The sequence below is a fragment of the Devosia sp. MDV22-iso42 genome, from assembly GCF_058629155.1.
In genome coordinates, this window is record NZ_JBZVWR010000006.1 from 282507 (window position 1) to 395213 (window position 112707).

The following is a 112707-nucleotide window of genomic DNA, read 5'->3' on the forward strand; positions in this document are numbered from 1 at the left end:
ATCGCCGCGCCGCTTGCGGCGGTCGACACGGCAACCAGCATCGACAGGCGGCAGCGCATGACGCTGTCGCGGACCGACGGCCCCTATGCCGAGAGCAAGGAGGTCGTCGGCGGCTTTGTGCTGATCGAGGCCGCCGACATGGCACAGGCCGTTTCGCTGTTTGACGATGATCCGATTGCGGCACATTGCCGGCTGGAGATCAGGCCGCTGGTGGAAAGCCATCGCCACAGCGAAACGGGCCAGGCCCGTCCCGACTTCCGGCCCGCCTAGCGCGGACAAAGGCGGCGGCGCCCGGCAATGCTGCCGCCTTATGGGCCGCCAGACGTCGAAAAGGCTTGGCAAGCCTGCTGCAATCATGTCTTGAAGGCGGCAAAGCGACTGAGGATTTTTGCCATGAGCGACCCGACCCTGACCGAAGCCGTCGACGCCATCTATGCGTCGATCAAGAACAACAACGAAGACATCGACCTGCACATTGCCGCGCTCAAGGCGGCGATGGCGCGCGAGGGCGTCAAGGAAGCCGTGTTCGAGCCGGCCAAGCTGGCCCAGTCCAACCGGCAGGGCCGCAAGATCATGCAGTCCTACTTCAAGAAAAAGGGCGTGGCGGTCAGCTTTACGGCCTGATCCGACACGGGCGGCGCCTTTGGGCGGCGTGACGCGAAGCGCAGACCGGAATTACCGCGTCCCGGCAGCAACCCGCAATTAACCCCGCGCCGGAAGAATGGGCGCCGCGGCACTCGGCCTATTGAAGAGCGCCGCAATGCCGCCTATCTGTGCCTCTACCGCGCAGTGATGCGGCTTCGGGTGCAAGCGGCAGCCGGGCTCACTTGAATTGACACGATCGCCAGGGCGGGCCTTACTGTTCCAGGCGGCCATCGTGTCCCAACCAACGACAATGCGAACCGGTGCGCGAACCGGCACAGCAAAGGGGCAGTACATGCGGGATCCGCACGATATCTACATGAATACGCTCGTTCCAATGGTGGTGGAGCAATCCAACCGCGGCGAACGCGCCTTCGACATCTATTCGCGCCTGCTGCGCGAGCGCATCATTTTTGTGACCGGCGTGGTCGAGGACAACATGGCCTCGCTGATCGTGGCACAGCTGCTGTTTCTCGAATCAGAGAACCCCAAAAAGGAAATCGCGCTCTACATCAACTCGCCTGGTGGCGTGGTGACGTCGGGCCTGTCGATCTATGACACCATGCAATTCATCCGTCCGGCCGTCGCCACCATGGTGATGGGGCAGGCGGCCTCGATGGGCTCGCTGCTGCTGGCAGCCGGCGAAAAGGGCATGCGCACCAGCCTGCCCAATTCGCGCGTCATGGTCCACCAGCCTTCCGGCGGCTTCCAGGGTCAAGTCACTGACATCATGATTCATGCCAAGGAAGTCGAGGGTTTGAAGCGCCGGCTTAATCAGATTTATGAGAAGCATACCGGCCGGACCTATGAGGAAATCGAGAACGCTCTCGAGCGCGATCGCTTCCTGTCGCCCGAAGAGGCGATGGCCTTCGGCCTGATCGACAGCGTGCACGACAAGCGTATCGTGCCGGAGTCACACGCCTGACCCCGGCTGCGTTAATCACAATGCTGCTGCGCCGTGGACTGTGATCCATGCGCGATTGCACCAAGCCGGATCGGTCTTTAGGATCGGTTCGGCTTAGACTTTCTTTAGGCTCAGGCTTTACCTTCACGGGAATGCCTGGTTTTGGGGGCGCTCTGCCTCCGGGAGTGACGAGATGTCCAAAGAGACAACGAACGGCGAAACCTCAAAGAACACGCTTTATTGCTCGTTCTGCGGGAAATCCCAGCACGAGGTTCGCAAGCTGATCGCCGGTCCGACCGTGTTCATCTGTGATGAATGCGTCGAACTGTGCATGGACATCATCCGCGAAGAGAACAAGACCTCCATGGTCAAGTCCTCCGAGGGCGTGCCGACCCCGGCAGATATCTGCAAGGTGCTCGACGATTACGTCATCGGCCAGTATCGCGCCAAGCGCGTGCTCTCCGTGGCTGTCCACAACCACTACAAGCGCCTGCACCACTCGTCCAAGAACCAGGATATTGAACTTTCCAAGTCCAACATCCTGCTGATCGGGCCGACCGGTTCGGGCAAGACGCTGCTGGCCCAGACTCTGGCCCGTATCCTGGATGTGCCCTTCACCATGGCCGATGCCACCACGCTGACCGAAGCCGGCTATGTCGGCGAGGACGTGGAAAACATCATCCTCAAGCTGCTGCAGGCCGCTGACTACAATGTCGAAAAGGCCCAGCGCGGCATCGTCTATATCGACGAAGTCGACAAGATCTCCCGCAAGTCGGACAATCCCTCGATCACCCGCGACGTGTCGGGCGAAGGCGTGCAGCAGGCCTTGCTCAAGATCATGGAAGGCACCGTTGCCTCGGTGCCGCCCCAGGGTGGCCGCAAGCATCCGCAGCAGGAATTCCTGCAGGTGGATACGACCAATATCCTGTTCATCTGCGGCGGCGCCTTCTCCGGTCTCGAAAAGATCATCTCGGCCCGCGGCGAAGGCTCGGGCATCGGCTTCTCGGCCGTGGTCAAGGATCCTAATGATCGTCGCGTCGGGGCAATCCTGGCCGATGTGGCGCCGGAAGATCTGGTGCGCTTCGGTCTGATCCCCGAATTCATCGGCCGTCTGCCGGTGCTGGCAACGCTCGAAGACCTCGATATCTCGGCGCTGATCGAAATCCTGACCTCGCCCAAGAACGCGCTGGTGCGTCAGTACCAGCGGCTGTTCCAGATGGAAGACGTGGAACTGACCTTCAAGGACGAGGCCCTCAAGGCCATCGCCGAGAAGGCCATCGAGCGCAAGACCGGTGCGCGCGGCCTGCGCTCGATCATGGAAGGCATCCTGCTCGACACCATGTACGACCTGCCCTCGCTCGAAGGCGTCGAAGAAGTGGTGATCAGCGCCGAAGTGGTGAACGGCAAGGACGTGCGTCCGCTGTACATCTATTCGGAACGCAAGAAGGACGACGCGCCCGCAACGGCGTAAGTCTTCGAGCCGTCCCGTCGGGCAAATCGCTCCAGTGGAGCGATTTGAGGTGAGAAGGCCATGAGGGCTATGCCCGAATGGCGGACAGTGAATCGAAAACGCCGGGCCCTTGGGTCCGGCGTTTTCGTTTGAGTCAGGCGGCTTCCTGCGGCTTGGGTCCGACATAGACCGAGAGCGGCCGAATGAGCCTTCCGGTTTCGGCCTGTTCGCGGGCATGGGCGAGCCAGCCGCCGACCCGGCCCATGGCAAAGACGCCGGTAAAGGCTTGACGCGGGAAGCCCAGGGCTTTGAGCAGCAGGGCGGTATAGAATTCCACATTGGTGTCGAGCGTGCGGTCGGGCTTTTTGGCCTTGAGCTGGGCCAAAGCCGTGCCCTCGAGCGCTTCGGCCAAAGCCAGCCGCGCCGGATCGATTGAACCGGCCTGGGCCAGCAGGCGAACGGCGGCCTTGAGCGCATCGGCCCGCGGATCGCGCACGCGGTAGATGCGGTGGCCAAAGCCCATCAACCGTTCGCCGCGCGCCAGTTCGGCGGCAATCCAGGCGGGCGCCTGCTCGGGCGAGCCGGCGGCGTCGAGCATGTCGAGCACCGGGCCGGGGGCGCCGCCATGCAGCGGACCCTTGAGCGCGCTGAGCGCGGCCAGCACCGAGGAGGTCAGGCCCGCCTTGGTGGAAGCCACGACGCGGGCGGCAAAGGTCGAGGCATTCAGCCCATGGTCGGCGACGGTGACCAGATAGCGGTCCAGCGCTGCCGCCTGCTGGCTTGTCGGCGCGGTGCCGGTCAGCATGGCCAGGATATCGGCGGCGTGGGTCCGTGTCGGGTCCGGCGCCAGGGCGGGCTTGCCGGCCTTGAGCCGCAGCATTGCCGGGATGAACACGGCGGGGGCCGCCACCAGGTTGAGCGCGCTGGCCAGGTCATCGCCGTCCTCCAGCCGGGCCAGCAAAGCGCGCATGGCGTCGACCGGTGGCAGGGCAGTCAGAGCGGCGTCGGCGCTGGCGACATGGGTGAAGACGCGGGCCCGGGCGGCGCCCAGTTGCGCCGGCAGGTCGGCAGGCAGTGGGAAGAAGCCGGCAAACAGCAGCGCCAGTACATCCTCATAGCTGCTGCTGGCTACCAGGTCGTCGAGCGAGACGCCGCGCACGATCAGCCGGCCATTGGCGCCGTCAACATCAGACAATATCGTCTGCGCGGCCACCACATCTTCAAGTCCGGTGTTCATCTTGTTCTCCTATCGTTGTTGCCCGCCAAATTAGGAAAGATTAAATTGACGTCAATCTTGACCGATTGGATCAATGTGAAGCGATGGACTGGCTGAATGCGAATGAAGCGCTGACGCTGCTGGGGACGCGGCCACAGACCCTTTATGCCAATGTCAGCCGGGGCCGCATCAAGGCGATGCGCGACCCCAAGGACAGCCGCAAGAGCCTCTATCGCGGCGAGGACGTGCGCAAGCTGGCCAAAAGGGCAGCCGGGCGGCGGCGGCAGGAAACCGTGGCCGCCGAAGCCATCCGCTATGGCGAGCCGGTCATGCCATCGAGCCTGTCCACCATCGAGAACGGAAGGCTGCTCTATCGCGGCCGCGATGCCGTGGTGCTGTCCGAGAAGGCCACGCTGGAAGACATTGCCGTGCTGCTCTGGGACGCGGCGCCGTTCCAGCTGCCGGCGCGCTCACGGGCCACAACGCCGTCGCTACAGGCGGCCTTCGTGGCTTTGGCCGAACGCGCCGCCCAGGACGCGCCCAGCATTGGCCGTTCGGCGCTGATCCTGCGGCTTGAGGCGATTTCGGTGCTGGGCACGCTGGCCAGCAGCCTGGTCGGCGGGCGATCGGCAACCGATCCGTTACACGTGGCGCTGGCCGTGGCCTGGGACCGGGCCGGGGCCGCCGACATCATCCGGCGGGCGCTGGTCCTGCTGGCCGATCACGAGCTCAATGCGTCAACCTTTGCCACCCGCGTGACGATTTCGACTGGTGCCGCCTTGTCGGCAGGGGTGCTGGCCGGCATGGCGGCGCTGAGCGGGCCACTGCATGGCGGCGCGGCCGTAGCGGCCCAGGCGCTGGCGGGGCAGGCACGCAGCATGGGCGCCGAGGCGGCGGTGCTGGCGCGGCTGGGGCAGGGCATGCCGGTGCCCGCCTTCGGGCATCCGCTCTATCCCGATGGCGACATCAGGGCGGCGGCCCTGTTCGGCCAGTTCACCCCGCCCGAGCATTATGCGGCGCTGCATGCGGCGGCCTATCGGGTGACCGGCGAGCGGGCCAATATCGATTTTGCGCTGGCGGCGCTGACCGAGGCCTATGACCTGCCGCATGAGGCGCCGCTGGTGCTGTTCATGCTGGCGCGCTGCGTCGGCTGGCTGGCGCATGGACTGGAACAGGCCCAGCAGGGCCAGCTGATCCGCCCGCGGGCGCATTATGTCGGGGCCGGGGTCGAACGCTAGAGCCCGGGCAACAGGCCTCAGATGCCCTGCACGCTGGTTTCGAGGCCCATGCGCAGGCTCTGGCGCGGCATGATCTGCCGGCCGAAGAGGCTCGCCGCCAAGTCGACCAGCAGGCGGGCGCTCATGCCGGCCTGGTCGAGATAGGGGTTGAGCTCGACGATATCGAGCGAGCCCATGGCGCCGCTGTCATGGATCATTTCCATCACCAGATGCGCCTCGCGGAAGCTGAGGCCGCCGGCCACCGGCGTGCCGGCGCCGGGGGCGATGGCCGGGTCGACGACGTCGACATCCAGACTGACATGCAGGTGGCCGTGCACCGCCTCGACGCGGGCCAGCACGTCGCGCATCAGGGCAACCACGCCGATCTCGTCGATATCGCGCATGTCGATGACATTGACGCCGCGATCCTCAAGCAGCTGCCGCTCGGGGCGGTCGATGGAGCGGGCGCCGAACACCGTCACCTGGCGCGGCTCGACGGCACCGCGCCACGGACCGTCAAAGGCGGGGCCGAAATCGGGCTCGCCGCAGAGCAAAGCCAGCGGCATGCCGTGGATATTGCCGGTCTCGGAGGTGGCCGGGGTGTTGAAATCGCCATGCGCGTCGACCCAGAGCACGAAGAGCGGCTTGCCGATCGCCGCGCAGTGCTGCGCCACGCCGGCAAGGGTGCCCATGGACAGACTGTGGTCGCCACCGAGAAAAACCGGCAGGCGACCCTCCTGGAGCGTTGCACGGGCCTGCTGGCTGCTGCTGGTCGCCAGGGCCAGCACGGCCGCCTGGCGATGCGCCGGGGATTGCCAGGCAAGGCCGGGTTCGGTGGAGCCGGTCGGCGCAATATCGCCGCGATCAGCCACGTCATGGCCGAGGTCCGCCAGCACCTGGGCGAGGCCGGCAATGCGCAGGGCTTCGGGGCCCATGACGCAGCCGCGCCGCGAGGCGCCGGCGTCGCAGGCAATACCGAACAGGTCGATGGCGATGGCGGTCGGCTCGGGCATGAACAATCCTGTCTGGCCGCAACTGGCCAATCGCGCCACTATGCCGGAGAGGGCGGCGGCAGGGCCAGCGGTTTGGGCCGGTTATCCGCACCCTGGTGCGCCGGAGCGCCCGGTCGTGCCCGCCTTGGCCAAAGGGCCAGTCACCACCATTTAACTGTGCATAGACGCGCGTGCCTCAGGGTGGTCCGCATCCGTCCTGCAGCCAAGGCACACCGCTGTTTCCGGGGCCAGACGCATATCTTGTGTGCACGCTTGCGTTAACCGTCACTTTTGTGGGCATGTTGACTTGCAGCGCGCGCAGATGGCCCTATTTATTAACCGGAATCAGCCCATTCTTCATGTTTGGAGCTGTCTACTAAGGGCGCGCACCTCTCCTTCCTCCCGCGCGCCCCGGAAAGGATACGAGATGACTGATGTCATTCCCACAGGCGGCGATGCCAGCCGGGATCGCGTTTACCCAGTTCTCCCGCTGCGCGATATCGTCGTTTTCCCCGGCATGATCGTGCCGCTCTTTGTGGGGCGCGAGAAGTCGGTCAAGGCGCTCGAAGAAGTCATGCGCGACGACAAGCACATTCTGGTGGTAACCCAGAAGAATGCGCAGGACGACGATCCGGCTCCCGACCAGATTTATGAAACCGGCACCATCGCCACGGTGCTGCAGCTGCTCAAGCTGCCGGACGGCACCGTCAAGGTGCTGGTCGAGGGCCTGCATCGCGCGACCATCGACCGCTATCTGCAGACGCAGGACTATTTCGAGGCGGAAGCCTCGCCGCTTCCCGAGCCGGCAGAAGATCCTGTCGAGATCGAGGCGCTGTCGCGCTCGGCGCTGGCCGAGTTCGAAAACTATGTGAAGTTGAACAAGAAGATCTCAGCCGAGGTGGTCGCTGCCGTCGGGCAGATCGACAACCCCTCCAAGCTGGCCGACACCATTTCGAGCCATCTGGTGATCAAGATCGCCGAAAAGGAAGACCTGCTGGCCAGCGTGTCGGTGATCGACCGCTTCGGCAAGATCCTGGGCCTGATGGAAGGCGAAATCGGCGTCCTGCAGGTGGAAAAGCGCATCCGCAGCCGCGTCAAGCGGCAGATGGAAAAGACGCAGCGCGAGTACTATCTCAACGAGCAGATGAAGGCGATCCAGAAGGAACTGGGCGACGGCGAGGAAGGCTCCAACGAGATCGCCGAGATCGAGGAGCGCATCGCCAAGACCCGTCTCAGCAAGGAAGCCAAGCTCAAGGCCGAAAGCGAGCTCAAGAAGCTCAAGGCGATGAGCCCTATGTCGGCCGAAGCCACCGTGGTGCGCAACTATCTCGACACGCTGCTCGGCCTGCCCTGGGGCAAGAAGAGCAAGGTCAAGCGCGACCTGGTGCTGGCCGAAAAGGTGCTGGACGAGGATCACTATGGCCTCGAAAAGGTCAAGGAACGCATCCTTGAATATCTGGCCGTGCAGGGTCGTACCGGCTCGCTCAAGGGCCCGATCCTCTGCCTTGTCGGCCCTCCGGGCGTCGGCAAGACCTCGCTGGGCAAGTCGATCGCCAAGGCGACCGGCCGCGAATTCGTGCGCATGGCGCTCGGTGGCGTCCGCGATGAAGCCGAAATCCGCGGCCATCGCCGGACCTATATCGGCTCCATGCCCGGCAAGGTGATCCAGTCGCTCAAGAAGGTGGGCAAGTCCAACCCGCTGTTCCTGCTCGACGAGATCGACAAGATGGGCCAGGACTTCCGCGGCGACCCGAGTTCGGCGCTGCTCGAAGTGCTCGATCCGGAACAGAACCACACGTTTGCTGACCACTATCTCGAAGTGGACTATGACCTCAGCGACGTGATGTTCGTGACGACATCGAACACGCTCAACATTCCAGGGCCCCTGATGGACCGCATGGAGATCATTCGGCTGTCGGGTTACACCGAGCAGGAGAAGCACGCGATCGCCAAGCAGCACCTGATCCCGGAAACGCTGAAGGAAAACGGCCTCGCCCATGGCGAGTTCGAGCTGAGCGACGCCATGCTGACCGCCCTGATCCAGCGCTATACCCGCGAAGCGGGCGTGCGTAACCTCAAGCGCGAAATCAGCAAGCTGATGCGAAAGGCCGTGACCGAGATCGTCAAGACCAAGGTCAAGACCGTGGTCATCGACGAGGAAAAGCTCACCAAGTTCCTGGGTGCGGACATCTTCACCCATGGCGAGATCGAAGCCGAGCCCCAGGTGGGTCTGGTGACGGGCCTGGCCTGGACCTCGGTGGGTGGCGAGCTGCTGACCATTGAAGGCGTAATGACGCCGGGCAAGGGTCGCATGACCGTGACCGGTAACATCAAGGAAGTGATGAAGGAATCGCTGACCGCGGCAACGGCCTATGTCCGTTCCAAGTCGATCGATTTCGGCATCAAGCCGCCGATGTTCGACACGCGCGATATCCACGTGCATCTGCCTGAAGGCGCAACGCCCAAGGACGGTCCATCGGCGGGTATTGGCCTGGCCACTGCCATTGTCTCGGTCATGACCGGCATTGCCGTGCGCAATGACGTTGCCATGACCGGCGAGATTACGCTGCGGGGCAGGGTCCTGCCCATTGGCGGGCTCAAGGAGAAGCTGCTCGCAGCCCTGCGCGGCGGCATCAAGACGGTACTGATCCCTGAGGAAAACGTCCGCGATCTCGCCGAGATCCCGGACATCGTCAAGGAAGGCATGGAGATCATCCCGGTCAGCCGGATGGATCAGGTGATCAAGCATGCGCTTGTAAGCCAGCCCGTGCCGATCGAATGGGACTTCGAAGCCGCCGCTGCGGCAGCCGCCGTCGCGGCCGCCAAGCCTGAACCGGTCGAAGACGCCAGCTCTGGCCTACCGCACTAAGCGGTCCAGTCGCATAGACTACCAACGGCGGTCCCTCGGGGCCGCCGTTTTTGTTTGTCCATCAGATCGGGGGCGACATCGCTCAAGCGCCTGTCTATGACATCAGCGCCGCTGCAAGGGTGCAGCCGTCGCTCGCCCGCGGCCCCAGAGACAAGACAGATGATCAACAAGTTTGCCGCTACCCTCGCCGCTCTGGCCGTCCTCGGCTGGGCCCTGCCCACCCTGGCGCAGGACGAGGTCAGCGATGCCGTCGACAAGGCGCTGTGGTGCGGCGCGGCCTATTCGGCACTGACGCAGATCGAAGGCATGACTGACGAAGACATCGCCTCGGCCGACGCCAATGCGACGATCGCCTTCGAGGCCGCCGTGATCGCCATGAATGAAGACGGTATTGCCGAGACCGAATATGACCGGCTGGTCGAATATTACATCGAGATCGCCGTCGAGAACCTCACCAATCCCGAGGCCGAGCTTCGCTATTCCGACGCCGAGTGCGAAGCCCTGGCCCAGTAGCGCGCCGCTATAAACCCAGGCGAGAGGCGGCCCCAGCGGGCCGCCAAGCTGGAACCGGTCGAAGACATCAGTTCGGCCTGCCGCACTAAGCGGTCCAGTCGCATAGACCATCACCGGCGGTCCCTCGGGGCCGCCGTTTTTGTTGGTGTCGCCAGGTGACCTGGCTGGACCACCATGCGTTCAAACGTCGGTACGGCGGGATCGATCATGTCCCACGCGTGGCCGCGAATGGCATAGGTGAGGGCCTGCGGCCGGAACTGCCTTGGATCATCGAGCGCGGTGGCATGCGCGGCGATCAGGTCCGGCATGGCCGTGAAGGTCAAACAGACCGGCGTCCCACGTACGGGGCAGAAGGCATGGGACTTGTCGTTGCCACTATCGGCGGTGATGCGCCATTCCGACGCCTTACCGATTATCCGCAGCTCGCTCCGTTTTGCAAAGGTCAGGTAGGATCCGTGGCCGGTGCCGCTGCGCTTTTGACAGTCGAGGCACTGGCAGTGATTCCGAAGACGGGCCGCTGGCTGGTTTCGAAGGGGATCGCGCCGCAGGCGCAGCCGCCGGCATAGGATGTTGCCATGGATGGGCTCCTTGCCTCACTGGGCCGGCTCGGCCAGCACCGGCAGCTCTGCCTTGCCGGTTTCGATCAACTGCCTGAGGCTGTCCTGGATCAGCGAGTTCCAGGCATCCGTGCAGACGTCGTAGCACTCCACTTCGGGCTTGAGGCCGACATGGGTGAAGGTGACTTCGGTCTGGCTGCCGGTATGGACAATGTCGAAGGCGATCGTGGTGCCGGTCCATTCGGAGCGATCCTTGAGAAAGCTGAGGTCGGACTCCAGGACGTGCCAGGCGACGCGCCGGCCCGACACCAGTTCGGTGACCTCCTGTCGCGAATAGTGGATGTCCTGGTAGCGATAGGTGAACATATCGCCGAGCGCGGCCGTGTTGCCCTCGAAGGCGCCGCTCCACCAGGCGCGGGGATCGATGATGGCCGCGAAGGCGGCCTCGGGGCTCTGGTTCACCCTGAACGTGATTGTGTAGCTTGCGGTCGTGGTCATGGGTTGCTCCCTGGCTGGTCTGTGGCCGGCGCGCACTTGTCCATGCCCTGAATGAGCACTGGCTGCGGCCGGATGGAAAGTTGATTGGACGCTGCTGGCGGCTGTCAGGCGGCCTTGGGCTTGGCGAAGACGTCAAGCGCGCGGCCTGTCTCGAGAAATGACTTGAGGCTGGACAGGACCAGCGGCCAGCCCCTGCTGACGCCCTTGGCCATGCCGCCGTCGGCCAGCAAGTCATCATGGGAAACGGTGAGCCGTACCATGTCCTCGTATTCCTCCACTTCGAAGGTCACACGGCTGTAGCTGTCCGGATCGGCTTCCTGCGACGCATTGGTCCAGGTCATGACAAGACGTTTGGGCGGGTTTATCTCGATAACCTTGCCCACCAGTTCGACGGTGCGATCGTCATCGGCGCGGATATGCTCCCAGCGGGATCCGGGTTGCCAGTCCGACACATTCTCATGGCCCCAGTAGCGACTTGCCAGTTCTGGCCGGGTAATGGCCTCGAACACCTTGTCCAGGGTCGACTGGATATAGGTAACGTAGACGAAGCTGGTGGTCTCTTTGGCGGTCATTCCTGGTTTCCTTCGAGTTCCGTCTTCAGGTCGTGCAGCGACTTGAGCCGCTGAAATTCGAATTTGCGTACCCAGCGCTCGTAGATGTCGTGCAGGGGCACGGGGTTGATGAAATGCAGCTTTTCCCTGCCGCGCTTGGCCGTGCTGACCAGATTGGCGTCCTCCAGCAAGGCGAGGTGCTGGGTTGCCGACTGCCGCGTCATGGCCAGGTTTTCGCAAAGCTGGCTGAGCGTCTGGCCATTTTTCTCGTGCAGAAGGTCGAGCAGCCTCCTGCGGGTCGGATCGGCCAGAGCCTTGAAAACCTTGTCTGCGTCCATCGCTCTCTCAAATCTGCAATAAAATATGCAGTTAAATACCTGCATGTCAAGGGCAGGTATTTGCCTGCGCTTGTCCCTTGCTACGGTGTGCGGATCGCGGGGACAATGGTCCCTGTCGCAATCTTTGAGCATCGGCCTCATGGTGCCGGCTCGACGATCCAGAACAAAACTAGATCAAATCTTGTAACGCGACCGTGATCGGTTACAGCGATGTGCCCGGAACGGCGGAACCGAGGAGGAACGAAGCTTGAACAGGGCCCCGGTCGTGGCTCTGGCGGCTTGTCACCCTGGCCGCCGTGTTCGGTCCGCTGTGCTTCAGCCTGGTGTATTTTGCCGCGCGCGTCAGCTGGCCGGGCCTGATCGGGCTGGTCGGCGCGGCGATCTATCTGCTGGCGCTGCCGCTTATGCTGGGAATTCGGCGATGGGCCGCTGCCGCCTTCTGAGCGGTGGATAACCATGAAAAGCGGCGGAAAAGCCCGGAAATCCTGCCCAAAACCGCATTGCGGACTTGTAGCATTGAAATTTCCGGTCCATTAACGGCATTGCACCGTCCGGCCTCGCCAGAAGCCCGGAAATCCTTGCGTTTCACTCAGAATCGACCAAGGGTTGCCGCGTTTTTATGTTTGCCAGCGAGGCGGGCAATTCACTCTGAGGAAACGCAATGAACAAGAACGATCTGATTGGCGTTGTTGCCGACAAGGCGACGATTACCAAGGCCCAGGCTGCTGAAGCGGTTGATGCCGTGTTCGCCGCAATCACCGATACCCTCAAGGCTGGCGATGAAGTCCGTCTGGTCGGCTTCGGCACTTTCGCTGTCTCGCAGCGCAAGGCATCGACCGGCCGCAACCCAGCTACCGGCGCCGAGATTCAGATCCCGGCTTCCAACCAGGCCAAGTTCAAGCCCGGCAAGGGCCTGAAGGACGCGATCAACTAAGATCGGTCGACAAGACTGATACCGCGATCGGGCCCCGAGCGTTCTGCGCCGGGGCCTTTTCATGTGCGGCCCATTTGGTGGGTTGACGCTGGCGGGCAGGGCCCTTAATCAAAGCCACCTTGCCGCGGTCGCATGATCGGCAGCGGGCGATTAGCTCAGTTGGTAGAGCGCTTCGTTTACACCGAAGATGTCGGCGGTTCGAGCCCGTCATCGCCCACCATTCTCCCCCTGCCGCCCGGTCCGCCCTCAGGTTCCGATAGTGCAAGTCTGGGTGAACCGCGCGGCACAGCAGATGGGGCGCTTTGGTCACAGTTTGGCTAGCACCATGCGATTCTGACCTTTCACATAAAGATTTTGACGCTAGCAGCTGATTCAGCGTGGTTTTTCCACAGTCGAACCAGGTTTCTTGAAAATGTCACAGCAATCTGGATTTGCTCGCTTGACTTGGTCCTAGGGGGTCGGTAAACGACACCCACGTTGCGCGGCAGACTTGTTCCGCCGCCGCTGCGGGAGTAGCTCAGTTGGTTAGAGCGCCGGCCTGTCACGCCGGAGGTCGCGGGTTCGAGCCCCGTCTCTCGCGCCACCCTTTCTCAAGGGTGTGCGCGTTTATTCCGGTTTCCCACGAAATTGCTGTCTGCTTGAGCGCCTGTTGTTGTTGGGCTGAGTTGTGTCAGCACGTGGCCATTCAGGCTCGCTGCGGCGCGGCTATCCACAGCTACTGCCCATTGAGCCAGCCCCGGGCGGCAGGCCGGAGTCCGGCTGCCGATCCGAGCCCATCGGAAAAACGAGGCGATCCAGCGATTTGGGGTACGGGTGACCATAGGTATGGGCAAGAAGCCGCGCCAGACGCGCCTGGGCGGCCTTGCTCACCAGCCCGCTGCTGCGCCCGCCCGGCTAGAGCAGGCGTACCACCAGGGCGTCGCGCGGCGGAATGCTGATCGTATTGCCGCTGCATGCCGCCTCGGCGCTGGCCCAATAGGTCGCGCCAAGGACGGCAGCCCGGTCCTGCACTGACAGGGTGGCCTGCTGGGTCTCGCGCGTCGGGTTGAGCAGCCAGAGCACCTTGCCATTCGGCCCGTCATGCAACCGTCCCAGCAGCGCCGGGTTGGACAGACGCATCTGCGGACGTTTGCCCGTCCAGGCAAAGGCTGCGGCGAAATAGGCCAGGTTGTCGGCGCTGCTGGTCTTGAAATAGGCGACGCCAGGATGGCTGCCGACCAAAAGGGTCTTGCCGGAGCCGAACTGGTTTTCGACCACGGCCAGCCTGCCGTCCGCAAAGCTGCCGCGTCCTTTGCCGGTCGTGGGCCGGTAGGCTTGCAGGAAGCCGCCGCCCTGTACGGGCTTGCCATCGAAGTCGAAGCGGATGCGATCACCGATATCGGGCATGAACTCGACTGCGACCTCCTGGGCGCCGAAGACGTCGTCAAGGCCGTTATGCGGCTGGGTGGTGCCCACCTTGCCGCGATCGCCGAAATAGCCTGGGGTCGCCTCCGAGATCAGCGTGCCACCGGCCGCAACCCAGTCCGCCAGCGCCCTGGCATGCGCGGCCGTGAGCATGATCGGGTAGGGGGCATAGATGGTGTCATAATCGGCAATATGGTCGATGTGCACCCAGTCGGCCTGGATGCCATTGTCGAAGAAGCCACGATAGGCGCCCCACATGGCCTCGCGATAGGTTTCCGGCCTGTGGTTGTAGTTGAGAAGGTAATCCCAGGCCTGGGCCTCGGGAATGACCAGGATGGCAATGTCGCCCTTGACCGGTTTGGCGGCGAACAGCTCTTTCTGCTGGGGGGCATTGGCCCATTTGCCGATCATGCTGGCCATCTCTGAGCGTGGTGTGCGCGATCCGTCCATGCCATAGGAGCCAAAGGCGCCGAACAGCGGGCCATCGAGCAGCGGGCGAAAGCGCAGGTTGAGCACGCCGGTGGCGCCAGCGGCGAACGAGGTCATGGTGAGGGTGCGGATATCCTCGGGCTCCATGACGCGACCGTCTTCCTTGTCGCGGCCCAGCACCTGCGGCTGCAGCCAGAGCGGCCCGCCGGGCCGTTCGGCATGCCACCACGGCTTGCCGCGCGCGGCGGCCCGGGTCAGGTCGGGCCCAAAGAAGTTCTGCCAGGGCGCAAAGCCGCGGCGGCTGGGCACCCAGGTCAGGCCATAGAGCTCGACTTTGGAAGCGGCCAGCCAATCATCGGAGCCATTGGCGGCCATATTGGGAATGGCGCCGCCGACGCCATGGGCGGCGATCAGGCAGTCGCTGTCGATGCCGCGGATGGTATCGATCTTGAACTGCATCTGGTCGTAATAGTTCTGCCGCTTGAATTCGAGCCAGTCCAGGTTCTGCGGATAGGCCGCCACTTCGTGCGGAGGCTCGACATCATCCCAGCTGGCATAGGAATAGCGGTACCAGGCCTGGGCCAGCCCTTCGAGATCGCCATATTTGGCTGCCAGCCACAGGCGGAAATCGGCCTTCATGAAGTCCGAGAAATCGACGTCGGCGGCGTAGTTGACCTCGTTCCACACATCGTAGCCGAGCAGCGCCGGATGGCCCTTGTAGCGGCTCGCCAGGGCCTTGAGGAAGGCACCGACGGCTTCCTTGACCTCGGGGGCGTTCATGGTCAGCGCGCCGGCGCCGCCGCCATTGTTGGAAAATCCGCCGGTCGCCGAACTGACGCCCATATTGGAGGTCATAGGCCGGCCATCGGCGCGCAACTGGCGGGCGTGCGACCACTGCCGATAGGCCCAGTCCGGCACGGTGTGGGTCAGTTCGGCAATGATGGTCTTGATGCCGTTCCGGGCGGCCAGATCCATCTGGCGGTCATAGTCCTCCCAGTCATAATGGCCCGGCTTGCGCTCGATGGCGGCCCACATGAACCAGTGCCGGAAAACGTTCATGCCGTCTTCTGCCGCCACGCCATAGTCGCGCTCCCAATCGGGCTTGGGCGGGTTGGACTTGCGGAAATAGACGGCGCCGAACGGGGATTGCGGGAGCTTGTCGAGAGGCATGGCTGGCTTCCTTGCGGCAATGGTTCATCATGCGACGACGCGGGGGCGTCGTCGGCGGTTGGTCGGGGGCGAAGTAGGGCTGGTGGCTAGTTGTCGTCGCCGGCCAGCGCCTCCAGGGTTCGGATCAGGGCGGAATGGTCCTTGTCGCCATCGCCGCGGGCTATGGCGGCATTCATCAACTGCTGGGTGGCCGCGGCATTGGGCAGAGCAATGTTGAGCGCTTTGGCGGCCTCGGCGGCCAGCGCCAGGTCCTTGCGGTGCAGGCGAATGCGGAAACCCGGATCGAAGGTGCGCTTGATCATGCGCTCGCCATGGACTTCGAGGACACGCGACGCGGCAAAGCCGCCCATCAGCGCCTCGCGCACCCGCGCCGGATCGGCCCCAGCCTTCCTGGCAAACAGCAGGGCCTCGGCAACGGCCTCGATGGTGAGTCCGACAATGATCTGGTTGGCCACCTTGGCGGTCTGGCCATCGCCATTGCCGCCGACCAGGGTGATGTTCTTGCCCATCAGCTGCAGCAAAGGCAGGGTCCGGTCGAACACGTCCTGCCTGCCACCCACCATGATGGTGAGGGCGGCATTGCGCGCGCCGACCTCGCCGCCGGAGACCGGCGCGTCAAGATAGTCGCAACCCAAAGCCGCGATACGCGCGGCGAAATCCTTGGTGGCGACCGGGGAGATCGAGCTCATGTCGATGACCAGCTTGCCCGCAGATAGTCCCGCCGCGACGCCCTCTGTGCCAAAAAGAACGGCCTCTACATCGGGCGTGTCCGGCAGCATCAGGATGATGACGTCGCTGGCCTCGGCGACTGCCTTGGCGCTATCCAGCGCCTTGCCGCCTTTGTCGACCAGTGTCTGGGACGCTTCCTTCACCCGGTATAGCGCGAGGCTGTGGCCGGCGGTCAGCAGGTGTTCCGCCATGGGGCGCCCCATGACGCCAAGACCGATGAAACCGATATTCATGTGATGCTCCTCAGAGATAGGGTTTCATCCAGGCCAGGCCGGCGCTGGTGCCGGCCCTGGGCTTGTATTCGCAGCCAACCCAGCCGTCGTAGCCAAGCCGGTCGAGCTCTGAGAGCACGAAGCCATAGTTGATTTCCCCGGTGCCCGGCTCGTTGCGGCCAGGATTGTCGGCGATCTGCACATGGCCGATGCGGTGCCGGAGGCGTTCATAGGTGGGGACCAGGTCACCCTGCATGACCTGGGTGTGGTAGACGTCATACTGGATGAACAGATTGTCCGACCCCACGGCCTCGAGCAGACGCTCGGCATGCTGGGTGGTCGAGACGTGGAAACCCGGGATATCGCGCAGGTTGATCGGCTCGAGCAGCAGCTTGATGCCGGCCTCGCCGAGCCGCAGCGCGGCATAGGTGAGATTGGCGATGAGCACGGCGTCGCGCTGCTGTGTCGTCGAGCCCGCTGGGGCAATGCCGGCCAGGCAGTTGATCCTGTCGCAACCCAGTGCCTGGGCATAGCGGATGGCGGTCTCGACGCCTTGCTGAAACTCGCTTACCCGATCAGCATGGCAGCCAATGCCGCGCTCCCCGCCATCCCAGTTGCCGGCCGGCAGGTTGAACAGCGCCTGGGTCAGGCCATTGGTCTTGAGCGCCGCTGCGACAACCTCGGCGGGGAAGGCATAGGGGCCGACATATTCGACGGCCCCGAAGCCGTCTTTGGCGGCGGCCGCGAAGCGGTCGAGGAAGGGCAGGTCGGCATAGAGGAAGGACAGGTTGGCGGAAAATCTGGGCACGGGATCAATCCTTCAGGCAGTAAAGCGGGTGCGGTGCATCATCCGCTTGTTGCGCGGATCGGGGTTGGGCACGGCGGAGATCAGGCTTTTGGTATAGGGCTGCTGCGGATCGGTGCAGATCTGCTCGGCGGTGCCCATTTCCACCAGCTTGCCGCGATGCATCACCGCGACGCGGTCGCAGAAATAGCGGACCACCGAAATGTCATGCGAGATGAAGATGAAGCTCAGGTCGAGCCGCTGCTGGATCTCGAGCAGCAGGTCGAGGATCTGGGCGCGGATCGATACGTCCAGCGCCGCCGTGGCCTCGTCGGCAATGATGATCTTGGGATCGAGGGCCAGAGCGCGGGCAATGCCGATGCGCTGGCGCTGGCCGCCGGAAAAGGCGTGCGGATAGCGCTCCATGGCCATGGCGTCGAGGCCGACCAGGTCGAGCAGTTCGGCGACGCGCCGTTCCAGTGCCGCCCCCCGCATCGCGCCCGATACGACCAGCGGATCGCTGATGATCTCCTTGACCGTCATGCGCGGGTTGAGCGAGGCAAACGGGTCCTGGAACACCAGGCGCACATCACGATGAAACCCCTTGAGCTGGCGCTTGTTGAGGCTGGTCACCTCGACGGGTTCGCCCTTGCCGAAGTAGGTAACCTGGCCTGAACTCGGTTCTACCGTGCGCAGGATCAGCCGGCCCAGGGTCGTCTTGCCGGAGCCGCTTTCGCCGACAATGCCGAGATTTTCGCCGGGATAGAGATCGAAGCTGACGTCGTCGACAGCCTTGATGGCGTGACCATGCCCGCCGAACCAGCTGGTCGAAGCGCCGTAAAGCTTGGAGAGATGGCGGACGCTGAGCACCGGCTGGTGTGCGGTCGCCGTGTCGGGCGCGGTTTGGTCATCGGCCCGCTGGTTCTGCTCCAGCTTGACCGTCGATTTTAGCAGCCGCTGCGTATAGGGGTGGCGCGCATCGTGGAAGATGTCGTCGGCACTGCCGGCCTCCACGATCCGGCCATAGCGCATCACCGCCACCGCATCGGCTACTTCGGCGACGACGCCCATATCGTGGGTGATCAGCAGCATGGCCATGCCGCGGCTGACCTGCAGGCGCTTGACCAGGTCAAGGATTTCGGCCTGGGTGGTGACGTCGAGCGCCGTGGTCGGTTCGTCGGCGATGAGGATTTCGGGATCGGCCGCCAGCGCCATGGCGATCATGGCGCGCTGGCGCATGCCGCCGGAAAACTCGAAGGTGTAGCGGTCGATCATCTTGTCGGGATTGGGGATTTCCACCTGCCGCAGCAGTTCGATAGTCTCGGCCCTTGCCTGTTTCTTGTCCATGCGGCGGTGCAGACGCAGGGCCTCGACGATCTGGCTGCCAATGGTATGGACCGGCGAGAGCGAGCTCATCGGTTCCTGAAAGATCAGACCGATGCGACCGCCGCGGATCTTGAGCAGTTCGGGGCTGCGTTCGGTCAGCGTGGCGATGTCGATATCGCCATGCTTGCCGGCCAGCAGGATCCGGCCAGAACTGATGGCGCCGTTCTTGTCGAGGATATGCAGCAAGGCGCGGGCGGTCACCGATTTTCCGGAGCCGCTCTCACCGACAAGGCAAAGCGTCTGGCCCCGGCGCAGCTCGAAGCTGACATTGCGCACGGCATGCAGGATCTGCGTGCGCAGGCGGAAATCGAGGCTGAGATCGTCGACGCGGAGGACGACATCGCCCTCGGCGCCGTCGGACAGTCGTTCAGTGGTGACGGCTTGCATCGGCATGGCGTCAGCTTTCATAGGGGTCGGCGGCATCACGCATGCCATCACCGAGGAAGTTGTAGGCCAGCACGGTCAGCACCACGGCCGCTGAGGGCCAGATCAGCAGCCAGGGCGCATTGGCAATGGTGCGCACATTCTGGGCGTCCTGCAGCAAGACGCCCCAGGAGACGACAGGGGCCTTGAGCCCGATGCCGAGAAAGCTCAGCGCCGTTTCAGCCACGATCATGGTGGGCAGGGCCAGGGTGACCACTGCGAGGATGTGACTGGTAAGCGAGGGGAGGATATGCCGGAAGATCAGCCGGCGCTCGCTCGACCCGTCCAGCCGTGCGGCCGTGACGAAGTCTTCAGTTCGCAGGGCAAAGAACCGCCCGCGCACTTCGCGGGCCAATCCTGTCCAGCCGAACAGCGAGACGATGAGCGTGATGACGAAATAGACGGTGAGTGGCGACCAGCTCAGCGGGATGGCGGCAGCGAGGCCCAGCCAGAGCGGAATGGTGGGCATGGAGGAAATGACCTCGATGACACGCTGGATCACCATATCAACCCAGCCGCCATAAAAGCCCGAAATGGAGCCGAGCACGACGCCCAGGATCAGGCTGATGGTGACGCCGATCAGGCCGATCGACATCGAGGTCCGCGTGCCGTGGATCAGCCGGCTGAGCAGGTCGCGGCCCAGCTTGTCGGTGCCCAGCAGGTACATGGTGTCGGCGGGGTCGAGCGGACCGATCAGATGGGTATCGAGGGAAAATGTGCCCCAGAGCTTGTATGGCGCGCCCTGCACGAAAAAGCCGATGGGCACGACCTGGTTGTCATCGATGACATAGGAGCGTCGCAGCGAGGCCTGATCCACGGTCATGCTGTAGCCGGTTACATGCAGCAGGAACTGCTGGCTGCCGTCGGGCTGGGTGGCGAACAGGCGGATTTCCTGGGGCGGGGCATTGGTGAACTGCGGCCGGGACGTGTCGGGCAGGGCGGGCGCCAGGAATTCGGCAAACAGCCCGATCAGGTAAAGCAGCAGGATGATGATGCCGGCTACCACGGCGACCTTGTTACGCACGAACTTGACCCACATCAGCCGCCAGGGCCCGGCGACGGCCGTTTCGACCGGGCTGCCGGCCTTGAGCGCGGAGACTGCCGGCCCGGTTTCGGGCACGCTGTCATCGATGAAGGTGTGCGCTGTCATCAGTTGAACCTGATCCGTGGGTCTAGAAGGGCGAGGAGGATGTCGGAGACCAGCATGCCCACCAGGGTGAGCACGCCCATCAGCAGGATGAAGCTGCCCGCCAGATACATGTCCTGGCTGATCAGCGCCCGCAGCAGCAGCGGGCCGGCGGTGGGCAGGTTGAGCACGATGGCAGTGATGGTGACGCCCGAGATCAGCTCCGGCAGCACCCAGCCGATGGCCGAAACGAAGGGGTTGAGCGCGATGCGCACCGGATATTTGATCACCGCCCGATATTCCGGCAGGCCCTTGGCCTTGGCGGTCACGACATAGGGCTTGTTGAGCTCGTCGGTCAGGTTCGCCCGCAGGATGCGGATCAGCGCCGCCGTGCCATTGGTGCCGATGACGATGATAGGAATCCACAGATGCGCCATGAGGTCGACGAACTTGCCCCAGCTCCACGGCGCCTCGGCATATTCGGGCGAGAACAGCCCGCCCACGCTCTGGCCGAAGTACTTGTAGCTGAAATACATCAGCACCAGCGCCATGATGAAATTAGGCACAGCGAGGCCGATGAATCCGAGGAAGGTGAAAGCATAGTCGCCTACCGAATGGCGACGCATGGCTGAATAGATGCCGATCGGCAGCGACACGGCCCAGACAAAGAGCAGCGAGGCGATGGAAATACCCAGCGTCGAGCCCATGCGCTCCCAGATCAGGTCGCCCACGGGCCGGTTCCACTCAAAGGAATAGCCGAAGTCGCCGCGCAGCAGGATGCCGCTGATCCACTTCCAGTATTGCTCGTACATCGGCGCATCGAGGCCGTAGATCTCGCGATAGCGCTGGATCTGGCCGGGGTCGATATTGGCACCGCTATCGGCCATCGAGGCCAGCATCGAGGTCAGGTAGTCGCCCGGTGGCAGCTGGATGATGGTGAAGGCGATGATCGACATGCCGATCAGCGTCGGGATCATGTAAATCAGCCGCTTGATCACATAGTTCAGCATGGCAGTTCCATTCAGGCCCAAGTCACGTGGACGACTTCGAGGGTGGCGATCGAGGGCACCACGACCGTGACGCGGCCAGCGGTGACCCTGGCCTCCGCCGCGCCGCCCGCCACCAGCAGCTCGGCCCGGCCGAAGTGCCTGCCGGCGGGAATGGCGATGGACACTTCCTGCCGGCCCACCGGATAGACTTCCCGGATCGGGCCCTTCATCATCATCGGATTGGTGAGGTTGTTGAGGACGACGGCAAGGCCGGAGCCGTCCTGGCGCACCGAGAGATCGAGCACGGACTGGCCGCTGATCTCGACATCTGCCCGCTTGTTGAGGGCCCAGCGCACGGCATTGCCGATCAGTCTGGAATGGTCGCCGGCCATGACTTCCCAGAGGATGCCGCCAATATTCCAGGGAATATAGACGGTACGGCCGCCCGATGCGTGGGTGCGGGTAACCACCGCGGCACCCTTGGGGTCCTCGCGCGGATAGACCTCCTCCATCGGCAGGTCGGGAAAATCGGGCACATAGAGGAAGGGCTGTTCGGCATCGGCGACGGCGTCGACCGCCAGAAGCTTGGTGCCGCCCATGATGCGGTTGGCGCCCTCGAACCCCTCAGAGATCGGATGGGTGCCATTGATGGCGACATAGGTATTCTTGACCGGGCCGCGGGCGGCTTTGGCCAGGCTCACGCCGAGCAGCTTGCCCAGCGCAATGGCCTCGCGCGGCTTGTTGGCCTCGGTGCGGGTCGAGCTCTCATGCGCCGCTACCACCGAGCCACCCCGCGCCACATAGTCTTCCAGCGCCTTGACCTGCGCATCAGAGAGGCAGGTGGAATTGGCCAGGATGATGACCTTGAAGCGGTCCAGCGTGGCCGGGGGCATGGCCTGGTCCGACACCATTTCGAAGGGCAGTCTGGCCTCGATCAGCGCCATGTAGAAGCCCAGATCGTCGGCTTCAGCGATGCGGCGCGTGTCTTGGCCGTGATGGCGCAGCGTGGTCGCGGGATCGAGAATGGCAATCTCGGCGATCGGCGTCATGCCCTTGAGCACCGGCTCAAGATCGGCATGCAGGCCAAAGCTGTCGGCTACCGGCTGTACCCAGCGGGTATCGGGTACCACGCCGTTGAACTTGGTGAACCAGGGCAGCAGGCCCTGGGTGGTGCCGTCATCCATCCAAGCCTGGATTTCGGGGCCGGTGGTGACCGAGTCCTTCCAGCGATATGCCTCTTCCGGCCCGATCGAGGTGATCAGGATGGCCGGGCGGTCGCGGAAGGTGGCGCGCATGCGCTTGCCGTTGCGGCCGCTCATCCAGACCGGCTCGGTGCCGCGCCGACCCTGGTCGTCGACGCAGAGGAAGGGGCAGTATTTCTCGATGATGTCGAGGTCGAATTCGGTGAGCGATACCGAACCCATATTGGGAATGAAGCTGGTATGCGGCTTGATGGCCTTCATCACCGCGTCCCATTCGACGACAAGGCGGCTCAGCACATTGCGGCGCCAGGCAGTCCAGGCCATCCAGGCCGGGTTTTCGAGGCTTTCATCCATGGGCAGTTCGTGGCCGGAGGCGGCGCGGAAATTGGTCTTGCAGCTCTCGCAATAACAGACGCCATGGCCCTGCCAGCGATTGGCGAAGATGGCGTCGATATCGTAATTGGCGGTCAGCTCCCTGAGCACTTCGGGCATGAACTTGAAGTTGTAGTCCGAATAGGCGCAGGTGACCCACACTTCGGGAAAGGCCCAGTGGCGGCGCTTGTTGCCCGCCTTGTCGACCGCGATCCATTCCGGATGGGCATCGGCCGCGTCCTGGTGGATGGCATGGGGATCGACGCGGGCCATGACATGCATGCCCAGTTGGCGGGCGCCGCTGACCAGATCGCCGAAGGGGTCGCTGTCGCCGAGGAATTTGGAGACATAGTGCAACGGTACTTTTGAGGGATAGTAGGCGACATAGCCGCCGGCGCTGAGGCAGACCGCATTGGAGCGCGTCTGCTTGAATATGTCGATCCACAGCGTCGGATCGTATTTGACCGGATCATCCTCGGCCAGGGTCAGCTGGGTCCAGCGCGTCGCCGACTTGTACCAGTCGGGCGTGCGCAGATGGTCGGTTGTTTGGGCTGTGGTATCGAGCATGACGAATCCGCTGGGTATGAGGGGGCCGTCGCCGGCCCGAAAGGGCCGGCGCTGTCCATGATGTGCGTCTTGTCGGCGGTCAGGCCTTGAAGAATTGTTCCGGCCGGGCCGGGCCGGGGGTCGGCCAGCCGAACGAGTTGGGCATTTCCTTGAGCAGGTTGACCACGTCGTTCTTGACCACCCCATAGCCGTCGGCCGGCAGGCTGACGCCGAAAGTGAAGAAGAGATCCGCCGCGTTCTGCAGTACCTGGGCCATCAGCTCGTTCTGCGTCGCCGGATCGGCCGTGGCGACCAGCTGGCGATAGAGGTCCTGCTGGGCCTTGACCGCGGGTGGTGGCTCGACTGCCGCTTCGTTCTCTGGCTGGGTGTAATAGAGCGCCCAGCCGGGGGCGTAGAAGCAGTTGTTGTTGATCGGCACGTAGAAGCGGGCGTCGAGCATGGCGGCAATGCCGGAATTGGCGCCGAACTGGTGGGCGGTGGCGTCATATTCGCGGCCGCGACGCACCCGTTCTTCCCAGAGCGAGCGGTCCATGGTGCGCATCTGAGCATCGATGCCGACGGCCTGGAACATGGGAATGGCCAGCTCGAACATGTCGAGGAAGGTGGTGCGGGTCTGGTCGATCTCGAAGATGATGGTGACACGCCGGCCTTCTTCGTCCTGGCGATAGCCGTCACCGTCCTTGTTGGGGATCAGCGCATCGAGCAGCGCATTGGCCTTGGTCGGGTCGAACTCGGTGAACTGTTTGGCCAACTGCTCATTGTAGAGCGGATCGCCTTCGCGCATGGATGGCTGGGCCGGCGAGCCCTGGCCAACGAACACCGCCTCGATCAGCGCCTGCCGGTCCACGGCATGTGACAGCGCCTGGCGGAACTCGATGGTGTTGAACAGCTTGTTCTTGATCGGATCGAGATGGTTGAGGTTGAGCTGGAAGGCCATCACATTGGCGGCCGTTTCCTTGAGCGTGTAGAAGCCGTAATTGCCGGTCTCCTGGGCATCGAACAGCACCGGCTTGTTGGCCGGGGTGCAGATGTACTGGTCCATGATGTCGATCTCGCCCTGCAGCGTCTTGAGCAGCAGCACTTCGGGATCGGCGACCATCTGGTAGACGACACGGTCGAAATAGGGGAGTTGCGTACCCTCGGTATCGACCTTGAAATAGAAGGGATTGCGGGTGGCGATGGCCCGTTCGGTATTCTCGCCCGGCGCGCCGTCGGCAAAGACCCAGGCATTGAGCGTCGGCCGATTGGCGTTCTGGTAGAAGGTATTGTCGTCCAGCATGCCGATCTCGCGCTGGAACAAGGCGATCCAGCTTTCCAGACCCTGCTCCTTGGCCAGGGCATCGGCGTCCGGATTGTACCGGATGTGGAACTGCTCGAGATAATGCTTGGGCGTGCGGGTCATCTGGTCCTGCTGGGCCCAGGCAAGCTGCTGCACGAAGAAGCCGTTGGGGCCGGGGAAGACGACCTTGAAGTTCTGTTCGTCCAGCACTTCAAGCTTGGCCGGTTCGCCCTTGACATACCACCAGGAATTGCCACCTAGCGAGGCTTCCGCATCGCTGAAATAGGCGTCGTACCAGAACTGGATATCGGCGGTGGTGAAGGGCACGCCATCGGACCATTTGTGGCCCTTGCGCAGGGTGAAGCTATATTCGGTCGCCTCGGGGTTGACCGACCAGGCTTCGGCGACGTTTTCGACGAGGCCTGACCAGTCGGGGTTGAAGCGGACCAGCGGCTCGTAGCCCTGGTAGCGCACCAGCATCGACAACGAACCGCCCCCTACAAGCGCGTGATTCCAGTCCCCGCCCTGCTGGCCGACGCGCTCGAACGGCGCGATCACCAGCGGATTGGTGGGCAGGCGCTCGGCGACCGGTGGCAGCGTGCCGCCATCGACCTGAGCCTGCAGAAAGGCCGATTCCTGCGCCCGCACCCATCCCGGTACGGCCAGCGCTCCGGCAAAAGCGGAACTAGCGACGATAAAAGCCCTGCGGCTGATACTTACCATGTCTGATCTCCTCCTCGGCTAACCGCCTGTGGCGTTGTTAGCTGACGATGAGCTTGTGATGCATAGTATGTTAGGTAAAGCGTTATGTTGATATTGATGTGTTTTTGTGAGTAGCTTTTATTGCCTTTGCCGGGCAGCCCCGGTATCAGGCGGAAAATAGCCACGGAGCTCGCATGGCGCGCGTCACCTTATCGACCATTGCCGAGGCAACCGGCCTGTCCAAATTTGCTGTCTCCCGCTCGCTCTCGGGCAAGGACGGCGTCAGCGACGACACCCGCCGCCGTGTCCTGGAGGTCGCCACCCAGCTTGGCTACATGCGCGCCGTGGTCGAAGTAGCAGCGCCGGTGCTGGGCATCGTGTTCCACGATACCGACTTGGTGAATTCCGAACTGCACCTGCTCATCCAGAGCGGCTTTCAGACCGAGACACAGCGCGCCGGCTATCAGGTGCGCATGTGCTGGGCGCATGAAACCGACGAGATCGTCGCCTTTGCCCGCAGCTGCCGGGCCGTGGCGCTGGTCGGCCCGCATCCGCGCGCCAGCATGGTCGCGGTCACCGCTCTGGGTATCCCCGTCGCCCGCAATGGCTGGGTCGAGCCGCTCGATCCCTTCGATACGGTTTCGGGCACCGATCATGAGGCTGGTTCGGCCGTCGCCCACTATCTGCTCGAACTCGGGCACCGTTCCATTGCCTATGTGCATGGCACGCCGGGCTATCGCGGCCGCATCGAGCGATTCTATGGCGTGCGCGAAGTGCTTGAGACGCATCCGGAAGTCACCTTTCGGGAAATGAAATTCCAGACCGAGATGCGGTTCCCCCAGCACCTGCAGGAAGTGCAGGCCGATGGCTTTGCGCCCACGGCCTTCTTCTGCGCGCATGACGGCATGGCGCTGACCGTGGTCTCCGAACTGCTGCGGCTAGGCTACCGCATACCGGACGATATCTCGGTTGTCGGCTTTGGCGACTACTCGGCGGCCACGCAAATCTCGCCGCAGCTGACCACGGTCAAGGTGCAGGGCTTTCAGATGGGGGCAGGGCTGGTGCGCATCCTCGATGATCGTCTAAAGCAGCGCATTCCCGCAGATGTCCCGGTGCGCATGGGCTTCGTCTCGCATCTTGTCATCCGCGAGTCGGCGGGCATGGTTAGATCATCATCACCAAAAGCGGCGACGGGCTGACCAGTGTCACATGGCAGCCATGGCCAGAGGATCGGCACCAAACAGCATGGCGTGACCACCCAGCAACAGCCAGGCCGTGAGCAGCACGCTGGCCATGGCGGCGGTGACCAGCGCGCCATCGACCCGTAGCCGGGCGCGGCCCGTCAGTGCGGCACCGAAGGGCAGTACGGATGTGGTCCGGGCGATTGTCCGCCACTGGTCCCCCATCCGCCGGCGGGCGCGTCGGTCGGTGGTGACCATGCCCAGCACGGCAAAGACGAACAGCGCGCCAAACAGCAGCAGACTGCGCAGGTCGCCGTTGGGGACCAGATGGCTGCCAGCCCAGAGGGCAAAGCCCCAGAGCACGGGATGGCGCGTGATCGTGGTGATGGCCCCGGCGGGCAACTCGGGCTTGCGCAGGCTGATCGATGCCTGGTTGGGACTGAGCAGGCCGGCCACGAGCAGGAAAAACCCGATTGGCGTCAGCAGGATCGTGACCCAGGCCTGCCACGAGGCCGGCTGCCACAGGGCGATGAAATCCAGGCGCAGCGCCGCATGGAACAGCCAGGCCAGGGCCAGGATTGAGACCAGCGAATAGACGATTAGATAGGTCCGGCGGCCAATTGCCGCGACCAGGCGCGCCCGCAGGCCGGGAATGGCCGGAATGATGTGCAGCGCCAGGAAGGTCAGCAGCGCCGCAATGAACTGGTTCACCGAATCATTCTCCTGTTGCGTCGGGCGGCAGGCCCAAGCAGCCCACACCTAGCAGCACGATCTGTGGCGGGTTTGTCCGGGATCAACTTCAATCCGGTCTGATCGCCTAAGGTGCGCCGATCCCGTGGGAGAAACGCGTTACATGCCTCATACGCTGCTGGCACCGGCCTTGTATATCGAAGAGGCCGCCATTGATGACCTGGTGGAGGCGCTGAGCGAGCGCATTCGCCGCGACCGCCATCTGCGACCCGCCATGGAGCGCCTCATTGGCAACCGCTGGGAGCAGGCAGAGCTTGCGGCCGGGGCGTTTCTGCGCGCCACCTTGTTCCTCGACCGTCGTCCAGCAGTGGATGGCGACTGGCTCGCCCGTGCGCTGCGCCTGCTGGATGCCGAAGATTTCGACCGGCTGGGCGAGATCTTGCTTGATTGCGCTTTCATCGCACTGCCGCTGCACAGCGCCGGGCTGATCAGCGCGATCGGCGACGAACTGGTGGACTTGCTCAAGGGCGTGGTGGCGCAGGACGGAATTGCCCGCCAGCGGCTCCTGCTCATGGCGCGATCACGCCTGGCGGCAGGAGCGCTGATGAGCCGGCTCTAGTCGGGGCGCGGTTCGTCCTCTTCATACAGGATGCGCTGCGCGGCGCCGTCGAGATCATCATATTGCCCATCGCGCAGCGTCCACAGGAAGATGACGAGGCCGGCGGCGCCGAGGACGATGGAGATGGGAATGAGAAAGAAGAAATCGTTCATGCCGGCACCGCTGTACCTGGCCGCAGAGCAGGGGACGGGCGATGGCCCCGATAGCCAGCCCAGCCCAGCCGCATGGCGTTCAGCACGACGATGATCGAGGATAGCGACATGGCGATGGCGGCCATGAAGGGATTGACGAAGCCGGCAATGGCGATCGGCATGGCGATGGCGTTGTAGAGCACGGATAGAGCGAAGTTCTGCCGCACCAGCCGCCCGGCATCGCGCGCCACGGCCAAGGCCAGGGGAATGGCGGCCAGGTCATCATGGAGAAAGACGAAGTCGGCGGCGCTGCGACCGACATCGGCAGCGCTGGAGGGCGCCATGGATACGTGCGCTGCCATCAGTGCTGGCGCATCATTGAGGCCGTCGCCAACCATCAGCGCCTTGTGCCCCGCCTGGCGCAGGGTGGCAATCCGGTCGGCCTTGCCCCCCGGCAGTATCTCCCCTGAATAGTGGGCGATGTGCAGTTCATCGGCAATCGCGGTGACGGCAGCGCTGGTGTCGCCGGAGACGATTTCCACGGCCAGCCCGACCTGGCGCAGGGCATCGACGGCGCCCAGTGCGCCCTTCCTCAGCCCATCGGCAAAGTTGAAGTGCGCCAGGGCCGCGCCATTGCGGCTGAGTACAGTGCCGCCCGTGGCATCGCCCGACGACAGCGCCCAACTGGCGCGGCCGAGGCGGTAGCAATCGCCGCCTAGTATGGCTTGCACGCCGAAGCCGGGCAGTTCGCTGACCGTAGTGAAGGCCGGCATGGCACCACTGCCGGCGCCGGCTTTGGCGATGGCCTGCGAATAGGGATGTCGCGAATAGGCGGCCAGCGCGGCTGCCAGCGCCAGCAAGTTGGGCGCGATGGTGCCCTGGTTCAAGAGGTGCGGGGTCCCCAGCGTCAGCGTGCCGGTCTTGTCGAAGACCACGGTATCGATCTCGGCCAGCCGTTCCAGCGCCGAGCCGTCCTTGACCATGATGCCGGCATCGAAGAGGCGCCTCGCAGCGACGATCTGGACCATGGGCACGGCCAGACCCAGCGCGCAGGGGCAGGTGATGATGAGCACGGCAATGGCCACTGTGATGGCATTGTGCAGGTCGCCGTTGAACACCATCCAGCCGACAAAGGCGGCAAACGCGGCCAGGTGCACGACGGGTGAGTAGAGTTCGGCCGCGCGGTCGGCAACGCGCCGGTAGCGGTTGCGCCCGCTCTCGACCACTTCCATCAACCGGACCATTTGCGCCAGGGTGGAGTCCCGCTCGGCGGCCTCGGCGCGCAAGGTGAGCGGCCCGGTCAGGTTCAGCGTACCCGCTTCAAGGCGTGTACCTGTCCGGGCAGTGGTGGGCACGCTCTCGCCGCTGATCAGGCTGCGATCGAGGTCCGAGGTCCCGGCCAGCACCATGGCGTCGACCGGCACGCGTTCGCCAGCGGCCAGAAGGATGGTCATGCCGGGCACGATTTCGCGCAGTGGCAGGTATTCCGGATGGCCATCCGGCCGCAGTACCAAGGCGCCGCGCGGCGCCAGCCGGGCCAGGCTCTTCACCGCGGTGCGGGCGCGCTCGCGCATGATGTGGTCGAGCGTGCGGCCGATCAGCAGGAAGAAGATCAGCGAGACGGTGGCGTCGAAATAGACCTGCTCGCCGGAATGCACGGTGTCATAGAGACTGAGCGCGAAGGCCAAGGCGATGCCTATCGAAATCGGCACGTCCATATTGGTGCGGCGATGGCGAAGGGCATTGAAGGCCGAGAGGTAGAATACCCGGCCGGAATAGAGCATGGCGGGCAGGGTCAGGCCGGCGCAGATCCAGTGCAGCACGTCGCGCGTTGGGCCGTCGGCGCCCGACCAGACGGACCCGGACAGCATCATGATGTTCATCGAGGCAAAGGCCGCGACCGCGAGGGCGCGGATGAGACCGGGCAGGGCATGGTCCTTGCCGTCGTCCTGGGTCTCGTAGAGGTGGGGTTCATAGCCGAGCTCGACCAGCGTCTGGACCGTGGCCGGCGGGGGAGCGTCATTGCGCCAGATGATGGCGACGCGCTTGGTGGAGAGGTTGACGCGCGCGCTCGCCACGCCCTCCAGCGCCCCCAGCGCTTTCTCGATGGTCTGGATGCAGCCGCCGCAATGCACGGCCGGCACGGACAGATCGGTCTGCTGCATTCCGTTGCCGATATCCCGGCTGGCCAGGCGCACCTCGGCATCGGATGGGCCGCGCCGGATCGGTCCGGCGACGGCCTCAATGAAGGCGGGGGGCGGCAGGCAGCAGCTCATGTCCGTCAGTCCCGTACGGCCGCATAGGCATGCCAGGTGGCGTGCCCGAGCAGCGGGAAGATTACCACGAGGCCAATCAGTGCTGTGCCCAAGCTGATCGCGGTCAGGACGAGTACGATGGCGCCCCAGAGCAGCGCCGCCGGCAGGTTGTTCCAGACCAGCGACATGGACAGGCCCATTGCCGAGAAGGCGTCGAGCCGCCGGTCGAGCATCATGGGGATGGAAAAGGCGCTGATGGCAAAGGCAAAGGCGGCAAACAGCCCGCCCACCGCCGTCCCGGTCGCCAGCATGATCAGGCCCGTGGGGGTGGTGAACAGCATTTGCAGCACACCATCAAAGCCGGGAAAGGGGCGCCAGCCGAAAAACAGCGCGTAGAGCAGCACGGCGGCGCGCATCCAGACCAGCATCAGCATCAGCAGAATGGCCCCGACGAACAGCAGGTGCGCCCCACCATTGCGCCGCGGAAACAGCATGCTCCACAGGGTGACCTTTTCGCCGGCGGCGAGACGCCGGCTCTTTTCATAGAGCCCGGTGGCCAGCAGCGGCCCGACCACCAGAAAGCCAGCCAACGCCGGGAACAGGATCTGCACCCAGCCGAAATTGACCATGGCGGCGACCACCAGCAGCGACAGCAGGGCAATGCCAAGTCCATAGAGCAGGCTCGGCAGTGGTCGGACCCAGAGATCCCGCCAGCCCAGTGCCAGCCAGGAGAAGGCTGCCGTGATGGGCAGATGGCGGTTGTGATCGACAGCCTTCGGTGCCGCCGGGACGGTGGGAGGGATGATGTCAACGATGGGATGGGTCGTCTGGGCCATGGGGCGGATCCGTGGGTTGGTGCTCAGCAGGCCGATTTAGCAGCGCGGTAGGTGCCGGGCTTGCCCTCGTCCTCGAGATGGGTGACGCAGTCGGGCTGGGAGGAGAACGCGACATAGACAAGGTGAGCATTGGCGGCCAGCAGGACGGCCACGAGGACCAGGGCGGCCACCGTGAGCAGCCGGCGCGTCGCGCGCCGGCGGCTATCGTCGTTCTGCAGCACCACCGGCGCGCTCATGGTGTGGCGGCCCGCAGGTCGAGGACATAGAGGGTCAGCAGCTTGATGTCGGTGGGCGACAGGCGGCCTTCCCAGGAGGGCATGGTGCCGGCGCGGCCGTGATAGATCGATTGGCGGATGCTGGCGCGATCACCGCCATAGGTCCAGTGGGCGTCGGTGAGGTTTGGTGCGCCGGTATCGGTCATGCCCTTGGCGTTCTCGCCATGGCAGGCCGCACAATTGCCGGCAAATACCTCGGCGCCGACGGCCAGGGCAGCGGCATCGACCGTCTTAAGCATGTCTGGATGCGACAGGGTCTCCACATAGGTGACCACCGCGTCGATATCGGCGCGGGACAGCATCTGCTCGCGACCAAAGGCCAGCATCTGTGCGTAGCGCGTTTCCGGGCTGGTGCCATTGATGCCCACGCGAATGGTCTCGGCAATGATCTCAGGGTCTTCGCCCCACATGATCGGTGCTGCCACCAGATTGGGAAAGCCTGGCTGTCCCTGCGCCTGGGCGCCATGGCAGGCGGCGCAATTGTCGCCGAACAGGGCGGCGCCGGTCTCGCGCACAATTGTCATCAGCCCCTCGTCCGCCTGGATGGCGGCGAAGTCCTCGCTCTCGATCCGGCTGGTCCAGGGTAGGCGCTGGGCCTGCGCTTCGGCAACCGTTTGGCTGACGGCAGCGTGCTGGTCGGCGCCCAGCAGGCCACGGAAGTAGCCGTTGATTCCAGGCCAGCTGGGCATCAGCACCGTCCACAGGATGGCAAAGCCGCCCATGACGATAAGGAAGAAATAGACCGGCCGGGGAACGGGGGTGTTGAGTTCCTTGATGCCGTTCCACTCATGCCCGGTGGTCATCTGCCCGGTGATTTTATCGCGTTCCCCTAGCGACATGGCCGATCCTCCTCATCCCGAATGGCAAGCTGGGCGGCTTCGTCAAAACCCTGCTTGTTGGATGGCCAATAGGTCCATACCAGCGCGATCACACTGAGCGTAACGAGGTAGAACAAGCCGAACGACTTGGAAAAGCCGACGACGGTCTCATGGTCGAAAGGCATCTATTCGGCCTCCGGCTGGTTGGGCTGATGGGCGGCGTCGGTCAGATGGCCAAGTACCTGCAGATAGGCGACCAGGGCATCCATGTCAGTCAGGCGGTCGGTGACGCCGTCGAAGGTTCGCACATTGGTGGCCTCGCCATAGCGCTCAAACACACCATCGGCCGTTGGCGTGTCCGGGGATGCCTGCCCGAGAGCATCGAGACTGGCATTGGCGATCTGCGCGTCGGTATAGGGCACGCCGACAGTGCGCAGCGCCGCCAGATGGTTGCCCAGGTCGTCGGTCCGCAACGTTTCGCGCAGCAGCCAGCGATAGGCCGGCATCTTGGATTCCGGCACCACATCACGCGGATTGTTCAGGTGTACCGTCTGCCAGGCATCGGAGTATTTGTTGCCTATGCGAGCCAGGTCCGGCCCGGTCCGCTTGGAGCCCCACAGCATGGGATGGTCATAGCTGGATTCCACGGCCAGCGAATAGGGGCCGTAGCGCTCGACCTCGTCGCGCAGGGTGCGGATCATCTGGCTGTGACAGGCATAGCACCCCTCACGGATATAGATGTTGCGTCCGGCGACTTCGAGCGGGGTATAGACCCGCATGTCTGGCGCCTGCTCCACCGTTTCATCAATGGTGAAGAGGGGAGCGATCTCGATCAGGCCGCCAATCGAGGCGACCAAGACGATAAAGACCACCAGACCAATGGCGCTGCGCTCAAGTTTATAGTGTAGGCCGAACATTGGTCTATTCTCCGGCTTGCAAGGCTGGCTGGATGGGAATGTCGATCGACGCGTCGCCGGATGCCGCGACGGGCATGCGGATGGTCATGACGACATTGTAGAGAGCGACCAGGGCGCCAAGCAGGAACAGCAGGCCGCCGAAGGCACGGGCGATATAATAGGGATGCATGGCGTCGAGGCTGTCGATGAACGAATAGCTCAGGCTGCCGCTTTCGGTATAGGTGCGCCACATCAGGCCCTGGATGACACCCGAATTCCACATGGCGAAGACGTAGATGACGGTGCCCGACAGGGCGAGCCAGAAGTGCACTTCCACCAGCTTGTCGGAATACAGGCCGGGGCGCTTCCACATGGCCGGCACGATGGCGTAGAGCGAGCCAAAGGTAATCATGGCCACCCAACCCAGGGCACCGGCATGGACGTGGCCGATGGTCCAGTCGGTATAGTGGCTGAGCGAGTTCACCGCGCGGATGGCCATGAACGAGCCTTCAAAGGTGGTGATGCCGTAAAAGATGGCGGCCAGCGCCATGAAGCGCAGCACGGCGTCGTCGCGCACCTTGTGCCAGGCGCCATTCAGCGTCAGCAGGGCATTGCCGGCCGAAGCCCAGCTTGGCACCAGCAGCACCACCGAAAAGGCCATGCCCAGCGTCTGCACCCAATGGGGCAGGGCCGTATAATGCAGGTGGTGCGAACCGGCCCACATATACATGAAAGTGATGCCCCAAAAGCTGATGATCGACATCCGGTAGGAGAAGATCGGCCGGCCGGCGCGCTTGGGCAGGTAGTAGTACATCATGCCGAGGAAGCCGGCAGTGAGGAAGAAGGCCACGGCGTTATGGCCATACCACCACTGCGTCATGGCATCCTGGACGCCGGAGAACAGCGAATAGGACTTGGCGCTGCCGAACGATACCGGCACGGCCAGATTGTTGACGATATGCAGGATGGCCACGACCAGGATGAAGGCCATGTAGTACCAGTTGGCCACATAGATGTGCGGCTCTTTCCGGCGCGCCAGGGTGCGCATGTAGATCAGGAAGTAGACGACCCAGACCACGACCAGCCAGATGTCGGCATACCACTCCGGCTCGGCGTATTCCTTGGATTGCGTCAGGCCCATCAGATAGCCGCTGGCGGCAATGACGCAGAAGAGATTGTAGCCCAGCAGCACGAACCAGGGGCTGATCTGGTCGGGCAGGCGGGCGCGCGTGGTGCGCTGCAGCACATGGAAGGAGGTGGCGATCAGGGCATTGCCGCCGAAGCCGAAGATGACGCCGCTGGTATGGACGGGCCGCAGGCGGCCGAAGCTTGCCCAAGCAGCGTCGAAGGTCATATCCGGCCAGGCCAGCAGCGAGGCGACCCAGAAGCCGACCCCCATGCCAATGACGCCCCAGACCAGGGTCAGAATAATGCCAAGCCGGGTGGGGGCGTCGTAGTACTCGTTGAGCCGGTCGTCGCTGGGATCGGGCGCGTCCTTGCCGCGCATGACGGCGATGAAGCCGCCCAGGCCTGCCGCGAGCACGATCCATCCGTGCACGCCCAGCAGGTCGTTACGGCCCGCGATGGCCATGGCCAGCCCCACCAGTCCCAGTACGCCCAGGATCAGCATGGCGTTGAAGCGCTCGCCCCGCGTCAGATCTGCAATCATGTTTGGTCGCCTCGTTCAGGCCTGCATGCAGCGGCCGCTTTGGGGGCAAGCGGTAGCGGATCGTTGCGCTGCGTCTTTGCGCCAGATCAAAGACTGCGCGCATTGACGCCCGGCAGCAGCGTTACCCACAGCGCGGTTTGTTTGTCCGGCGACAAAGTCGGTCAGGATCGGAGGCACTAGGGTCGACCCGGCCCGTCAAGCTGCCTTCAGCGGCGGCAAGGGCGTTTCGTCAGTGGGTCGCCATCGAGTTCCGTGACAACTTGGCGGCCACCGGCCACTGTGCCGATGATGTGCGAGGACACTGCCATGACCGATCTCGAACTCGATGTTCGCCCGCTCCTGCACGACGGTGGTGAGCCCTTTGGCGCCATCATGGCGGCGGTGGGACGACTGGCCAAAGGCCAGCGCCTCAGGCTCTATACCACTTTCAGGCCCGAGCCGCTGTTGACCGTTCTGGCGCGCCAGGGCTTTGCCAGCGATGCACGGTCCCTGGCAAATGGTGATTGGGAGGTCCTGTTCACGCCGACCGCCGTCGCGCCGACCGACGCGAGCGAGTCGCACCCCGAGGTGCCCGAGACTTGGCCCGATCCGATTTTCTACCTCGATTGCACCGTTGCCGATTCGACCGGGCCGATGGAACGCATCCTGGCGCGGCTCGACACCATGAGCGAGGGCCAGGTGCTGTTTGCGCTGCTGGACCGCGAATCGAATCCGCTATTTGCCGCGCTCGCGCTGCGCGGTCATGCCTGGGTTGGCGATGTCGATGAAACCGGCGCAGCCTATCGGATGCTGATCCGGGCAGGCCGTCGGTCGTGAGACCGGCTGGTCAGTCGCCCCGTTCGCGCCGCCGCTGCAGCAGTACCGGGCCATATTCAGCGACATAGAGCGCAAAGGCGATGATCCAGCACAGGCCGGTGGCTGAGAGGAGCTCGGTCGCGAGATCTGGCCAGAGGCTGGCCAGCGGCCGCAGCAGCGCGGCCGCGACCAAGGCGGCATAGCTCGTGCTGGTCAGGGCGGATGCGGCCAGGGGCAGCCCCGTATGGCCTCGCGTCGCACGGCTCATGATCGCCAGGGTCATCACCCCGATGGCACCCACGGTGAACAGATGCAGTGCCGCCACAGGGTCGGCCAAGCCCAATTGCGCCAGTGCAACCGCAAGAAAACCGGCTGGAATGAAGGCATAGCCAAGGTGCAGTACCAGCACCAGCTTTTCGTCCCAGCACTGCCAGCCGCGCCAGCGCCACAGACGGGTCAGATGCAGGCCGGCGGCCAGCAGGCAGGCCAGAGCCGACCAGAGTGTCTCGGGCAGGCCGAGCCAGAGGATCAACGCCACCAGTCCGGTTAGGAGGACGGCGGTATCGAAGCGATCATAGGGCGCCGGGAGCTCGGTGGCATGGCGTCTGGCCAGCCAGTTGCGGGTAAAGCTGGGCACGACACGTCCCCCCATGACGGCAATCAGCATGACGAAGGCGGCAATGCCCAACCGGCTGGCCATGCCCGCTTCGGCGCCATTGGCAATCAGCAGATGAAAGCCGACATTGGCTAGGGCCAGGACGAGGATCCCCGCCAGGATCTTGAGGTCCTTCCACTTGCGGCCGGCTATGATCTCGCGGGCGCAGATGGCCAGCAGCAGGGGCAGGAAGGCGGCGTCCACGGTGATGGACAGAGGCAGGCCGAGCATATCGGGCGCCAGCAACGCCACTCGTCCCGCGCACCAGAGTCCAAACAGCACGATCAGAGGCGTACCCGATACCGGCAGGCGCCCGGTCCAGTTCGGCACCGCGGTCAGCAGGAAGCCGGCCAGCGCGGCCGAACTGTAGCCAAACAGCATTTCATGGGCGTGCCAGACGGCCCCGCCCAAGCTGCCGCCGATCTCCCAGCCCATGGCCAGGGCGCCGATCCACAGCACCATTGCTGCCACTGCCCAGATGCCGGCAGCCAGGAAGAAGGGCCGGAAGCCATAGGAGAAGATCACCGGCCCGCTGCGGGCAATGCCGCGGGGCACGGGTTGGCGCCTGGCAATGGGAGGCGGGGTCTGGGTCATGAGGGCTCCGACGAGCGGCGTGCTCGGCGGCGGTCTAGCGCGAGGAAGTGCCCGGGTCTTTGTCCTGGAGCAACGAGCGGGCGTCTAGCCGGCCCGGCCTTCGGCCAGCAACCGCAGGCCGGCCGCATCGCGCACCAGCAGCTTCTGCCGGCCACCTTCGACCAGTCCCTTGCCTTCCCAGGCGCTGAGGACACGCGAGACGGTATGCAGCGTCGTGCCGGTCATTTCGGCAATGTCCTGGCGGGAGATCTGGAAGTCGATGCGGATGCCGGCGCCCTCGGCCTTGCCCGCCTGTTCGACCAGCCGCAGCACGGCATGAGCGACGCGGCGCTCGACATCCTCGGTGGCCATTTCGCGCATGCGGGTATGGGCTTCCTGCAGGCGTTGGCCGATGGTCTGCATGGCGTTGACCGCCAGATGCGGATTCTGCTCGATGAACTGTCCCCACACTTCGGTCGGCCAGCAAAGCACCAGGCTTTCGGCCGAAGCGGTGGGGGTACCGGGATAGTCGTCCCGCTGCAGGGCCTTGGCGATGCCGAAGATATCGCCGGGATGGACCATGCGCACGATGATCTGCTGACCGTCGGCCGTGACCTGGGTCACCTTGAGCCGCCCATGCAGCAGCAGGAAAAACCGGTCGGCCTTCTGCCCCTGCTCGAACACGGCTTCACTCATGGCGACCCGCCGCAGCGTGGCGCGGGCCAGCAGGCGATCGAGGTCGGTGTCGCTCAGCTTTGCAAAGAGCGGCAAAGCGCGGACGAGGCTGCGGTCAATTCCGGCCAAACTGCTGTCCCATCGTGTTGTCGGGCGTGACTTACACGATAAAGCGGTCGGCTGATACGGCCGGCATGCTTAGAGATGGAGCAGGGCCAGCATCTTTTCGTGCCAGGCCGGCTGCCGCACCAGGCGGAAGCCCAGATTGTCCGGTGGAATGCCGACCGAGCAGCCGCCGCTCCTGGCATCGCGGATGAAAAAGCTCATCGGCGTACGATGCTGCCCGTCAAGGATCTTGATGGTGCAGGCCGGGGTCTCGCTCAGAACGGCGCCGGCGGCGTCGACATGGACCCGGCGGTGGCAGGTCTGCGTCCATTCCCAGACATTGCCGCCCATATCGGCGACGCCGTTTGCATTGCTGCCGAAACTGCCCAGAGGCAGCGGCGCGCGGCCGGCATCGCTCGCGCGGGCGGCCTCCTGTTCATACTTGGCAAGCCAGCGGGCGGCAGGATTGGCATTATCCATTGCCAGCTCAAGCGCGTCGTCGGCAAAGCTCGCCCCGGCGGCAAAGGCCCATTGTTCGTCAGTGGGCAGCGCCCAGTTTTGTCCGGTGCGGCCCGACAGCCAAGCGGCATAGTCTACGGCGTCGTCATAGTTGACGCCGGTCACGGGGACGTCACCCTGGCCGATATGGCGAGGTTCAGCCGCCAGACAGGCGCCCGCGGTCACGCAGGTAGCATAATCGGCGGCGCTGACCTGGTATTTCATGATCGCCAGCGGCATATCGAGGCGCGTGTGTACCATGGGCTGATCGACCGGCATGCCGTCGCGCAGGAAATGGCCGGCGGCACGGTAGCTGAAGTCTGCCGGTGCCAGGGTGACCAGTTCGGGCCCCGCCATGCCAGCCGCGCCAAAGCTGAGTCTTGGCAGATCAAGCTGCAACCCAACCAGGGCCAGGCCGACCAGCAGGAGACCCGCCGGCAGGGCCAGGGAATGAAACAGGGTGTTGAGCGGGCGGGCCAGGGCGATCATCGGCGTGATCCTGATGGGGGGAACTCGCGGCACCGGTAGCGCCGCGAGAGGAGCTTGGAGGGCTCAGGTCAGATCGGGCTGGGGGCCAACACGCTGGTCATCAGGTCGTCATTCCAGTCGCCGGTCACCACGAAATGCCCTGCGGCGCCCAGTTCGAAGGCCTCGATCAGATTGTGGTTCACATAGGCGTAAACGCCCGGCTGCAGAAAGGTGTAGAGCGCCGCGCCCGCGGCGCCGCCCGGAATGAACCAGGTTTCGAGGTCGACTTCGGGCGCGTTGTGGAACTTGCCGCTCTGCCAGACATAGTCGCCATGCCCGCCGATCAGGTGCGGCCGCGTATCGCGGTTGGCCTGGGAGTGGATCACCAGCACCCGTTCGCCGACCGCGGCGGTCAGGGCGTTGTCGCCGGTCAGAGCGCCGACCTTGCCGTTGAACACCACATGGCTGGGGACCAGCTTGCGCATCACCTCGAGCGTATCGGCATAGCCATCGCCGATGCTTTCATAGGTGAGGTAATTGCCGTCGGCATCCTTGGGGACATAAAAGTCCTGCTCGCCCACATAGTAGACCCTGTCATAGGCCAGGGCATTGCCCTTGCCGTCGGTCAGGCCCTCGCGCGGCAGCACCATGATGGCGCCGTTCATGCCGGCCGTGACGTGCCAGGGCACCATGCCTTCGGGGGCACAGTGATAGACGAAGGCGCCGGCCTTGGTGGCCTTGAAGCGCAGTATGGCCTTCTCGCCCGGATTGACGATGGTCAGACCCGCCCCGCCCAGCGCGCCCGTTGCGGAGTGGAAGTCGATATTATGCTGCATCAGATTGGTGTCTGGATTGATCAGTGTCAGCTCGACATAGTCGCCTTCATGCACGACCATCAGCGGTCCGGGGACGGAGCCGTTGAAGGTCATGGCCCAGACGGTGGTGCCGTCATTGTCGACTTCATGCACCTTTTCTTCGATGGTCATGGTGAACTCGACGATGCGGGGACCACCCGTGGCCACCTGCTCATGGGCATGCACGAAGGGTGGCGCCACCAGATCCACCTTCACGCGTTCCAGCGTGTTCAGGTCAATTGCGGCACCATTGGCCGCAGCTTCCTGTGCTGCTGCGGGCAGAATTGAAGCAAATTGTACTGCGGCGCCGATTGCAGTGGCGCCGGCAAGCAGGGCGCGGCGGGAAAGTTTTGGGAGGGCGGCCATCTGTCTATCCTGTCTTTGGGCACGGTTTTGTTTTGCCCATGGCCTTGTTAGTACTGGTGTCTTGGGCTTTCCTCTTTGATCGAGCGCAAATAAACCCTTGATAGTTTTCGACAAAATCTGACCGGCGTTTGTCCTGTATCAAAGATGGACGGGCCAGCTACGCCTAGACAGTGGCCAACGGACCCATGGATGGATCCGAATTGAAGGAACTGACAGATGCGCAATACGCTCAAGACTGTGATCGCGGTTATCGCCCTTGCCGGGCTTGCCGTCACACCTGCCATGGCTGCCGACTTTGAGGTTCACATGCTCAATAAGGGGGCTGCGGGAACCATGGTTTTCGAGCCAGCCTTCGTCCAGGTTCAGCCCGGTGACACTGTGACCTTCATCCCCACCGACAAGGGGCACAATGTCGAGACCATCAAGGACATGCTGCCCGAAGGCGTCGAGGCGTTCAAAAGCAAGATCAACGAGACCTACACCGTCACGTTCGACCTGGCCGGTGTCTATGGCATCAAATGTACGCCGCATTTTGCCATGGGCATGGTCGGCTTGATCCTGGTCGGCGATGACTTGACCAATCTCGACGCCGTCAAGGCCGTCAAGGTCCCCAAGAAGGTCGGCGAGCGTTTTGCCGAGGTCTACACCACCCTCGGTATCTGATACCGGGTGCTGTCGCTGCGGCACCATCCCGCAGCGCCATCCCTGCGCACAAATTAGGCAGTCATCAATTCTGCACAAGCTATTGACTCGCGCGTCCGGCCTCGTCATCATCGGCGAAATTATCGGACATTGACGGGCATCTGCGCCCCACTTTGGAACACCACGTGTCGTTCCCAGGTGGGGCTTTTTGTGTTGGACCCAAATGGCGCTGGAAAACGAAACTGTAGCTATAGGCGTGCTGTTCTCGGCCAGCGGCCCCTATGCCGCCATTGGCCGGGAAGGCCTTGCCGGCACCCTGCTGGCGATCAATGAAATCAATGCCACACGGCAGTATGACTTCGTGCTTGAGGCGCATATACGCGACCCGCAGGGCGTCACCGAAAACTATGCCAGACTGGCCGCCGACATCGTTGCCAGTTCGGGCGCAAAGCATATCGTTGGTTGCACGACCTCGTGGAGCCGCAAGGAGATCATCCCGCTGCTCGAAAAACGCAATACCATGCTGTGGTATCCGTGCCCGTATGAGGGCTTCGAGGCGCATGAGCAGGTCATCTATCTGGGCGCCTGTCCCAATCAGCATGTGCTGCCTCTGCTGGAATTCGCCCTGCCGCGCTTTGGTGCCGACGGCTATCTGGTCGGGTCCAACTATATCTGGGGGTGGGAGACCAGCCGCATTGCGCGCGATGTCATGGAGGCGGCCGGCGGCCGGGTCGCCGGCGAGCGCTATGTGCCGCTGGGCGATGTGGACATCGACCGGATTGTCGAGGAGATCCGCATCAAGCGGCCCGCCTTCATCCTCAATACGCTGATCGGGCCATCGTCCTATGCCTTCCTCGCCGCCTACCACGCGCTCGGCCAGGCCGATCCGGCATTCGACGCGTCGGTGCGGCCGGTCCTGAGCTGCAACTTTGCCGAGCCTGAGCTGGCCCAGCTTGGCGACGCGGCTGCCGGCCAATATGCGGTATCGCCCTATTTCCAATCGCTGGAGACCACGGAAAACCGGCGGTTTCTGGATGCCGTGGCCCGCCACGCGCCCGAAACCGGGCCGGTATCGGCCTTCTTCGCCCAGGCCTATGCCGCCGTGCACCTGCTGGCAGCGGGCATGGCGGCTACCGGCACCGATGACAGCGGAGCGGTGCTTGGTTTGCTGGCGGGTCGATCCATTAACGCCCCCTTCGGTCCGGTCGAAATTGACCCCACCAACAATCATGCCGTGCTGACGCCGCGCATCGCTCGCTCTACAGCTTCGGGCTTCGAGATTGTGGCCGACCGTGGGGTCGCCATTCGGCCCGATCCCTATCTGGCTTACACTTCCGCCCGCCCGGCCCAGCCAGCCTCGCATCTACGGGTGGTCAAATGAGCCCCCCCATGCAGATCGGCAGTTTCGACGGCAGGACAGCGTTGATCCTGCATCGCCCCCATCCGGTGGTCGAGGCCATTACCCGGCAACTGGCTCAACTCGGCGTGCGCTGTGCAGCATCGTGGCCCGATCTTCCGGTTGGCGCGGCGCCCAGTGCCGACCTGCTGTTCTATGATGCGGATATGGGCCATGACGGCCAGTTTCCCTGGTCCCCGGGCGAGGCGCCGATGCCGGCCATCGCCTTGATCGGTTCGGAGGCACCCGGGCGGCTGGCCTGGGCGATTCGGCTGGGCGCCGATGCGCATCTGCTCAAGCCGGTGGGCAGCGGCGGGGTGTTTACGGCGCTGGTGATCGCCTCGGAGGCCTTTGCCAGACGGTCGGCCATGCGGACGGAACTGACCAATCTACGCGGCCGGCTGGAGCAGCGCGAAGCGGTTGCTGAGGCCACCGCTTGCCTGATGTTGCAGGGCAACCTGCCGGCAGAGGAAGCCTATGCCCGGCTGCGCCGGGAAGCCATGACGGCACGGCTGACCATCGAAGCGATGGCCGAGCGGATCGTGCACGAATTGCGGGTGGTCCATGTCCATAATCGCTCCTGAACTGGGCATGCCCAGCGGTCCGACGCGGCCGATCCGGGCCCAGTCCGTGCTCGGCCGGCTGCTGCGGCGACCCATGGCGGTGACCGGGATGATCATCATCGCTGTGGTCGTGCTGGCGGCGCTGTTTGCCCCGGTGCTGACGCCGCACGATCCCAATGAGCAGTATTTCGATGGCCTGACGCTGGAAGGTGCGCCTTTGGCGCCCAATGGACAGTTCTGGTTCGGCACCGACCTTCTGGGTCGCGACCTGCTGAGCCGGCTCATCGTCGGGGCGCAGACCTCGCTGGTCATCGGCGTGGTGGCCAATGGCATTGCCGTGATCCTGGGCTCGCTGGTGGGCATTACCGCCGGCTATTTCCGCGGCATTGTCGGCGCGGTGTTGATGCGCTTCACCGACCTCATGATGAGCTTTCCGGCGCTGCTGCTGGCCATCGTGCTGGCTGCCATCTTCCGGCCCAGCCTGTGGATCGTGGCTCTGGTCATCGCCATGGTCAACTGGGTGCAGATTGCCCGCGTGCTCTACACCGAGACCCGCTCGCTGTCCGAGCGTGAATTCATCGAGGCCGAGCGGGCGCTGGGCGCGGGATCGCTGCTGATCCTGTGGCGCCACATCCTGCCGCATCTGGTGTCGACCATTCTCGTCTGGGGCACGCTGGGTATTTCCACCACCGTGCTGCTGGAGGCGACACTGAGCTTTCTGGGTATTGGCGTGCGGCCACCGACGCCGAGCTGGGGCAATATCATCTTCGAGAACCAGACCTATTTCGCCACGGCGCCCTGGCTGGTGTTCATTCCCGGCGCCGCCATCCTGCTGCTGTCGCTGGCCTTCAACCTGCTGGGCGATGCGCTGCGCGACATTCTCGATCCCACCCAGCAGGGGAGCTCGTCATGATCGGCTATCTCGCCCGCCGGTTCGGCCAGGCGGCACTGATCCTGCTCGGCATCAGCCTGGTGACCTTCGTGCTGCTCTATCTGCTGCCGGCCGATCCGGTGCGCCAGATCGCCGGGCGCAGCGCAACGGCCGAGACGGTGGAGAATATCCGTCGCCAGCTTGGGCTCGACCTGCCGCTGTGGGAGCAGTACTGGCGCTATCTCACCAACCTGCTGAGCGGTAATCTGGGCCGCTCCTATCTGCAGAAAAGCGAAGTTTCCGAGCTGATCGCCGCACGCCTGCCGGCCAGCCTGCTGCTGATGGCCGGCGCCATAACCTGCGAGTTGGCGATCGGGCTGACCATGGGGGTACTGGCGGCCGTGCGGCGGGGGGCATGGGTCGACAATCTGCTGATGGTGATTTCCTTCATCGGCGTATCGGCACCGCAGTTCGTCGTCGCCATCCTGCTGCTGTACGTCTTTGCCGTGCAACTGGGCTGGTTCCCCATCGGGGGCTACGGCACCTTTGCCCACCTGGTGCTGCCATCGCTGACACTGGGCCTGCTCGGGGCCGGCTGGTATGCCCGCATGATGCGGTCCTCCATGCTCGAGGTGCTGCGGCAGGACTATATCCGCACCGCCCAGTCCAAGGGCCTGCGCGGCCGCGTCGTGCTGTTTCAACACGCCATTCCCAATGCCATCCTGCCCATCGTTGCCATGATCGGCATCGATATCGGCATGTTCATGAGCGGCATTGTCGTGGTCGAGAGCGTTTTCGGCTGGCCCGGTATCGGCCAGCTGGCCTGGCAGGCCATCCAGCGCGTGGACATCCCCATCATCATGGGCGTCACGCTGGTCTCGGCTTGCGCCATCGTCATCGGCAACCTGGTTGCCGACCTTGTCGCCCCCCTCATCGATCCGCGCATCAAACTGCGCTGACCGCCCAACCCAAGGAGAGACCAAGCATGCGCAGACTTCTGTTATCCGGAATTGCCCTGGCCGTCCTGACCATGGCATCCCCAGTTTTCGCCCAGGACGAGAAGCAGGGTGGCTCGATGATCGTCACCTACAAGGATGACGTGGCCACGCTCGATCCCGCCATCGGCTATGACTGGCAGAACTGGTCGATGATCAAGTCGCTGTTCGACAGCCTGATGGACTATGAGCCGGGCACCTCGACGCTGGCCACCGACCTGGCCGAAAGCTACACCATCTCCGATGACGGCCTGACCTACACGTTCAAGCTGCGCCCTGGCGTCAAATTCCACAATGGTCGCGAGATGACCGCCGAGGACGTCAAGTACTCGCTCGACCGTGTCACCGATCCGGCGACGCAGAGCCCTGGCGCGGGCTTCTTTGCCTCGATCGCCGGGTTCGATGCCGTGTCGGATGGTTCGGCAACCGGGCTGTCCGGCGTTTCGGTGGTCGATCCGCTGACGGTCGAGATCAAGCTCACCCGACCCGATGCCACCTTCCTGCATGTGGTGGCACTCAACTTCTCCTCCATCGTGCCCAAGGAAACGGTGGACGCGTTCGGCGCCGATTTCGGCAAGCATCCGGTCGGCACGGGCGCCTATTCGCTGGCCGAATGGACGCTGGGCCAGCGTCTCGTCTTTGCCCGCAATGCCGACTACTGGAAGGCCGGCGTGCCCAAGATGGACGAGATCGTCTTCGAGATCGGCCAGGAGCCGACCGTGGCGCTGCTGCGGCTGCAGAATGGTGAAGTCGACGTGCTGGGGGACGGCATTCCCCCGGCGCAGTTCCTTGAGGTCAAGGACAACCCAGACTATGCCGACATGATCATCGAGGGCGGGCAGCTGCAGACCGGCTATATCACCCTCAATGTGACCACGCCGCCCTTTGACAATCTGGAGGTCCGCAAGGCCATCAACATGGCCATCAACAAGGACCGCATCGTCCGCATCATCAACAACCGCGCGGTGATCGCAAACCAGCCGCTGCCACCCTCCATGCCCGGCTATACCGAAGGCTATGAAGGCATTGCCTATGACGTGGAGGGCGCCAAGGCGCTGCTGGCCGAAGCCGGGTTGCCCGATGGCTTCACCACCGAACTCTATGTCTACAATGTCGATCCCAATCCGCGTATCGCCCAGGCCATCCAGCAGGATCTGGCGGCCATCGGCGTTACCGTGGAACTGCTGTCGCTGGCGCAGGCCAATGTGATCGAGGCCGGCGGCGCCGGTACTGCGCCGATGATCTGGTCGGGCGGCATGGCCTGGATCGCGGACTTCCCCGATCCGTCCAACTTCTACGGCCCCATCCTGGGTTGCGCCGGTGCCGGCGAGGGCGGCTGGAACTGGTCGAAATACTGCAATGAGGAGCTCGACGCCATGGCGACGGCGGCGGATTCGATGATCGACCCGGCCAAGGCGGCCGATCGCTACCAGGCCTGGAGCGACGTCTATATGGGCGTGATGGCCGATCTTCCCTGGGTGCCGGTGTTCAACGAGCAGCGCTTCACCATGAAGTCGGCCCGCCTGGGTGGCCCCGATGCCATCTTCGTCGATCCGGTCCATATTCCCGTCAACTACGACTATGTGTTTGATAAAGATGTGCAGTAACTGCGACTACACCATCCACCGCGTGAACCATCACTTCGGGTGGGATCATTCGATCCCGCCCGTGCAGAGGGTTGCCCCCGGTTCGTCGGTCTATTTCGAGTGCCTCGACAGCGGGGCCGGGCATTTTACCCCGGCCAGCACCGTGGCCGATGTGTCCACGCTCGACTTTTCTAAGGTCAATCCGGTCACCGGCCCCATCTATATCGATGGGGCCCAGCCCGGTGACGCGCTCAAGATCACCATGGAGGGCTTTGAGCCCTCCGGCTTCGGCTGGACCGCCAATATTCCCGGCTTCGGGCTCCTGGCGGACCAGTTCAAGGAGCCGGCGCTGACGCTGTGGAGCTATGACAAGGCCAGCATGGCGCCGGCGGCCTTCTCGAAAAATGGCAAGGTGCCACTCAAGCCGTTCTGCGGCGAGATGGGCGTCGCCCCGGCGGCGCCGGGCAATCACTCGCAGGTGCCGCCGCGCCGGGTGGGTGGCAATCTCGACATCCGCGACCTCACCACCGGCACGGTGCTCTACCTGCCGGTCGAGGTCGAAGGCGCGCTGTTCTCGGTGGGCGACACCCATGCCGCCCAAGGCGATGGCGAGGTCTGCGGCACCGCCATCGAGAGCCAGATGAACGTGGCGCTCAAGTTCGAGCTGATCAAGGGCGCCAACCTGGCCATGCCGCGCTTCACCACGTCGGGGCCGGTGACCAACCATCTCGACGCCAAGGGCTATGAGGTGACCACCGGCATCGGGCCGGACCTGATGGCGGGCGCGCGCGATGCGCTGTCGGGCATGATCGACCTGCTGGGCAGCCAGTATGGCCTGTCCGCCGAGGAGGCCTATATGCTGTGTTCGGTTTGTGGCGACCTCAGGGTTTCCGAGATCGTCGACATGCCCAACTGGGTGGTCAGTTTCTACTTCCCCCGGATCGTTTTCGAGTGAGTGCCCAGACTGCCCCCTTGCTCGAGCTGCGCGGCCTCGTCACCGAGGTCGCGTCCTCTTCCGGCCCACGGCGCGTGGTGGACGGGCTCGGCTTCACGCTGGAGCGCGGCAAGACCCTCTGCATTGCCGGCGAGTCAGGCTCGGGCAAGTCGATGACCGCGCTCTCGCTGATGGGGCTGCTGCCCCAGCCCATGGCGCGGGTCAGCGCGGGGTCGGCGCTGTTCAAGGGGCGCGACCTGTTCGGCCTGGACCGGGAAGCGATGCGGGCCATTCGCGGTCGTGAGATCAGCATGATCTTCCAGGAGCCGATGACCTCGCTCAACCCGGTGATGACGGTGGGACGGCAATTGTCTGAGGCGATCACGGCGCATGCCACGCTGACCGCCAGCGCGGTCCGGACGCGCGCTTTGGAACTGCTCGATCAGGTGCAGATACCCGAGGCGGCGCGGCGCCTGACGCAATATCCGCATGAGCTCTCGGGCGGCATGCGGCAGCGAGTGATGATCGCCATCGCACTCAGCCAGCGGCCCGATATCCTGATCGCGGACGAGCCGACCACCGCCCTTGACGTTACGGTACAGGCGCAGATCCTCAGTCTCATTCGCCTGCTGCAGCAGGAGACCGGCACGGCGGTCATCATGATCACCCATGACATGGGCGTGGTGGCCGAAATGGCCGACCATGTCCTGGTGATGAAGGACGGGCGCCAAGTCGAGACTGGCCCCGTGCGGGCCATCTTCGCGTCACCGGCGCGGCCCTATACGCAGGCCCTGTTGGCCGCCGTGCCTGTGCTCGGCTCCATGGCCGGCACCAGCCTGCCCAAGCGTGCCGACCCCGCGCCTGTCCCTGCCAGGGAAGTGCTTGATGTCGACAATCTGCGCGTGCGCTTTGACCTGCGTGGCGGCTTGCTGCGCCAGGTCAGCAAGCGGGTCCACGCCGTGGAGGGCATTTCGCTGCGCCTTCATGCCGGCGAAACCCTGGCCCTGGTCGGCGAAAGTGGCTGCGGCAAGTCGACGACCGGCCGGGCCTTGCTCAACCTGGTGCCATTCACCGGCGATGTCCGGGTCAACGGCACCCATATTGCCGGGCTGCGGTCCGACCAGATGAAGCCGGTTCGGCGCGACATCCAGATGATCTTCCAGGACCCCTATGCCTCGCTCGATCCGCGCATGCGGGTGGGCGACCTGGTCGCGGAGCCGCTCAAGATCCATGGGCTGGCCAAGGGCAGCGAATTGACCGACCGCGTCGAATACCTGTTCGGTCGCGTCGGACTGCCGCCCGAGGCAGCGTCGCGCTATCCGCACGAATTCTCGGGCGGCCAGCGCCAGCGCATCTGCATCGCGCGGGCGCTGTCGCTGTCGCCCAAGATCATTGTCGCCGACGAAAGCGTCTCGGCCCTCGATGTCTCGATCCAGGCCCAGGTGCTCGACCTGCTGCAGGACATCCAGAACGAGACAGGCATCGCCTATCTCTTCATCTCCCATGACATGGCGGTGGTCGAGCAGATCAGCCATCGCGTGGCGGTGATGTATATGGGGCGGTTCGTCGAGGTGGGAACCCGGGCGCAGCTCTTCGAGAACCCGCAGCACCCCTATACAAGGGCGCTGATGGCCGCCGTCCCGGTGCCCGATCCGTCGCGCGACCGCCGCCGCTACGTGCCGTTCGATGGCGACCTGCCCAGTTCGGTGCGCCCCCTTGGTTACGAGCCACAGCCGGTCATCTATCGGGACATCGGGGCCGGCCACCTCGTCGCGGTAGGGGGCTGAGAGGCCGATCCATCGCGGGCAGCGTGCCGCGGCCGGACAGGCTGGACGGGCAGGGCCCGGATTTCCGCCATTGCGCCCAGGTGGCGCTTGACCAGAATTTTCACCGTCCGCCAGACGGGGGTATTGCATAAGGCCCTGTCCTCCCATAGTTACTGCGGCGGTGAGGCCTCGTGGCGGAGTGGTTACGCAGCGGATTGCAAATCCGCGTACTCCGGTTCAATTCCGGACGAGGCCTCCAGTAATTTCCCAATAGCATCGACTGACTGACACTGATCCTGGCCCTTGAGTGGCTGGGTTCGTGCCATTGCAGGTCCTTTCCCGTCGGTTTTGCGGTTTCTCCCACACTCCCGGCAAATCCGTGACATAGGACAGGGCACATGGGGATGGGTAGAATGGGCAACTCGATTTACGCGAAGGTGGCCCTGGTCGGCTGCCTGCTTGTCTTTGGCGCGCTGGCTGTCGCCGCCGGGGAGAACGATGCCTGCAACATCAAGGGCAATGTGAGCACCCAGGGAGAGCGCATCTATCACGTGCCGGGTCAGAAATATTACGATGACACCCGGATCAGTGCGTCGCATGGTGAGCGCTGGTTCTGCTCAGAAGAAGAGGCCCGCGCTGCCGGCTGGCGCCGCTCCAAAGTTTAGAGCGAACGGTCCTGCCGGCGGTAGATGAGGTCCGCCTCAGCTGCCGGGCACCACGATAACAGGTGGTGGCGGGACATAGACGGGAATCGTTGGCAGGGCATCAAACCGGCGTTGCACGATCAAGTCCTGCTGGGTCTTTTGCAGCGCGTCGATCTGGAACTGCAGGTTGCGCTGGCGGCTTTCAGCCGCCAGTTCGTTCTGCAGGCAGACGATGCGTGCGCCATTGGCCTGGATTTCTTCTGCCGTGTTGCCCGGCGCAGGTGCGGGACACGCGGCCTGGGCGGCTCCTGACGACAAAGCGAGCATCACAAGGATCCGGGCGGCGGTTTTGATCATGGTCGCATGCTGCGCGTTGGCTTGGGTCAAGGCAAATCACGTCTGGTTGGTTCGGCGGGCTGCACACCACTGCTGTCAATTCCGGCCCATGGCCAGAATCTGCCCGGTCCACTGATGGTTGACCGGCTGCTTCGCGCGGGTATCTGCTTGGACCAGCTCGCCCCAGTCAGCCTGCCATAGCGAGCAATCGCCGCTGACGACGATCTCGACATCGTTGCGATTGGCAATTCTGATGGCCAGGGCAAAGGCCTTTGACAGCGGCAAGGGTGTGGCTGTGTTGGGGCTGGCCTCGCCATGGGACCAGACGACGTTTGACGGTCCAATGACCGTGGCGCGGTCTTCCCCGGCAGGATCGACAAAGAGGTAGAGAGTAACCAGGTGGTCTACGGCCTCGTAGACATAGGTGAACGAGCTTTTCATGGGAAAGCTCCTTGTTCGTCAGATGACACGACCTGACGTGAGCAGGGACAACGTCTCAACCTGGCGGATGTTCCGTTGGGCCTCGCTGACGAGGCAGCGGTGCTGGGCGAATACTTGCTGTTTTGGTCTGCATTGCTTGCCGGGCAATGCCGCCGGGGCTAGGCTGTGATCTGGGTTCATACCCCTCATGCATCACTGTTTTTGTGGCGACATACCTTATGGCCTTGCCAAGCGGGGGAGGCTGGGGATATTCACGTCCAGCATATGATCGGCCGGGGCAGACGACAGCAATGACACAATTCGAGCAGCTGCGCAGCAAGATGGTCGATAACCAGCTGCGCACGAGCGGCGTGACGGAGCCAGCGCTGCTGGCCCAGATGGCTCAGGTGCCTCGAGAGCGCTTCGTTCCCGCCGATCGTCAGTCCGTTGCCTATATCGATGACGTGCAGTGGCTGGGGAAGGGACCTGCTCGACGCTTCATGATGGCCCCCGCGATCCTGGCGAAGCTGCTGCAGCTGGCCGCCATTACGCCAGACGATGTCGTTCTCGATGTCGGTGCGGGTACCGGCTATGGCACGGCCGTGATGGCAGGACTGGCCCGCTCGGTTGTCGCTCTGGAGGCCGATCCCGATCTGGCTGCCACGGCCAGCGCGCTGCTGAGCGATCTCGGCATCGCCAATGCGGAGGTCGTCACCGGCGATATCGCGGCGCTGCGGCGCACCGGATTTGACGTCATCGTCGTCCAGGGCGCACTTGATCATGTGCCACAGGCGCTGTTTGCGGCGCTCAATGACGGCGGTCGCCTGATTGCCCTGATCCGCTCGGGCGGTGTCGCCGTGGCCAATGTCTTCGTCAAGACCGGCAATGCCATTGCCGCCCGCGGGGAGTTCAATGCCACGCTGCCGCCGCTGGTGCAGGCACAGCCGCAACCGGAATTCGTTTTTTGAGGTCGCCGGTGGGCGATGGAAATGCTGCGCCTGCTGTTGCCCTGCGGGCACTGTCGGGAGCGAAACGCACTTTAAATTTTGACCGCCATTGCGCGCCAGGTTGTTAACCCCATCTGCCACGCATAGAGTTTGCGGGATATTGGAGAGACTTGCATGAGTTTTCGCGGGAAATTGGTCGCAAGTGTAGTGGCTTTGATGGTCAGTGCCGTCGCTGTGGGCGGTGCGCAGGCTCAATCGATCGCGCAGGCTCTGACCACGGCCTATGATTATGCGCCTGATCTGCAGGCAGCCCTGCTCAGCGCCAAGTCCTCGGCGGAGAACATTGCCCTCGCCACGGCCGCCAAACGCCCCACCATCGGCGCTTCGCTCAGCGGCAGCTACAACTGGAGCGTGGTCAACAGCAATTTCAATGACAACAATACGCTGACCACCGGCCTTTCCTACAACCAGACGATCTTCGACAATGGCAAGACCGATGCCGAGATCGAGGCCGCCCGCGCCGGTGCCGAAGTTGCCGAGTACCAGATCCGCAGCACCGAGCAGACGGTGCTGCTTGCCGTGGTGCAGGCCTATATGAATGTCTATAGCGGCCGCCAGCTGGTCGCGCTGCGCCAGGAAAACCGCAACTTCTATTCGGCGCAGCTGCAGTCCTCCCGGGACCGTCTCGACGTCGGCGAGGGTACCCGCATCGACGTGGCGCAGGCCGAGGCGCGCCTGGCGCAGGGCGATGCCGCCTACCGTGCTGCTGTCAGCAGCCTCGAGATCAGCGAGGCGACATTCCAGCGCTACGTTGGCCAGGCCCCGCAGAACCTTGATCCAAGCCACAGCTTCTCCCGCCTGATCCCCAGTTCCCTCCCGGCGGCGATTGCCGCTGCCGAAGTCGACCATCCGGCCCTGCTGATGTCCAAGGCGGCCATTCGCGCTGCCCAGGCATCGAGCGCCAGTGCCAAGGCGCAGTTCGGCCCCACCGCCAGCATCACGGGCTCGGCCGGCAGCCGGGCCACCGGACCGACCAAGGGTGCCACTGACGGCTTCAGCGGCTCGGTCGGCTTCCAGATCACCGTGCCTATCTATGCCGGTGGTGCCATCGGTGCCGGTGTGCGCAAGGCCAATATCGAGCAGATTCGTTCGGAGGTGAACGCCATGTCCGCCTATGACCAGATCCGCGAAGCCGTGATTTCGGCCTGGGCCGGCATACAGAGTGCCGATGCGCAGATTTCGGCTGCCAATTCCGCCGAGTCTGCCGGGCGTACCGTCGTTGACGGGGTGATCCAGGAGCGCGATCTGGGCACCAGCACGACGCTCGACGTGCTCAATGCACAGGCCGAACTCACCACGGCCCGCGAGGCCCGGATCACCGCCTCGACCAACAAGGTCATCGCCACCTTCTCGCTGCTGGCTGCCATGGGCCACCTGACGGCGTCCGATCTGGGTCTTGCCGTCGAGGTCAAGTCAGCGGTCCGCTATACCGACGCGGTCGATGACGTCTGGGCCGAACTGCGCAGTGTCAAAGAATAAATCCGACCCTCTAGTCCATCTTTGGTGGCCGAGCATCGCCCGGCCACAAGTTTTAGTGGAAGACCTCGGCTATTGGCAGGTCCGTGATCCCTAAAATTTGCTGCCCGGTCTAAGCTGTTGTTCACGAATCAGGGTTTGGCCGCGTTTGCGGGGGCCGTTTTTCCGGTTCGAGCGCATGAGTAAGAGGCACCTATGAACAAGCCGGCACCCAAAGAACCCTCAATGGATGAGATTCTGTCGTCCATTCGGCAGATCATCGCCGACGATGATGCCTCCGGGGTTCCCCGCCGGGCCGCCAGCCTGGCGGCAGCCGATCCCATGCAGGCCGCGCCCGCACATGCGGCCGACCGTGACCTCAGCGACATGCTTGGCGATATCGAACCGCTGGCCCTCAGCCCGTCGCAGATCGTTGACGATGCCGACGATGATATCGCAGGCTTCAGCTTCGACTCCATTCTGGCCGATACGCCTGTGGAAGAAGACGATCCCATGGCCGTTGCCGCGCCGACTCTGGTCGATCCCGAGGATATCAGCTTTGCGCCCGCTGCTGCCGATGAGGACGACGACCTCCCCTCATTCGATCCCCCGGTGCAGCGCGTGATCCCGCCCGATCCGACGCCGGTGGCCGCCAAGGCCAAGCCCGCGCCGGCACCCGAGCCCGAGCCGGAATCGTTGATGGCTGGCATGGACTTCGATCTTCCCAGTTTCAACCCCGAACCCGAGGCCGAAGCCGGCTTCGAGATTCCCGAGTTCAATCCCGAGCCGGCGGCCGAAACCGGTTTTGAAGCCGACGCCGAAATGGCCAGCTTTGCCCCGACAGCCCAGCCTGCTGCGGCACAGCCCGCATCGCTGCCCGATGCGACGCTGTCGGCCGACATGGCCTCCCAGTTGCTTGAGCCGACCACACAGGCCGCCGTCCGCAGCTCGATGACCAAACTCAACGGCCTGGGCCTTGGCAATACCGGCGCCACCATCGAGTCGCTGATGCGCGATATGCTGCGGCCCATGCTCAAGGAATGGCTGGACGAAAATCTGCCATCGGTCGTCGAGCGCATGGTGGAAAAGGAAATCGCCCGGGTTTCTCGCGGCGAATAGCCTGTTCCGTCATCTCTGATGCCCTGCCATGCGCGATACGGTTGACCCCGCATCGCGCATTTGCTTGAAGTCTCCCCCAAACCCCTGTCCGACCCGTCAGGTCTTTCTCGCGTGAGAATGTCCTTGGCGGGTCGCTGTTGTTGCGAGTGACCAATGCTTGAAAAGTCCTATGAGCCCGGCGCCGTTGAGACGCGCGTCTATGCCGACTGGCTCAACGCCAAGGCCTTTGCCGCCGGGGCAGGGGCCGCGCCCGGCGCCGAGACCTTCACCATCGTCATCCCGCCGCCCAATGTCACCGGCTCGCTGCACATTGGCCACGCGCTCAACAACACGATCCAGGACATCCTGGTCCGCTTCAACCGCATGCTGGGCAAGGATGTGCTCTGGCAGCCAGGAACCGACCATGCCGGCATTGCCACCCAGATGATCGTCGAGCGCCAGCTGATGGAGCGCCAACAGCCCGCCCGTCGCGAGATGGGCCGCGAGAAATTCGTCGAGCGCATCTGGGAATGGAAAGCCGAAAGCGGCGGCACCATCATGAACCAGCTCAAGCGCCTGGGCGCTTCGGCTGACTTCTCGCGCGAACGTTTCACCATGGGCGAGAACGGCGCGGCCGGCGACCAGATGGTGCGCGCCGTCACCAAGGTATTTGTCGAGCTGCACAACCGCGGCTTGATCTATCGCGCCAAGCGCCTGGTCAACTGGCACCCTGGGCTGGAAACCGCCATTTCCGATCTCGAAGTCGAGAATATCGAGGTCAAGGGCCATATGTGGCACCTGCGCTATCCGCTGGCCGATGGCGTTACCTACCAGTTCCCCGTGAAAGACGAAGAGGGCAATGTCACCGGGACTGAAACCCGCGACTACATCATCGTCGCTACCACCCGGCCCGAGACCATGCTGGGCGACAGCGGTATTGCCGTGCATCCCGAGGATGAGCGCTATGCCAGCCTCGTCGGCAAGTTCGTCGACCTGCCGCTGGTCGGCCGCCGCATTCCCATCGTCGCCGACGAGTATGCTGATCCGGCGCTCGGTACCGGTGCGGTCAAAATCACCCCGGCGCATGATTTCAACGACTTTGAGGTCGGCGTTCGCAACCAGCTCGAACAGATCAATGTCTTCACTACCAATGGCGCGATCATCTCGGCCGAGTTCATCCCGGGCGCCTATCGCGGTCTCGACCGCTTTGCTGCGCGCAAGGCCATCGTCGCCGACCTGACGGCGCTGGCGGAAGAGGATCCCACCCGCGGCCTCGATCACATCGAGGACAAGAAGATCATGGTGCCGCATGACGAGAAGAGCAAACTCGTCGTCATCGAGCCCTTCCTGACCGACCAATGGTGGGTCAAGGCTGACGTGCTGGCGCAACCCGCCATGGCCGCCGTCCGCGAAGGCCGTACCAAGTTCGTGCCGCAGCAATATGAGAACACCTATTTTGCCTGGCTGGAAAACATCAAGCCTTGGTGCATTTCGCGACAGCTCTGGTGGGGTCACCAGATCCCGGCCTGGTATGGCCCGGATCAGGAAGCCTTTGTGGCCTCTAGCGAGGCGGAGGCGCAGGCCCTTGCCGACGCGCATTATGGCGCGCGGACGGTCATCAAGCGCGACGAAGACGTGCTCGATACCTGGTTCTCCTCGGCCCTCTGGCCCTTCTCGACCCTAGGCTGGCCGGACGACACGGCCGAACTGCGCCGCTATTACCCTACCGACGTGCTGGTCACCGGCTTTGACATCATCTTCTTCTGGGTTGCCCGGATGATGATGATGGGGCTGGAATTCCTCAAGGAAGAGCCGTTCCACACGGTCTACATGCATGCCCTGGTCCGCGACGAAAAGGGCCAGAAGATGAGCAAGACCAAGGGCAATGTCATCGACCCGCTTGAGCTTATCGACCAGTATGGCGCCGACGCCACCCGCTTCACGCTGGCCGCCATGGCCGCGCAGGGCCGCGATCTCAAGCTGTCGATGAGCCGGGTCGAGGGCTATCGCAACTTCGTCACCAAGATCTGGAACGCCGCGCGCTTCCTTGAGATGAATGAGTGCCGCCGCGTCGAGGGCTATGACCCCAAGGCCAACAAGCTGCCGCTCAATCGCTGGATTGTCGGGGCCACGGCGCGCGGCGCAGCGGCCGTCACCCAAGGCATCGTCGACTACAAGTTCAACGAAGCCGCCAATGCCGCCTATGACTTTGTCTGGGGCACGTTCTGCGACTGGTATGTCGAGTTCGCCAAGCCGGTATTCATGGGCGAGGATGAGGCGGCCAAGGCCGAGACCCGCGCCACTGCTGCCTGGGCGCTCGACCAGATCCTGACCATCCTGCACCCCTTCATGCCCTTTGTCACCGAAGAGCTCTGGGCCGAGACCGGCAAGTTCGGCACGCCGCGCGACAACATGCTGATCCTGACGCGCTGGCCCGATCTGGCGGGTCTGGAAGACGCTGCAGCCGATGCCGACCTCACCTGGCTGATCGACGTGATCAACAATGTCCGCTCGGTGCGCAGCGAGATGAACGTGCCGGCCAGCGCCAAGCTGTCGCTGGTGGTGGTCGGCGCCAGTGAAACCACGCTGCGTCGTCTGGTAGCCGGGACCTCGCTGATTACCCGCCTGGCACGCCTCGAAGACATCACGCCGCAAGCCGATGTGCCCGGCGAGTCGGCACAGTTCGTCGTGGGCGAGGCCACATGGGCCTTGCCTTTGGCCGAGTTCATCGACATTCCGACCGAAAAGGCCCGCCTTTCCAAGGAGGTCGACAAGCTCGACGCCGAAGTCGCCCAGATCGACAAGAAGCTGGGCAATGAGCAGTTTGTCGCCAAGGCACCGCCCGAGGTGATCGAGGAGCAGAAGGCCCGTCGGGAGGCTGCCATCGAACGCCGTCATCATATCGCCGAGGCGCTCAAGCGCCTGAGTTGAGAACGCCCATGGACGATACACCGCGCCGCCCGCCCGTCCAGACCGTCGACAATGGGATGATTGGCGTTGGCGCGGTGCTGGTATTCGATGGGCGTGGCGGCGCCACCCGTCACGAACCCGGCGCTGCCGAGCCCGTGGTGCCGACCCGCGGCTTCAAGCTGGTTTGCGGCAATGCCAGATCGCCTGAATTCAAGGTCTGGCTCAAAGAAGAACTCGGCGCCTTCAATGCCGAACTGCTGACCGTGCCCAGCAGCCGGTCCCGCTGCACGGTCATCGAGGACCGGGCCATGGTGGTGATGCGCGTGGCGCGCCCCGGCGCCGAGCCCGACGATATGGGCCGACAACTGCTGACCATCTGGATCGAGAAGGGGCGGGTCATCATCGCCTCCGAGCTCAATATTCTCGACTTTGTCGGAGTCGCCAACTGGATTTCGGCCCACCATGCGCCGATCTCGCCCGCCGATCTGGTGGCCCGCATGGGTCTGCGGGCGGCCGATAGGCTGGAGCCCCTGGTGGAAATCCTGGGCAATCGCCTCGATAGCATCGAGGAAGGCCTGATCCTGCAGAACAATCCCAAGGCCAGCGCCCGGCTGGCGGATCTGCGTCGCAATCTCATCAATTTCCGCCGTATCGTCTGGCCGCAGCGCGATCTGCTGAACACCCTCGAAATCGAGGATCTCAGCTTCTTTACCGCCCGCGACCGGCTGCGCCTGCGCGAAGCTTCGGCGCGCACCGCCCGCATCGGCGACGAATTGCAGTCGCTGTCCGAGCGCGCCGTGCTGGTGCATGAACAGATCATCGATGCGCGTGCCGAACAGATGAACCGCACCATGCTGATCCTGGCCGCGGTCACCGTCGTCTTCATGCCGCTGACCCTGATCACCGGCGCGCTGGGCATGAATGTCGAGGGCATACCGCTGGCCGGCGCCTCGCACGCCTTCTGGACGGTCTGCGCCATGCTGTTCGTGCTGGCCCTGGGCATTGTCTGGTGGATGCGTGGGCGCCGCTGGCTGTAGAATGGGTCCGGGCGCTATGCGCCCGAACCACTTGCCTCAGATGCTGGCTCGATCCTGGTGCAGCCGGGCATAATATCCCCCCGCGGCCATCAGCGCGTCATGCGACCCTTCTTCGGCAATCCCTTCCTCCGTCAGCACGATGATGCGGTCGGCATGGCGCACCGTCGACAGACGATGGGCGATGACGATGGTGGTGCGGCCTCGGGCCAGGGTCTGCAGGGCCTCTTGCACCGCCGCCTCGCTCTCATTGTCGAGTGCGCTGGTGGCCTCGTCAAAGATCAGGATTGGTGGGTTCTTGAGGAAGGCGCGCGCAATGGTCAGCCGTTGCTTCTGTCCACCCGACAGCCTGACGCCGCGCTGGCCGATATCGGTGTCATAACCACACGGCAGCGCCATGATGAAGTCATGCGCATGGGCTGACCTGGCCGCTGCGACGATCTCGGCGTCGCTGGCCTCGGGCCGTCCATAGCGCAGGTTCTCCGCCACGCTGCCGGCAAACAGATACACGTCCTGCGCCACCACGCCCACGCTGGCGCGCAGCGAGGCCAGGGTCACGTCACGAATGTCCTGGCCGTCGATGCAGATCTCGCCGCTGCTGACCTCATAAAACCTTGGAATCAGCGCGCAGAGCGTGCTCTTGCCCACCCCCGAGGGGCCGACAATGGCGACGAACTCGCCCGGAGCAATGTCGAGTGAGAGGTTGGAGAGCACTGGTGGGCCATCGCCGTGATACGCAAAGCTGACTTGTCGGAAGGCTATGGCCCCCGTCACCGCCCGCAGGGGCCTGGCGCTGGTGCGATCGACAATCTCGGGCTGCAGCTCGAGAATTTCCATGGCCCGCGCGAAGCCGGTATGGCCCTCCTGCCAGACCCGCACCACATTGGCGAGGCGCCGGACCGGATCGACCAGCACGCCGACGCAGAGCAGGAAGGTCAGCAGCTCCGCCGTGGTCAGGTCGGCGGCGATGATGCGCAAGGCGCCCGCCACGATGACGCAGATCGTGACGATCTGGGCAAAGCCCTCCATGCCGACCGAGAACCACGCCTCATTGCGGTAGCCGTCCCGGCGGCTCTCGACAAAGTCCTGATTGGCTAAGTCGAACTGGGCCAATTCCAATCCCTCGTTGCCGAAGGACTGCACCACCCTGATGCCGGCCAGGCCATCCTCGACACGCTCGTTGATGGCGCCGATTCGGACCTTGTTGCCCAGCCAGGCCAGGCCGATGCGGCGGTTGAAATAGAGCGCATAGACCACCGCCAGCGGGATCATGGCGGCGATCATGCCTGCCACGACCGGATTGATCAGGAACAGGATGGTCAAGGCTCCCGCCATCTTGAGCAGGCCGATGGCTAGGTCCTCCGGCCCGTGATGGAACAGTTCGCCCAGCGCGAAGGTGTCGTTGGTGATCCTGCTCATCAATTGCCCGACCTTGTTGCGGTCGTGAAAGGCAAAGGACAGCTTCTGGCAATGCGCAAACAGTTCACGTCGCAGGTCGGCTTCAATGCGCGATCCCATCATGTGGCCCTGATAGTCGACAAAGAAGGTGGCTACCGCCTCGACGAGGAAGACCCCCACCATGATGGCGCCGACGAAGAGGATTTGGCGAAACCCGTCACCGGTGCCCGAGAGCTCGGCAAGGTGGGCGGTGAGGTAGCTGGCGCAGAGCGGCAGCGCCACGGCGGAGGCCGCCACCAGCATGGCGCAGCCAAGGTCGGCCAGCAGCAGGGGGAGGTGCGGCCGATAATACGAGACGAATTTGCGCGCTCGCGCCCGTTGCCGGGCGACGATGGCAGGATCGGTTGCTAGGGTCTGAAAGAGTCTGCTGAAAAGGGGACTACGGCGCCCGTCGGCTGGCGCTCCCGTCCAGGGAAACTGAAAGTGCATGAGGTGTCATGTCCGATTGATGTTTGGCGGTGATTGCTGCGGACATGGTTTTCATCTTGCACTCCAGGGTGGCTTGTTGCCGTGCCGATTATGCTCAGTCGCTGGCGCGGGAGCAACCGGTGCCATGGTCTTTACCGGCTGCTGTGCTCGCGCGGACACAGCGCGGCTGCCGGCTCTGTGACGATTCGGCAACAAGATCGGTGAATCCGATTTGCCACACCGGGTGGCAACCATTTGGCGATGTTTGTCGCCACAATCTCACCCTAAACCGATCCTGCTGAGGCATCCGGGGCGGGTGACCGATGGCGTTGTTGAGCATCAGCTCGTTTCGTCTGCACACCCGCACCACGCCAAAGTCGATGGGATAGCCCGAATGCCTGCATGCCAGTGCAGGCTTGGGCCGGGAAAAGCTTGGGAGGCCAGACGTCGACGTGACCGATATGATCGCTGTACTGCAGCGCCCTATCATTTCCAGTATTGCAGGCGGCCCGCGCGATCTCGTGATCGGGCTTGCTTCAATGCGGTCACAAACGCGGCTTAACAAATTCTTAACAGGGTCCTTCTTGCGGCAATCGAAGCCAGCGGACTCGTCGCGGAGGCCGGCGCAGATGCCGGCGCCGACCCCATCACAAATTCGTCGCCCGGACGTCCGGGCCGGCGAAATGAACACAACCTGCGCCAGCGCGGGTAAAAGGAGTACGATGCGGACCATTAGGGACCATTCCCTGATTTCCGTGACGATCGCAGCCATCCTGGCCCTGTCGGCCTCGATCCTGCCCGTGCACGCACAGACGGCGGCCGACGCCGCGCTGAACATGGCCAATATGCTCGACGGGGCAGGTGGAGGCGTGTCCAGCAGTGAATTGCTGGCCGCGCTGCAGGATGCCGCCGATGCCGGCCAACCTATGGCCATGTGGCAGCTGGGCACGATGTATGAGAATGGCGAGGGCGTGGCCCGTGATCCGGTCAAGGCCTTCGGCTTTTTTGCCCAGATCGCCAACCAGCACGCCGATGCCGCCCCCAAGGGTGTCGAGGCCGATATCGTGGCCCGGTCCTTCGTCAAGGTGGGCGACTACTACAAGGAAGGGCTGCCGGACGCCGGCATTCCTGCCGATGCCAACCGGTCCCATGCCTTGCTGCTGCATGCCGCCACCTATTTCGGCGATGCCGATGCACAGTACCGCGTCGGCCTGCTCTATCTGCAGGAAGATGAACTCGGCCTCAGCCCGCTGCAGAGTGCCCGGTGGTTCTCGCTGGCTGCCCGCAAGGGGCATTGTCCGGCCCAGGCCCAGCTTGGCGACATGCTGTTCACGGGCATCGAAGGCATCGAGGCCCAGCCGGTCGAGGGCTTGATGTGGCTGAGTATTGCCCATGATCGCTGCGCCGGTACTGGTGACGCCGCCTGGGTCGACGAAAAGCTGATGCACGCCCAGTCGCTGTCCAGCCCCGAACAGCAGGATGAGGCTGCCGCTCTGGCGCGCTCCATCGCGCCGCAGTTCGCCGGTTTCTGATTCCGGGCTTGCAGCCTAGAAGCTGAACTGGCCTTCCACCGGCACGTGGTCGCTCGGCTTGTCCCAGCCGCGCACATCCTTGTGGACGCGCACGTCATTGAGCCGGTCTGCCGCTTGCGGTGACAGCATCAGGTGATCGATGCGGATGCCGGCATTGCGCCGCCAGGCCCCCGCCTGAAAATCCCAGAAGGTAAAGGCCTGCTCCGCCGTGACGGCGCGGAGCGCATCGGTCATGCCCAGATTGGTCAGGGTGCGGAAGCGTTCGAGGCTTTCGGGCCGATAGAGCGCGTCGCCCCACCACGCCTGCGGATCATGCGCGTCGATCGGGGCGGGGATCAGGTTGAAGTCGCCCAGCAGGACGAAGGGCTCTTCGAGCAGCAGGCGCTCGGCGACATAGGCCTCCAGCCGCCGCATCCAGGCCAGCTTGTAGGGGAATTTCTCGCTGTCGACCGGATTGCCATTGGGCAGATAGATGCCGCAGACCCGGATGGCGCCAGAATCCACCGAGAATACGCCCTCGATGAGCCGCGCCTGCTCGTCGCTGTCATCCCCGGGCAGCCCGCGGGTGACCTCGTCGAACGGCAGCAGCGACAGGATGGCAACGCCATTCCAGCTCTTCTGGCCGTGCGTTTCCAGATTATAGCCCAGTGCCTCGATCTCGGCCCGGGGAAAATTTTCGTCGACCGATTTGATTTCCTGAAGCACCACGATGTCGGGCTTTTCCTGCGCCAGCCAGGTCAGCAGGATGTCGAGGCGGGCCTTGATGCCGTTGATGTTCCAGGTGGCGATGCGCATGACGGTCTCCGTTGCGCGAAAACTAGCTGTCCTGTGGGCAGGGGGCAACACTAGAGGCTGGCATAAACCGCTTCATACACCGCGGTGCGATAGGCGCCATCGCTGCCCTCAAGGCCGGTATTGCTCATCGACACCACGCAAAGCCCGTTCTGCGGGTCGATCCACCAGTTGTGCCCATAGATGCCGCCCCAGCGCACGGTGCCGCGCGCCGCGGGTAACCCGGCAGCCCGCGGATCGTCGACAAAGGCGCCGAAATAGCTGAACTGCAGGCCTGGGCCCACCGCCTGGGCCAGCTGCGGCGACTGGTTGGCCAGGCCCAGCGCCACGGTTTCGGGCCGCAGCACAGCCCCGCCGCCGCTGCGCAGGGTCTCGGCCAGTGCCATGAAATCGAGCCCGGTGCCCGCCGCGCCACCGCCGCCGGACTGGAAGGCCTGGGCGTCGAAAATGCGGCCGGGATCATACGTTGTCATGCCGCCCCAGGCATTGGGCACGCTGTGTGGATCATCCATCAGCACGGCGCCGTTCGGAGCATCGGCATAGGCAGCCGCCAGCCGCACCGGGTCGGTGACGCCAAACCCGGCATCCCGCATCCGCAACGGCCCGGTTACGTATCGCGCGATGGCGTCGCCGGGCGTGCCGCCGACCAGCTGGCCGGCAATCACGCCCAGCACGTCGATCGAGGGCCCGTAGGCCCAACTGCTGCCCGGCGCAAAGGCCAGGCCGAGCCCGGCCAGCCGCGCCATGATCGCGTCGGTGCCCAGATGCCAGCGATTAACCCCGGCCGCCTGCTCGGCCTGTGTCAGGATCGAATCGGCGCGCAGGCCCGATGTATGGGTCAGCAGGTGATGGATGGTGATCTCTGGTGCGCTGCCGTCCGCCAGCGCGGGCCTAAATGCCGGTAGGAAATGCGTCACCGGGTCATCCAGCCGCAGCTTGCCATCATCCATCAGCGCCAGGATGGTTGCGGCGACCAAAGGCTTGGTCAGGGACGAATAGCGGAAGATGGTGTCGATCGTCATTGCTCGCCCGGCCTCCCGGTCGGCCCGGCCATGAGCCTTTTCGTAGAGCCGGCGGCCGTCCTTGTGCACCAACAGGACCGCGCCAACGATCCGTCGCTCGGCGATCGCCCGTGATACCACCGCGTCCAGTGCCTGTTCGATATCCATGGCCATCAGTCCTTCAATCCGGCATAGACCGCGTCGCGCACTGCGTCGACATAGGCGCCGTCGACCCCGGCCGGCGCGGTATTGCTCATCATCAGCACCGTCAGCGCGCGTTCCCGGTCGACAAACCAGGAATGGCCATAGATGCCGCCCCAGCCCAGTGTGCCGACGCTTTCCGGCGTCCTGGCCGCGACGGGGTCGACGATGATGTCGGAAAAATAGCTGAACTTGCAGCCGGGTACCCGGAACACATCCCCGGTCTGCGCGCTGGCGGCCGAGGCAAAGGTCTCGACTCGGAGGAGGTCCGGGGCGCCTGCACGGATCTGGTCGAAGAACTTGAACAGATCAGCCGGCGTGCCGACCATGCCCGCGCCGCCGGCCTGGAACGCCGCGGGATTGAACGCCCGGCAGGGCGAAAACAGCACTGTCGTGCCATCCGCATTGCGATGCCGGTAATGGTCGCCCATGGGCGCCGGCCCCGTTGCCGTATTGGCGTAGTTCGCCGCCAGTCTGGCCTTGTCCGTGATGTGGAAGGCGGTGTCCATCATGCCCAGCTTCTCGGTGACGAAGTGCGCGACGGCTTCTTCTAGCGTGCCGCCGAACACCTTGGCGACCACGGCGCCGAGCACGTCGATAGAAACTGAATATTCCCAGCGCGTGCCCGGTTCGTAGCGCAACTCCTGCGCGGCGAGGCGGGTGAAGTTCGTTTCATAGTCGAGGCTGTCATCGGCCAGCCCGGTCGCCACGCCGGATTCGGGCGCATAATTGTAGCTCAGCCCGGCTGTGTGGGTCAGCAGGTGCCGGATGCGGAGGGTGGGGGTCGTTCCTTGATAGTGCGGGGTGAAAAAAGGCAGGTGGTCCGCCACCGCGTCCTCGAGCGATAGCTTGCCCGCGTCGCACAGCGCCAGTGCCGTCAACGACACCATTGGTTTGGTCAGCGAAGCCAGCCGGTAGATCGTGTCGAAACCGGCCTCTTGTCCAGTCTCCCGATCGGCCAGCCCGAAGCTATGCCGATAAAGGCTCCGCCCGGCCTGAGCCACCACGACCGCGCCGCCGACAAGCGTTCCCTTGGCGATGGCCGTGCTGGTGATCTCGTCGAGGCTGGTCTGCAATTCCATGACATGGCTCCGGTTTTTGCCCGGAGCATAGAGCGGCCAATAGCCTCTGTCTGCCTGGTATGGAAGCTTTAGACGGCGAAGCTGGTGCCGCAGCCGCAAGACGCGACAGCATTGGGATTGCGGATCTCAAAGGCCTGGCCGATCAGGCTGTCGACGAAGTCGATCTCCGAGCCGCCCATGAATTCCAGGCTCATGGAATCAATGAGCACCACGGCGTCGCCCTTTTGCAGAACGATGTCGTCGCTGCCGGCCTTTTCCTGTACGAGATTGTATTCATACTGAAATCCCGAGCAGCCGCCGCCGGCCACCGATATGCGCAGCACCGTGCCTTCGGCCTCCTTGGCGAGAATTCGCGACACGCGCTTGGCGGCGCGGTCGGTGAGCACGACTTGGGTCGGAGCGAGGGCGGTTTCGGTCATATCAATTCCGTGCCGTTTCGTAATGTCATAACGGTCAGGCTAAAATAGTAACTCTTGCCGGAAATGAAAAGGGCCAAAAGATTGGGTAACGATCAACGATGAGCCATACTGCTGTTTATGCCTCCAAACCCGAGCTTTCGCTGGGGCGTATTGATGGTGCCGGGCCTAGCCCGACCCGCAGCGAATTCCAGCGCGACCGCGACCGCATCATCCATTCAACCGCCTTTCGCCGCCTGCAGCACAAGACGCAGGTATTTTTCGAGCATGACGGCAATCATTTCCGCAACCGGCTGACCCATACGCTCGAAGTCAGCCAGATGGCGCGCTCCATGGCGCGGGCGCTGCATCTGAACGAAGACCTCGCCGAAGCCATCGCTTTGTCGCATGACCTGGGCCACACGCCCTTCGGCCATGCCGGCGAGCGCGCCCTGCATGCCGCCATGGCGCCCTATGGCGGCTTTGACCACAATATCCAGGCCATGCGCGTCGTTACCCTGCTGGAGAACCGTTATGCCGAGCATGACGGGCTCAACCTGACCTGGGAAACGCTCGAAGGCATCCTCAAGCATAATGGACCGCTGACCAATCCTGACGGCACGCCCTATGGCAAGTACGCCGAAGAGGGACTCCCCGCGGGACTCGACGACATTGCCGCCTGTGCCGATCTGCGCCTGTCGAGCTTTGCCTCGCTCGAGGCCCAGACCGCTGCCATTGCCGATGACATCGCCTACAATGCCCATGACGTCGATGACGCCCTGCGCGCCGGGCTGATTACCTTGACCGACCTGCTGGACGTGCCCTTCGCCGGGCCGATCGTGCGAGAGGTCCTGGATCGCTATCCCGATATTGCGCCGAAGCGGCAGGCTCACGAGGTGCAGCGCCGGCTGATCACCCGCAGCATAGAGGATGTCATCGCCACCACTGCCGCCAATATCGACGTGGCCGGGGTCGCTTCGGCCGAAGACGTGCGCATGGCGGGGCGGACGCTGGTCGCCTTTTCGCCGCAGCTGGCCGCCGCCGTGGATGGCCTCAAGAGCTTTCTGTTCGCGCGGGTCTATCGCCATGAATCGGTGATGGTGCCGGTCCGCCAGAGCGAGCAGCTGGTGCTGGACCTGTTCGACCGCTATTTCGACAGCCGCGATCTGCCCGGCCGCTGGGGCGTGGCAGCGCGCGCCGCTCGCACGGATTCCGAGCTGGCCCGCATCATCGCCGATTTCATCGCCGGCATGACCGATCCCTATGCCTTGGCCGAACATGCACGGCTGTTTGACGCTCGCCCGGAATTCCGTTAACCCCGGCGCACTCTAATAGTCAGGTCTATCATGGACGTTTTCGCTCTGTTTTCCGCGCGCGTCGCCAATGCGATGCATGTTCTCTACCCCGAAGTGGGCGCCGATCTGCTGGCCCGTATCGTGGTCGAGCCGCCGCGCGATCCTGCCCATGGTGACCTCTCCACCAATGCCGCCATGGTCGTGGCCAAGCCCTTGGGAAAAAATCCGCGCGAGGTGGCCAATGCGCTGCTCGAGCACTTCAAGCATGATGGTGATGTGGCCAGCGTGGAAGTCGCCGGTCCCGGCTTTATCAATTTCCGGCTCAATGCGCCGATCTGGCACCAGGTGTTGCGCTCCATTGCCGAGCAGGGCGCTGATTATGGCCGTTCCACGCAGGGCGGCGGCGAAGCGGTCAATATCGAGTATGTCTCGGCCAATCCGACCGGGCCCATGCATGTCGGGCATACGCGCGGCGCCGTCTTCGGCGACACCCTGGCTTCGCTGATGGCGTTTTCCGGCTTCGAGGTGACGCGCGAATATTACATCAACGACGCCGGCAGCCAGATCGACACGCTGGCGCGCTCCACCATGCTGCGGTACCGCGAGGCGCTGGGCGAGGCAATCGACATTCCACCTGGCTTTTATCCCGGTGACTATCTGGTGCCGGTCGGGGAGGCCCTCAAGGCGGAGTTCAGCGATTCCCTGCTGGCCAAGCCGGAAGCTGAAGCCTTAGCCATCGTGCGCGAGCGCGTGCTGGCAGCCATGCTGGAGCTGATCAAGGCCGACCTGGCGCTGCTGGGCATCCATCACGATGTGTTCTTCTCCGAGCGGCAGTTGCACGGGCAGGGCGGCGACATCGAGCTGACCCTGGCCTGGCTGCGCGAGATGGGCATGATCTATGAGGGTCGTCTCGAGCCCCCCAAGGGCAAGGCGCCCGAGGATTGGGAAGATCGTGAGCAGACGCTGTTCCGCGCCACCGATTATGGCGACGACACCGACCGGGCGCTGATCAAGTCGGACGGCTCCTACACCTATTTTGCTGCCGACATCGCCTATCATCGCAACAAGTATCTGCGCGGCTTCAAGCACATGATCAACGTGCTCGGCGCCGACCATTCCGGCTACGTCAAGCGCCTGCAGGCGGCCACCAAGGCCGTCTCGCTCAATGCTGCCGATATGGATGTGCGCATCTGCCAGCTGGTGCGGCTGCTCAAGAATGGCGAGCCGTTCAAGATGAGCAAGCGGTCCGGCGACCTGGTCACCCTGGCCGATGTCGTGGAGGAAGTGGGCGCCGACGCGACCCGCTTCATGCTCATGTATCGGCGCAATGATGCGGCCATGGACTTCGACTTTGCCCTGGTCAAGGAGCAGACGAAGGACAATCCGGTGTTCTACGTGCAGTATGCGCATGCCCGCGCCCATTCGATCTTCAGGACTGCGGCGCGCGAACTGCCTGATCTCGACCTGTCCCCGGCCGCCCTGGTCGGCGCCGAGGTCGAACGCATCATTACCCCGGCTGAACTGGACCTGGTGCGGGTCCTGGCCGCATGGCCCCGCACGGTCAGTGCCGCCGCTATTGCGCATGAACCCCACCGTATTGCATTCTATGTGCATGACCTCGCAGCGGCCTTCCATAGCTTCTGGGCGAAGGGTAAGGATGATGTTCAGTTACGTTTTGTTAACCATGACGATCCAAAGCTGACATTCGCCCGACTCGCCTTGGTCGACGCTGTCCGTCAGGTCATCGTCAACGGGCTCGGCATTCTGGGCGTGTCCGCACCGACGGAGCTTTCATAATTCTGGCGTATTACTGTGTTGAATCGCGCAAAATGGCCCGTCGTGGGCGCCGTTTCAGGAATCTAGAGGGCGCTGCTTTATGCTGGCGAAATCGTAGCTAATGGCCGGACAATCCGAAGCCGCAGACGATCTGATCGCTGAACTGGCAAAGCTGATGGCGCAGGATGCGCAGGAAGACCGGGGGGCGAAGCCGTCCGGGCCGGCCATTCCTTCTGCCCAGTTTGTTCCCGTGCGCATTCCCGGCGACCCTGTACAGCGGTCTGCATCCGGTGATCTGCCTGATTCCGCAGGCTTGCCTGCCGCCGCCAACCAGTTTGGCGGGACCAGCCCGGCGGTTGCGATCGAGCCGATTGTCTCGCAGCGTTCAAATGCTGCGGCCGTGCCGAAGTCCGAGCCGTTCCAGTTTAATTTTGACATTCGCGGCGGCAGTGTACCGCCTTCGGGCATCGAGGATGCGCCGGCCAACGCCGTTGCGCCCGCGACGGTCCCCCGCAGTTTCGCCGAAGCGGAGCCCACCGCACCGGTGGAACCTGCTCCGGTTGTACCCTCTCAGGAACATGACAGTATCGCCGATCTGATCTCTGCCGAAATGGCTGCGCATCCAGAGCCGGAACCCGAACTCGATCAGGTTGCGCCGGTGGCGACGCCGGCTTTGATGGCGACGTCAGTGGCTGCCGCATCCGGTGCCCAGACCGGCGTGAGCCTGGGTGGACACCGGGCTGAGCCTGATCGCTTCAGGGTGCCGCCCGTATTTGGGCTGGGTTCGCCCGTGGCACCGCCCGCCAGTGTTGGCGTGGAGCCGTCGTCGGTTTCCCGCCAGCCGGCAATGCCGGTGGCGGTTGCGCCGACGCCGGTTGCTGACAGTTCGGTCGGGCTCGATCCGATTGACGAGATTGAAAGCCTGATTGGCCGGGCCATGCGAGTCGAATTCGATCTGCCCGAGGATGAGATGCGGGCCGCCGCGTCCGATCTGGCGCCGGCAGCGCCGCAGAGCCCGCCGCGGCCTGCGCCCAGTCCGGCGCTGCGCAGCCTGGCAACGCCCGTGCTGCCCAATCCGCCCGTCGACGGGATGTCGACTGCCGATCAGACCATTTTTGCCGCCGCCCAGGCAACTGGGGCCAAGGTCGGCTGGGTTCATGAAACCGTTGCGGCAGATCCCGAACTTCAGACTTATGCCGCCGCGCCGCGTCAGCGCCGTGCCATGGGCATGTCGCGTGCGCTGGCCGGTCCGTTGGTTGCGGTTACCCTGCTGCTCGCCGCCGGGTTCGGTCTGTATTGGGTGCTGGGTCTGGGTGGCCGTGAGGAAGGGCCGGCGCCCTTGCTCACCGCAGACACAGATCCAGTCAAGGAAGTTGCCCCTGCCATCGCTGCGGATGACGGCACGACGACCCAGTCCGTGGTGTTCAACGAAATGAACGGCGTTACCCCTGGCGCCGACGAGCAACTGGTGTCCCGTGACCAGACCGACGTCAACGAGGTAACACAGGTTTCCGCCGCCGCTGCCGATTCAAGCGACGAAGGGCTTGCCAATCGCAAGGTTCGCACCGTCAAGGTCCGTCCAGACGGCACCATTGTCAGCGGTGATGACAGCGTGGCCGGCAGCGCCATTCTGCCAGTTGATCGCCCCAATGTGCCCGCCGTTCCCGGTGCGGAAACGGCGACGCCCGAACTGCTCGCCAGCGTCGAACCGGTTGAGCCGGTTGCTGAGGCCGTTCCGGCTTTGCCAACGGTCGTTCCCGTCGAGCCAGGTTCGACAGTGCCTGCCGTAGACCTGACGGGTGCGGCCATTGCCGGCAAGTCTGCGACCATTCCGCTGATGCGACCGACCGGCCTCCGGCTGGCCAGCGCCGCGCCGTCGGGAACGGAAGCTCCGGCAGCGCCGGCTGCCGCGGTGGCGCCCGCCCCCGAGGCGGCGCCGTCCCTGACCGTGCCGGGTGCCACCGAGGTGCCGGCGCTGGGCGATACCGCGCCCGCTTATGTGCAACTGGCGTCGCAGCGCAGCGAAGCCGATGCGCGCCAGTCTGCCCAGAACATGGTGACCCGCTATGGCCCGCTGTTCGGTGGCGCCAACCTGGAAGTCCAGCGCGTCGATCTGGGCACCAGGGGGATCTACTATCGTGTGCGCGTTCCGGCAGCATCGCTGGAGCAGGCCAATCTGATCTGTACCAATGTCAAGGCGGCGGGTGGCGACTGCTTCACCATGTGATGGGCGCCCTGTGCCCGTCTTTGCCATGCCGGCAAGCTTGACGGTCATCGGCGCAGCCGCCAAGGATGACGTCATGTTTCTGCAGCCAGGCGTGCTTTGATGACCTCCGCCCAGACTGACTGGTTTGCTACGCCGGCCCCACCCGACGATGACGACATCCTCTATGTCGATGTCGATGGCTATGAGGGGCCGCTCGATCTGCTGCTTGATCTGGCCCGGCGCCAGAAGGTCGATCTGGCCGCCATTTCGGTGCTGGCACTGGCCGAACAATATCTGCTGTTCATCGAGAAGGTGCGGGAGAAACGCATCGAGCTGGCGGCCGACTATCTGGTCATGGCCGCCTGGCTGGCCTATCTCAAGAGCCGGCTTATGGTGCCGCAGGCCGCATCCGACGATGAACCGTCCGGCGAGATGCTGGCCGCCATGCTGCAGTTCCGCCTCAAGCGCCTCGAAGCCATGCGCCGCGCCGCCAACCAGTTGATGAACCGGCCCCGCCTGGGCCTGGCGGTTCATGCCCGCGGCATGCCCGAGCCGATCGAGATCGCCCGGCGCAGCCTGTGGGAGGCCAGTCTCTATGACCTGCTCAAGGCCTATTCCGTTCAGCGTGAAAAAGGCATCAGTACCGACTACGCTCCTCTCCAGCGCACAGTCTGGTCGCTGCAGGATGCGCGCGATATCCTCCAGCGCCTGATTGGTGATAGTTTTGAATGGGTGGCCATGGACAGCTATGTGGCCGACTATCTCGCCACGCCCGCCGAACGGGCCACGGTTCTCGCCTCGAGCTTCGCCTCGAGCCTTGAACTGGTCCGCCTCGGGCAGATCGATCTGCGCCAGACCGAGGCTTTCGGTCCGCTACTGATGCGGCGTCGCAAGGCGGAAACCTCGTGATCGACGATTTTTCTGATGCCAATGAGGTTGTTGAGCGCAATCTGCGAATTCTGGAGGCTCTCCTGTTCGCCTCAACTGAGCCTTTGACGGTTAGCCAGATGTCATCATATCTGGGTGAAGGGTCACGACTGATCGAATTGCTGGTGACTCTGCAGCAGCGCTATGCCGGCCGTGGCGTCAACCTGGTGCAGCGCGGGGATGGATGGGCGTTCCGCACCGCCGAGGATCTGGGATTCCTGTTGCGGCGCGAGGAGCAGGAGACCCGCCCCCTGTCGCGTGCGGCGCTCGAGACACTCTCCATCATCGCCTATCACCAGCCCAGCACCCGCGCCGAGATCGAGGAAGTCCGCGGCGTTGCCACCGGCAAAGGGACTATCGACCTGCTGATGGAAGCCGGATGGATCCGCATGCGTGGCCGTCGCCGCACGCCCGGGCGCCCGGTAACCTATGGCACCACTGACGCTTTTCTCGATCACTTCGGGTTGGAAAGCCTTTCCGACCTGCCGGGGCTGGAAGAGCTCAAGGGTGCCGGCCTGCTGTCGGGCCGCCTGCCATCATCCATGCAGATCCCGCTTCCCTTTGATGGCGCCTTGCGCGATGACGAGGATCCGCTGGACCCTGACGATGTCGACGATGAGGACGAAAACGCCTGATGACGGAAGAACTTGCAGGCTGGGGCACGCGCGGCACCACGGGTGTCAGCTTCGCCGCGACACTCGAATTCGACGCTGTCGATGTGCGGCTGGGGGGCAGGGCGGTGCTCAGCCAGTTCAGCCTCACCCTGCGGCCGGGCGAGATCGTTTGCCTGCTGGGCGAATCGGGCTCCGGCAAGTCCACGGCTTTGCGCGTGGCCGCCGGCATTCAGCCCATTCATGCCGGCGCCGTCCGCATCAATGGCCAAACCGTTTCGACGCCTGGAATGACGGTGCCTACCGACCGCCGCGGCGTCGGCCTGATGTTTCAGGACTTTGCGCTGTTTCCGCATCTCACGGTGCTACAGAACGTGCTCTTCGGCCTGCGCAAGCTGGGCCGTCCGGCGGCGCTGGCCCAGGCGCGGGCCGCGCTGCGCCGCGTGGGCCTGGGGGACCGCGAGGCGGATTATCCGCACATGCTCTCGGGCGGGCAGCAGCAGCGCCTGGCGCTTGCCCGCAGTGTCGCGCCGCGCCCCGGCGTGCTGCTGCTCGACGAGCCGTTTTCCAGCCTGGACGCCCGCCTGCGCGAAACCGTGCGCGAGGAAACCCTGGCTGTGCTGCGGGAAACCAATGTCACCAGCCTGATCGTCACCCACGATCCCGAGGAGGCCATGATTCTGGGCGATCGGGTTGCCCTGCTGCGTCACGGCAGGATTGCCCAGATCGGCACCGGAGCCGATATCTACCGCCAGCCGATCGATCTGAGTGCCGCACGCTTCTTCTCGCCCCTCAGCGAGATCGAGACGGTGGTGTCCGGTGGACAGGCGCAGACCCCGCTGGGCGCCGTGCCGACCCCGGGCCTGGCCGAGGGGGCCCGGGTGACGGTTGCCATCCGTCCCGCCGGTGGAGCTCGACTCCGGCTTAGCGGGCCTGGCACGCCGGGCCGGGTGATCAGCAAGCGCGACGCCATCGGCGAAGATCTCTGCGAGGTCAAGGTTGAGGGTCTCGACGCCCCGCTGGGTGTGCGTCAGCCGGCGAGTTCGGCCCTCAGCATCGGCCAGGACGTATTCGTCACGCTGAACCGGGAACACGTTCTTGTGTTTCCGCGCATTTAAACCTATTTCTGGCCTATATATCCGCGTGTAACGCGTTCTGACAAAAATCTAGGGAGTCCAAAATGCACGCGCCAGGAATTTGGGGTATTCTCGTTGTTGCCGTCGTCGTGATCCTGCTGTTCGGTCGCGGCAAGATCTCCGGCATGATGGGTGAGGTTGCCTCTGGCATCAAAGCCTTCCAGAAGGGCATGAAGGATGATGATGACAAGCCCGTCGAGCGTGTTGCCAGCACCGAGCCTGCCCAGCCCGAAAAGAAAGACGTCTAGGACGGTTCCGCCGGTCGCGCTGTTGCTTTGAGGAATTGATATATGCTCGGCTTGGGCTGGACGGAGATGCTGGTGATCGGCGTCATGGCGCTGATTTTCATCGGACCCAAGGACTTGCCTATGGTGATGAACCGCGTCGGCAAGATCATTGGTCAGCTCAGGCGCATGGGCAATGAGTTCCAGCGCGAGATCAACAAGACGACCGGGCTCGACGAAGTGCGCAATCTGCGTAACTCGATCACCTCGCCCCTCAAGAAGTCGGCTGACGAAATCCGCAAGGAATTCAATGCGATGACGCCGACCGGCGCCAAGCCGTCCGGCGTGATCAAGCCGACCAATCCGGCGGCGGAGAGCGTGGTGGACGAGATCAAGGCCAAGGCCGGCATGACAGCGCCCGCAGTCCCCCTAACCGCGGACGAGGTCGCCAAGGCGGCAGGCTTCAAGCCGGCCGGACCGGCCCCGGTGACGTCCAAGGCCACTGTGGGCCAGGCGACAAGCACAGTTGCCAAGAAGACGTCTGCCAAGGCCGTCAAGGCACCCGCCAGGGCCAAGGCCGCGCCCACCAGCCCGGTTGTCACCAGTGATCTGGCTCCCCTTGGTGCCGACCCTGTCAGGCAGACGGTGGCCAACGCGCCGGTTGAGTCAGTGGCTGCGGCCAAAAGCGCGCCTGTGTCCAAAGCCACGGTGGCCAGGCCTGCGGTCACCAAGCCCAGGGTCGTCAAGCCTGCTGCGACCGCTCAGGTCGCCGAGGCGCCCGCTGCCAAGCCGGCGGCCAGGAAGCGTGCACCGGCCAAACCGACATCCGAGACAGCCACAACCACTGCCGACAAGGGCGGGGATAGATAAGCATGGCCGATCTCAAGCAGATTGCAGACAAGAGCGCTGATACACCCGACGAGTTGGCCGGCAGCGAAGCGCCGCTGCTGGAGCATCTGGTCGAGCTGCGCAAGCGGCTGATCTATTCGGCGATTACCATTGTCGTGCTGATGGCGTTCTGTTTCATTTTCGCCAGCACCATCTATGAATGGCTGCTCATCCCCTACAAGCGGGCGGTTCCAGATGCGACGCTGATTTTCACCGCGCCCCAGGAACTGTTCTTCACCTATCTCAATGTCGCCCTGTTCGGCGCGATATTCCTCGGCTTCCCGGTGATTGCCAGCCAGATCTACATGTTTGTCGCCCCCGGACTCTACAAGCACGAGCGCAAGGCATTCATCCCCTATCTGGTTGCTACGCCTGTTTTTTTCGTGGCTGGCGCAGCACTGGTCTATCTCGTTGTGCTCCCGATGGCGCTGCATTTCTTTGCCGGCATGCAGACTGAGGACATCACCATGATGACCAGCGTCAGCGAGTATCTCGGCCTGGCCATGTTGCTGATCCTAGCCTTTGGCATCTGCTTCCAGCTGCCCGTGGTATTGACGCTGCTGGCGCAGATCGATCTGGTTCATGTCAACATGCTCAAGGCCGGCCGGCGCTACGCGATTGTGGGTATCCTGATTTTTGCCGCCTTCATCACACCACCCGATCCGATCTCCCAGATCGGCCTTGCTGTGCCCATGTACCTGCTCTACGAACTTTCGATTATCTCCGTCCGGATGGTCGAGCGCCGTCGTGCAGCCAGTCTTGCGGCGCAGGACGCTGAAGCCGCCAGTTCATCGTCCGACTAGACCGTCGGCCTGCTATCAGGCCGAGGGGGAAATTCCCTCGTGGCCTGGCAGGCGCGTCACGAGCAATCTTCAGCCTGTACCAATCAGAGGCGGGCGGTGCCCGTAACAGCCATGTTCGATATCAAGTGGATCAGAGCCAATACCGATGCCTTCGATGCTGCCGTTTCGCGGCGCAAGGGGACATCGCTGAGCTCGGCTGATCTGCTGGCGATCGATGATCGGCGGCGCGAAATCATTGGTCGGCTCAACGATGCCCAGGAGCAGCGCAATGCGCTGTCCAAGCAGATCGGCCAGGCCAAGGCACAGAAGGACGACGCCAGGGCGGCCGAACTGATGGCCGAAGTGGCCCGCCTCAAGGAAACGATCCCTCAGGGCGAAGCCGATCAGCGCGCCGTCGATGCCGAACTGCAGTCTGCGCTCGCCGTCATTCCCAACCTGGTATTCGATGACGTGCCCGACGGTAGCGACGAAACCGACAACGTCGAGTATTTCGGCCGCAATGGCACACCGGACACGGCGGCAATCCAGCGCGCGCCCAAGCCGACTTTTGGCTTTGCGCCCAAGGAGCACTACGAGGTCGGCATTGCCGCCCAACTGATGGATTTCGAGGCCGCGGCCAAGCTTTCGGGCAGCCGCTTTGTCGTGCTCAAGGGCGAGGTTGCCCGGCTCGAGCGCGCCTTGGGGCAGTTCATGCTCGACCTGCACACCACCGAGCACGGCTATCTTGAAGTCCAGCCGCCGCTTCTGGTGAGGGACGAGGCGCTGTTTGGTACCAACCAGCTGCCAAAGTTTGAGGAAGACCTGTTCTTCACGCCGCATGGCGAGGGCCGTCTGGCGTTGATCCCTACCGCCGAAGTGCCGCTGACCAATATGGTGCGCGAATCTATCCTGGCGGAAGAAGAACTGCCGCTGCGCATGACCGCGCTGACGCCCTGTTTCCGTTCCGAGGCTGGCTCAGCCGGTCGCGACACGCGCGGCATGCTGCGACAGCATCAGTTCAACAAGGTGGAAATGGTCTCCATCACCACGCCGGAAACCGCTGCCGACGAGCATGAGCGCATGCTGACCTGTGCCGAAGCCGTGCTGCAGAGGCTGGGCCTGCATTACCGCGTCATGCATCTATGCACCGGGGATACCGGCTTCGGCGCCCGCCGCACCTATGATCTGGAAGTCTGGCTGCCGGGCCAGGACACCTATCGCGAAATCTCCTCGGTCTCGGTCTGTGGGGATTTCCAGGCCCGTCGCATGGAGGCCCGCTATCGCCCTGCCGGTGACAAGCAGGCGCCGCGCTATGTCCATACGCTTAATGGCTCGGGCACCGCGGTTGGCCGCTGCCTGATCGCCGTGCTGGAAAACTACCAGCAGGAAGACGGCACCGTGCTGGTCCCGGATGTGCTGCAGCCCTATATGGGCGGCCTCAAGTCGATCGGCGGCCATTGATGAGCCTGCGCATCCTCATCACCAATGACGATGGTGTGGATGCGCCCGGCATCGCCATCATGGCCGATATCGCGCGGGAACTCAGCGATGACGTCTGGATCGTCGCGCCCGATGGCAACCAGTCCGGCGCCGGGCATCGTCTCAGTTTTGGCACAGAATTGACCATTGAGAGCCGGGGCGCCCGCACGTTTGCCGTCGTGGGCGGCTCGCCCGCCGATTGCGTCGTCGCCGGCATGACCCATCTGCTGGGCGACCGGCCGGCCGATGTCGTGCTTTCGGGCGTCAATGCCGGCCAGAACCTGGGCGATATCGTCAACTGTTCGGGGACGGCTGCCGGCGCCCGCGAAGGCGCCATGCAAGGCGCCATCGGCATCGCCATGAGCCAGGGCGTCGACTACGAGGTCAGCCGCGACGTCGACTGGTCCAATGCCAAAGCCCATGGGCTGGCCACGGCACGGGCCATTATCGCCGCCGCCGACGGACGGGGGCACTATTACAACGTCAATTTCCCGTTCTGTGACCCGGCGGCCGCCAAGGGTATTGCGGTTGTCCCGCTGCAGCGGTTCTCGCGGTCGCCGTTTCGTTATTATGCCAGCGACAATCCGGGAAAATTCTTCGTCGCCATCCCCGAGACGCCGCTGCCGCTCGACCGGGGTGCCGATTTCGAAAGCCTGCGCCGCGACTTCTATGTGACGGTGACGCCGCTGATGCTGCAGCAGACCGATATGGCCCTGGCCGAACGACTCAACGGCAGTCTCAGCCTCTAGGGTTTTCGTGGCCCCGGCAGGGTTTTGCACAGACGCCAGCCCTTAACCTTACCCAATCCGGAATCGGGTGGGTGCGATTTTGCTCAAATCGCATCGGCTTTAAACTCGTCTTTACCTTACCGGCCTAGTCTCAAACTCGTGTTGAGTACCTGCGTACGAGTAAGCTGATGAGTATCCGCGTATCCCGCCGGGCACCTAAGAGTGCCGTTGCGATGGCTGGCCTTCTGATTGCTGCCGTTGCCCTGTCCGGATGTTCCAGTCTGGGGAGTCGCGCCTTTGGCGACCCTACCACGACCGGCTCGCTGCCGCAGGCCGCTCCCCAATCCTACAGCCAGCCCATGCCCAGCAGCCTTGGGGCACCGCAGAGCATGGTGGCTGACGCTCAATTTGTACCGCCGGCCAATGTCGGTGGCATGGGGCAGCCACAGGCGGTGCAGCCGCTGTGGGGCCAGCCGGCGCAGACCGCCTACAGCCAGCCCGCGCCGCTGGCCAACGGCGGATCCATGCCGACCGTGCAGTCGCAAACTCTACCCGCTTTGAGCAATTCGCCCCAGGGATCCGTTCCAGCCATGCAAGCCCAGCCCGCCTTCGCGTCAGCGACCATGCCCTCTCCCGCTGCCCTCGGCAGCATGCCGACCAACAATGCCGTGCCGACTCTGGCATCGACCACGCCGACGCCGCCCGCCGGCGGCGGCACGTTCAGCCACACGATCGCCAGCGGCGAGTCGCTCTACACGATTGCGCGTCGCTATGAAGTGACCACGCAGTCGCTGGTGCAGACCAACAATCTGGAATCGCCCGACAAGATCGTGGTCGGCCAGAAGATTATCATTCCCGGCCGTTCGGACCTGCTGATCACCAAGGGTCAGGCGACGCAGACGGCATCGGCAGGCGCCATGAGCGCGCCGGCTCCTGCCCAGCAGACCCTGCCTGCCGCCGCGCCCAATGCGTTGCAGTCCGGTGCCGCACCGGTTGCAGCACCTGCTGTTGCGGCGCCGGTTGCAGTTGCCACGGCGCCCGCGCCGGTCGCTGAGCCTGCAATGTCAGGCAGTGACAAGTTCCGTTGGCCAGTCAGCGGCCGCGTGCTGGTTGATTTTGCCGCCTCCAAGGGCACCGGCATCAATATCGAGGCTGCCGAGGGCGCCTCGGTCAAGGCCGCCGAAAATGGCACCGTCATCTATGTCGGCTCGGGCGTCGAGGGCTATGGCAACCTCGTGCTGATCCGCCACCCCAATGGTTACGTCTCTGCCTATGCCCATCTGGGGGCTATGAATGTCGCCAAGGGCGCCAATGTCAATCGTGGCGATACCATCGGTGCTGCCGGGCAGACCGGCTCGGTGACCAAGCCGCAGCTGCACTTTGAACTGCGCAAGGGCGCGACCCCGGTTGATCCGGTGCCGCTGCTGGCCAGCTGACACCCGTCTTCTCCTGGTAAGACCCCCGCCACATCGGCGGGGGTCTTGCTTATGGGGCGGCCTTGCCCATTTCGCCGGCCAGGGTACGCACCAGCTGGATAGCGACGCGACCCGATCGCGCGCCGCGTGTCGCCGCCCATTCGATGGCACGGGCCTGGAGTTCGGCGGCGTCGATCTCGAGCCCATAGTGGTCGGCATAGGTGGTGACCATGCTGAGATAGGTCGGCTGGTCGCAATTGTGGAAGCCCAGCCAGAGACCAAACCGGTCCGAGAGCGAGACCTTTTCTTCAACCGCCTCGCCAGGATTGATAGCCGTTGACCGCTCGTTCTCGATCATGTCGCGCGGCATCAGGTGCCGACGGTTGGAGGTGGCATAGAACAGCACATTGTCGGGGCGCCCCTCCAGCCCGCCATCGAGAATGGTCTTGAGCGACTTGTAGCTGGTCTCGCCATTGTCAAAGCTCAGATCGTCGCAGAACACCACGAAGCGCGCCGGCTCGTTAGCGATCCGGCGCATGAGGGCAGGGAGGGTCTCAAGGTCTTCCCGCGCGATCTCGATGAGCACCAGGCGGTCAAAGCCCTCGCCGCCACGTTCAAGGATGTCGCCATGGATGGCTTTGACGAGGGAGCTCTTGCCCATGCCGCGCGCGCCCCAAAGCAGCGCATTGTTGGCGCCGTGCCCGCGGGCGAACTGCTCGGTATTGCGCAGCAGAATGTCCTGCACGGCGTCGATTCCCTTGAGCATGGCCAGTGGCACCCGGCTCACCCGTTGCACCGGATGGAGCGCACCCGAATCGCCGTCCCAGTGATAGGCGTTGGCAGCTCCAAGTGCCGGGGCATCGAGCGGAGTCGCAGGAGCCAAGGCCTTCAAGGCATTGGCGATTGCGTCAAGTTTGGCACTGATGTCGGCGAGGTGGTCTTTGCTCTTCAAGGCGAAATATCCTCAAGCTCGGCGCGGCAATTTGCAGCTCCCGGAATGCCTTTGCAATCACGGGGGCGCAAATGTATAGTCCGCCCGATTTTGATCGGGGCGCAAGTGCAACAAGCCCCACATGCGTCCAGTGGCATCGTGCCGTGCTCTAGCTCGACTGGCGCAGTCCCTCCCAAACCAAGAAGAAACCAAGGAACTCGCCATGTTTGTAACGCCCGCTTTTGCCCAGGCAGCCGGGGCCGCCGCTCCCGCCGGTGGCATGACCGACATCTTCATCCAGATGATGCCGATTCTCCTGCTGGTGGTGATTTTCTGGTTCCTGATCTTCCGGCCGCAGCAGAAGCGCCTGAAAGCCCAGCAGGCCATGCTGTCGGCTATTCGTCGCGGCGATACCGTCGTGACCACCGGCGGTATCGTCGGCAAGGTGACCAAGGCCGTTGATGGCGAAGATCTCGAGGTTGAGATCGCTACCGGCGTCAAGGTGAAGCTGGTGCGCGGCATGATCTCGGATGTGCGCAGCAAGGCTGAGCCGGTCAACGACAACAAGCCCGCCTGATAGCAGAATGCCACTTATTGCCGGAGCCTAAGGGCTCCGGCTTTTTACCTTTCAGGACGACCTAAATGCAGTTCTCGCCGGTCCGTACCGCCATCATCGCCTTTGTCTCACTTATGGGTGTGCTGTTCGCCATACCCAGTTTCCTGCCTGAGGATGTGCGGGACTCCTGGCCCGGTTTTCTGCCGCGGCAGACGGTGGTGCTCGGCCTCGATCTGCAGGGCGGCTCGCATCTGCTGCTGCAGGTGGACGAAGGTGGTATCATCACGGAGCGCTTGCAGACCTTGCGGCGCGACGTGCGCAATACGCTGGCCAACCAGAACGGCATCGGCAATATCATCACCACTGATGAGGCCGGCCGGACCCTGTCCGTGGAACTCACCGACCCCACGCAGCGCGACGCGGCACGCACCGCGATCGAGGCCCTGCAGAACAATATCAGCAATTCGCTGATCACCGTTGGCGGCACCCAAGAACTCTCCTTTGGCGACACCGCTGATGGCAAGCTGACGGTTTCGCTGACGCCAGAAGGCATTACTGAACGGACGTCGGCGCTGGTGGCGCAGTCGATCGAGGTCATTCGCAAGCGTGTGGACGAATTGGGCACCACCGAACCGTCGATCCAGCGCCAGGGCACCAATCGCGTGCTGGTGCAGGTTCCCGGCTTTGGCGACAGCCAGCGCCTCAAGGACATCATTTCCCGCACGGCGCGCCTGACTTTCCACATGGTCTATCCGGGCATGACCGCAGCGCAGGCCGAGGCCCAGGGCCTGCCGGCCGGCACCATGATCCTGCCCAGCCAGGATGGCGGCAGCGAACTGCTCTATGAAGACGTGGCTTTGGGCGGCGAGTCGCTGGTCGATGCGCAGCCCAGCTACGACCAGCAGCGGGCCATGCCTGTCGTCAGCTTCCGCTTCGATACGCGCGGCGCCATTACCTTTGGCCAGATTACCTCGTCCAATGTCGGCAAGCGCTTTGCCATCGTCCTCGACGATCAGGTCATCACGGCGCCGGTCATCCAGTCCGCCATTACCGGCGGCACCGGTCAGATCAGCGGCAGCTTCACCACGTCAACCGCCAATGATCTGGCGGTCCTGCTGCGCGCTGGTGCTTTGCCTGCCTCGCTTGACGTGGTCGAGGAGCGCACGGTTGATGCCAGCCTGGGCGCCGACTCCATCCAGCATGGCCTGACCGCCGGTATCGTCGCGGCGACACTGGTTGTCGCCTTCATGGTGGTTGCCTATGGCCTGTTTGGCGTCTTTGCCAATATCTCGCTGATCCTCAACATCGTGCTGATCTTTGGCGCGCTGTCGATGCTGGGGGCGACGCTCACCTTGCCAGGTATCGCCGGCATCGTGTTGACCATCGGCATGGCAGTTGATGCCAACGTGCTGATTTACGAACGCATGCGTGAGGAACAGAAGTCCGGAAAATCGCCGCTGCAGGCGATCAATGCCGGTTTCGCGCGCGCCTGGGGGACGATCATCGACTCCCACCTGACCCAGCTGATCGCCGCCATTGTGCTGTATTTCCTGGGTTCCGGCCCGGTTCAGGGCTTTGCCGTGACGCTGGCACTGGGCATTCTGACGTCGCTGTTCACGTCCTACACGGTCACGCTCTATTTCGTGGGCATGTGGTATCGGGCGCGCCGGCCCAAGACCCTCAAGATCCAGCACTTCCGCTTCATTCCGGACGGCACCAAAATTCCGTTCATGAAGATCAGCCGCTATGTGATCGCCTTTTCGATCGTGGCCAGCCTGCTCTCCATCGGCTCGGCCTATTTCAAGGGTTTCAACCTCGGAATCGACTTTGTTGGCGGCACGGCCATCGTCATCCAGCATGAAGGCGGGCCTGCTGACGTCGGCAGCGTGCGCGAAATCCTTGCCGGCCTCGAGCTGGGCGAGGTGCAGGTGCAGGGCTTCGGTACACCCGAGGATGTGCTGGTGCGCGTGCAGGCCCAGGAGGGCGGTCAGGACGCCGACCAGGTGGCTGTGGCGAAAGTACGTGAGGCTCTTGCAACCGAAAACTACACCATCCGCAGTACAGAGGCTGTCAGCGGCACGGTGTCGAGCGAGCTGGCCTGGAAGGGCACCATCGCAGTCGTCATCGCCCTGCTGGCCATTCTGGTCTATATCTGGTTCCGGTTCGAGTGGCAGTTCGCCATGGCGGCCGTCACCACTACGACCCATGATATCATCATGACGATCGGGCTCTATTCGCTGACGGGGCTGGAGTTCAACCTTACTTCCATCGCGGCGGTGCTGACATTGGTGGGCCTGTCGCTCAACGAAACCGTGGTGATTTCCGACCGTGTGCGCGAAAATCTGCGAAAACACCGCAAGATGCCACTGCCCGAACTGATCGACATGTCGATCAACCAGACCATTGTGCGTACCTCGCTGACCTCGTTTACGGTGTTCCTGGCGCTGATTCCGCTGGTGATCTTCGGTGGTGAAGTCATTCGCAGCTTCACCATCGCGATGACCTTCGGCGTCTTCGTGGGCATGTATTCCTCGATCATCGTGAACGGTCCGATCCTGATTAATTTCGGCCTCAAGGCGAAGTCGGAAAATGATGAGGACGGCAAGGGCAAGCTGGCCGACGGGTCGGCGATCTGAAGGCCCCGGAGATGACGCTTCCCGGTACCGGCCACTTTCCACAGCAGGTCGGCATCGATGCCTATGGCAATAGCGGCTTCCGCTTCGCCGATATGTCGCATCGCGGTTCCTTGCTCTGTCTGCCGACCGGCATGCTGGGCTGGGCCGTGGCGACGCCGGCAGAGATCACGCTGGACAGCCTGACGCCGCTGATTGCGGCGGCTGACGACATCGACGTCCTGATGATTGGGTTGGGTCACGATATTACCGGCCTGTCGCCGGATGTGCGCGCGGCGCTGCGGGAGCACGGCATCATTGTCGAGGCCATTACCACGGGCAGTGCGGTGCGGACCTACAATGTGCTGCTGGCCGAACACCGCGCCGTGGCCGCAGCCCTGATCGCGGTCGACAGGGTTCGCTGAGATGAGCGCAGAGAGTTTTGCCCATGCCGCCGAAGCCCTTCGCAGCGGCGACCGCGACCGCTACCTGGCCACGCTGGTCCTCAACGGTGCGCATCGGGACGCCGTCACCGCGCTCTATGCCTTCAACGCCGACATCGCCTCGATCCGCGAACGAGTCTCTGGGCCTGTGCCGGGGGAGATGCGCCTGCAGTGGTGGAGTGATGCGCTTGAGGGCGAAGGGCACGGCGCCGTGCGGCAGAGCCCGGTGGCGGACGCATTGCTCGACACGCTGGCGCGCTACTCCTTGCCCAATGGTACGCTGCTGCGCCTGATCGGCGCGCGACGGTTTGATCTCTATGACGATCCCATGCCTGATCTTGAGACTTTTGAGGGCTATGCGGGAGAGACGGTCTCTACGCTCTACCAGCTGGCCGCCATGATCCTCAATGACGGCGAGACCATCGAGACCGGTGACGCCGGGGGGCATCTGGGCGTCGCCCATGCCATGATTGGCCACCTGCGGGCCTTCGGTCCAGTCTCCGGGCAGGGCCGCATCATGCTGCCCTGGTCGGTTCTGGAGGCCAATGGGGTGCGCGAGGGCGAGATATTCTCCGGCGTCGAAAGCGAGGGCCTGTCCGAAGCATTGGGGCAGATCAGCGAACTGGCCGGTGCTCACCTGGCAAAGGCAGAGGCTGCAATTGCGCGGCTGCCGGGTCACCTCAAGCCGGCCTTTGCGCCGATTGCCGTGCTCAAGGCGCAATTCAAACTGCTGCAGCGCCATTCCGGCGGTCTGTTTGAAGCAAAGCCGGACGACGCCGATTGGCGCAAGATCACCCGCCTGACCTGGTGGACGTGGCGCAACCGCTAGAGGCGGTCCTTGCCAAAGGCCACGAATTCGCCGGAAAGGCGTCCCGCCGTCTTGCCCTCGTAGATCAGCACGGCCGTGGCGCTGATCCGGGCCAGGCCCTTGCGAGTCAGCATGGTCATGAAGCGGGACCAGTCCTGATTGCCATCCAGCGTGGCGCGTGCGGTGAAATCGCCGGCAATGGGGGCGAGATAGTCCATGGTATTACGCTGAATCACTACGCGGCTGGGCTGGCCGGCCGCTGTCAGCCGCAGATGCACCAGGCACCAGGCTGACAGAATGGCCACCGCCGAGGCGCTGCCGCCGAACACGGTGTCCCGATGGTTGATGTTGGGCGCCAGCGGGGCGCCCAGCACTACGGCGTCATCGGCAATCGACACCACCCGCACTGCCATCGCCCGCGACAGCGGAATGTGGTCATGCAGGTAGGTCTCGAGTGCGGCCGGTGTCATGCCCAAGCTTTCAGATCTTCAAGCGCGCGCGAGGTGATCGCCTTGCGCTTGGCCTGGGTCTTGTCCGTGCCGCGCCAGCGCCCGACCAGGTCTTCGGGCCTGCTTACGGTCACGGGCGGAAAGAGGCCGAAATTGACGTTCATGGGCTGAAAGCTGCGGGCGCCGCTATAGCTGTCGGATTCGATATGGCCGCCCGTAATGTGGGCGACCAGGGCACCGAGAGCCGTCGTATTGGGCGGCGTCGCCATTGTCTCGCCGCGGGCCTCAGCAGCGGCCAGGCGACCGGTAATGAGGCCAACGGCGGCGCTTTCCACATAGCCTTCTACCCCGGTGACCTGACCGGCAAAGCGAATGCGCGGATCAGCCTTGAGCTTGAGGTCGGGGCCCAAGACTTTGGGGGAGTTGAGGAACGTATTGCGATGCAGGCCGCCGAGGCGGGCAAATTGTGCGTTTTCGAGGCCCGGGATCATGCGCAGGATCTCTGCCTGCACGCCATAGCGCATCTTGGTCTGGAAGCCGACCATATTCCACAGCGTGCCGAGGGCATTGTCCTGCCGGAGCTGCACAATGGCATAGCTCTTGACCAGTGGGTCGCGCGGATTGGTCAGCCCGACCGGCTTCATCGGGCCGTGCCGCAGGGTTTCGACGCCGCGCTCCGCCATCACCTCGATGGGCAGGCAGCCGTCGAAATAGGGGACCTTTTCCCAGTCCTTGAACTCATGCAGCGGCGCCACCTTGAGTGCCTCGACAAAGGCAAAATACTGCTCCTTGTTCATCGGGCAGTTGAGGTAATCGGCACCGGTGCCGCCGGGGCCGGCCTTGTCATAGCGCGACTGCGCCCAGACAATGTCCATATTGATGCTGTCGAAATGCACGATCGGGGCGATGGCGTCAAAGAAGGCCAGCGAATCTTCGCCCGTCTTGGCCAGGATGGCCTCAGCCATGGCCGGCGACGTGAGGGGACCGGTGGCAATGATGACATACCGCCAGTCCGCGGGCGGCATGCCGGCGACTTCCTCGCGCGCCATGGTGATATTGGGATGGCTCTCGATGGCTTGCGTCACCGCGGCGGAAAAACCATGTCGATCAACGCCCAAGGCGCCGCCGGCCGGAATCTGCGTCTTGTCGGCGCAGGCCATGATCAGCGAATTGCAGCGCCGCATTTCTTCATGCAGCAGGCCGACGGCATTGTGCTCGGCATCGTCGGAGCGAAAGCTGTTGGAGCAGACCAGTTCGGCGAGGCTGTCGGTCTGGTGCGCATCGGTACCGCGGACCGGGCGCATTTCATGCAGGATGACCTTGGCGCCAGCTTCGGCCGCCTGCCAGGCGGCTTCCGAGCCGGCAAGACCGCCGCCGATGATGTGGATAGGTTCTGAATGGGACATGCCCGGCAGATAGCAAGCGCCGCAGATCGACGCAACTGGCACTTGCGTGAGCGCCTGTAACGTGACGCCACAGGCAAAGCGAAGGCCCGGCTTTCGCCAGGCCTTCATGATAGGCTGGAACAGCTGCTGGCCGTCTAGGGCCTAGGCTGCGCGGCGTTCGTGCAGGCCTTCGAGGATTTCTTCGGCGATCTTGGCGCAGAAGGCGGGCAGATCGTCGGGTTTGCGGCTGGTGATCAGGCCCTGGTCGGACACCACTTCACTGTCTTCCCAAAGACCGCCGGCATTGATGACGTCGGTCTTGATCGAGGGGTAGGAGGTCACCTTGCGACCCTTGACGATGCCGGTTTCGACCAGCAACCAGGGCGCGTGGCACACTGCCGCGACGACTTTCTTCTCGCTCCAGAAGGACTTGATCAGTTCGAGCGCCTTGGGTTCGACGCGCAGCAGGTCGGGGTTGATCTGGCCGCCGGGCAGGACGATCGCGTCATAGTCACCGGGCGAGATGGCGTCGAGGGTCTTGTCGACCGGCACGGCCTGGCCCCAGTCGTCCTTGTCCCAGCCCTTGATCTCGCCGGCTTCAAGGGAAACGACATGAACGGTGGCGCCGGCCTCACGCAGGGTATTGAGCGGCACTTCCAGTTCGGACTGCTCGAAGCCATTGGTAGCGAGGATGGCGATGGTTTTTCCGGATAGGGTCTGCATGGGAAACTCCTTTGCTTGTGGGGGTTTAACGACCCACGAACGGCGGAGTTCCTGCGGATAGTCTTGACGTGGAAGCGGGCAATTCTGGCCAGTGCTCAAGCCATAGGCAGACAACAAAACACCCGCATCTCAGAGAGAAGCGGGTGTTCGGTTTGGGTCGATTGAAAGTCCAGATGCGCCGATATTAGAGAGCGCTGGCATGATCACGGGCAACGCGATTGATATCGGTGCGCGAAATGCCCAAGTCGTTGAGCTGACGATTGTCGAGAGCGGCGAGTTCACGAACGGTCTGCTGGTAAGCGGCCCATTTCTTGAAAGTCTTGCGGATGTCCATTGGAAGTCTCCTTGTGTTTACGAGCTTATATTTAGAGCAGTGCCGCATGGATGAGCAGTGGGAGAATGGTCAAACGAGCTATGCAGTTTATGCGGGGCTGGACGAATATGGTTGATGGAATCTTAAGCCCTGAAAGCGGCGATGGCCGCCGGGTGGCATGCCGGCGGCCATCAACAATTCTGGTGCTCCAAGCAATCAGCGATCGAACAGCGATCGCGTCATCTTGGAGAAGTCGGGGCCGGAGAGCCCCAGCAGATCGGCATCACGCGTCGAGGGAACGTCCATTTCCCGCAACGTCTGCTTGATGTCGACCAGGCGTTTGATACGCCAGACGGCTCGCACAAACATCGGAATATCCCTTTTGGCAGACGGAATAACAGCCTCAAGATGGGATGATTTGCGCGGTAGCGCCATGCCCTTAACGTCAGGCGCATCATGCAAAAATTGCATGGCATTTTCACAATACTGACGTGTTTGCCGCAATCTTCGCGCTGCGGCGGCTGTAGCAGGCCATTCGATGTGTCACCACCGAATGGCCGAAAATGCTAGCAGACTGTTACCCTTGACCGTCGCATTACGCCCGCGGCGTGGTGGCGTGGCTATTCGGCGGCCCTGGACTCAAAGTGCGGCCGACGCGCCATGATCTCCTTGAGGAACTGGCCGGTATGGGAGCGCGTATTGGCGGCCACGTCCTCGGGCGTGCCCATGGCCACAATCTCGCCGCCGCCATCACCGCCCTCGGGCCCCAGATCGATGACCCAGTCGGCGGTCTTGATCACTTCGAGGTTATGCTCAATGACCACGACGGTATTGCCGCCTTCGACCAGCTCGTGCAGCACCTCGAGCAGCTTAGCCACGTCGTGGAAGTGCAGACCGGTGGTCGGCTCGTCGAGCATATAGAGCGTGCGGCCGGTGGCGCGCTTGGAGAGCTCCTTGCTCAGCTTGACGCGCTGGGCCTCGCCGCCCGACAGGGTGGTGGCGGGTTGCCCGATCTTGACATAGCCCAGGCCCACCCGCTGCAGCGTGGCGAACTTGTCGCGGATCACCGGCACGGCCGAGAAGAAGTCGCAGCCCTCGTCGATGGTCATGTCGAGGATGTCGGAGATCGACTTGCCCTTGAACTGGACCTCGAGGGTTTCGCGGTTGTAGCGCTTGCCCTTGCAGACGTCGCAGGTGACGTAAACGTCGGGGAGGAAGTGCATCTCGATCTTGAGCAGGCCATCGCCCTGGCACTTCTCGCAGCGCCCGCCCTTGACGTTGAAGCTGAAGCGCCCCGGTCCGTAGCCGCGAGTCTTGGCCTCGGGCAGGCCGGCAAACCACTCGCGCAGCGGCGTGAAGGCGCCGGTATAGGTGGCCGGATTGGACCGGGGTGTCCGCCCGATCGGGCTCTGGTCGATATCGATGACCTTGTCGAGAAATTCGAGCCCGGTGAGGCTCTCATGCGGCGCCGGCACGACGCGGGCGCCGTTGAGGCGTCGGGCGATGGCCTGATACATGGTGTCGATCATCAACGTCGACTTGCCGCCGCCTGACACGCCGGTAATGGCGACAAACAGGCCGAGCGGCACATCGACCGAGACATTTTTCAGGTTATTGCCGGTGGCGCCCTTGATGCTGAGGGCCTTGCCCTTCTTGGGCTTGCGGCGTTCGGCGGGCATGGCAATACCCATGCGACCGGACAGATATTTGCCGGTCAGCGAATCGGGATGGTTGAGAATGTCCTGCGGCGTGCCTTCGGCGACGATATGGCCGCCATGCACGCCGGCGCCCGGGCCGATATCGACGACATAGTCCGCCGTCATGATGGCATCCTCGTCATGCTCGACCACGATCACCGTATTGCCGATGTCCCGCAGGCGGCGCAGCGTATCGAGCAGGCGGGCATTGTCGCGCTGATGCAGGCCGATCGAGGGTTCGTCGAGCACATAGAGCACGCCGGTCAGACCCGAACCGATCTGGCTGGCCAGGCGAATGCGCTGGCTTTCGCCGCCGGACAGCGAGCCGGAATTGCGGGCCATGGTCAGGTAATCGAGGCCGACATCGATGAGGAAGTTCAGGCGCTCGCGGATTTCCTTGAGGATACGCTCGCCGATCTGCTGCTGGGTCGGGGTGAACCTGGCGGGCAGGGCATCGAACCAGGCGGCGGCGCTGCGGATCGACTGCTCGGTGACCTGGCCGATATGGAAGCCATCGATCTTGACCGCCAGTGATTCCGGCTTGAGCCGATAGCCGCCACAGGCCAGGCACGGCTTGGCCGACATGTATTTCTCGATTTCCTCGCGCATGCCGGCGCTTTCGGTCTCCTTGTAGCGCCGCTCGAGATTGCCGATGACGCCTTCAAAGGCCTTGGACGTCTTGTACTGGCGCAGGCCGTCGTCATAGACGAAATCGACCTTGTCGCGGCCGGTGCCATAGAGCACGGCGTGCTGCACCTCGAAGGGCAGGTCGCTCCAGGGCGTTTCGACCGAGGCGCCGAAGAGTTTGACCACGGCGGTCAGCGTCTGGATGTAATAGGGCGCGCTGGTCTTGGACCAGGGGAGGATGGCGCCAGCGCGAATGGAGAGGCTGGCATCGGGCACGATCTGGTCGGCGTCGATCTTGCGCTCGGTGCCCAGGCCGTCACAGACCGGGCAGGCGCCAAACGGATTGTTGAAGGAGAACAGGCGCGGCTCGATCTCGGCAATGGTAAAGCCGGAGACGGGGCAGGCGAACTTTTCCGAGAAGGTCTGCTGGCGCGGCGTGCCGTCCTCGTTCTTCTGGTCGGCATATTCGATCAGGGCGATGCCATCGGCCAGCTTGAGCGCGGTCTCGAAGCTCTCCGCCAGACGCCCGGCAATGTCGGGGCCGATGACGATGCGGTCGACCACCACCTCGATATCGTGCTTGAGTTTCTTGTCGAGGACAGGAGCGTCTTCGATCTCATAGTATTCGCCGTCGATCTTGACGCGCTGGAAGCCCTTGCGCATCAGGTCGGCCAGTTCCTTCTTGTACTCGCCCTTGCGGCCGCGGGCGATCGGCGCCAGCAGGAAGAGCCGGGTGCCCTCGGCGATCTCGAGCGTCTTGTCGACCATCTGGGTGACGGTCTGGCTCTCGATCGGCAGGCCGGTGGCGGGCGAATAGGGCACGCCGACGCGGGCATAGAGCAGGCGCAGGTAATCGTAGATCTCGGTGACGGTACCCACCGTTGAGCGCGGGTTGCGCGAGGTGGTCTTCTGCTCGATGGAGATGGCAGGGCTCAGGCCCTCGATATGCTCGACATCGGGCTTCTGCATCATTTCAAGGAACTGCCGGGCATAGGCCGACAGCGATTCGACATAGCGGCGCTGCCCCTCGGCATAGATGGTGTCAAAGGCCAGCGAGGACTTGCCGGAACCGGACAGGCCCGTCATGACGATCAGGCTGTCGCGCGGCAGCTTGACATCGATGCCCTTGAGATTGTGCTCACGGGCACCGCGCACGATGATCTCTCGGTTGAGGCTTGGCTTTGGCGTCATCATTGAAGTCCTGGCTCGGTGCGCCGGATCGGCGGCACGGCGGTCAAACGGTCGGTTGGCAAAGGGAGAACCGGAAAATAGGCGCGGCACATCACTGCCGCAAGCGGCTCCCGCGCATGGCCGCCCGGCGCGACGGTCACCTTAGCGTGTCTGCCTGCCTTGCCAAAGGTGCTTTTGCCATTGGAACATAAGCGGAACAATGGGGATTCGGTCAAGTCTGCATCTCCAGTGTCACGCCATGCCAGGCAGTGAAGGCGGCAGCGGCGAGAAACAGGGCGCCGGCGCCACGGCCGATCCAGATGGTCCATTGCGGATTGCCCACCAGGGCATCGCGGCCCTTGCCGGCTGCCAGCGCCAGGCCGCCATAGATGGCAAACTGCATGAGGGCGGTGAGCGCGCCCATGACGAGGGCCTGCGACCAGATCGGACCGAACTGGGAGCGGATGAACTGCGGATAGACCGCCATGACAAAGAGATAGGCCTTGGGATTGAGCAGGCAGGTAATGGCGCCCTGGCGGAAAGCCACCCAGTGCGGGCGGGTGCGCGGCACGGGGATGCCCGCCACGGTGATGGCGCTGCCCAGCAGGGTCCAGCCGATCCAGGCCATATAGGCGGCGCCGACAAGGATGAGCCCCTGATAGAGCAGCGCGGGCAGATGGGTGAAGACGCCGACGGCCAGGGCACCGAACAGCGTATGCACGGCGCCGCCCAGCATGATTCCGGCCACGGCGGCAAAGCCGGCCCGGCGGCCGCCGGTCAGTGCATTGGCGATGACGAAGAACATGTCCATGCCCGGCACCACGATGATGCCGAAGAGCAAGAAGGTGTAGACCCACAGGGCCTGAGCATAATCCATCAGCGTCCCCCGATCGCAGCAGAGGGTGCTGTGGGGCAGGGCTGCTGACAGGGCGTGTCAGCAGGGTGGCCCGTCAGGCCGCATCAGGCATGCATGCTGCCGGTCTGCTGGCGGCGCAGGTGCCAGGAAAAGGCTTCCTCCAGCAGATGGGGGGTGTGGCCGCCGCGCGCCACGGCGCGGTCGAAATAGTCGTTCAACTGGTCGCGGTAGCTTGGATGCACACAGTTGTCGATGATGGCGCGGGCCCGCTCGCGCGGCGCCAGTTCGCGCAGATCGGCGAGCCCGACCTCGGTGACGAGGATATCGACGTCATGCTCGCTGTGATCGACATGGCTGACCATGGGCACGACCGAGGAGATCGCGCCGCCCTTGGCCAGCGACTTGGTGACAAAGATGGAAATATAGGCGTTGCGGGCGAAATCGCCCGAGCCGCCGATGCCGTTCATCATCATGGTGCCGCCGACATGGGTGGAATTGACGTTGCCATAGATGTCGAATTCGAGCGCCGTATTGATGCCGATAACACCAAGTCGCCGGATGACCTCGGGATGATTGGAGATTTCCTGCGGCCGCAGGATCAGCTTGTCCTTGTAGCGGGCAAAATCGCCAAAGACCCGAGCCGCATAGGGGGCGCTCAGGGTGATGGACGAGGCCGAGGCAAAACTGAGCTTGCCGGCGTCGAACAGATCGAAGGTCGAGTCCTGCAGCACTTCGCTATACATCTGCAGGTGATGAAAGGGGCCCTTGGCCAGCCCGCGCAGTACCGAATTGGCGATTGAGCCGATGCCGGCCTGCAGTGGCTGCAGGGTGAGGTCGAGGCGACCCTTGTCGACCTCACTTTGAAGAAAGTCGATCAGGTGGCTGCCAATGGCATCGGTGTCGGCATCGGCCGGCGAGACGCTCGCGGCGCTGTCGACTTCGTCGGTGATGACGATGGCGGCGATCTTGTCGGGTGGAATGGGCACATAGGATGTGCCGACCCGGCTGTTGCAGGACATGATCGGAATGGGTTCGCGGGCAGGGCGTTTTGTGGGGATATAGACGTCGTGCAGGCCATCAAGGCCCAGCGGCTGGGAGAGGTTGATCTCGACGATCACCTGCTTGGCCAGGATGGCGAAGCTGGCCGAATTGCCGATCGAGGTGGTGGGAACAATGCCGCCATCGGCCCGTATCGCGGCGGCCTCGACAATGGCGTAGTCGATCGGCCCGAGCTGTTTGGAGCGCAGGTGCTCGACGGTTTCGCTCAGGTGCTGATCGATGAACATGACCTCGCCGCGATTGATCGCCTGGCGCAGGGTCGGATCGGCCTGGAAGGGCATGCGGCGGGCCAGTACATGCGCTTCGGTGAGAATCCGGTCGATATCATGGCCCAGCGAGGCGCCGGTGATCAGGGTGATCTGGAACGGATCGGTCTTGGCGCGTTGGGCCATGGCCAGCGGCACGGCCTTGGCATCGCCGGCCTTGGTAAAGCCGCTCATGCCCACGATCATGCCATGCTTGATCAGGGCGGCAGCAGCCTCGGGCGTGGTAATCCGCGCGAGCAGGTCGGGGTTGTGGATGCGGGCGCTGTAGTCGATGGGGGGCATGGTCTAATCCTGAGAACGGCCCGCCATTGCTATCACCGTTGGGACGTGCGTGATTGATCCGTGTCAACACGGCGAAGTCTAGTGCTTGACGATCGGCAGGTAAGAACATATAGAGAACATTGGGGTTGATCGACGCTATGCGCGGCACGCCATAGATGTTGAGAACCGGTGGTTCTGGCGCGCCATGTGGTCTGGAACAGGCTAGAACGGGCTTGTCGCCAGGCAGATGAGCCGGCCGCCCAGGGGCGGCAGAGGCTGGCACAAGTGTAAGTGAGCGTCCCGCTGCCAGCAGGGCCGGGACTGAATGAATGAATGAAAAGGAATGAACGATGGCAGGCAGTGTCAACAAGGTGATCCTGGTCGGCAATCTTGGTGCCGATCCGGAAATCAGGAATTTGCCCAGTGGCGGCAAGGTGGTCAATCTGTCGATTGCCACCTCCGAAAACTGGAAGGACAAGAATACCGGCGAGCGCCGCGAAAAGACCGAATGGCACCGCGTGGTGATCTTCTCGGAAGGTCTGGCCCGCGTCGCCGAGAGCTACCTCAAGAAGGGCAGCAAGGTCTATATCGAAGGCCAGTTGCAGACCCGCAAGTGGCAGGACCAGTCCGGCGCCGACAAGTACTCGACTGAAGTGGTGCTGCAGGGATTCAACTCGAACCTGACGCTGCTGGACGGCCGCGGTGATGGCGACAATGCCGGCGGCGGCGATGGTGGCGGTTTCCGCGGCGTGCGCGACAACAATAATGGCGGTGGCGGCGGTGGCGCCCGTCGGCCCCAGTCCAACGCCCCGGCTTTCGAGCCCGGCGGCATGGACGACGATATCCCGTTCTGAGCCGGGCCGCTTCGGCCCGATGCCGGTCTGTCTGGATCATGGGAATGGGTCGCTTCGGCGGCCCATTTTTCAGTTCAAGGGTGGACCGCCGTCAACGGTGCCTGAAGGATGCCACCCCGGCTTGATATCAGGGTGATGCGCCGAAACCTGCTGCGTCACCGTGCCTGCTCAGCGGGAATAGGTGCGGCTGGTGCTGCGGCCAGCAGCCTTGGCGGCGTAAAGCGCCATGTCGGCCTGGGTGAAGAGTTCGTCGGCAGAGCCGCCCTCATAGCGGGCGGCGCCCACAGATGCACTCAGGGCGATGGGGCGCCCATCGCGCGTATAGGGCTGGCCCACGGCGTGCACGATGGACTTTGCCAGAGCCTCGATGTCGGTCCGGGCGCCCAGCAGGACGGCAAATTCGTCGCCGCCAATGCGGGCGACCAGCACGGCCTCGCCGCAGCAGGCCAGCAGGCGGGCGGCCGCTTCCTTGAGGCACTCGTCGCCCAAAGCGTGGCCATGGCTGTCATTGATGTCCTTGAAGCCATCGAGGTCGACCAGCAGCATGCCGGTGATCGGTGCGCCATGTTCCGTGCCCTGCAGATCGGCGAGCCGGTTCTGGAACTGGCTGCGATTGGGCAGGCCCGTCATCACGTCGGTCTCGGCCAGATAACGGGTGCGGTCGGCCAGCAGCTTTTCCTCGGTGATGTCCTGCTTCATGCCAAAGATGCGGGTCGCGACGCCGTCGCTGGTTTCCACATTGCCCGTCAGGCGCATCCAGCGGCGGGCGCCGCGGGCGGTGCGGATCTCCACATCGACGCAGAAGTCACTGCATTCGGCGATGGCCTTGGCCCGGGCGGCTTCCATGACGCGGCGTGATTCGGGCAGATAGTGATCCACGGTATTGGCGCGTGACAGGACCGAGCCGCGCGGCAGCTCAAACAGGTCATAGACCCCATCGGTCCATTCCAGCGACTGGTCGGCGAGGTTGCAGCTCCAGACGCCGATGCGGGCGGTGCGCGAGGCACGATCGAACAGAGCGAGACGCTGTGCCGTCAGCGCACGCTGCTGCTCGAGGGTTCGGGAGAGCCGGGCAATGGTGGCGCGGCTGGTGACATCGATGGCCAGGGCCGCCAGCTGGTGCGCCATGGCCGGACTGCGCGGCCGCGCATCGGCCAGGGTGAGCAGGAGCTGCGTCTGGCCATCGCCGGTAACCAGCGGGATGCCGGCAAAGAAGCGCAGGGCCGAGAGGCCGGCGCCCGAGCTGTCGAGATCGGGGATGACCAGGGGCGCATCGGCATCGAGGGCGAGGCGCTGCAGTGGCGCCAACGCGGCATGGTGGGTGCTGCTGCCGCTGCCGGCCAGCAGACGCAGGCGGTCGCCAGCGCGCTGTCTCAGGCTGGCGCTATCGACGCCCAGCAGGGCACACAGGCGCGCCAGCAGCGCCGGAACCGGATCGCTGGAAGGCGCATCTGCCGGGGTCAGGCGCCTGTCAGTGGTGGCGTGGAGGCTGGTCAATGGGCGACCCAATGCAAGTAGTCGCCCTCAGGCTAACGCCCACGGGGTTAAGACTTTCGCTTTGCATGCGCAAAAAGAGCACCCATACACGGCCTTTTTGCCGCGTGCGCTGCCTAGCGGGTGAAGGGCACCTCGGCGCGCAGGCTGTCGCCGTTTTCAACATAGATCACGTCGAAGAGCACGCCGATGGCGTTCTGGGCCAGGCTGATCTGGGCGGAGATGGCCAGTTCCTTGCCCTCTTCGTCCTCGTCGCGCTCGCGCAGGTTGAAGACCAGGCCCTGACCGCGCTTCTGGCCGACGGCGACGCCGTTGAAGGTGGCGTTCGAACTCATCACCGCCTCGTAGCGGCGGCTGGCCTCGATATAGGCCATGGTGCCGGCCACCGAGAGCTGCGTGCCGGCCAGGCTGCAGCGACCATTATAGTTGACCTTGTCCTGGTTGCCCGGGGTGAGGGCCAGGCGGCAGACCACGGTCTCGACATTGGCGCCGGTCAGCGTGCCGCGGCCGCGCCATTCCCCGATATAGGACTGCAGCAGCGCCAGCTCGGCGGGGCCGGCAAAGGCGGGCGCCAGAGCGGCGCTGCCGGTGGTCAGCGCGCCGGCCAGGACCAGTGCCGTTGCCAGCCGATTGAAATGGGTCATACCGTCACGTCTCCAGTAAAATCATGCCCCAAGGCAGATCGGGTGCGTGAAACCGAGTGGCGCCACGCCGCTGGCCAGAATCATGCCCCGGCAATGTAGCCGGGTGCGGCATTTGCTCGCAAGCGGGCCAGCACTCACGGCAGGGCTGCGCCCCCGGCATCGGCCGGATCGTCCGGGGTTGGCGCGTGGTTGGCAGTATGCACACGGATCCGCCCCAGTGGCTGAAAGAAGCGGCCGCCGGCCACCAGTAGGGCGGGCAGGATGAAGAGATCGCCGATCACGGCGAAGCCGAGCGTGGCGACAAAGAGCATGCCGAACAGGGCGACCTGCGGGAGATCGGAAAAGACGACGATGATCATGCCGGCGCAAAGGATGATGGTGGTGGCGACGATGGCGCCGCCAATGCGCTCGAGCGTATGCCTGATGGCCGTCATATGGTCCATCTTCTCTTCGCGCCTGGCGTGCAGATAGTGCGAGAGGAAATGCACCGTGTCGTCGACGGCAATGCCGAAGGCGATGGTCAGGGCGATCACCGTGGTCAGCTGCAGGCCCTGGCCGGTGAAGTAGAGCCAGGCCTCGGTGCCCAGCACCGGGAAGAGATTGGGAATGGCCGAGGCCAGCGCCACCCGGAAGGACTGGAAAGCAAAGCCGATCAGCGCGAGATTGACCAGCACCGACAGCGTCAGGTCGAGCTGCAGCCCGGAGACGATCTGGTCGGTGGCAAAGGTGGTGAGGATACGCAGCCCGCCGATTTCGGCCCCGACAATGCCGGAAGCCTGCATCTCAGCCGTGACATCCACCACCAGCTGCTTGAGCGTGTCGGAATCGATGATGGTGGGCATGAAGCCGGTGATCAGGGCCTGGCCGCCATCCTCGGTGATGAAGCGCTTGCGCAGGAAGGGGCCGACGGAGTCGAAGACCTCCTCGCGGCTGAAGCCGGTCTCGGTGTAATTGCTGAGATTGGCCGCCGAGATGACCTTGTTCTCACCGATATGGCTTTCGAGAATGGCATGGACGCGCTGTATGGTGGCGAAATCGGCGTCGTCGACATTGGGATCGGTGCCGGACAGCGGTACGCGGATATAGAGCGGCGCTACCCCGCCGACGCCTTCGTCGATCTGCTCGGCGGTGGTCAGGGCATTGGACTGCTTGGCCAGCATGTCCTCAAAGGAGAAGCGCGGCTGAATCAGCCCATAGGGGATGAGCAGCAGCACGGTGACGACGATGGCCGCAATCGCGAGCGGGCGGCCAAAGCGGCTGGCGATGAACCAGGCCAAAGGCAGCGGGGCGGTCAGCACGAGACTGCTGCGGGCCGGTGGCTTGAAGCCGAGCCGGATGGCGGCCTTGAGCATCAGCGGCAGGAAGGTCATGAGGCAGACAAACAGCAGGAAGGTGCCGATGGCGCCGGCAATGGCGAATTCGCGCACGCCTTGGCCGGGCGTCAGCGCCAGCGAGGCAAAGCTGACAAAGGTGGTGAGCATGGTCAGCGCCGCCGCCGGGCCGACCAGCTTGACCGTGGCATCGACCGCCTTGTTGGGCTCCATACCGTCGCGCCAATAGGCCAGCCAGTTGAAGACGAAGAACATGGATTCAGCAAAGCTGATCACCAGCACCAAGGTGGTGACGATGATGGTGAGGAAGGAGAAGGAGCCAAAGCAGAGGATGATGATGCCCATGGACCACATCACCGCCAGGAAGGGCGTCGCCGTCACCAGCAGCGCCGCCGGCAGCGAGCGCAGCGCCAGCAGTGCGATGAGCGCCCCCAGGGCAAAGCCCCAGCCCGTGAACTTGATCTGGTCGTTGACCGCGGCGACGAGCATTTCGGAGGTCCAGATCGGCGGGCCGGTCAGCTCGATGGAGATATTGTCGTCGGCATAATAGGCGATGGTTTCGCGCACCTTGGCGATCATGTCTCGGGTGCCGTCGCCCTTGGTCATGGCCTGGTTGGGGAACATGATCAGCACCATGCCGGTGAGGTCTGGCGTGATCAGGTTGCGCATCATCGGGTCGTTCTGCTGCAGGTCGCTGAGTGCCTGTGCCACCTCGGCAAAGTCATCCATGCCTTCGGGCACGGCGGGCACCGAGTTGCCGAAGCCGTCCGGCTTGCGCAGGGTGAAGGGCGACATGCTGCCCACAGCATAGTCATTGAGCTCGAGATCGAAGGCGAGTTCGCGCACCCGCTCGAGCGTTTCCGGCTCGGTCAGGCGCGGAGAGCTGACCAATACATAGATGTCGTTCTCGAAGGTGCCGAAGGTATCGGACAGGTGCTCATAGGCGTCGTAGTGATGGCCGGAATGGGCATAGATGCGCATCAGGTCGCCATCGACCGCGAGCCGCGGCATCTGGGTCAGGCAGAGAATGGAAAGAGCCAGCACGGCCAGAGCAATGGCACGCGGAAAGCGCAGCGTGGTCAGGCCGACATATTCGAGCCCGAAACCGATGGACCGGTCATAGGTGAAGCGCGCCCAGAGGCGGTTGAACACAGAACCAACAGACACCCGGCCGACTCCGCCCCTGCGCACCAATAGGCGCAATTGGTAGGGGTTTGTCCTGAGGACGTCCAGCAGGCCCCGGTACCGGGCGAAGCAGAACCCACAATGGCTGTGGGCAACGGCCCCGCACGAAGGCGGGGCCGGCAGGATCAGGCGGTAAGGGCGGCGCGATTGGTCGCGAGGACGTCGGCCAGGGCCTGCGGCTTGCGGCCGGAATAGCGCTCGACAACATCGGTGACCACGCCGTGATGCCCGGTGACTGCATCCACCTGGAACGCCACCAGCATATCGGCAACCGCTGCCGGCAGGCCAGCGGCGATCATGCCCCCCGTGAGCTCGGCCGGGGTGATGGCAATCACCGAAACCGGCTTGCCGGTGAGTTGGGTGTAGACCGCGGCGCGCTCGACATTGGTAACCGCAGCCGGACCGGTTACGTCCTCAATCGACTGGCCCTGGGCGGTCAGCAGCGCCCCGGCCGCGGTGCGCGCGGCATCGGCACGGGCGACGTAGGCCGTGCCGCGGTCACCGATCAGGCCGAACAGCTGGCCCGATGCAATAACGTGGCCGGCATCCATCAGATTATTCTCGGCATACATGTGATCGCGCAGAATGGTGAAGTCCAGGCCGCTCTGGGCAATGGCCACTTCAGTCCAGAAGTGCTCGGGGCTCAGACCCGCATCCAGATTGGGACGGGCTGCTGGCGCAGAGGTATAGACGATGTGCTTGACGCCGGCGGCCTTGGCGGCGGCGATCGCTTTGCCCTGCTGCTCGGTGCGACGGCCAATGCCATCGGTGCTCACGATGAGCGCCCGATCAACACCGGCAAAGCCCGAAGCCAGGCTGGCAGCATCGTCGAAATCAAGCTTGCGCACGTCAACGCCCTTGGCGGCCAGATCGGCCAGCTTGGACGGATCGCGCGTGCCGGCCACGATGCGCGTCGCGCCGCGGGCCAGCAACTCCTCGACCGCCTGGCGGCCGAATTTGCCGGATGCGCCGGTCACGAGCAGGGTCTGGTCCTTGAAATTGGTCATTGGCATTTTCCTTGTGGTGGTCGCGTTCTCTTGTGGCGAATGCCGGTAGAGAGTAAGTATCGATTGGAGAGTGCTATCTAGTGCAGTCGTTACGGCTGCGAAAGGAGGCACTTTGCCCGCTCAACGTCACCCCGGAGTAACTACCATGCTCAACTCCCTCGATCAGGCTGCCCTCTATGTGGCGCGCTGGAACGATAATGTCGGCAATGCCAGTGGCGATTGTCCGGTGCGCGGGGTGCTCGACAAAATCAGCGACAAGTGGAGCATGTTGCTGGTGATGACCCTGGCCGGCGGTCCCAAACGCTTCAACCAGCTGCGCCGCGAGGTACCTGATATTTCCCAGAAGATGCTGACCCAGACGCTGCGGGCGCTGCAACGCGACGGCATGGTGGCCCGCCAGGTCTTCGACACCAAGCCGCCATCGGTGGAGTACCGCCTGACCCCGCTCGGCCAATCCATCATCGTGCCTTTCGGCCATCTGATCGAATGGGCCGGGGAAAACCATCAGCGCATCAACCAGGCTCGGCAGGCGTTTGAGCAGGCCAACTGAGCTTTGGTCGGGTGGCCACGCGCTTGGCAATTTACCGTAGCCGGCAGCACAACATTTACCATGCGCAAGCGTCGTGGCCGCTGCGCCGCCTGACAGCCAGAGGCCGTAACTGTTTGGCAAGCGCAACAGAGGATGCTCCAGGGTGAAATTCGCCCGGAGTCGTCTGATGAAACCGTCCCTGTTCTTGATTATGCTGTTTATCGCGGCGCCTTCCATGGCTGCGGAATGGCAGGTGGACCGGCTCCGTGGTGAAGTGACGCAAATGCTCGACGGCAGCTGGCAGCCGGTCAGACGCGGCGACATTATCGATGATGACCGCCTGCTGCGCACTGCCAGCAATGGCCGCGCTGGCCTCTCGCGCGGTGCCGAAACCATTGAACTGGAAGGCGATACCCAGATCCGCATCGTCGATGCGGGCCCCGATATGAAGACCACCGTGCTGCAGGATTTCGGCACGGTGTCGATCGAGGCCGAGCGTCGCAATGTTCAGCATTTTTCGGTGCAGACGCCGTTCCTTGCCGCGGTGGTCAAGGGGACGCGTTTTACCGTGCGCAGCAATGCCAGCGGGGCCAGCGTCGATGTCGATCGGGGCGTCGTCCAGGTGCAGGATACAATCAACGACCTGGTGGTCAACGTCCGGCCAGGCCAGGAAGCCACGGTAACCACCGGGGCGCCCCTGCTGGTGGAAGGCCACGGCGCCAAGGCTGTGTACAGCTTTGACGGGGTCCCGGTTGCCAATGGCACGGCAGCGGGAACGGCCCGTGCCAGCAATGCGGGCGGCAATGGCACGGGCAACGCCTTTGGCCTGACCGCCAGCACCGGCAAAGGAAAGTCCAGCAGTGCCCGTGACAACGGCAACGGCGTTGCTGCTTCCAGCAGTGCCAGCAGCAACGCAACGAGCAATAGCGCGTCGAGCAATACGGGTGGCAGTGGCGACAGCGCATCAAGCAATGCGGCCGGCAATGCCAATGGTGCGGCTGGCACCGCCGGTGACGCGGAGCGCGGCAGCAGCAATGCAGGCGGGATCGGCAAGGACAACGCTGGTGGCCTGAACAACGACTAGGGTGGCACTGGTAGCCGGCGTGACCGAGTGGGGAGCAATGGGGTGATGCGGGCCTTGGTGCGGATCACCAGCATGATCGTCCTGCTTGCCGCGCTCTGGAGCGCCGCCGCGGCAGGCTGGTTTATCTCGGTGGACAATGCCCTCCAGGGTTGGCGGTTCACAGCGTCGTCGCGGCCGGTCAGCGGCGATATGGTCTTCGTAGAAATCGATGCTGCCAGCCTTCAATCGGTTGGGGTCTGGCCCTGGCCCCGGACGGTCCATGCGGCGCTGCTGGATCGCCTGGTCGAGCTTGGGGCGCTCGATATTGTCTTCGACGTGGATTTCAGCGCCGCCTCCACACCGCAAGGTGATGGCGCCTTTGCGGCAGCCTTGCGACGGGCCGGGGGCTACGCCTATCTGGCGGCGTTCCAGCAGATGCTGTCGAATGGCCAAACCGTGCTGAGCCGGCCGCTGCCGCTGTTCGAGGCCGAGGCCCAAGCCGTGTTGGTGAATGTGGATGGCGATGGCACCGCCCTGCTTGAATCCGTCCCTGCGGCGCTGTCGGCCATTCCGTCGGTAGCCTATACGTTGGCGCCAGAGACGGGCGCACCGCCGCCATCCATCCTCATCGACTACAGCATCGACCTGACCGGCCTGCAGCGGGTTTCTGTCATTGATGTGCTCAACGGCAGCGTCGATCCGGCTCTGCTGGCCAACAAGCAGGTGGTTATCGGTGCCAGCGCCGTCGAGCTGCGCGACTATTTTCGCGTGCCGCGCTTCGGCGTCATCGAAGGCGGCATGGTGCAGATTGCGGCGACCGAAACGCTCAAGGCACGGCGCGCGCTTACCGACGTGGGTTTCGTTCCCGCCAGCCTGCTCGGCCTGATCGCGGTGGCGGCCTTGCTGCTGACGCGACAGCGCTTCTCGGTACCGCAGCGCGCCATCGCTGCGCTTTTTGCCAGCGTTGCCGTGGAGCTTGTTGCCTTGCTGGCGCTGAACCAGTCGGCCATGGTGGCCGACACTGCGCTCTATCACGCCATGGTTGGCGGTGCTGTGGCGCTGTGCTTTCTCGACGAGCGGGCGCGGCGCTGGCAGCAGAGCAAACACCAGCAGGCCCAGCTTGCCTTTTTGGCGCGCCACGACGCGCCCACTGGGGCCATGTCGCGCCACGCCTTGGTCGAGGCTGTGACTGCAGGACCCGCGGGCGGGGCGCTGGTCGTGGTCCAGTTGCAGCGTCTGGACGCCGTCAATGCCAGCCTGGGGCATGAAATATTCGATCAGGTGGCGCGGGAAATCGTGGCGCGCCTGACACGGCTCAACCATGGCCTGCCGGCGCGGCTCGACAGCGATATCTTTGCCTTCGCCGTGCAGCAGCAGCGGCAGGCCGACAGCACCCTGGTGTCGAGCGTGGAGCAGGCCAGGGTCATGCTGGAGCGGCCCTATGAGATTGCCGGGCACACGGTATTGCTGAGCGCCGTGTTCGGCAGCGCCAGCCGCACCGATTGCGCGGCGACGGCCGATTCGGTGCTGCAGGAGGCCGAGATTGCCCTGGCGGTCGCGCAGGCCAGCCAGGTGGCCGCGGTCGTGTACCAGCCCGCGCATGGCCAGCAGATCCGCGATCGTCGCCTGCTTGACCTGGCACTGCGTCGGGCGCTTCAGCGCGATGAGTTTCATCTGCTGTACCAGCCCCAGATCGACCTGAGGTCAGGGGAAATGGTGGGCGTCGAGGCCCTGATCCGCTGGCGCAACCCAGAACTGGGCCTGGTGTCGCCCGCCGACTTCATTCCGCTGGCCGAAGAAACCGGGTTGATCGTCGAGATCGGCGACTGGGTGCTGCGCGAGGCCTGCCGGCAGATCGCGCGCTGGCGCTGGCAAGGCAAGCTGTCGGTGAACGTCTCGGCGGTGCAGTTTGCCCAGGGCAACCTGGTGGCCTCGGTGCAGCAGGCGCTGCAAAGCTCGGGCCTTGCACCACAGCGGCTGGGTCTGGAACTGACCGAATCCGCCAACATGGTTGCGGCGCCGCGAAACCTTGACATCATGCGCCAGCTCAGCGCCATGGGCGTGTGCCTGGCCATGGACGATTTCGGCACCGGCTTTTCCTCGCTGAGCTACCTGACCAGCCTGCCCATCGACAAGATCAAGATCGACCAGTCCTTCGTCCGCAAACTGCCCGATGCGCAGAGCGAGGTGATAATCGAGACGACGGTGGCAATGGCACGGCGCTTGGGCAAGACCGTGATTGCCGAAGGGGTCGAAACCGAGCAGCAGCGAGCCTATCTGGCCGGCATTGGCTGCGATATCGGGCAAGGCTATCTGTTCGGCCGCCCCAGCCTGGCCGCCGAACTGGGCGTGCAACAGGCACCGGCCGCCTGATTGGCCAGGGCGTCGGTGCCGGCCGGCCGCGGGTCTGGCCGCCACGCGCCGGTGGCGGGCGGCAGCGGCGGGGCTCTCCACAGCTTCCCGAAGCGCCAAATTAGCATTTTCTGCCGCCATCGCCTATAAAACGGGGAACAAAACCAACATAGAATCACCCCAGTGACCGATACGACCGACAACGGAACTGGCGCGCTGCCGCCCTCCGACATTACGATGATCTCGATCACCGACGAGATGCGGAAATCCTACCTCGATTATGCCATGAGCGTGATCGTCAGCCGCGCGCTCCCCGATGTGCGCGACGGGCTCAAGCCGGTGCATCGCCGCATCCTGTTCTCGATGAGCGAGAATGGTTACGAGTACAACAAGCCCTATCGCAAATCGGCCCGCGTCGTCGGCGACGTGATCGGTAAATACCATCCGCATGGCGACCAGTCGGTCTATATGGCGCTGGTGCGCATGGCGCAGGACTTTTCCATGGGCCAGCTGCTGGTGGAAGGGCAGGGCAATTTCGGCTCGGTCGACGGCGATATGCCGGCCGCCATGCGCTATACCGAAGTGCGCATGCAGCGGATCACCAATTCCCTGCTCGACGATCTCGACAAGGACACCGTCGATTTCCGCGACAATTATGACGGCTCCGAGCACGAGCCCACCGTCTTGCCGGCGCGCTATCCCAATATGCTGGTCAATGGCGGCGGCGGCATTGCCGTGGGCATGGCCACCAATATCCCGACCCACAATCTGGGCGAGACCATCGATGCGGCACTGCTGGTGCTCGACAATGAATCGGTGACTTTCGACGAGCTGCTCGCCGTGATGCCAGGGCCCGATTTCCCCACGGCCGGCATCATCCTGGGGCGCGCAGGCATCCGCAGCGCCTATGAGACGGGCCGCGGCTCGGTGATGATGCGCGGGCGCGTCGCCATCGAGGAAGTCCGCAAGGAGCGCGAGGCGCTCATCATCACCGAGATTCCCTATCAGGTGAACAAGGCCTCGATGGTCGAAAAGATCGCCGAGCTGGTGCGCGACAAGCGTATCGAAGGCATTGCCGACATGCGCGACGAGAGCGACCGCAACGGCATGCGCGTGGTGGTCGAGATCAAGCGCGATGCGCTGCCCGAAGTGGTGTTGAACCAGCTCTATCGCTTCACCCCGCTGCAGAGCTCGTTCGGCTGCAATTTCGTGGCGCTCAATGGCGGCAAGCCGCAGTTGATGAACCTGCGCGAAATGCTGCAGGCCTTCATCGACTTCCGCCATCAGGTGGTGACCCGTCGCGCCCGCTTTCTGCTCAACAAGGCGCGTGACCGCGCCCATATCCTGGTCGGCCTGGCCGTGGCTGTGGCCAATATCGACGAGGTCATTGCGCTGATCCGTACCGCGCCCGATCCGGCGACGGCGCGCGAGCAGTTGATGACCCGTCGCTGGCCGGCCCAGGACGTGGCGCCGCTGATCGCGCTGATCGACGATCCCCGCCACCGCATCAATGAAGATGGCTCGTTCAACCTTTCCGAAGAGCAGGCGCGTGCCATTCTCGAGCTGCGTCTGGCCCGTTTGACGGCGCTGGGTCGCGACGAAATCGGCGAGGAACTCAATGGGCTCGGTGCCCAGATCGAGGATTACCTGGCCATTCTGCGCAGCCGCGAGCGGGTGGTGGAAATCATTCGCCAGGAACTGACCGAGATCAAGGAACAGTTCGCCATTCCACGCCGCACGGAAATTTCCGAGGCGCTGGGCGACTTCGACGACGAAGACCTGATCGCCCGCGAGGACATGGTGGTGACCGTGTCGCATGAGGGTTACATCAAGCGCGTGCCACTTTCGACCTATCGGGCGCAGGCCCGCGGCGGCAAGGGGCGCTCCGGCATGGCCACGCGCGACGAGGATTTCGTCGCCCGGCTGTTCGTCGCCAATACGCATACGCCGGTACTGTTCTTCACCAGCCGCGGCATTGCCTACAAGCTCAAGGTCTGGCGGCTGCCGCTGGCACAGGCCAATGCCCGGGGCAAGGCACTGATCAATATCCTGCCGCTCGAGCAGGGCGAACGCCTGACCACCATCATGCCGCTGCCCGAGGACGAGGCCAGCTGGGCCAATCTCGACATCATGTTCGCCACGACGCGCGGCACAGTGCGCCGCAACTCGCTGGCCGACTTCATTGAGGTCCGCCAGAACGGCAAGATCGCCATGAAGCTGGACGAAGGCGACCAGATCGTCGGCGTCGAGACGGCCACGGTCAATGACGACGTGCTGCTGACCACCGCCATGGGGCAGGCGATCCGCTTCCGCACCGACGATGTGCGCCTGTTCAAGGGCCGCGATTCCATGGGCGTGCGCGGCATCAACCTGGCCAAGGATGACGTGGTCATCTCCATGGCGGTGATCAACCACTCCGACGCTTCGGCGGAAGAGCGGGCGGCCTATCTCAAGATGAGCCGCGCCGTGCGCGGCGAGGACGAATCGAGCGAGGACGCCACCTCGGACGAGGGCGAGGTCGTCGCCGGCGCGCTCGATCAGGAACGCTATGCGCAGATGAGCGCCACCGAGCAGTTCATCCTGACTATTTCGGAAAACGGCTACGGCAAGCGTACCTCGAGCCACGAATATCGGATTACCGGGCGTGGCGGCAAAGGCATCGTCGCCATGGCGGTCAACAAGCGCAATGGCAACCTGGTGTCGAGCTTCCCGGTGGAAGACAGCGATCAGATCATGCTGATCTCCGACGGCGGCCAGACCATCCGCCTGCCGGTGGGTGGCGACAAGCCGATCCGCATCGTCAGCCGCGGCAGCCAGGGCGTGATCGTGTTCGACACCGCCGCGGACGAGAAGGTGATGTCGGTCGAGCATATCCGCGAGCCCGAGGCGGTCGCCGAAGACGAGGGTGCCGAGGGCGTGCCGGATGTTGGCACGACCGACAGTTCCGATACCCCTGATGCGCCCGAAGCGCCGGACGTTCCCCCGGAGGAGTGAGACGGCAATCGGATGGACCATAAGCAAGGGGCGCCACGGCGCCCCTTGGCGTGTCAGATGAAGCGGCCCTCGGCCTGGCCGGCACCGGCGCGGCGGCCGGTGCCCAGCCTGGTGCCGGCGGGCATGCTGGACGCGCTGAGGGCAGGGGTGCCGGCTTCCAGGTCGCCATAGTCATTGCACCCGGTATCGGAGGCGCGGCAGGCCCAGTAGAGCAGTACGAGGCCGCCAAACGGGACAAAGTTCAGCAGATACCACAAGCCCGACCTGCCAATGTCGTGCAGGCGGCGCACCTGCACGGTGATGGCCGGGACGATGTGAATGATGATCATGAACAGGGTCACCGGCATATGCACCAGCGAGCCGCTAAAGCCGCCGCGCATCTGGTAGTCGATCACCACCCCGGCGATGAGCAGGACGAGTTGGACGAGAAAGAACATCCAGTAATGCATCCGGGTGCTGCGGCCCCAGAATTCGAAATAGCGCAGCAGGCCGTCAAGGTAAGAAGCCATCCGCGCCCCCGCGCCTACATCCGCCTCAAGTCTAGCGGGAGGCAGTTTGCAATTGTGGCGTCAATTGCCCGGCATTTTACGGAAATCGACGGACCTGGGTCCGGTGGGCAAAATAGTGCTGACAAAGGCCGCGCTGAATGTTTAGTGTCGGTGCATGGCCGGAGGCGGCCAGCAGCCCGCACCCCGGCAACGGGGCATGGCGAACGCCTCCTCTTGTTCTCCGCACCGTTCATTCGTTGGGCGCAGGCGTTGGCAATGCGGGCGCTGACGATGACCTCCGCCGAAACGAGGAACGACAATGCGCGACTATCGCGACGCAAAAGCCATGGCCAAGACCATGCGCGAAGAGCTGGCCGACCGCCAGATCGAGCTCCAGCACAGCCAGGCTCTGGAAATCACCGCCCGCCAGCTCGGCGTGGAAAACTGGAACGTGCTCTCGGCGGCCATCGCCGCGGCGCCAACCGGCCCGACGGGTGACGGTCTGGCGTTCGAGGTCGCCGTGCCCATCGTCCGCATCTTCGACGTGGCCAAGGCGCATGAATTCTATCTTGGCTTTTTGGGCTTCGCCGTTGATTGGGAACACCGCTATGGCGATGATTTTCCGCTCTATACGCAAATCTCCCGCCTCGGTCTGCGACTGCATCTGTCCGAGCATTCCGGCGATGCCACGCCGGGCAGCAATATGTGCATCTATATGCGCGGCGTGCGTGCGCTGCATGCCGAGCTGACGGCCAAGAACTACCGCTATATGAAGCCGGGAATCGAGGATCACAGCGACCGTATGGAAGTCCAGGTCACTGACCCGTTCAATAACCGCATCCGCTTCATGGAAGTCACCGGGCGCTGATCGGCCGGTAGCTGCGCCGCTGTCGTGCCACGGCGGCGCAACTGGCACTTGTCAAGCGCGGCGGCCAATGGCTTGCTCGACCTCCAAAGGAGACTGCCATGCTCAATATTGCCACCCTTGTTCCCTATCTGGGCGCCTGCCTGTTGCTGGCCATTGTGCCCGGCCCGACCGTGACGGTTATCGTCGCCAATGCGCTGGCGCGCGGCACAGGAGCCGGGCTGGCCATCGTTGCCGGCACGCAGGCGGGATTTCTAGTCATGACCTTTGTGGTGGCCCTGGGCATGCAGGCGCTGGTGGCCTTCATGGGCTGGGCGTTCGACTGGATCAAGCTGGTCGGCGCCGCCTATCTGGTCTGGCTGGGCTGGAAGATGTGGCGCTCAAAGGGTGAGTTGGGGACAGCCAGGGCCGAACGCGGCAAGTCCCGCCTTGCCATGGCGGTCGAGGGGTTCCTGGTGATCCTCTCCAACCCCAAGGCGCTGATCTTTCTGGGGGCCTTCCTGCCGCAATTCGTCGATGTGACGCAGCCGACCTTTCCGCAGGTGATGCTGCTGGGGCTGCTGTTCATGCTGGTGGCCGGATCGACCGACGCGATCTACGCGCTGATCGCCGGAAGGGCGCGCAACCTGCTCAGTGCGGCACGGGTGCGCGTGGTGTCGCGCGTTTCCGGCCTGGTGCTGATGGCCGGGGGCGTCTGGCTGGCGCTGCTGAAGCGGGCATGACGACCGCGATCGTCAACCTGCGCGCGGCGCAGCAGTTTGCTTCCGTTATCGCCGATCGCCTCTGGCATGCCTGGGTTAAGCACGATGGCGAGCCCCTGGCGGCGGTTGAACAGGACTTGGTCGAGGTGATTGGTGCCGCGGACTTTCCCTTTACGCTGGTGGCACTGGCCGGCGGGTCTTTTGCCGGGACGGTATCGGCAATTGCCGCCGATCTCGACGAACGCCCTGAACTGGGGCCCTGGATTGCCTCGCTCTGGGTCGAGCCCGCCTTTCGCGGGCAAGGCATTGCGCAGGCCCTGGTCGAACAGGCGACGGCCACCATGTTTGCCCAGGGCAATGGCAAGGTTTATCTGTACGCCATACCCCGGCTGCGCTCCTACTATCTGGGCATGGGATGGACGCTGCAGGAGGAAGAATTCGGCAGATTGGGCGTCGATATTTTCTTCCGGCTGGCGCCACAAAAGCCACACCAGTGACCCCGTGCAGCGGACGCTATTTTCTCCGGGCTTCGTGCGATCGGCCGGCAACCGCTGATCGTCTTGCCAAGGCCGGCTAGTCCGGGCTTGCTGCATAGGCGGCCAGCAGGTCGGTCACCAGGATACCGTTGATGCGCATGCCGGTCAGATTGCAGTCGGCAATGCTGGCGCCGGCCAGGGTGGCATTGGCAATGCGCAGGGCAGACAGATTGGCATTGGTGATGCTGGTGCCCGACATGTTGATGTTGCTCAGCGTCGCGCCGCTGAAATCGACGTCGTCGAACAGTGCGCCGCTCATATTGCAGTCGCGGAATGCCGCGCCGCTCAGCACGGCATAGAACTGCGCCCCGCTCAGATTGACACCATCAAAATGACTGCCGGCCATATCGGCACGGCGATAATGCGCCTCGCGCTGCTGCGGGCCATCAAAGGGATTGTCGTGGTTCATCGCTGGCTCCTGTCGTTGGTTGATGCCGTCCAGTGTGGCATGACGGCGCCTGCCTTGCCATCGATCCGCCTGCATGACAAAATTGTTCCACCACAAGGGGATGGCGCCATGAGCACGCTGGTTTGGGTCTGTCCGAGTTCGTTTGATCCGGGCACCAATGGGCATCTGGACGTCACCGAGCGGGCATGATGGATAGAGCGCAACCGGCCGGTTACCGTTCGCTGCTCGCCCTGCCGGTACCCCGCCGGCTGGCACTGGCGTCGATCCCCGCCGATTTTGCCGACTGGCTCGATTATGCCGCCATCATCGCCTTGCTGGTGTTTGCCTGGGGCGAGGGGCCGCTGGTGCTGGCGCTCTTTGCCTTCTGCCTGACGCTGCCCTATGTCGCCGTCGGCCCGCTGCTGGCCATGGTGGTCGACCGCATGCCGCTGCCAACCATCCTGGTGCTGAGCAATCTGGGGCGGGGCCTGGCGACGCTGGCACTGATGTTTGCCGACCATACCGCCGTGGTCCTGGCCATCGTCTTTGTCCGTGCCTGCATCGACTCCGCCTTCACCCCGGCCCGCCAGGCGGCGATCCAGGCCTCGACGCCGCCGAACCTGCTGGCGCGCGCCAATGGCCTGCACCAGGCCATCAACCAGACTTCCAAGATTGCCGGTCCGGCGCTGGGCGGAATGCTGCTGGCCATCATGCCGGCCCAGAGCGTGTTCGGCTGCAATGCCGTGCTGTCGCTGCTGGCTGCCGCGCTTGTCTTCGGACTGGCGCTGCCGGCCCGGCCGCCGCGCAAGGCCAGCGACTTCCGCACCGAACTGCTGGCGGGCGCCGCCGAATTCCGCCGCAGCCGGCTGCTGCTGATGGCCCTGGTCTTTGCCGCCATCGCCTATTTCTCGTTCTTTCTCTACGACGCGCTGATCGCCCTGCTGGCCGACGATTTTGGCCTGGGCGCCAGTGCTTTCGGCATCGGCATTGCCGCGTCGGGGGCAGGCGGCCTGCTGGGAGCGCTACTCGCTGGCCCGCTTGCGGCGCGCCATCCCCTGCCCAGCATGATCGGTGCGGCGCTGTTTTCGGGCGCGGTGACGGCCTTTGTCGGGCTCGTGGCCATGCTCGGTCATGATCTGCCGGCCTTGCCGTTCTTCCTCGTGCTGGCGCTGATGGGCGGCTCGACGGCCTTCATGCTCGTGCCCTACCGCACCATTGTGCAGACACAGGCGCCGCCGGACCGCATCGCGCGGGTCTTTGCCGCCGGCGAAGCGGTGATCATGGCGGTGATGCTCTCGGCGCCCTTCATCGGCAGCGCCATTGCCGGTGCATGGGGCACCGGCGCTGCCTTTCTGGCGGGTGGCGCGCTGCTGATCGTGCTCGGTCTGACCAGTGCGGCGGTTCTTGCGCTACGGCCCCCCGCGTGACAAAACCCTGACAACACAAAGGGGAGGGCGCCGTGAGCAAGCTGGTTGGGTTCTATCCGGGCTCGTTTGATCCGCTGACCAACGGGCATCTGGACGTCATCGAGCGGGCCTGCAAGCTGGTCGATACGCTGGTGGTCGCCGTGGGAATCAATCCGGGCAAGAAGACGCCGCTATTTGCCCATGCCGATCGGCTGCTGATTCTGGAACAGGTGCTGGGCCCGGTGGGCAAGCGCACCGATACCGAATTCAAGATCGTCGATTTCTCCGGGCTGATGGTCAATGCCGCCCGCGAGCATGGCGCCAAGCTCATCATTCGCGGCCTGCGCGACACCACTGATTACAACTATGAAATGCAGATGGTGGGCATGAATGCGCAGATGGCGCCGGACCTGCAGACCGTTTTCCTGCCCTCCAGTCCCCCCGTCCGGCATATCTCGGCCACATTGGTGCGCCAGATCGCTGAAATGGGCGGCGACATCTCCGCCTTCGTCCCGCAAATCGTTCTCAAGGCCCTGAAATCCTCATGACCGCAATCACCCGTCGCCTGTTCGGCGCGCTCGTTATCGGCGCTGTCGCTCTTGCCACTCCGGCCTTCGCCCAGTCGGGCACGCCCCACCTGATCCTGACGCTGGAAGACGGCGCCGTCGATATCGAACTGCTGCCAGCACTGGCGCCCAAGCATGTCGAGCGCGTGGTGGCGCTGACCGAAGCGGGCGACTATGACGGCGTGGTGTTCCACCGCGTCATCGACGGCTTCATGGCCCAGACCGGCGACGTGACCTATGGCAAGACCGATGGTCCCGAATTCGACCTGTCGCGCGCCGGCATGGGCGGTTCGGACCAGCCCGATGTCGAGGCCGAGTTCAATGCCGAAAGCTTCCAGCGCGGCGCGCTCGGCGCCGCCCGCTCGCAGGATCCAAATTCATTCAACTCGCAGTTCTTCATCGTCACGGCCGATGCCAGTTTCCTCGACGGCCAGTATACCGTGTTCGGCAAGGTGATCACCGGCATGGAACTGGTGGATGCGCTGGAAAAGGGCCCCAAGGAACAGAACGGTTCGGTCGCCAATCCGGACAAGATCGTCAAGGCGACGATCGAATATAAGTAAGCCGCTCCCCCACCTGACCTCCCCCTGAAGGGGGAGGGACCGCGCGGTGGGTTTGGCTCGATTGGGCCGCAAACTCGATCTGTCCCTCCCCCTTCAGGGGGAGGATAGGAGGGGGTGCCGCGATCGGCCGACCTTGCACCCATCGCCCTTTGCCCTTACATGCGGGCCAGAATCTCCAATCAGAAAGCACCCAAAATGGCTGAATACGCGGATCCCGAAAACACCCTCGTCATCGAAACCACCCAGGGCGAAGTCGTTATCGCCATGCGTCCGGACCTGGCGCCGAACCATGTCGCGCATATCAAGAAGCTGGTTCGCGAAGGCTTTTATGACGGCATCGTGTTTCACCGCGTTATCGAGGGCTTCATGGCCCAGACCGGCTGCCCGCAGGGCCGTGGCACCGGCGGTTCGAAGTATCCCGACCTGAAGCAGGAATTCAGCGCCGAGCCACATGTTCGCGGCACGGCCTCGATGGCCCGCGCGCAGAGCCCGGATTCGGCCAATTCGCAGTTCTTCCTCTGCTTTGGCGATACGCCGTTCCTCAACAAGCAGTACACCGTGTGGGGCCAGGTCATTGAAGGCATGGACAATGTCGACAAGATCAAGCGCGGCGAGCCCGTGATCAATCCCGACAAGATGGTGTCGGTCAAGGTCGCGGCCGACATCGCCGCCTAATGCCAGCGCGGGCGCCATGGCGTGCTCGCCGCCTGTTTTGACCCCCGGGACCCCGTCCCGGGGGTTTTTCGTTCACACCAGGCTAGGCACGCGGATAGGTATAGAACCCTTCGCCGGTGGCGACGCCCAGCTTGCCCTTGTCGATGTAGTTTTCCTTGAGATAGGCGGCAAAGTTCTCCTGACCGCTGCCGGGTGTCGAGGACACGGCATAGGCGGTGTTGAGGCCAATGATGTCGTAGATCTCGAACGGCCCCTTGGGGGCTTTGGTGGCGATTTTCCAGGTGCTGTCGATGTCCTGGGGGCTGGCAATCCCCTTGACCAGCAGCTGGCCCGCGGCGGCGAGCAGGGGCACCAGCAGCGAATTGAGCACATAGCCAGCCTGCTCCTTGTGGATCTCGATCGGCACCATGCCGATGGCGCTGGCGAAGTCGACCACGGTGCGGAAAACCTCGGGTGATGTACCGGGATGGCCCATGATCTCGGCGATATTGTTGGTCCAGATCTCGTTGGCGAAATGGAGGGCGAGGAAGCGGTCGGGCCGGCCGGTGGATTCCGCCATGGCGCTGGGCAGCAGGGTTGAGGAATTGCTGGCAAAGATGGCCTTGGCCGGGGCGACTGCCCCCAGTTTGGCGTAGATCTCGCGCTTGAGCGCGATCTTTTCGGGCACGGCCTCAATGACGAGGTCGGCATCCCGGGTCGCGGCACCCAGGTCGGTGACGAAGGTCAGGCGGGAGCGTGCGTCGGCAATGGTTGATGCGTCGGCGCCGGGGACGTCGGCCAGGTAGCGTCCGGCCAGGTAGTCCAGGAAGGTCCTGGCCTTGTCGATGGCGGCGTCGTTGATGTCATAGGCGGTGACATTGAAGCCCTTATAGGCGGACTGGAAGGCGATCTGCGCCCCCAATACGCCCGTGCCCAGCACGGTGACGTTCTTGATAGTCATGGTCTATTCCTCTGAGGTGGTCAGCTGGCAGACAGGGTCGCGTCGCGCTGATCGGCGTGGCCTGTTTGTTCGAGGACGGCGCGGCCATCGGCCAACGCCATGAAAAAGGCAAGAAGCATGCGTTCGCTGGACATCCCGGCATCGGCTGCGGATTGCACGGCCA

107 protein-coding genes and 3 tRNA genes (2 of these 110 running past the window's edge) are annotated in these 112707 nt (G+C 63.8%); 58 read left to right on the top strand and 52 right to left on the bottom strand.

The window, feature by feature from the left end; translation table 11 throughout:
* The 4 genes from AC4NN3_RS03030 to clpX all read left to right on the top strand — a co-directional run.
* A protein-coding gene (locus tag AC4NN3_RS03030) for a YciI family protein (RefSeq protein WP_491925640.1) crosses the window boundary here: on the top strand, positions 1-270 show its 3' portion. 129 nt of this gene lie to the left of the window's left edge; only the last 270 of its 399 coding nucleotides appear in the window; its start codon lies off the left edge, out of view; the stop codon is at positions 268-270.
* 123 nt (positions 271-393) lie between these two features.
* The gene (locus AC4NN3_RS03035; protein WP_491925641.1) at positions 394-624 is read left to right on the top strand and encodes a hypothetical protein; all 231 of its coding nucleotides are present in this window, start codon (positions 394-396) and stop codon (positions 622-624) included.
* Between the two features lie 313 nt (positions 625-937).
* The gene (locus AC4NN3_RS03040) at positions 938-1567 is read left to right on the top strand and encodes an ATP-dependent Clp protease proteolytic subunit (RefSeq protein WP_491925642.1); all 630 of its coding nucleotides are present in this window, start codon (positions 938-940) and stop codon (positions 1565-1567) included.
* Positions 1568-1739: 172 nt separating this feature from the next.
* Positions 1740-3017, top strand: a complete 1278-nt coding sequence (gene clpX, locus AC4NN3_RS03045) for an ATP-dependent Clp protease ATP-binding subunit ClpX (RefSeq protein ID WP_491925643.1) — start codon at positions 1740-1742, stop codon at positions 3015-3017.
* A gap of 133 nt (positions 3018-3150) precedes the next feature.
* On the opposite strand, the gene AC4NN3_RS03050 is transcribed toward clpX, so the two are convergent.
* Positions 3151-4233 carry a citrate synthase/methylcitrate synthase gene (locus AC4NN3_RS03050; protein ID WP_491925644.1) on the bottom strand — a complete coding sequence of 361 codons (1083 nt, stop codon included), beginning with the start codon at positions 4231-4233 and terminating at the stop codon, positions 3151-3153.
* Positions 4234-4316: 83 nt separating this feature from the next.
* On the opposite strand from AC4NN3_RS03050, the gene AC4NN3_RS03055 reads away from it, so the two are divergent.
* Positions 4317-5450, top strand: coding sequence for a citrate synthase (locus AC4NN3_RS03055; protein WP_491925645.1), 1134 nt, complete (start codon positions 4317-4319; stop codon positions 5448-5450).
* 17 nt (positions 5451-5467) lie between these two features.
* Here AC4NN3_RS03055 and rocF read toward each other — a convergent pair whose 3' ends face one another.
* Entirely contained in the window at positions 5468-6442 is a 975-nt protein-coding gene (rocF, locus tag AC4NN3_RS03060) for an arginase (protein WP_491925646.1), read from the bottom strand.
* Between the two features lie 406 nt (positions 6443-6848).
* Here rocF and lon point away from each other — a divergent pair, with 406 nt between their 5' ends.
* Together lon and AC4NN3_RS03070 are read left to right on the top strand one after the other, a co-directional pair.
* A complete protein-coding gene (gene lon, locus AC4NN3_RS03065; RefSeq protein WP_491925647.1) occupies positions 6849-9290 on the top strand; it encodes an endopeptidase La in 2442 nt (813 codons plus the stop codon).
* Positions 9291-9449: 159 nt separating this feature from the next.
* A complete protein-coding gene (locus AC4NN3_RS03070; RefSeq protein ID WP_491925648.1) occupies positions 9450-9803 on the top strand; it encodes a hypothetical protein in 354 nt (117 codons plus the stop codon).
* Positions 9804-9913: 110 nt separating this feature from the next.
* Here AC4NN3_RS03070 and AC4NN3_RS03075 read toward each other — a convergent pair whose 3' ends face one another.
* From AC4NN3_RS03075 to AC4NN3_RS03090, 4 genes are all read right to left on the bottom strand, one after another.
* Entirely contained in the window at positions 9914-10384 is a 471-nt protein-coding gene (locus AC4NN3_RS03075; RefSeq protein WP_491926453.1) for a GFA family protein, read from the bottom strand.
* A gap of 12 nt (positions 10385-10396) precedes the next feature.
* Complete coding sequence (locus AC4NN3_RS03080) at positions 10397-10858, bottom strand: SRPBCC family protein (protein ID WP_491925649.1); 462 nt, start codon at positions 10856-10858, stop codon at positions 10397-10399.
* Between the two features lie 104 nt (positions 10859-10962).
* Complete coding sequence (locus tag AC4NN3_RS03085) at positions 10963-11430, bottom strand: SRPBCC family protein (RefSeq protein WP_491925650.1); 468 nt, start codon at positions 11428-11430, stop codon at positions 10963-10965.
* A complete protein-coding gene (locus tag AC4NN3_RS03090; protein WP_491925651.1) occupies positions 11427-11747 on the bottom strand; it encodes an ArsR/SmtB family transcription factor in 321 nt (106 codons plus the stop codon). Before AC4NN3_RS03090 ends, AC4NN3_RS03085 begins: the two co-directional genes overlap by 4 nt.
* A 296-nt stretch (positions 11748-12043) precedes the next feature.
* Between AC4NN3_RS03090 and AC4NN3_RS03095 the strand changes: the two genes are divergently transcribed.
* The 4 genes from AC4NN3_RS03095 (at position 12044) to AC4NN3_RS03110 (ending at position 13264) form a co-directional block, all read left to right on the top strand.
* Positions 12044-12190, top strand: a complete 147-nt coding sequence (locus tag AC4NN3_RS03095) for a hypothetical protein (protein ID WP_491925652.1) — start codon at positions 12044-12046, stop codon at positions 12188-12190.
* 218 nt (positions 12191-12408) lie between these two features.
* Positions 12409-12681: an HU family DNA-binding protein gene (locus AC4NN3_RS03100; RefSeq protein ID WP_193335767.1), complete on the top strand. Its 273-nt coding sequence runs from the start codon at positions 12409-12411 to the stop codon at positions 12679-12681.
* A 144-nt stretch (positions 12682-12825) separates the two neighbouring features.
* A tRNA-Val gene (locus tag AC4NN3_RS03105) sits at positions 12826-12901 on the top strand.
* 286 nt (positions 12902-13187) lie between these two features.
* Positions 13188-13264 (top strand) — tRNA-Asp (locus tag AC4NN3_RS03110).
* Between the two features lie 311 nt (positions 13265-13575).
* On the opposite strand, the gene AC4NN3_RS03115 is transcribed toward AC4NN3_RS03110, so the two are convergent.
* From AC4NN3_RS03115 to AC4NN3_RS03150, 8 genes are all read right to left on the bottom strand, one after another.
* Positions 13576-15684 carry a beta-galactosidase gene (locus tag AC4NN3_RS03115; RefSeq protein WP_491925653.1) on the bottom strand — a complete coding sequence of 703 codons (2109 nt, stop codon included), beginning with the start codon at positions 15682-15684 and terminating at the stop codon, positions 13576-13578.
* A gap of 86 nt (positions 15685-15770) precedes the next feature.
* Positions 15771-16646, bottom strand: coding sequence for a 2-hydroxy-3-oxopropionate reductase (locus AC4NN3_RS03120; protein ID WP_491925654.1), 876 nt, complete (start codon positions 16644-16646; stop codon positions 15771-15773).
* Positions 16647-16656: 10 nt separating this feature from the next.
* Positions 16657-17433: a hydroxypyruvate isomerase gene (gene hyi, locus AC4NN3_RS03125; protein ID WP_491925655.1), complete on the bottom strand. Its 777-nt coding sequence runs from the start codon at positions 17431-17433 to the stop codon at positions 16657-16659.
* 12 nt (positions 17434-17445) lie between these two features.
* Positions 17446-19188, bottom strand: coding sequence for an ABC transporter ATP-binding protein (locus AC4NN3_RS03130; RefSeq protein WP_491925656.1), 1743 nt, complete (start codon positions 19186-19188; stop codon positions 17446-17448).
* A gap of 4 nt (positions 19189-19192) precedes the next feature.
* Positions 19193-20368, bottom strand: coding sequence for an ABC transporter permease (locus AC4NN3_RS03135; protein WP_491925657.1), 1176 nt, complete (start codon positions 20366-20368; stop codon positions 19193-19195).
* Positions 20368-21354: an ABC transporter permease gene (locus AC4NN3_RS03140; protein WP_491925658.1), complete on the bottom strand. Its 987-nt coding sequence runs from the start codon at positions 21352-21354 to the stop codon at positions 20368-20370. Before AC4NN3_RS03140 ends, AC4NN3_RS03135 begins: the two co-directional genes overlap by 1 nt.
* 11 nt (positions 21355-21365) lie before the next feature.
* A complete protein-coding gene (locus tag AC4NN3_RS03145) occupies positions 21366-23474 on the bottom strand; it encodes a family 10 glycosylhydrolase (RefSeq protein WP_491925659.1) in 2109 nt (702 codons plus the stop codon).
* A gap of 79 nt (positions 23475-23553) precedes the next feature.
* Entirely contained in the window at positions 23554-25476 is a 1923-nt protein-coding gene (locus AC4NN3_RS03150; protein ID WP_491925660.1) for an ABC transporter substrate-binding protein, read from the bottom strand.
* Between the two features lie 173 nt (positions 25477-25649).
* Between AC4NN3_RS03150 and AC4NN3_RS03155 the strand changes: the two genes are divergently transcribed.
* Positions 25650-26654 (top strand): LacI family DNA-binding transcriptional regulator, encoded by a 1005-nt coding sequence (locus tag AC4NN3_RS03155; RefSeq protein WP_491925661.1) that lies wholly within the window; start codon positions 25650-25652, stop codon positions 26652-26654.
* A 6-nt stretch (positions 26655-26660) separates the two neighbouring features.
* Here AC4NN3_RS03155 and AC4NN3_RS03160 read toward each other — a convergent pair whose 3' ends face one another.
* Entirely contained in the window at positions 26661-27347 is a 687-nt protein-coding gene (locus tag AC4NN3_RS03160; protein ID WP_491925662.1) for an NnrU family protein, read from the bottom strand.
* Positions 27348-27489: 142 nt separating this feature from the next.
* On the opposite strand from AC4NN3_RS03160, the gene AC4NN3_RS03165 reads away from it, so the two are divergent.
* Positions 27490-27945: a hypothetical protein gene (locus AC4NN3_RS03165; protein WP_491925663.1), complete on the top strand. Its 456-nt coding sequence runs from the start codon at positions 27490-27492 to the stop codon at positions 27943-27945.
* Here AC4NN3_RS03165 and ccoS read toward each other — a convergent pair.
* The 8 genes from ccoS to ccoN are packed head-to-tail and all read right to left on the bottom strand — an operon-like array spanning position 27942 to position 34825.
* Positions 27942-28097, bottom strand: coding sequence for a cbb3-type cytochrome oxidase assembly protein CcoS (gene ccoS / locus AC4NN3_RS03170; protein WP_491925664.1), 156 nt, complete (start codon positions 28095-28097; stop codon positions 27942-27944). The genes AC4NN3_RS03165 and ccoS overlap by 4 nt on opposite strands.
* Complete coding sequence (locus AC4NN3_RS03175) at positions 28094-30352, bottom strand: heavy metal translocating P-type ATPase (protein WP_491925665.1); 2259 nt, start codon at positions 30350-30352, stop codon at positions 28094-28096. Before AC4NN3_RS03175 ends, ccoS begins: the two co-directional genes overlap by 4 nt.
* Positions 30353-30357: 5 nt before the next feature.
* A complete protein-coding gene (locus AC4NN3_RS03180) occupies positions 30358-31167 on the bottom strand; it encodes a DUF2189 domain-containing protein (RefSeq protein WP_491925666.1) in 810 nt (269 codons plus the stop codon).
* Positions 31168-31190: 23 nt separating this feature from the next.
* Complete coding sequence (locus AC4NN3_RS03185; RefSeq protein WP_491925667.1) at positions 31191-31403, bottom strand: hypothetical protein; 213 nt, start codon at positions 31401-31403, stop codon at positions 31191-31193.
* Positions 31400-32281: a cytochrome-c oxidase, cbb3-type subunit III gene (ccoP, locus tag AC4NN3_RS03190; protein WP_491925668.1), complete on the bottom strand. Its 882-nt coding sequence runs from the start codon at positions 32279-32281 to the stop codon at positions 31400-31402. The genes AC4NN3_RS03185 and ccoP overlap by 4 nt, the downstream gene beginning before the upstream one ends.
* Entirely contained in the window at positions 32272-32445 is a 174-nt protein-coding gene (locus AC4NN3_RS03195; RefSeq protein WP_491925669.1) for a cbb3-type cytochrome c oxidase subunit 3, read from the bottom strand. Before AC4NN3_RS03195 ends, ccoP begins: the two co-directional genes overlap by 10 nt.
* A complete protein-coding gene (gene ccoO / locus AC4NN3_RS03200; protein ID WP_491925670.1) occupies positions 32446-33177 on the bottom strand; it encodes a cytochrome-c oxidase, cbb3-type subunit II in 732 nt (243 codons plus the stop codon).
* Positions 33178-33181: 4 nt separating this feature from the next.
* The gene (gene ccoN, locus AC4NN3_RS03205; protein WP_491925671.1) at positions 33182-34825 is read right to left on the bottom strand and encodes a cytochrome-c oxidase, cbb3-type subunit I; all 1644 of its coding nucleotides are present in this window, start codon (positions 34823-34825) and stop codon (positions 33182-33184) included.
* 306 nt (positions 34826-35131) lie between these two features.
* Here ccoN and AC4NN3_RS03210 point away from each other — a divergent pair, with 306 nt between their 5' ends.
* Positions 35132-35641: a DUF2249 domain-containing protein gene (locus tag AC4NN3_RS03210; RefSeq protein ID WP_491925672.1), complete on the top strand. Its 510-nt coding sequence runs from the start codon at positions 35132-35134 to the stop codon at positions 35639-35641.
* A 10-nt stretch (positions 35642-35651) separates the two neighbouring features.
* On the opposite strand, the gene AC4NN3_RS03215 is transcribed toward AC4NN3_RS03210, so the two are convergent.
* From AC4NN3_RS03215 to nirK, 4 genes are all read right to left on the bottom strand, one after another.
* A complete protein-coding gene (locus tag AC4NN3_RS03215) occupies positions 35652-36869 on the bottom strand; it encodes an NnrS family protein (protein WP_491925673.1) in 1218 nt (405 codons plus the stop codon).
* An 84-nt stretch (positions 36870-36953) separates the two neighbouring features.
* A complete protein-coding gene (locus tag AC4NN3_RS03220) occupies positions 36954-37652 on the bottom strand; it encodes a Crp/Fnr family transcriptional regulator (protein ID WP_491925674.1) in 699 nt (232 codons plus the stop codon).
* Positions 37653-37721: 69 nt separating this feature from the next.
* Complete coding sequence (locus tag AC4NN3_RS03225; protein ID WP_491925675.1) at positions 37722-38615, bottom strand: SUMF1/EgtB/PvdO family nonheme iron enzyme; 894 nt, start codon at positions 38613-38615, stop codon at positions 37722-37724.
* Positions 38616-38683: 68 nt separating this feature from the next.
* Positions 38684-39814 carry a copper-containing nitrite reductase gene (gene nirK, locus AC4NN3_RS03230; protein ID WP_491925676.1) on the bottom strand — a complete coding sequence of 377 codons (1131 nt, stop codon included), beginning with the start codon at positions 39812-39814 and terminating at the stop codon, positions 38684-38686.
* A gap of 216 nt (positions 39815-40030) precedes the next feature.
* On the opposite strand from nirK, the gene AC4NN3_RS03235 reads away from it, so the two are divergent.
* From AC4NN3_RS03235 to AC4NN3_RS03280, 10 genes are all read left to right on the top strand, one after another.
* Positions 40031-40477 carry a pseudoazurin gene (locus AC4NN3_RS03235; protein WP_491925677.1) on the top strand — a complete coding sequence of 149 codons (447 nt, stop codon included), beginning with the start codon at positions 40031-40033 and terminating at the stop codon, positions 40475-40477.
* 202 nt (positions 40478-40679) lie between these two features.
* Positions 40680-41837, top strand: coding sequence for a transporter substrate-binding domain-containing protein (locus tag AC4NN3_RS03240; RefSeq protein WP_491925678.1), 1158 nt, complete (start codon positions 40680-40682; stop codon positions 41835-41837).
* Positions 41834-42436 carry an ANTAR domain-containing response regulator gene (locus AC4NN3_RS03245; RefSeq protein WP_491925679.1) on the top strand — a complete coding sequence of 201 codons (603 nt, stop codon included), beginning with the start codon at positions 41834-41836 and terminating at the stop codon, positions 42434-42436. Before AC4NN3_RS03240 ends, AC4NN3_RS03245 begins: the two co-directional genes overlap by 4 nt.
* Before the next feature lie 7 nt (positions 42437-42443).
* A complete protein-coding gene (locus AC4NN3_RS03250) occupies positions 42444-43328 on the top strand; it encodes an ABC transporter permease (RefSeq protein WP_491926454.1) in 885 nt (294 codons plus the stop codon).
* Positions 43325-44245 carry an ABC transporter permease gene (locus AC4NN3_RS03255; protein ID WP_491925680.1) on the top strand — a complete coding sequence of 307 codons (921 nt, stop codon included), beginning with the start codon at positions 43325-43327 and terminating at the stop codon, positions 44243-44245. Before AC4NN3_RS03250 ends, AC4NN3_RS03255 begins: the two co-directional genes overlap by 4 nt.
* Positions 44246-44271: 26 nt before the next feature.
* Positions 44272-45888, top strand: a complete 1617-nt coding sequence (locus tag AC4NN3_RS03260; RefSeq protein WP_491925681.1) for an ABC transporter substrate-binding protein — start codon at positions 44272-44274, stop codon at positions 45886-45888.
* Positions 45878-46822 carry an acetamidase/formamidase family protein gene (locus AC4NN3_RS03265; RefSeq protein WP_491925682.1) on the top strand — a complete coding sequence of 315 codons (945 nt, stop codon included), beginning with the start codon at positions 45878-45880 and terminating at the stop codon, positions 46820-46822. Before AC4NN3_RS03260 ends, AC4NN3_RS03265 begins: the two co-directional genes overlap by 11 nt.
* The gene (locus AC4NN3_RS03270) at positions 46819-48588 is read left to right on the top strand and encodes an ABC transporter ATP-binding protein (RefSeq protein ID WP_491925683.1); all 1770 of its coding nucleotides are present in this window, start codon (positions 46819-46821) and stop codon (positions 48586-48588) included. Before AC4NN3_RS03265 ends, AC4NN3_RS03270 begins: the two co-directional genes overlap by 4 nt.
* Positions 48589-48752: 164 nt before the next feature.
* Positions 48753-48826: transfer RNA gene (locus AC4NN3_RS03275), tRNA-Cys, on the top strand.
* A gap of 154 nt (positions 48827-48980) precedes the next feature.
* A complete protein-coding gene (locus AC4NN3_RS03280) occupies positions 48981-49232 on the top strand; it encodes a sunset domain-containing protein (RefSeq protein WP_491925684.1) in 252 nt (83 codons plus the stop codon).
* 36 nt (positions 49233-49268) lie between these two features.
* On the opposite strand, the gene AC4NN3_RS03285 is transcribed toward AC4NN3_RS03280, so the two are convergent.
* The gene (locus tag AC4NN3_RS03285) at positions 49269-49598 is read right to left on the bottom strand and encodes a hypothetical protein (RefSeq protein ID WP_491925685.1); all 330 of its coding nucleotides are present in this window, start codon (positions 49596-49598) and stop codon (positions 49269-49271) included.
* Positions 49599-49643: 45 nt separating this feature from the next.
* Complete coding sequence (locus tag AC4NN3_RS03290) at positions 49644-49988, bottom strand: hypothetical protein (protein WP_491925686.1); 345 nt, start codon at positions 49986-49988, stop codon at positions 49644-49646.
* 290 nt (positions 49989-50278) lie between these two features.
* Between AC4NN3_RS03290 and AC4NN3_RS03295 the strand changes: the two genes are divergently transcribed.
* The 5 genes from AC4NN3_RS03295 (at position 50279) to AC4NN3_RS03315 (ending at position 57474) form a co-directional block, all read left to right on the top strand.
* Positions 50279-50935, top strand: coding sequence for a protein-L-isoaspartate O-methyltransferase family protein (locus AC4NN3_RS03295; protein WP_491925687.1), 657 nt, complete (start codon positions 50279-50281; stop codon positions 50933-50935).
* Between the two features lie 195 nt (positions 50936-51130).
* The gene (locus tag AC4NN3_RS03300) at positions 51131-52453 is read left to right on the top strand and encodes a TolC family outer membrane protein (protein ID WP_491925688.1); all 1323 of its coding nucleotides are present in this window, start codon (positions 51131-51133) and stop codon (positions 52451-52453) included.
* Between the two features lie 222 nt (positions 52454-52675).
* Positions 52676-53548: a PopZ family protein gene (locus tag AC4NN3_RS03305; RefSeq protein ID WP_491925689.1), complete on the top strand. Its 873-nt coding sequence runs from the start codon at positions 52676-52678 to the stop codon at positions 53546-53548.
* Positions 53549-53701: 153 nt separating this feature from the next.
* Positions 53702-56458, top strand: a complete 2757-nt coding sequence (locus AC4NN3_RS03310) for a valine--tRNA ligase (protein ID WP_491925690.1) — start codon at positions 53702-53704, stop codon at positions 56456-56458.
* 8 nt (positions 56459-56466) lie between these two features.
* Positions 56467-57474 (top strand): CorA family divalent cation transporter, encoded by a 1008-nt coding sequence (locus tag AC4NN3_RS03315; protein ID WP_491925691.1) that lies wholly within the window; start codon positions 56467-56469, stop codon positions 57472-57474.
* Positions 57475-57510: 36 nt separating this feature from the next.
* On the opposite strand, the gene AC4NN3_RS03320 is transcribed toward AC4NN3_RS03315, so the two are convergent.
* The gene (locus AC4NN3_RS03320; RefSeq protein ID WP_491925692.1) at positions 57511-59172 is read right to left on the bottom strand and encodes an ABC transporter ATP-binding protein; all 1662 of its coding nucleotides are present in this window, start codon (positions 59170-59172) and stop codon (positions 57511-57513) included.
* An 887-nt stretch (positions 59173-60059) separates the two neighbouring features.
* On the opposite strand from AC4NN3_RS03320, the gene AC4NN3_RS03325 reads away from it, so the two are divergent.
* Positions 60060-60869, top strand: coding sequence for a tetratricopeptide repeat protein (locus AC4NN3_RS03325; protein ID WP_491925693.1), 810 nt, complete (start codon positions 60060-60062; stop codon positions 60867-60869).
* A gap of 15 nt (positions 60870-60884) precedes the next feature.
* On the opposite strand, the gene xth is transcribed toward AC4NN3_RS03325, so the two are convergent.
* The 4 genes from xth to AC4NN3_RS03345 form a co-directional block, all read right to left on the bottom strand.
* Positions 60885-61664: an exodeoxyribonuclease III gene (gene xth, locus AC4NN3_RS03330; protein WP_491925694.1), complete on the bottom strand. Its 780-nt coding sequence runs from the start codon at positions 61662-61664 to the stop codon at positions 60885-60887.
* A 50-nt stretch (positions 61665-61714) separates the two neighbouring features.
* Entirely contained in the window at positions 61715-62830 is a 1116-nt protein-coding gene (locus tag AC4NN3_RS03335; RefSeq protein ID WP_491925695.1) for a serine hydrolase domain-containing protein, read from the bottom strand.
* 5 nt (positions 62831-62835) lie between these two features.
* Positions 62836-63945 carry a serine hydrolase domain-containing protein gene (locus tag AC4NN3_RS03340; protein WP_491925696.1) on the bottom strand — a complete coding sequence of 370 codons (1110 nt, stop codon included), beginning with the start codon at positions 63943-63945 and terminating at the stop codon, positions 62836-62838.
* Positions 63946-64013: 68 nt separating this feature from the next.
* Entirely contained in the window at positions 64014-64364 is a 351-nt protein-coding gene (locus AC4NN3_RS03345) for a HesB/IscA family protein (protein ID WP_491925697.1), read from the bottom strand.
* Positions 64365-64462: 98 nt separating this feature from the next.
* Between AC4NN3_RS03345 and AC4NN3_RS03350 the strand changes: the two genes are divergently transcribed.
* The 12 genes from AC4NN3_RS03350 to AC4NN3_RS03405 all read left to right on the top strand — a co-directional run bounded on the left by AC4NN3_RS03350 (position 64463) and on the right by AC4NN3_RS03405 (position 77828).
* A complete protein-coding gene (locus AC4NN3_RS03350) occupies positions 64463-65656 on the top strand; it encodes a deoxyguanosinetriphosphate triphosphohydrolase (RefSeq protein WP_491925698.1) in 1194 nt (397 codons plus the stop codon).
* Positions 65657-65686: 30 nt separating this feature from the next.
* Positions 65687-67432, top strand: coding sequence for an arginine--tRNA ligase (argS, locus tag AC4NN3_RS03355; protein ID WP_491925699.1), 1746 nt, complete (start codon positions 65687-65689; stop codon positions 67430-67432).
* Positions 67433-67532: 100 nt separating this feature from the next.
* Positions 67533-69638, top strand: a complete 2106-nt coding sequence (locus AC4NN3_RS03360; RefSeq protein WP_491925700.1) for an SPOR domain-containing protein — start codon at positions 67533-67535, stop codon at positions 69636-69638.
* A 99-nt stretch (positions 69639-69737) separates the two neighbouring features.
* A complete protein-coding gene (locus AC4NN3_RS03365; RefSeq protein WP_491925701.1) occupies positions 69738-70526 on the top strand; it encodes a segregation and condensation protein A in 789 nt (262 codons plus the stop codon).
* Entirely contained in the window at positions 70523-71179 is a 657-nt protein-coding gene (scpB, locus tag AC4NN3_RS03370; protein ID WP_491925702.1) for an SMC-Scp complex subunit ScpB, read from the top strand. Before AC4NN3_RS03365 ends, scpB begins: the two co-directional genes overlap by 4 nt.
* Positions 71179-72273 (top strand): ABC transporter ATP-binding protein, encoded by a 1095-nt coding sequence (locus AC4NN3_RS03375; protein WP_491925703.1) that lies wholly within the window; start codon positions 71179-71181, stop codon positions 72271-72273. The genes scpB and AC4NN3_RS03375 overlap by 1 nt, the downstream gene beginning before the upstream one ends.
* Before the next feature lie 62 nt (positions 72274-72335).
* Complete coding sequence (gene tatA, locus AC4NN3_RS03380) at positions 72336-72539, top strand: twin-arginine translocase TatA/TatE family subunit (RefSeq protein ID WP_491925704.1); 204 nt, start codon at positions 72336-72338, stop codon at positions 72537-72539.
* 42 nt (positions 72540-72581) lie between these two features.
* Positions 72582-73385, top strand: coding sequence for a Sec-independent protein translocase protein TatB (gene tatB, locus AC4NN3_RS03385; protein ID WP_491925705.1), 804 nt, complete (start codon positions 72582-72584; stop codon positions 73383-73385).
* 2 nt (positions 73386-73387) lie between these two features.
* Positions 73388-74206: a twin-arginine translocase subunit TatC gene (gene tatC / locus AC4NN3_RS03390; RefSeq protein WP_491925706.1), complete on the top strand. Its 819-nt coding sequence runs from the start codon at positions 73388-73390 to the stop codon at positions 74204-74206.
* A gap of 111 nt (positions 74207-74317) precedes the next feature.
* On the top strand, positions 74318-75646 hold the full coding sequence (gene serS / locus AC4NN3_RS03395) for a serine--tRNA ligase (protein WP_491926455.1): 1329 nt from the start codon (positions 74318-74320) through the stop codon (positions 75644-75646).
* On the top strand, positions 75646-76413 hold the full coding sequence (gene surE, locus AC4NN3_RS03400) for a 5'/3'-nucleotidase SurE (RefSeq protein ID WP_491925707.1): 768 nt from the start codon (positions 75646-75648) through the stop codon (positions 76411-76413). The genes serS and surE overlap by 1 nt, the downstream gene beginning before the upstream one ends.
* 212 nt (positions 76414-76625) lie before the next feature.
* Positions 76626-77828, top strand: coding sequence for a peptidoglycan DD-metalloendopeptidase family protein (locus AC4NN3_RS03405; protein WP_491925708.1), 1203 nt, complete (start codon positions 76626-76628; stop codon positions 77826-77828).
* A gap of 49 nt (positions 77829-77877) precedes the next feature.
* On the opposite strand, the gene AC4NN3_RS03410 is transcribed toward AC4NN3_RS03405, so the two are convergent.
* Positions 77878-78759, bottom strand: a complete 882-nt coding sequence (locus tag AC4NN3_RS03410) for an ATP-binding protein (protein WP_491925709.1) — start codon at positions 78757-78759, stop codon at positions 77878-77880.
* Positions 78760-78961: 202 nt separating this feature from the next.
* Here AC4NN3_RS03410 and yajC point away from each other — a divergent pair, with 202 nt between their 5' ends.
* The 4 genes from yajC (at position 78962) to AC4NN3_RS03430 (ending at position 83178) form a co-directional block, all read left to right on the top strand.
* The gene (gene yajC, locus AC4NN3_RS03415) at positions 78962-79315 is read left to right on the top strand and encodes a preprotein translocase subunit YajC (RefSeq protein WP_491925710.1); all 354 of its coding nucleotides are present in this window, start codon (positions 78962-78964) and stop codon (positions 79313-79315) included.
* 65 nt (positions 79316-79380) lie between these two features.
* Positions 79381-81930: a protein translocase subunit SecD gene (gene secD / locus AC4NN3_RS03420; protein WP_491925711.1), complete on the top strand. Its 2550-nt coding sequence runs from the start codon at positions 79381-79383 to the stop codon at positions 81928-81930.
* Between the two features lie 11 nt (positions 81931-81941).
* Positions 81942-82331, top strand: coding sequence for an Mth938-like domain-containing protein (locus AC4NN3_RS03425; RefSeq protein ID WP_491925712.1), 390 nt, complete (start codon positions 81942-81944; stop codon positions 82329-82331).
* Position 82332: 1 nt separating this feature from the next.
* Entirely contained in the window at positions 82333-83178 is an 846-nt protein-coding gene (locus tag AC4NN3_RS03430) for a phytoene/squalene synthase family protein (protein ID WP_491925713.1), read from the top strand.
* On the opposite strand, the gene AC4NN3_RS03435 is transcribed toward AC4NN3_RS03430, so the two are convergent.
* The 9 genes from AC4NN3_RS03435 to scpC form a co-directional block, all read right to left on the bottom strand.
* Positions 83175-83627 carry a YiiD C-terminal domain-containing protein gene (locus AC4NN3_RS03435; RefSeq protein WP_491925714.1) on the bottom strand — a complete coding sequence of 151 codons (453 nt, stop codon included), beginning with the start codon at positions 83625-83627 and terminating at the stop codon, positions 83175-83177. The two genes, AC4NN3_RS03430 and AC4NN3_RS03435, sit on opposite strands and share 4 nt — an antisense overlap.
* Positions 83624-85012: a methylenetetrahydrofolate--tRNA-(uracil(54)-C(5))-methyltransferase (FADH(2)-oxidizing) TrmFO gene (trmFO, locus tag AC4NN3_RS03440; RefSeq protein WP_491925715.1), complete on the bottom strand. Its 1389-nt coding sequence runs from the start codon at positions 85010-85012 to the stop codon at positions 83624-83626. Before trmFO ends, AC4NN3_RS03435 begins: the two co-directional genes overlap by 4 nt.
* Positions 85013-85153: 141 nt before the next feature.
* Positions 85154-85714, bottom strand: a complete 561-nt coding sequence (locus tag AC4NN3_RS03445) for a type 1 glutamine amidotransferase domain-containing protein (RefSeq protein ID WP_491925716.1) — start codon at positions 85712-85714, stop codon at positions 85154-85156.
* Between the two features lie 184 nt (positions 85715-85898).
* Positions 85899-86048: a DUF1127 domain-containing protein gene (locus tag AC4NN3_RS03450; protein ID WP_193335839.1), complete on the bottom strand. Its 150-nt coding sequence runs from the start codon at positions 86046-86048 to the stop codon at positions 85899-85901.
* Positions 86049-86243: 195 nt separating this feature from the next.
* Positions 86244-86396, bottom strand: coding sequence for a hypothetical protein (locus AC4NN3_RS03455; protein WP_291363051.1), 153 nt, complete (start codon positions 86394-86396; stop codon positions 86244-86246).
* Positions 86397-86647: 251 nt separating this feature from the next.
* Complete coding sequence (uvrA, locus tag AC4NN3_RS03460; protein ID WP_491925717.1) at positions 86648-89542, bottom strand: excinuclease ABC subunit UvrA; 2895 nt, start codon at positions 89540-89542, stop codon at positions 86648-86650.
* Entirely contained in the window at positions 89542-89757 is a 216-nt protein-coding gene (locus AC4NN3_RS03465) for a hypothetical protein (protein WP_491925718.1), read from the bottom strand. Before AC4NN3_RS03465 ends, uvrA begins: the two co-directional genes overlap by 1 nt.
* Positions 89754-90398, bottom strand: a complete 645-nt coding sequence (locus tag AC4NN3_RS03470; RefSeq protein ID WP_491925719.1) for a LysE family translocator — start codon at positions 90396-90398, stop codon at positions 89754-89756. Before AC4NN3_RS03470 ends, AC4NN3_RS03465 begins: the two co-directional genes overlap by 4 nt.
* A gap of 83 nt (positions 90399-90481) precedes the next feature.
* Positions 90482-91984: a succinyl-CoA:acetate CoA-transferase ScpC gene (scpC, locus tag AC4NN3_RS03475; RefSeq protein WP_491925720.1), complete on the bottom strand. Its 1503-nt coding sequence runs from the start codon at positions 91982-91984 to the stop codon at positions 90482-90484.
* 329 nt (positions 91985-92313) lie between these two features.
* Here scpC and ssb point away from each other — a divergent pair, with 329 nt between their 5' ends.
* Positions 92314-92817: a single-stranded DNA-binding protein gene (gene ssb, locus AC4NN3_RS03480; RefSeq protein ID WP_491925721.1), complete on the top strand. Its 504-nt coding sequence runs from the start codon at positions 92314-92316 to the stop codon at positions 92815-92817.
* Between the two features lie 168 nt (positions 92818-92985).
* Here ssb and AC4NN3_RS03485 read toward each other — a convergent pair whose 3' ends face one another.
* From AC4NN3_RS03485 to AC4NN3_RS03500, 4 genes are all read right to left on the bottom strand, one after another.
* The gene (locus AC4NN3_RS03485) at positions 92986-94314 is read right to left on the bottom strand and encodes a diguanylate cyclase domain-containing protein (RefSeq protein WP_491925722.1); all 1329 of its coding nucleotides are present in this window, start codon (positions 94312-94314) and stop codon (positions 92986-92988) included.
* Between the two features lie 113 nt (positions 94315-94427).
* A complete protein-coding gene (locus tag AC4NN3_RS03490) occupies positions 94428-94955 on the bottom strand; it encodes a hypothetical protein (RefSeq protein ID WP_491925723.1) in 528 nt (175 codons plus the stop codon).
* Positions 94956-95089: 134 nt separating this feature from the next.
* Positions 95090-97453 carry an efflux RND transporter permease subunit gene (locus AC4NN3_RS03495; RefSeq protein ID WP_491925724.1) on the bottom strand — a complete coding sequence of 788 codons (2364 nt, stop codon included), beginning with the start codon at positions 97451-97453 and terminating at the stop codon, positions 95090-95092.
* A 143-nt stretch (positions 97454-97596) separates the two neighbouring features.
* Entirely contained in the window at positions 97597-98478 is an 882-nt protein-coding gene (locus AC4NN3_RS03500) for an NAD(P)H-binding protein (protein WP_491925725.1), read from the bottom strand.
* 145 nt (positions 98479-98623) lie between these two features.
* Here AC4NN3_RS03500 and AC4NN3_RS03505 point away from each other — a divergent pair, with 145 nt between their 5' ends.
* The 4 genes from AC4NN3_RS03505 to gyrA all read left to right on the top strand — a co-directional run bounded on the left by AC4NN3_RS03505 (position 98624) and on the right by gyrA (position 105416).
* Entirely contained in the window at positions 98624-99028 is a 405-nt protein-coding gene (locus tag AC4NN3_RS03505) for a winged helix-turn-helix transcriptional regulator (protein WP_491925726.1), read from the top strand.
* Positions 99029-99194: 166 nt separating this feature from the next.
* Complete coding sequence (locus tag AC4NN3_RS03510; protein ID WP_491925727.1) at positions 99195-100091, top strand: FecR domain-containing protein; 897 nt, start codon at positions 99195-99197, stop codon at positions 100089-100091.
* Positions 100092-100163: 72 nt separating this feature from the next.
* Positions 100164-102443, top strand: coding sequence for a putative bifunctional diguanylate cyclase/phosphodiesterase (locus AC4NN3_RS03515; RefSeq protein ID WP_491925728.1), 2280 nt, complete (start codon positions 100164-100166; stop codon positions 102441-102443).
* 162 nt (positions 102444-102605) lie between these two features.
* Complete coding sequence (gene gyrA, locus AC4NN3_RS03520) at positions 102606-105416, top strand: DNA gyrase subunit A (RefSeq protein ID WP_491925729.1); 2811 nt, start codon at positions 102606-102608, stop codon at positions 105414-105416.
* Positions 105417-105469: 53 nt separating this feature from the next.
* Here the strand turns inward: gyrA and AC4NN3_RS03525 are convergent, their stop codons facing one another.
* Positions 105470-105925, bottom strand: coding sequence for a DUF805 domain-containing protein (locus tag AC4NN3_RS03525; RefSeq protein ID WP_491925730.1), 456 nt, complete (start codon positions 105923-105925; stop codon positions 105470-105472).
* Between the two features lie 298 nt (positions 105926-106223).
* Between AC4NN3_RS03525 and AC4NN3_RS03530 the strand changes: the two genes are divergently transcribed.
* From AC4NN3_RS03530 to AC4NN3_RS03540, 3 genes are all read left to right on the top strand, one after another.
* Positions 106224-106772: a glyoxalase superfamily protein gene (locus AC4NN3_RS03530; protein WP_491925731.1), complete on the top strand. Its 549-nt coding sequence runs from the start codon at positions 106224-106226 to the stop codon at positions 106770-106772.
* 98 nt (positions 106773-106870) lie between these two features.
* Positions 106871-107491 carry a LysE family translocator gene (locus tag AC4NN3_RS03535; RefSeq protein ID WP_491925732.1) on the top strand — a complete coding sequence of 207 codons (621 nt, stop codon included), beginning with the start codon at positions 106871-106873 and terminating at the stop codon, positions 107489-107491.
* Positions 107488-107967, top strand: coding sequence for a GNAT family N-acetyltransferase (locus AC4NN3_RS03540; protein WP_491925733.1), 480 nt, complete (start codon positions 107488-107490; stop codon positions 107965-107967). The genes AC4NN3_RS03535 and AC4NN3_RS03540 overlap by 4 nt, the downstream gene beginning before the upstream one ends.
* A gap of 76 nt (positions 107968-108043) precedes the next feature.
* Here AC4NN3_RS03540 and AC4NN3_RS03545 read toward each other — a convergent pair whose 3' ends face one another.
* Positions 108044-108415: a pentapeptide repeat-containing protein gene (locus tag AC4NN3_RS03545; protein WP_491925734.1), complete on the bottom strand. Its 372-nt coding sequence runs from the start codon at positions 108413-108415 to the stop codon at positions 108044-108046.
* Between the two features lie 185 nt (positions 108416-108600).
* Here AC4NN3_RS03545 and AC4NN3_RS03550 point away from each other — a divergent pair, with 185 nt between their 5' ends.
* The 4 genes from AC4NN3_RS03550 (at position 108601) to AC4NN3_RS03565 (ending at position 111604) form a co-directional block, all read left to right on the top strand.
* Positions 108601-109821: an MFS transporter gene (locus AC4NN3_RS03550; RefSeq protein WP_491925735.1), complete on the top strand. Its 1221-nt coding sequence runs from the start codon at positions 108601-108603 to the stop codon at positions 109819-109821.
* Positions 109822-109853: 32 nt separating this feature from the next.
* The gene (coaD, locus tag AC4NN3_RS03555; protein ID WP_193335857.1) at positions 109854-110348 is read left to right on the top strand and encodes a pantetheine-phosphate adenylyltransferase; all 495 of its coding nucleotides are present in this window, start codon (positions 109854-109856) and stop codon (positions 110346-110348) included.
* Entirely contained in the window at positions 110345-110929 is a 585-nt protein-coding gene (locus tag AC4NN3_RS03560) for a peptidylprolyl isomerase (protein ID WP_491925736.1), read from the top strand. The genes coaD and AC4NN3_RS03560 overlap by 4 nt, the downstream gene beginning before the upstream one ends.
* 195 nt (positions 110930-111124) lie before the next feature.
* Positions 111125-111604 (top strand): peptidylprolyl isomerase, encoded by a 480-nt coding sequence (locus tag AC4NN3_RS03565; RefSeq protein ID WP_193335859.1) that lies wholly within the window; start codon positions 111125-111127, stop codon positions 111602-111604.
* Between the two features lie 82 nt (positions 111605-111686).
* Here the strand turns inward: AC4NN3_RS03565 and AC4NN3_RS03570 are convergent, their stop codons facing one another.
* On the bottom strand, positions 111687-112544 hold the full coding sequence (locus AC4NN3_RS03570; protein WP_491925737.1) for a 3-hydroxyacyl-CoA dehydrogenase: 858 nt from the start codon (positions 112542-112544) through the stop codon (positions 111687-111689).
* 20 nt (positions 112545-112564) lie between these two features.
* Positions 112565-112707, bottom strand: partial view of a TetR/AcrR family transcriptional regulator gene (locus AC4NN3_RS03575; protein ID WP_491925738.1) — the 3' end only. Its footprint extends 511 nt past the window's final position; only the last 143 of its 654 coding nucleotides appear in the window; its start codon lies off the right edge, out of view — the gene reads right to left on this strand; it ends in the stop codon at positions 112565-112567.

Excerpts from the sequence above, each read along its gene's own strand:
- AC4NN3_RS03035 (WP_491925641.1), top strand. The coding sequence starts at position 394 with ATGAGCGACCCGACCCTGACCGAAGCCGTCGACGCCATCTATGCGTCG.
- AC4NN3_RS03040 (WP_491925642.1), top strand. The coding sequence starts at position 938 with ATGCGGGATCCGCACGATATCTACATGAATACGCTCGTTCCAATGGTG.
- clpX (WP_491925643.1), top strand. The coding sequence starts at position 1,740 with ATGTCCAAAGAGACAACGAACGGCGAAACCTCAAAGAACACGCTTTAT.
- AC4NN3_RS03050 (WP_491925644.1), bottom strand. The coding sequence starts at position 4,233 with ATGAACACCGGACTTGAAGATGTGGTGGCCGCGCAGACGATATTGTCT.
- AC4NN3_RS03055 (WP_491925645.1), top strand. The coding sequence starts at position 4,317 with ATGGACTGGCTGAATGCGAATGAAGCGCTGACGCTGCTGGGGACGCGG.
- rocF (WP_491925646.1), bottom strand. The coding sequence starts at position 6,442 with ATGCCCGAGCCGACCGCCATCGCCATCGACCTGTTCGGTATTGCCTGC.
- lon (WP_491925647.1), top strand. The coding sequence starts at position 6,849 with ATGACTGATGTCATTCCCACAGGCGGCGATGCCAGCCGGGATCGCGTT.
- AC4NN3_RS03070 (WP_491925648.1), top strand. The coding sequence starts at position 9,450 with ATGATCAACAAGTTTGCCGCTACCCTCGCCGCTCTGGCCGTCCTCGGC.
- AC4NN3_RS03080 (WP_491925649.1), bottom strand. The coding sequence starts at position 10,858 with ATGACCACGACCGCAAGCTACACAATCACGTTCAGGGTGAACCAGAGC.
- AC4NN3_RS03085 (WP_491925650.1), bottom strand. The coding sequence starts at position 11,430 with ATGACCGCCAAAGAGACCACCAGCTTCGTCTACGTTACCTATATCCAG.
- AC4NN3_RS03090 (WP_491925651.1), bottom strand. The coding sequence starts at position 11,747 with ATGGACGCAGACAAGGTTTTCAAGGCTCTGGCCGATCCGACCCGCAGG.
- AC4NN3_RS03100 (WP_193335767.1), top strand. The coding sequence starts at position 12,409 with ATGAACAAGAACGATCTGATTGGCGTTGTTGCCGACAAGGCGACGATT.
- AC4NN3_RS03115 (WP_491925653.1), bottom strand. The coding sequence starts at position 15,684 with ATGCCTCTCGACAAGCTCCCGCAATCCCCGTTCGGCGCCGTCTATTTC.
- AC4NN3_RS03120 (WP_491925654.1), bottom strand. The coding sequence starts at position 16,646 with ATGAATATCGGTTTCATCGGTCTTGGCGTCATGGGGCGCCCCATGGCG.
- AC4NN3_RS03130 (WP_491925656.1), bottom strand. The coding sequence starts at position 19,188 with ATGCCGATGCAAGCCGTCACCACTGAACGACTGTCCGACGGCGCCGAG.
- AC4NN3_RS03135 (WP_491925657.1), bottom strand. The coding sequence starts at position 20,368 with ATGACAGCGCACACCTTCATCGATGACAGCGTGCCCGAAACCGGGCCG.
- AC4NN3_RS03140 (WP_491925658.1), bottom strand. The coding sequence starts at position 21,354 with ATGCTGAACTATGTGATCAAGCGGCTGATTTACATGATCCCGACGCTG.
- AC4NN3_RS03145 (WP_491925659.1), bottom strand. The coding sequence starts at position 23,474 with ATGCTCGATACCACAGCCCAAACAACCGACCATCTGCGCACGCCCGAC.
- AC4NN3_RS03150 (WP_491925660.1), bottom strand. The coding sequence starts at position 25,476 with ATGGTAAGTATCAGCCGCAGGGCTTTTATCGTCGCTAGTTCCGCTTTT.
- AC4NN3_RS03155 (WP_491925661.1), top strand. The coding sequence starts at position 25,650 with ATGGCGCGCGTCACCTTATCGACCATTGCCGAGGCAACCGGCCTGTCC.
- AC4NN3_RS03165 (WP_491925663.1), top strand. The coding sequence starts at position 27,490 with ATGCCTCATACGCTGCTGGCACCGGCCTTGTATATCGAAGAGGCCGCC.
- ccoS (WP_491925664.1), bottom strand. The coding sequence starts at position 28,097 with ATGAACGATTTCTTCTTTCTCATTCCCATCTCCATCGTCCTCGGCGCC.
- AC4NN3_RS03175 (WP_491925665.1), bottom strand. The coding sequence starts at position 30,352 with ATGAGCTGCTGCCTGCCGCCCCCCGCCTTCATTGAGGCCGTCGCCGGA.
- AC4NN3_RS03180 (WP_491925666.1), bottom strand. The coding sequence starts at position 31,167 with ATGGCCCAGACGACCCATCCCATCGTTGACATCATCCCTCCCACCGTC.
- AC4NN3_RS03185 (WP_491925667.1), bottom strand. The coding sequence starts at position 31,403 with ATGAGCGCGCCGGTGGTGCTGCAGAACGACGATAGCCGCCGGCGCGCG.
- ccoP (WP_491925668.1), bottom strand. The coding sequence starts at position 32,281 with ATGTCGCTAGGGGAACGCGATAAAATCACCGGGCAGATGACCACCGGG.
- AC4NN3_RS03195 (WP_491925669.1), bottom strand. The coding sequence starts at position 32,445 with ATGCCTTTCGACCATGAGACCGTCGTCGGCTTTTCCAAGTCGTTCGGC.
- ccoO (WP_491925670.1), bottom strand. The coding sequence starts at position 33,177 with ATGTTCGGCCTACACTATAAACTTGAGCGCAGCGCCATTGGTCTGGTG.
- ccoN (WP_491925671.1), bottom strand. The coding sequence starts at position 34,825 with ATGATTGCAGATCTGACGCGGGGCGAGCGCTTCAACGCCATGCTGATC.
- AC4NN3_RS03210 (WP_491925672.1), top strand. The coding sequence starts at position 35,132 with ATGACCGATCTCGAACTCGATGTTCGCCCGCTCCTGCACGACGGTGGT.
- AC4NN3_RS03215 (WP_491925673.1), bottom strand. The coding sequence starts at position 36,869 with ATGACCCAGACCCCGCCTCCCATTGCCAGGCGCCAACCCGTGCCCCGC.
- AC4NN3_RS03225 (WP_491925675.1), bottom strand. The coding sequence starts at position 38,615 with ATGATCGCCCTGGCCCGCCCGCTCAACACCCTGTTTCATTCCCTGGCC.
- nirK (WP_491925676.1), bottom strand. The coding sequence starts at position 39,814 with ATGGCCGCCCTCCCAAAACTTTCCCGCCGCGCCCTGCTTGCCGGCGCC.
- AC4NN3_RS03235 (WP_491925677.1), top strand. The coding sequence starts at position 40,031 with ATGCGCAATACGCTCAAGACTGTGATCGCGGTTATCGCCCTTGCCGGG.
- AC4NN3_RS03240 (WP_491925678.1), top strand. The coding sequence starts at position 40,680 with ATGGCGCTGGAAAACGAAACTGTAGCTATAGGCGTGCTGTTCTCGGCC.
- AC4NN3_RS03245 (WP_491925679.1), top strand. The coding sequence starts at position 41,834 with ATGAGCCCCCCCATGCAGATCGGCAGTTTCGACGGCAGGACAGCGTTG.
- AC4NN3_RS03250 (WP_491926454.1), top strand. The coding sequence starts at position 42,444 with ATGCCCAGCGGTCCGACGCGGCCGATCCGGGCCCAGTCCGTGCTCGGC.
- AC4NN3_RS03255 (WP_491925680.1), top strand. The coding sequence starts at position 43,325 with ATGATCGGCTATCTCGCCCGCCGGTTCGGCCAGGCGGCACTGATCCTG.
- AC4NN3_RS03260 (WP_491925681.1), top strand. The coding sequence starts at position 44,272 with ATGCGCAGACTTCTGTTATCCGGAATTGCCCTGGCCGTCCTGACCATG.
- AC4NN3_RS03265 (WP_491925682.1), top strand. The coding sequence starts at position 45,878 with ATGTGCAGTAACTGCGACTACACCATCCACCGCGTGAACCATCACTTC.
- AC4NN3_RS03280 (WP_491925684.1), top strand. The coding sequence starts at position 48,981 with ATGGGCAACTCGATTTACGCGAAGGTGGCCCTGGTCGGCTGCCTGCTT.
- AC4NN3_RS03290 (WP_491925686.1), bottom strand. The coding sequence starts at position 49,988 with ATGAAAAGCTCGTTCACCTATGTCTACGAGGCCGTAGACCACCTGGTT.
- AC4NN3_RS03295 (WP_491925687.1), top strand. The coding sequence starts at position 50,279 with ATGACACAATTCGAGCAGCTGCGCAGCAAGATGGTCGATAACCAGCTG.
- AC4NN3_RS03300 (WP_491925688.1), top strand. The coding sequence starts at position 51,131 with ATGGTCAGTGCCGTCGCTGTGGGCGGTGCGCAGGCTCAATCGATCGCG.
- AC4NN3_RS03305 (WP_491925689.1), top strand. The coding sequence starts at position 52,676 with ATGGATGAGATTCTGTCGTCCATTCGGCAGATCATCGCCGACGATGAT.
- AC4NN3_RS03310 (WP_491925690.1), top strand. The coding sequence starts at position 53,702 with ATGCTTGAAAAGTCCTATGAGCCCGGCGCCGTTGAGACGCGCGTCTAT.
- AC4NN3_RS03315 (WP_491925691.1), top strand. The coding sequence starts at position 56,467 with ATGGACGATACACCGCGCCGCCCGCCCGTCCAGACCGTCGACAATGGG.
- AC4NN3_RS03320 (WP_491925692.1), bottom strand. The coding sequence starts at position 59,172 with ATGCTGGTGGCGGCCTCCGCCGTGGCGCTGCCGCTCTGCGCCAGCTAC.
- AC4NN3_RS03325 (WP_491925693.1), top strand. The coding sequence starts at position 60,060 with ATGCGGACCATTAGGGACCATTCCCTGATTTCCGTGACGATCGCAGCC.
- xth (WP_491925694.1), bottom strand. The coding sequence starts at position 61,664 with ATGCGCATCGCCACCTGGAACATCAACGGCATCAAGGCCCGCCTCGAC.
- AC4NN3_RS03335 (WP_491925695.1), bottom strand. The coding sequence starts at position 62,830 with ATGGATATCGAACAGGCACTGGACGCGGTGGTATCACGGGCGATCGCC.
- AC4NN3_RS03340 (WP_491925696.1), bottom strand. The coding sequence starts at position 63,945 with ATGGAATTGCAGACCAGCCTCGACGAGATCACCAGCACGGCCATCGCC.
- AC4NN3_RS03345 (WP_491925697.1), bottom strand. The coding sequence starts at position 64,364 with ATGACCGAAACCGCCCTCGCTCCGACCCAAGTCGTGCTCACCGACCGC.
- AC4NN3_RS03350 (WP_491925698.1), top strand. The coding sequence starts at position 64,463 with ATGAGCCATACTGCTGTTTATGCCTCCAAACCCGAGCTTTCGCTGGGG.
- argS (WP_491925699.1), top strand. The coding sequence starts at position 65,687 with ATGGACGTTTTCGCTCTGTTTTCCGCGCGCGTCGCCAATGCGATGCAT.
- AC4NN3_RS03360 (WP_491925700.1), top strand. The coding sequence starts at position 67,533 with ATGGCCGGACAATCCGAAGCCGCAGACGATCTGATCGCTGAACTGGCA.
- AC4NN3_RS03365 (WP_491925701.1), top strand. The coding sequence starts at position 69,738 with ATGACCTCCGCCCAGACTGACTGGTTTGCTACGCCGGCCCCACCCGAC.
- AC4NN3_RS03375 (WP_491925703.1), top strand. The coding sequence starts at position 71,179 with ATGACGGAAGAACTTGCAGGCTGGGGCACGCGCGGCACCACGGGTGTC.
- tatA (WP_491925704.1), top strand. The coding sequence starts at position 72,336 with ATGCACGCGCCAGGAATTTGGGGTATTCTCGTTGTTGCCGTCGTCGTG.
- tatB (WP_491925705.1), top strand. The coding sequence starts at position 72,582 with ATGCTCGGCTTGGGCTGGACGGAGATGCTGGTGATCGGCGTCATGGCG.
- tatC (WP_491925706.1), top strand. The coding sequence starts at position 73,388 with ATGGCCGATCTCAAGCAGATTGCAGACAAGAGCGCTGATACACCCGAC.
- serS (WP_491926455.1), top strand. The coding sequence starts at position 74,318 with ATGTTCGATATCAAGTGGATCAGAGCCAATACCGATGCCTTCGATGCT.
- surE (WP_491925707.1), top strand. The coding sequence starts at position 75,646 with ATGAGCCTGCGCATCCTCATCACCAATGACGATGGTGTGGATGCGCCC.
- AC4NN3_RS03405 (WP_491925708.1), top strand. The coding sequence starts at position 76,626 with ATGGCTGGCCTTCTGATTGCTGCCGTTGCCCTGTCCGGATGTTCCAGT.
- yajC (WP_491925710.1), top strand. The coding sequence starts at position 78,962 with ATGTTTGTAACGCCCGCTTTTGCCCAGGCAGCCGGGGCCGCCGCTCCC.
- secD (WP_491925711.1), top strand. The coding sequence starts at position 79,381 with ATGCAGTTCTCGCCGGTCCGTACCGCCATCATCGCCTTTGTCTCACTT.
- AC4NN3_RS03425 (WP_491925712.1), top strand. The coding sequence starts at position 81,942 with ATGACGCTTCCCGGTACCGGCCACTTTCCACAGCAGGTCGGCATCGAT.
- AC4NN3_RS03430 (WP_491925713.1), top strand. The coding sequence starts at position 82,333 with ATGAGCGCAGAGAGTTTTGCCCATGCCGCCGAAGCCCTTCGCAGCGGC.
- AC4NN3_RS03435 (WP_491925714.1), bottom strand. The coding sequence starts at position 83,627 with ATGACACCGGCCGCACTCGAGACCTACCTGCATGACCACATTCCGCTG.
- trmFO (WP_491925715.1), bottom strand. The coding sequence starts at position 85,012 with ATGTCCCATTCAGAACCTATCCACATCATCGGCGGCGGTCTTGCCGGC.
- AC4NN3_RS03445 (WP_491925716.1), bottom strand. The coding sequence starts at position 85,714 with ATGCAGACCCTATCCGGAAAAACCATCGCCATCCTCGCTACCAATGGC.
- AC4NN3_RS03450 (WP_193335839.1), bottom strand. The coding sequence starts at position 86,048 with ATGGACATCCGCAAGACTTTCAAGAAATGGGCCGCTTACCAGCAGACC.
- AC4NN3_RS03455 (WP_291363051.1), bottom strand. The coding sequence starts at position 86,396 with ATGTTTGTGCGAGCCGTCTGGCGTATCAAACGCCTGGTCGACATCAAG.
- uvrA (WP_491925717.1), bottom strand. The coding sequence starts at position 89,542 with ATGACGCCAAAGCCAAGCCTCAACCGAGAGATCATCGTGCGCGGTGCC.
- AC4NN3_RS03470 (WP_491925719.1), bottom strand. The coding sequence starts at position 90,398 with ATGGATTATGCTCAGGCCCTGTGGGTCTACACCTTCTTGCTCTTCGGC.
- scpC (WP_491925720.1), bottom strand. The coding sequence starts at position 91,984 with ATGCCCCCCATCGACTACAGCGCCCGCATCCACAACCCCGACCTGCTC.
- ssb (WP_491925721.1), top strand. The coding sequence starts at position 92,314 with ATGGCAGGCAGTGTCAACAAGGTGATCCTGGTCGGCAATCTTGGTGCC.
- AC4NN3_RS03490 (WP_491925723.1), bottom strand. The coding sequence starts at position 94,955 with ATGACCCATTTCAATCGGCTGGCAACGGCACTGGTCCTGGCCGGCGCG.
- AC4NN3_RS03500 (WP_491925725.1), bottom strand. The coding sequence starts at position 98,478 with ATGACCAATTTCAAGGACCAGACCCTGCTCGTGACCGGCGCATCCGGC.
- AC4NN3_RS03505 (WP_491925726.1), top strand. The coding sequence starts at position 98,624 with ATGCTCAACTCCCTCGATCAGGCTGCCCTCTATGTGGCGCGCTGGAAC.
- AC4NN3_RS03510 (WP_491925727.1), top strand. The coding sequence starts at position 99,195 with ATGAAACCGTCCCTGTTCTTGATTATGCTGTTTATCGCGGCGCCTTCC.
- AC4NN3_RS03515 (WP_491925728.1), top strand. The coding sequence starts at position 100,164 with ATGATCGTCCTGCTTGCCGCGCTCTGGAGCGCCGCCGCGGCAGGCTGG.
- AC4NN3_RS03525 (WP_491925730.1), bottom strand. The coding sequence starts at position 105,925 with ATGGCTTCTTACCTTGACGGCCTGCTGCGCTATTTCGAATTCTGGGGC.
- AC4NN3_RS03530 (WP_491925731.1), top strand. The coding sequence starts at position 106,224 with ATGCGCGACTATCGCGACGCAAAAGCCATGGCCAAGACCATGCGCGAA.
- AC4NN3_RS03535 (WP_491925732.1), top strand. The coding sequence starts at position 106,871 with ATGCTCAATATTGCCACCCTTGTTCCCTATCTGGGCGCCTGCCTGTTG.
- AC4NN3_RS03540 (WP_491925733.1), top strand. The coding sequence starts at position 107,488 with ATGACGACCGCGATCGTCAACCTGCGCGCGGCGCAGCAGTTTGCTTCC.
- AC4NN3_RS03545 (WP_491925734.1), bottom strand. The coding sequence starts at position 108,415 with ATGAACCACGACAATCCCTTTGATGGCCCGCAGCAGCGCGAGGCGCAT.
- AC4NN3_RS03550 (WP_491925735.1), top strand. The coding sequence starts at position 108,601 with ATGATGGATAGAGCGCAACCGGCCGGTTACCGTTCGCTGCTCGCCCTG.
- AC4NN3_RS03560 (WP_491925736.1), top strand. The coding sequence starts at position 110,345 with ATGACCGCAATCACCCGTCGCCTGTTCGGCGCGCTCGTTATCGGCGCT.
- AC4NN3_RS03565 (WP_193335859.1), top strand. The coding sequence starts at position 111,125 with ATGGCTGAATACGCGGATCCCGAAAACACCCTCGTCATCGAAACCACC.
- AC4NN3_RS03570 (WP_491925737.1), bottom strand. The coding sequence starts at position 112,544 with ATGACTATCAAGAACGTCACCGTGCTGGGCACGGGCGTATTGGGGGCG.